This window comes from Pseudomonas sp. LjRoot277 (genome assembly GCF_964253845.1).
In the GTDB taxonomy this organism is placed as follows: Bacteria; Pseudomonadota; Gammaproteobacteria; order Pseudomonadales; family Pseudomonadaceae; genus Aquipseudomonas.
Genome location: NZ_CAXURI020000001.1, coordinates 4253311 through 4364542, shown reverse-complemented (window position 1 = coordinate 4364542; position 111232 = coordinate 4253311). Strand labels below are relative to the sequence as shown.

Genomic DNA, 111232 nt, shown 5'->3' with positions numbered 1-111232 from the left:
TGGCAATACCTCGTCGGCCAACGCCGCGTGCGCCGCGCGCCGACCGTGGGGTATGACACGCCAGACTTCGTGGCCTCGGGCGCCAACTACTTCGATGAGGTGCATGGCTTCATCGGCCACCCGGATCGTTATGACTGGAAACTGGTCGGCAAAAAAGAGCTGTACATCCCGTACAACGACAACAAGTTCAACGCCGAAAAACGCGACGATGCCTTTGCGGCTAACCACCTCAACTCCGACAAGGTGCGCTGGGAACTGCATCGCGTTTGGGAGCTGGAGGCGACTGTCGCCCCGGGCAAACGCCACGCCGTGCCCAAGCGCAAATTCTACATCGATGAGGACAGCTGGACGGTCTCGCTGGTCGATGGCTACGACGCCGAAGGCAAGCTGTGGCGTGTGTCCCAAGTGCTTCCATTCGTTGTGCCTTCCATCCCGGCGGTGGTGGTGAAACCGGTGGTGATCTACAACCTGCAAGCCAAGACGTACAGCGTCGTGCAAAGCCTGAACGGCGAAACCTACAGCGTTATCCCTCGCAAACCCGAGAACTTCTTTACCGGTAACTCGGTAGCGTCCGGGTCGGTGCGCTGAGCCTCGCAACAGCGTGTTCACACTTGAGTTCCATGGACGCCGTGCCACTGACGCGGCGTCCACCGAACCGCATCATCGAGGCTCGAAAATGCGTATTCAAACTCCCAGGCTTTTACATCTGCAACCGTTCAAGGTGTTCATGCTGAGCGTGTCGATCATCACGGCGCTCACCGGCACGGTTGCGGCGGCACAAACCGATGGACTGCCGGTGCAGCCATCGATCACCAGCGCCATGGCGGCGCAGTCGGTCATGTTGAGTGTTGCGAGGGCAGGGCACCGCCTGGTGGCCGTTGGCGAACGAGGGTTCATCATTGTTTCTGATGACAACGGCGGCACCTGGAAGCAAGTCAGTTCCCCGGTCAGCATGACGCTGGTCAAGGTTCGTTTCATCGATGACCTCCAAGGCTGGGCGGTTGGGCACGCCGGGGTTGTCTTGCACAGCCAGGATGGCGGGTTGAGCTGGAACAAGCAGCTTGATGGCGTCCAGGCAGCCGAGATCGAGTTGCAAGAAGCGAAACGCTTCGACGATGCGGAAAAAATCGCTCAGGCACAGCAACTGGTGGACGATGGCCCCGACAAACCGATGCTGGATCTGCTGTTTCTGGACGCCAAAAACGGCTGGGTGGTGGGCGCGTACGGCCTCGCGTTTGTGACGCATGACGGCGGGCTCAGCTGGCAATCGATCCGCTCCCGTCTCGATAACCCGAACGGATTGCACCTCTACAGCATCGAGCGGGAGGGGGCGGACCTCTTCGTCGCTGGCGAACAGGGCACGTTGTTGCGCTCAGGTGACGAGGGCCAGACCTTCGAGTCGCTGGCATCCCCCTATGAAGGCACGACTTTCGGTCTCCAGGCGACCAGCAAGGGCTCGATTCTGGCGTTCGGGCTGCGAGGCAAAGCCTTCGAGTCCAAAGATCGCGGCGATACCTGGCAGCGCCTCGACACCTTGCAACCCGTCACCTTGACCAGCGGCCTGCGCCTTGACGATGGCTCGGTACTGCTCACCGATGAGTCCGGCCGAGTGCTGCGTTTCGCGGGCGGCGATACCAAAGCCTCTCTCCTTCAAGTGGCTCAACCCGGTTACTTCACAGGCATGGCGCAAGCCGCGAACGGTGACCTGATCATCAGCAGTGCACGCGGCATGCTGTCGTCCGTGGTCGCAGTGGAATCGTCGGAGCACGATCAATGAACAGCTTTACGCGTACTGCCGAGCCTCACACCGTCCCTGAAACGGACACCTTCGATCCTTCTTCCGGCACCCTGGTTGAACGGCTGTTGTTCAATCACCGCCGCATCATTTTGGGCATCTGTGTCTTGCTCAGCCTGGTGTTCGGCTACCAGGCGCTGAGTTTGAAGCTCAACGCGGCCTTCGAAAAAATGATCCCGACGGATCACCCCTATGTGCAGAACTACCTGAAGAATCGCGGCCAATTGGGGGAGGGCGGCAATACCTTGCGGATTGCGATCGAGGCCAGGCAGGGCAGCATTTTTGATGCCGCCTACCTTGAGACGGTCAAGAAAATCAACGACGAAGTCTTTTTGCTTCCCGGCGTCGACCGGTCATACATGAAGTCCCTGTGGACCCCGGCGACCCGCTGGATCGGCGTGACGGAAGAGGGTTTCGACGGCGGCCCGGTGATCCCTGACAACTACGATGGTTCTGCTGGCAGCCTGGAGCAGGTTCGACAAAACGTCGAACGGTCGGGCGAAGTCGGCCGACTCGTGGCTTCTAACTTCAAATCCAGCATCGTGCTTTTACCGCTTCAGGACATCACCTCAGACGACGGGAAACCGCTGGACTACAACGCGCTCTCAAGCCAGCTCGAACAGATTCGGGCCAAGTACGAAACCGACAACATCAAAATCCACATCACCGGTTTCGCCAAGGTGGTGGGCGATCTGATTGATGGCATGCGGCAGATGCAGCTGTTCTTCGCCGCGACGCTGGTGATTTGCGGCATCGTGTTGTTCTGGTACACCCGCTGCATTCGCAGCACGCTGTTGGTGCTGCTGTGTTCGATCATTGCTGTTGTCTGGTTGCTTGGGTTGCTGCCCACCCTGGGATTTGACCTTGATCCGTATTCGATCCTCGTGCCGTTCCTGGTGTTTGCCATCGGGTTGAGCCACGGCGCGCAGAAAATGAACGGCATCATGCAGGACATCGGCCGTGGAGCCGACAAGCTCGTGGCGGCACGCTTCACCTTTCGCCGATTGTTTTTGACCGGGCTGATGGCGTTGGTAGCCGACGCCGTGGGTTTCGCGGTGTTGATGATCATCAAGATTCCGGTGATTCAGGATCTGGCCGTCGCTGCGACAATCGGTGTGCTGACGTTGATTTTCACCAACCTGATTCTGTTGCCGATTCTGTTGTCGTACACCGGTGTCAGCAAAGCGGCGGCTCAGCGTGAAGCGGCGAACGACAAGTTCTCGCAGCTGGACGCGCTTCACGCCCGGCACCCGTTCTGGGCTTTTCTGGATCGATTCACCGAGCGCAAATGGGCGAGCGGTGCCATCCTCATCGCCGTGGTGCTGGGGGTGGCGGGCTTTGCCGTCAGCCTGCACGTGAAGATCGGAGACTTGAATCCCGGGGCGCCGGAACTGCGTCCGGAGTCGCGCTACAACAGCGACAACCGCTTTATGGTCAGCAACTTTTCCGCCAGCAGCGACAAGTACGTGGTGATGGTGAAAACGCCGCAGTACTTCTGCGCCAACTACCAGACATTGGTGTCGGTCGATGCGCTGGAAGCCCAGCTGCAACAACTGCCGGGCGTGGTGTCCACCACGTCGTTGGCGGCGCTGAGCAAGCAGGCCGCAGCGGGCATGAATGAAGGCAGCATGACCTGGTATGAGATACCCCGTAACCAAGGGCTATTGAATGCAATCATCACCCGCGCGCCGCGAGAATTGTTCAACCAGAACTGCGACCTGCTGACGGTGTATGTCTACCTTAAAGACCACAAGGCGGACACGCTCACCAGTGTGGTGCAGACCGTCGAGCAGTTCGCGGCGACCCATAACACCGACCAGCTCCAGTTCCTCAATGCGGCGGGCAATGCCGGGATCGAAGCGGCAACCAACATCGTGGTGAAGCGTTCGAACGTGCAGATGCTGTTCATGGTGTACGCGGCCGTCATCGCCCTGTGCTTTATCACCTTCAGATCCTGGCGGGCGGTGGTGTGTACGGTGCTGCCGCTGATGCTGACGTCGATTTTGTGCGAGGCCTTGATGGTCGGTCTGAACATCGGCGTCAAGGTGGCGACGCTCCCCGTCATCGCATTGGGGGTGGGCATCGGTGTGGATTACGCGCTGTATATCCTCAGCGTGACACTCACTAATCTGCGCAATGGCTCAAGCCTGTCGGATGCGTACTACCTGGCCCTGCTTTCCACGGGCAAGGTGGTGGTGATGACCGGGATTACGCTGGGCGTTGCCGTGCTCACCTGGGTGCTGTCGCCGATCAAGTTTCAAGCCGACATGGGCATTCTGCTGGGGTTCATGTTCATCTGGAACATGGTGGGCGCTTTGGTACTGGTGCCGGCACTGGCGCACTTTCTGCTCAAGCCCAAGAACCAGTCGTTGCCTGTGAATGGGTGATACCTGACGGTGAGAGCGGGTTCGGTTTCGCTGGACCCGCTGATTATCATTGCCACGAGCGACTCAGGAGGGATGCGCGATCTCTAGCCAATCTTCAAACCGGGTCGCTCCGACAATGGGGTTATCGCCGGGCGTGAGGGACTTGTCATTGATCGGGGCGCCGAAGTAAGGAACCGTGTCGTCCGAAACGGCTTCGCGCGGGTCCTTGGTGTGTTTCAGGTACTCACTTACGAATTCGACAATGGGTCGGCGATCCGGCCCGGCCACTTCCACGGTCTGATTGATCGGCGCTTTTTGAGCGATAGCCGTCAGTGCGGCCGCGACATCGACCGAGGCCACTGGTTGCAACGCGGCGGACGATAAATGGATGGTGTTGCCGTCCTCGCGACCTGAGTAAGCAATGGCACCAATGAATTCGAAGAACTGCGTGGCCCGCAGGATGGTGTAGGGAACGCCCGAGGCCTTGATGAGTTTTTCCTGGGCCATTTTGGCCCGGAAATAACCACTGTCGAGCATCCGTTCGGTGCCTACGACTGACAGGGCGACATGGTGTTTGGTGCCGGCTACTTTCTCGGCAGCGAACAGGTTATGCCCGGCGGTCTCAAAGAAATGCAACGCCGCGTGATCCTCGAATGAGGGGGAGTTGGCTACGTCGACCACCACGTCGGCGCCCTTGAGCGCGTCCGCCAGGCCCTCGCCGGTGATGACGTTGATGCCGGTACTCGGTGACGCTGATATGACTTCATGCCCCAGATCCTGGAGGTTCTTGCAGACTTTGCTGCCGATCAGCCCGCTTCCTCCGATGATGACGAATTTCATGGACGGTCTCCCGATGCGGTGAGTTGGGACAGTCATTAAACACCCGGACGGCGGCCCTATCGGGGCGGCCGTTGGCGTGGGCCGACAGGTGGTCGGAAGTCTGAGCGGCAGGTGGAATTAACGGCGTTTATTTGCTTTAGTCCACCTATCGCTGGCATACCTGTACGGCGCCTTAGCTCATGACGGGAGCCCCGACCGGAGAATTCCATGGAACACCGATTCCCGACCTGCGCGGTGCTGGTGGCCGCCCTTGCATTCGGCGCGTTGCCTTGTGTCCAGGCGGTCGAGTACACGCAGGTCAATGAAACCGCCAGCACGATCTCCTTCACGTATAAACAGTTCTCCTCGCGGGTATACGGCACGTTCGGCAAGTTCGAGGCCAGGCTTGATTTCGACACGGCAAAACCATCAGCAGGCCGGGCCGCGCTGACTATCCAGCTCGACAGCATCGATGCCGGAAGCAGCGACGCCAACAGCGAACTGAAAAAACCAGCCTGGTTCGACACGGCAACGTATCCAGTGGCGACGTTTGAATCGACCGGCGTGAAGGCACTGGGCAACAACCGTTACTCGATCACCGGCAAACTCACGCTCAGGGGGATCACGCACGTAGTGGAGGTACCGGTCCTCCTGAAGTCCGAGAACGCCATCGGGATTTTCGATGGCCAGCTGACGCTCAAGCGCAGCGACTTCAAAATCGGTGAAGGTGAATGGGCCAGTGGTGTTGTCTCTGACAAGATCAATATCCGGTTTCGGATGGTTGCGCCGCAGCAGTAACGTGCTGCGGCGCACGCTGCCCCGGCACGTTATGATAGGCACGCCCGCGAACACACTCTTCACGTCCGCCCCAGAGTCAGAGCCACGAATGCCCCAGATCACCCATTTCAAAACCCCGTGCCCCGAGCACATCAATAGCCAGATCCTGCAAATGGTGGTCGATTACCTGACCGACATCAGCATGGTCGCTATCGCGCCGAGCAACCTGTTGTACAACGTGTACCAGTACGCGATCGGCTACGAGGTTCACCTCTATCTGGAGGCGTTGAACGGGGCGAAAGGGATTGCGGTGGAGTTGCTCGTCGCGACCGACGAAGACGACCCCGAGAAGGTCGTCGGCTTCTTGCTGTACCTGCCGGTCAAGGACGATCCCGATGCATGCGGTGTTGCGTATATGGCGGTGAGTGCCAGCCATCGGCGCCAAGGTATTGCCCGGCGGATGCTGCAGGAAATGGTCGGCCGCTACCCGCATGCCGAGCTGACGTGCGCGGTGGCCAAGGTGCCATATTTTGAGGCAATGGGGTTTCAGGTGGTGGGCGTGCGCGCGACTCAAGTACTGATGAACACCCGCGATCACGGCAGTGATGGCTTGATGGCCCTGCTGGATGTGGCATCGATCTACAGCTCGCTCGAGGTGCGACAGATTCATACGTACCTGCTGCAAAAACACGGCAAGCGGGCCATGCTCGATGCGGAAAAACAGCGTGACCGGCATCTGGACCAGATGACGCGCAAGGCGAATGAGTTTGTGCGGGAGCGACTGGGTGAACTCGGTTAACTGTGGGAGCAAGCTCGCTCCCACAGGGGATTTTTGTTGTCCTGTAGATAGCGCAAAGCCCGGCCAGATTCCGGGCTTTTTCTTGTCTGGATTTCGTGAAGATAAAAAAGAGCCTCAAGGCTCTTTGATGGGGAGGAAGTAGAGCCCTCGAGGCTCAAGATGCGCATGAAACAAGTGGTGAGCCTGATAGGGGTTCATTTCACCCACCACTTACGCAACGGCTTGAGCAAACAAGCGGCTGCGTAGAATCATCGTAGAAAGTTGGGGGTTGGCGCTCAAGTACCGCTAGTCGAATCCATCGGTCCGGCGTCAGTTTCCGCGATGTTTTCAGCGTTGCCACGGGCACTTCTTTCGACCATGGCGATGATGGTTTCGTACAGTTCGTCCTGTGCCTGCACGGCGCCGATTTCTCCATTCGCGGCGGCGTGTGACAAGGCTTCCGCCGCACCGAGCATCGCCCGTAATCCCGCTGCCTTGATCTCACCCGCGCCAGCAAAAGGGGCGAGGGCGGTTCGGCACTTGTTCAGAAAAATCGCTTCGTACTCACGTTTGATCTTCTCCAGTTCCGGGGAGCTGGCGAGTGCCGCGATGACGCCGGGGATCTCGTTGCCCTGAAGCAGCACGCAGTCGACGTACGACGAAGCGATCACCCTGGCGGTGCCGGGTAAAGTCGGTTCGCTGTCCTGAAGCGCAGCATCCATCAGAGCCGTCTGTCGGGCATCGAAGTCTTGATAGAGCGCCGCTAACAGCCCGGGTCGCGTGGTGAAGTGATCGTACACCACCGGTTTGGTGATCCCGGCTAGCTCGGCAAGTCGCCCCAATGTCAGCGCGTCGGTGCCTTCTTCCCGAACGAGTTGCCAGGCGACGTCCAGCAACTGGCGTTGGCGGTCCTCCCGGGACATTCGTCGTCGTGGTTGCGGGATGGAATCTTGCGCGTCTGTTTCGGTGGTTGACATGGCTATGTACCAAAAGTAACTTACTGATCGTAACTTACCAAGAGTATATAAGGTCCGCCTTGTGCTCTCAATCAGGAGTTTCCAGCATGCACGCGCTTATCGTTGTGGCTCATCACGATCCTCGTTCGCTTACCCATAGCCTGGTGGCGCAAGTCGCTCAGGGCATCGTCCTGGACGATCCCGGTCATACCGTTGAAATCGCCGACCTCTCGGCCGAAGGGTTCGATCCGAGGTTCAGCGTCGCTGATCTGGCGGTGCATCACCGGGAAGCGCCGCCCCCTGCCGATGTGGTTGCCGAGCAAGCGCGGATAGACCGCGCCGATGCGGTGGTGCTGGTTTATCCCGTTTACTGGTGGTCGATGCCGGCGCTGCTCAAGGGCTGGATTGATCGGGTGTTCGCCAACGGCTGGGCGTTCGATTTCACGGCGGATGCCAAGCTGGAGAAGAAGCTTGGGCACCTGCGGGTTCACTTGATCGGTGTGGGCGGTGCCGACGCTGCAACCTACGCCCGGCACGGTTATGCCGAGGCCATGAAGACGCAGATTGACCATGGGATTTTTGATTATTGCGGTGCGCGGGTGGTGACGTCCGAGTTGCTGCTCGAATCGGAAATTCAGGATCCGGCGGTGCACCTGGACGCCGCGAAAAGCCTCGGTCGCGAGCTCTTTGCGGCCTCCAGACACCTCAATCCTGTTAGACCTGCTCTCCCGGCCAACCCGCTCGACGCAAGGCGTTGAGCAGCGTCCCGGCATCCAGTCCCGGCACGGCATGGCCATTGCCTTCGGCGGTGTCGGAGGCCAGCAAGGCATTAATGATCGCTTCCTCCACCGCCTCGGTTGCGGCGAGGAACAACTCGCTGATGTGGTCGTTGTTGACCATGCTCAGGTTGTCGGTGGTCGGCGCACGCTTACTCTCGTAAGCGGCGGGCGGCACGTGCTGATTACCGGTGGCGAAGGCGATGAAGATGTCTCCGCTGTGGTCTTCATTACCGCCGCCGGTACGGGCAAGGCCGAGGCTGGCGCGCTGCGCGAGGCGCGTGCACTGGTGCGGCAGCAACGGCGCATCGGTGGCCAGGCAGACGACGATCGAACCCATGCCAGGATGCGGCAAGGACGCTTTGAGGAACGGCGAGTCAGCCTTTTCCATGTAACGCCCGACCGGATAGCCATCGACGCGCAACTCGTCGCGGATGCCGTGGTTGGCCTGGACGATGGCGCCGACGGTCCAGCCGCCCTGAGCACTGCTCAGGCGTCGCGAAGCGGTGCCGATTCCGCCCTTGAATTCGTGGCAGATCATGCCGCTGCCGCCGCCGACGGCTCCTTCGGTCACTGGACCGCCCACCGCCGTGCGCAGGGCTTCGGCCACATGTTCGACCTTCACATGGAAACCGTTGATGTCGTTGAGCAGGCCGTCGAAGGTTTCCAGCACCACTGGCATGTTCCAGTAGAGTCGCCCGTCATCGGGTTGCTCCTGACGATCCAGCGTCACCAGCGCATCGCGCACCACACCCAAGCTGTGGGTGTTGGTGAAGGCGATCGGGCTGGTCAACAGGCCGGCCTCGCGAATCCACTCAAGACCCGTGGCGTCACCGTTGCCGTTGAGGACATGGACGCCGGCAAAGCACGGTTGCAGGCTGGTGGAACCGGCACGCGGCTCGATCACGGTGACGCCGGTCAGGATGTCGCGACCGGTCGCGGTGCGTCCTCGCACATTGCTGTGGCCGACCCGGACGCCGGGGACATCGGTGATGGCGTTGAGCGGGCCGGGTTGCAGTTGGCCGAACTGGATGTTCAGGTCGCGGGCACGTGGTTTCATCGTTTCTCTCATCTTCAATTTTTTCAAAAAAGTTATTGGTTAACGCAATCCCTGTAGCAGCTGTCGAGCTTGCGAGGCTGCGTTCGGCTGCGCAGCAGTCGTAAATCCTGAAATCTCGGTCCACCTGAAACATTGCACTGCCTGATTTCACGACTGCTGCGCAGCCGAACGCAGCCTCGCAGGCTCGACAGCTGCTACAGATTTCATCGGGTTTATTGACCGTTTTTGACTTTGCTCCAGATCCGCGTCCGCACGCGCTCGGTGGCTGGCGGCAGCGGCTGAAGGGTGAATAACGTGGCCATGGCTTCGGCCGACGGATACACGGCCGGGTTGTTGCGGGTCGCTTCGGCCACCAGTGGCGTCGCGCTGCGGTTGCCGTTGGGGTAGGAGAGGTGATCACTGACCGGCGCAATGACGTCGGGGCGCATCAGGTAGTCGATGAAGGCCAGACCCTGTTCCGGGTGCGGCGCGTCCTTGAGCAACACCAGGGTGTCGAACCACACTGGCGCGCCTTCCTTCGGCAAGCTGTAGGCGATCTTCACGCCGTTGTTCGCCTGCTCGGCATTGGTCTTGGCTTCCAGCATCGCGCCGGACCAACCCACCGCCACGCAAATGTTGCCGTTGGCCAGGTCGCTGATGAATTTGGACGAGTTGAAGTAGGCGATGTGCGGACGCAGCTTGAGCAGCAGTGCTTCGGCCTTCTTATAGTCCTCGGGGTTGGTGCTGTTGGGGGGCAGACCAAGGTAGTGCAGGGCGACCGGCAGCATCTCGGCCGGCGAGTCGAGCATGGCCACGCCGCACTGGCCGAGTTTGGCCAGGTTTTCTTCGTTGAACACCAGGTCCCACGAATCCACCGGCGCCTTGTCGCCCAGCGCCGCGCGAACTTTGTCGATGTTGTAGCCGATGCCGTTGGTGCCCCACAGATAAGGCACGGCGTACTGGTTGCCCGGGTCGTTTTTGGCCAGTTTCGCCAGCAGATCAGCGTCCATGTTTTTGAAATCGGGCATCTGAGCGTGGGGCAGAGGTGCAAGGGCGCCGGCCTTGATCAGGGTCGGCAAGCTGAAGTTGCTGGCCACCACCACGTCGTATCCGCTGCGGCTGGTGAGCAATTTGCCTTCCAGCACTTCGGCGCTGTCGAAGGTGTCGTAGACCGGCGCAATCCCGGTGTCACGCTTGAAATCCTGCAGGGTCGTGGGACCAATGTAGTCATACCAGTTGTAGACGTGAACCGTCGGGCCGTCGGCGGCAACCGCCGATAGCGAGACCGACAAACAGGCGCCCAGTCCAAGATTGATATACGAGCGGTGACGACTCATGATGCGGCACTCCTGGCCTGCTGCAGGCCGGTGATGATCAGGTGCTTGCAGCGTATCGACCGGGAGTGAACTCACCCATTCCCATCATGGGTTACTCAAAAGGGGTAGTGCGTGGACGCGTTGTTGAAAGAGTTACCCGTGCACCAAGGGCTGGCGCGGGTATTTGGTGCCGTGGGGCAGGACGGGTTCTGGCGTGCGCTGGTCGACACGCTGCGGCTGCTGGTGCCGATGGACAACGCGTTGGTCGCGGTGATGCGGGCCGGGCGGGTGCCGCGTCTGCTGATCGATTTCGACTCAAAGGGCGGTGCTGCCGAGCAAGAAGAACTGGCGGACTACAGCGCCGGGATGTACCTGCTCGATCCGTTTTATCAGGCCGCCTGTGCCGGTATAGCCGACGGTTTTCACAGCCTCGAATCGGTGGCCCCCGACCAGTTCCAGCAGAGCGAGTACTACCTGAGCTACTTCCGCACGGTGGTGGGCGGCGACGAGTTGCAGTTCATGATCAACGTCGATGGCGCCGTGCTCGGTTTGTCGTTGGGACGCTCGACGCGATTCACGCTTGAGGAACAGGGCCGCCTGCTTTGCGTGCGCGATTGGGTGTTGGCGGCGATGCGCCGTCACCTGCAATTGATGCCGCCGGAAGGACCGGCCGCCGAGGCGGTGGCCGGGGATCTGGCGACCCTGCTGGATCGTTTCGACGCGCGTCTGTCGGTGCGGGAAATCGAAACGGCGCGCCTGATTCTTCAAGGCTTCTCAAGCAAGGCCATCGCCCAGCAGATGGGCATTTCCCCGGAGACGGTGAAGGTGCACCGACGCAATCTCTATCACAAGCTCAATGTGAATGGGCATGGTGAGTTGTTTGCGCTGGTGTTGCAGCCGCGTTGACTGGGTACATCTGAGAGAGATTGATCGGCTTTCAGCCCCCCTTCGCGAGCAAGCCCGCTCCCACACTGGTTCTGTGAACGCACGAGATCAAATGTGGGAGCGGCGGTGCGGCGATCCGACTTGCTCGCGAAGGGGGCGACTCGGACTTACTGCCGAAACACTAACGCCTTCAACCCGCATTCAACATCGGCGTCCGGAAACTCCGGTGGATTGTCCAGCCGTTGCTCGAACCGTAGGCTCGGTGCTTCGCGGGTGACGCCGTCGATGAGGAAGTCCGCACCGAACGCCGGATCGTTCATGCACGCCAGCACCGTGCCCTGAGGGCTGAGCAATTCCGGCAGTCGGCGCAGCACGCGCTGGTAGTCCTTGGTCAGCAAAAAACTGCCTTTCTGAAAGGACGGTGGGTCGATGATTACCAGGTCGTAAGGGCCCTTGCCAATCACCTTGCCCCAGGACTTGAACAGGTCATGACCGAGGAACGTCACCTTGCTCAGGTCGTGGCCGTTGAGCCGGTGATTGTCGCGGCCACGGCTCAAGGCCGGGCTGGACATGTCCAGATTGACCACGTGCGTTGCCCCGCCTTCAATGGCCGCCACCGAGAATCCGCAGGTGTAGGCGAACAGATTCAGCACCCGCTTGCCCTGGGTATTGGCCCGCACCCAGTCGCGGCCATAACGCATGTCGAGGAACAGGCCGGTGTTCTGTTTGCGGCCCAGGTCGACACGGTAATGCAGGCCGCCCTCGGTGATCGTCATCTCGTCGATCGCGTCCCCCAACAGCCACTCGGTGGTGCTTTGCAGCAGGTAGCGATGTTGCAGCAAGAGCGTGTGCGCGCTGGATTGCGTCCACGCAGGCGAGTGCGTGAGGTCCATCAGCTTCTGTTTCAACGCTTCCAGCTGCGACGCTTCGGGTTCCTTGAACAGCGACACCAGCACCACGCCTTGCAGCCAGTCCACGGTCAATTGCTCCAGCCCCGGCCAGCACCGGCCACGGCCGTGGAACAGCCGGCGGGTTTCGGCGGGGGCAGCCGCCAGAGCCGTCATTAAATGGTCGTGGAGGGTGGAGAGAGCGTCAGCGTTCATCGGGCAGGGCCAGCAATTTGTGGGGGCGGCATTTTAACCACAATTGAGCCAAGGGCGGACCACAGGTTATTAGGGGGTAGTTATCACGTTTTATTTAACTTTACGTGAGGATTTGGCGATCTGTCGGCTCGCATAATCGGCTCCAACGATCAACCGCCGGGAGCCGAATATGTCGCAGTTACCTGCTTCACCCACAGTCAGCACTCATCCTCGCTGGCTACGGCTGACCCATTGGCTGAACGCCCTGGCGGTGTTGGTCATGGTCACCAGCGGTTGGCGAATCTATAACGCGTCTCCGCTGTATGACTTCAGTTTTCCCAAGGCAATCACGTTGGGCGGCTGGCTCGGCGGCGCATTGCAATGGCATTTCGCGGCGATGTGGTTTCTGGCCGTCAACGGTCTTGTCTACCTGATCATCAACCTCGTCAGTGGTCGTCTGAAACGGCGCTTTTTCCCGGTTTCGCCTAAAGGTGTCCTGCATGACCTGTGGGCCGCGTTGAGAGGGCGGTTGGGGCATGCCGACCTGAGTCATTACAACCAGGTGCAACGGGTGGCGTATCTGTTCGTGATGGTCGACATCACGCTGCTGGTGATTTCCGGGCTGGTGTTGTGGAAGTCCGTCCAGTTTCCGCTGTTGCGTGAACTGCTCGGCGGTTACGAAGGCGCACGGCACGTGCACTTCATCGCGATGTCGCTGTTGGTGGCCTTTGTCGCGGTTCATCTGGTGATGGTCGCGCTGGTTCCCAAAACGTTGTGGGCCATGATTGTCGGTCGCAAGGAGGTCCTATGAAAAAGCGCATTCAAGGCTCAGGGCTGGACGAGTCGTCCATCCTGACAGACGCCAGAAAGATCCTCGCACCACAGATCGAGGACCGCTCACGACGCTCGTTCCTGATGCGCGGCCTGACCCTTGGTGGCGTGGCCATGTTGTCCGGCTGCAACCTCACCGACAACGAAAGCGTCGAGACCGCGTTGTCCTCGATGTCCCGCTTCAACGACAGGGTGCAGGGCTGGCTGTTCAATCCCAACTCCCTGGCACCGACTTATCCCGAGTCGATGATCACCCGGCCGTTTCCTTTCAATGCCTTCTACGGCATCGACGAGGCGCCGACGGTGGAGGAAGAGAGTTATCGACTGGAAGTGACCGGCATGGTCGCGGACAAGCGCAGCTGGCGCCTGGAAGAACTGCGCGCCATGGCCCAGACCGATCAGATCACCCGGCATATCTGCGTCGAAGGCTGGAGCGCGATCGGCCGCTGGGGCGGCGTGCGGTTCAGCGACTTCCTGAAGCGGGTCGGTGCCGACACGGATGCCAAATTTGTCGGCTTCAAATGCGCGGACGACTACTACACCAGCATCGACATGGCCACTGCGCTGCACTCGCAGACCTTGTTGACGCTGACCTATGACGGCGCGGTGCTGCCTCGCCAGTACGGCTTCCCGATGAAACTGCGCATGCCCACCAAGCTGGGCTACAAGAATCCCAAACACATTCAGGCGATTTTCGTCACCAACACCTATCCGGGTGGCTACTGGGAAGACCAGGGCTACAACTGGTTCGGTGGTAGCTGATGGCGCCTGGCCACTTTACTGCGCAGTACCCGCTGCGCTCATTCGCAACCTGTGCTTCAAGGAGTTTCATCATGAAAAAATTAGCGACCACCGTACTGTCCATGTGCCTGGCGTTTGGCGCCGCAAGCGTGTTTGCCGCCGATGCAACAACCAATAACAGCATGAGCAACGACAGCATGAGCAAGGATTCAATGTCTAAAGACGCCATGCACAAAGACACGATGAAAAAGGACGCCATGTCCAAGGATTCCATGAGCAAGGACGCGATGAAGAAAGACACCATGTCCAAGGACGCCATGAGCAAGGACGGAATGAAGAAGGACTCGATGTCCAAGGACGCCATGAAAAAAGACGCTCCGTCGTACTGATCCCAACACCCTTCTTCGAGGCCAGACCCTGGTTTGCAGGCGCCCATACAGCGCTGTATGGCGCCTGATTCGTCGCCCAATTGCATCAAAAATGAATTTCCGCGAAGTCCGCTGCTCATACCTGAATAGGTAGCGGATTTAAGCGCGCGAAATCATTCAGGCAATCAGGGAGTGGCACAGTCATGGGACCAGTATCGACGGCGGGCGATCATCTCCTTGGCAAATTGATTCTTGTGGTTGAGGACGACCCGCTGATCCTGGAGTTTCTCTGCGAAATTCTTCAGGACGAAGGCTTTGTGGTTGAACCGCAGACCAGCGCGGATGCCGCGTCGAAGTATCTGGAGCAACACGCCGAAGCCGTCCGTCTATTGCTCACGGACATCACCATGCCGGGCAAACTCAATGGCGCGGACCTGGCCAATCTGTTTGGCGATCGCTGGCCGGACAAGCCGATCATGATCATGTCGGGTTTCGAAACACCGGAAAGCGCCGGGGTCAGGCATTCGGTGTCGTTCATCAAGAAACCGTGGGCGCTTGGGCAGTTGCTGGACTGTGTGGAAGGTGCCTTGAAGTCGAAAAATACTCTTTAGAACCTGCTGCACATCAGACCACTACAACCTGTCACGATGCGCCTTGTGGCGGGCCTATACTTCAAGAGTCGGCACACTCGGTGCGACCTGCAATCGTGTTTGATGTATGGGGTGACGCGTCGGGTGATCGTTCACGCAGGCCACGGCCTGCCTTCGTCGTAGGGAGGAGAAGATCATGGCGCGTAAATACATCGACTGCCGCGAGTTTCCAAGCGATGCCAAATGCTCGGTTGCTCTGTCCGCAGACTCTGAAAACGAACTGCTCGAGGCCGCCGCACAGCATGCGGTCAGTGTTCACAAGCACACCGACTCACCGGAACTGCGTGCTCAACTGAAGACGATGTTTCACGACGGCACCCCGCCTGTTGAAGCACCGCGTCCCGCTTAGCAAGGAAATCCTCTGCAGGAGTTGCCGAAGGCTCGGGCCGCGTTCGGCAGCTCCTCGCAAATGCTACATTGTTCGGCGAACCCGCCTGGCACTTGCGAGAGGAAGCTCCCCCTTGTCTGCTCAAGAATCTGTCTTCAACACCCCGTACCGCGCTTTTCTGTTTGATATGGACGGCACCGTCCTCAATTCCATCGCCGCTGCCGAGCGGATCTGGGCGGCCTGGGCCTTGCGCCACGGCGTCGATGTCGACTCATTCCTGCCCTCTATCCATGGCGTTCGCGCCATCGACACCATCAATCGTCTGTCGTTGCCAGGGGTGGATGCCGAGGCTGAAGCGGCGTTCATCACCGAGGCGGAAATCGAGGATGTCGAGGGGATCATCGAAGTGCCTGGCGCGGCGAACTTCCTGAAGTCGCTGCCCGCCAACCAGTGGGCCATCGTCACCTCGGCGCCAAAGGCATTGGCGCTACGGCGGATGGCCGCGGCGGGTATTCCGCAGCCCTTGGTGATGGTCACTGCCGAAGACGTCAGTGCCGGCAAACCCGATCCCGCAGGCTATCGACTGGCGGCCAAGCGTTTGGGCGTTGAACCGGCCGATTGCCTGATTTTCGAAGACGCCACCGTGGGCATTCTCGCGGCCGAGGCTGCGGGCGCGGGCCTTATCGTGGTGACCGCGACCCACGATCATCCGCTCCAGACTCCGCACGCCACGCTCCCCAGCTATGAGTCGGTCGTCGCCCATGTGGATCACGACGACCAAATCCGCCTGCACACCATCTAATGTGGGAGCGGGCTTGCTCGCGAATGCGGTGTGTCATTCGCCATCGATGTGCCTGACACACCGCATTCGCGAGCAAGCCCGCTCCCACATTAGAGTTGTGTTTGTTTCAGTAAACCCCGGGAATCAACCGCCAACTGCGGGCGCAATAAGCCTCATATTCGCTGCCGAACTGCGCCCGTAACAGCCCTTCTTCGGCGTGAATGCGGGCGATCAGCGGGATTAGCGTCACCGCGGCCAGCAACAGGCCAACGCCGGAGCGAAAGGCCAGGGCCCAGCCCACTGCAGTGATCATCAGCCCCAGATAACTGGGGTTGCGCAAGGTGCGATAAATCCCGTCGGTGACCAGCGTGTGCCCCGGCTGAATCGCCACCAGTCCACTGAAACGCTTGCCCAGCACAAACACCGGCCACAGCCGCAGCGTGCCGCCGATGATGAACAGCAACGCCCCGAGCCAGCGCACACCTTCGCCACCAAAGGTCCAGAAATCGATCCGGTCGGTGTAGGCCGGCAGGTACCCGCTCAATAAACCGATCACCCCGAACACCGGCAGCACCCAACGATTGGCCCGGTCTTCTCGTTCGCCGGAACTCAGGTTGACCTCAGTGAACAAGGACGCGATGGCCATCACCAAAGTGGCAAAAACAATGACCACCAGCGGTGCATGAGAGAAAAACGCCGAGAATCCGCCAAGCCCCCATACCGCGAGCCCAAGGTAGGCGAGGGTGGAGACAACGGCGAAAAACGCCAGTTTGGCCGAGATTTTCATCTACACCTCCACAAACGGACCTGACACCGTTCATTGTAGGAGCTGCCGCAGGCTGCGATCTACGCCGAACGGGCATTACGCCGAATCACCTGCGGCGGCTGCCCGAACGCCCGCAGGAAGGCTTCGCGCATGCGGCGGCAGTCGCTGAAGCCGGATTCTTCGGCGATCTGATCGAGGGTCAGGCGCCCGCGTTCCAGCATCTGCCGCGCCGTTTCCAGGCGCAGATTCTCGATGGCTTTGGCCGGTGATTGACCGGTTTCCGCCCGGAAAGCCCGGCTGAACTGTCGAGGGCTGAGGCGCGCGACGTCCGCCAGTTGCTCCACCGACAACGTCTCGGTGAGGTGTTCTCGCGCATAGCCAAGGACGGTTTGAATGCGGTCGGATTTCGCTTCCAGTTCCAGCAGCGCCGAGTGCTGCGACTGGCCGCCCGCGCGGCGGTGGTACATCACCAGTTTCTGCGCCACGGAACGGGCCAGCGCGGCGCCGTGATCCTTCTCCACCATGGCCAGCGCCAGGTCGATGCCGGCGGTCATCCCGGCGGAGGTCCAGATCGAGCCGTCGACGACGTAGATGCGATCTTCTTCAACCTTGATCGACGGAAACCGCGCTTGCAGCTCCCGTGCATAAGCCCAGTGGGTGGTGGCGCGCCGTCCGTCGAGCAAACCGGCCTGGGCCAGGACGAACGCCCCGGAGCAGATCGACGCCGTGCGCCGTGCGGTTTTAACGCTGTCGCGCAGGTAAGTCAGCACGCCCTCGGGTGCCTGCTCGAGGATGGCATCGCCACCCACCACAATCACCGTGTCAAACACCCGCTCACCAAAGGCCTCGGTGCCGACGCTCAGCCCACCGGAAGCGCGCAATGTACGGCCGTCTTCGGACAATACGCTGACGTCATAAAGCGCTTCGCCAGCGCTGAAGTTGGCGTACTCGAACACCGGCATGGCCGCCAGCGCCATGGACTGGAACCCTTCAAACACTACAAACGCCACGGAAGTCATCGAGATGTCCTCAAAAGGTCATGTCCGAAAAACGTACTTTAAACGTCATTTGAGACGGGCGTTAGACCCTTTATAACGGTTCACACCCGGCGACGTTATCGCCTCACTGTGAAGGAAATCGACATGGCCCTCTCATCCAAAGGTACCGCTCTGATCACTGGCGCTTCTTCGGGCATCGGCGCGGTGTATGCCGACCGTCTCGCCCGGCAGGGTTACGACCTGATTCTGGTCGCCCGCAGCCAGGCAAAACTGAACGCCCTGGCCAACCACCTGAGTAACGAAACCGGCCGCGCCGTGGAAGTGGTCGCCGCCGATCTGAAAGACAAGGCCGACGTGCGGCGGGTCGAAGAAATTCTACGTTCCGACGCCAGTATCACCCTGTTGGTCAACAATGCCGGGGTCGGCGCTGTCATGCCGCTGCTCGGTAGCCCGGTGGATGACATGGAAGACATGATCACCCTCAACGTGACCGCGTTAATGCGCCTGGCGTACGCGGTGGTGCCAGGCTTCGTTGCGCGTGGCGCCGGAACTGTGATCAATATTTCTTCGATCGTTGCCATCGCCCCGGAAATTCTCAACGGCGTGTACGGCGGGACCAAGGCGTTTGTCCTCGGCCTGAGCCAATCCATGCACCGCGAACTGGCCGACAAAGGCATTCGCATCCAGGCCGTATTACCAGGCGCCACTGCCACCGACTTCTGGAGCGAGGCCGGCAACCCGGTGGAAAACCTGCCGCAAGAGATCGTGATGTCTGCCCAGGACATGGTCGATGCCGCGCTGACGGGCCTGGCGCAAGGCGAAGTGGTGACCATTCCTGGCCTGCACCAAGGCGACCAATGGGACGCCTACGAAGCCCAGCGCCAGACGCTTTCAGGCTTGTTCGGCAATTCCACGGCAGCACCGCGTTATCGCTGAAGCGGTAGCCGCCGGGCAGGGTGAACTAAGCTTGGATTAGGACCGTTCACCCTTAAGGAGCACCACCATGCTTCACATCAGAACGCCCTTGATTCTGCATCCAGACCTGTCGACCCCAGCCCGACGAATCTGGCTCAAGCTGGAAAACCTGCAACCCAGCGGCTCGTTCAAACTTCGCGGCATAGGGCTTTTGTGCAGCCAGGCGGCGGCGCAAGGGAAACGCAAAGTGATCTGTCCTTCCGGCGGCAATGCCGGGTTTGCCACCGCCGTGGCTGCCGCCAGACTGGGATTGAAAGCCTGCATTGTGGTGCCGAACACCACGCCGGAAACCACTCGCGCACGGATCAGGAAAACCGGTGCCGAGGTGATCGTCCATGGCAAGGTCTGGGACGAAGCCAATCTACGGGCCAAGGAACTCGCGCAGGGCGCGGACACCGAATATGTGCCAGCCTTCGATCACCCGGTGCTGTGGGAAGGGCACAGCACGATGGTCGATGAAATCCTCGAGGATTGCCCTCAGGTCGATGCGCTCGTGATGTCGGTAGGGGGCGGAGGATTGCTGGCGGGGATTCTCACCGGATTGATCCGCCACAAACGCATGGACTGCCGGATCATCGCGTGTGAAACCCAGGGCTCTGCGTCTTTTGCAGCCGCTGTCAGTGCCGGACATCCGGTCATATTCCCCCTGATCGATACGGTCGCCAGGTCGCTCGGCGCTACGTTGGTGGCCGCCTGGCCGGTGCAGCACATCCTCGATTTCCCCCACGAGTGCGTGGTGCTCAGCGATAACGAGGCGATCATGGGCGTGGTCCGTTACGCCAATGATCTGCGTCAGTTGGTCGAACCGGCGTGCGGTGTTTCGTTAGCGATTGGGTACCTGGACCATCCGGCGATTGCCGGCGCCCATGATGTGGTGATTGTGGTGTGCGGTGGCGTGAGCATCAGCGCGCAACTGGTGGCGGGTTGGGCGCGATTATCCACCGGTGCTGAAACAAGGTAGGGCTGCAAACGCTATCCGGGTCCCGCAAGCCCCACCGTTACTTTTTCAGCCTTTATTGACCCGCAGCTACGCCTTCCTGGACGAGGATTGCTCTGGCCAGGTCTTCGTCGCTGGCGTTGAGGCCGGGATTTTCCTGACGAATCTGCTTTAAGTACGACTCCAGATAAACACCACGAATCGCGCCGCCACTGGCAACGAAGCTGGAGGCGTCATCCCGAGCCGGAATCACCCGTTTGTCATCCTTGAACGTCGAATACAGCGATGCGGATACCCCGGCTGACGTGGCGACATCTTTTGCATCTACATCGGCCATGGCTGAACCAACGGGCAAACAAAGCACTAGTGAAGAGATGATAATCAGACGGCGCATGACGGTGTCCTCTGAAAGCGTGAAGCAAAAAAGGAAGTATCTCATCTGTAGGATGCGTGGCGGTCGTCAGGAGTTCCCTGCCGATGCGTTATCAGTCCAAAGCCTGCGCCTGAAAAAGCCCAACCCCTCGCCGCTCCCACAGGGTTCCTCTTTTACTGACAGATCCTGGATTTAGCCCCAATCCGCTAGCGATAACGTTTGCAAACCCTTCCCCCGAGCCTGTGCGACCAGTTCTTCAGTGTCTTTACCGCCGGGCAGGGCGATGACCACGTCGGGGCGGCTGTCGTGCAGCATGAAGTGGTTGCGCAGGCGTTCGGCCAGTTTGCCGTGGCGTTGCCAGTTGGGCGGGTAGCGCACGATGTCGGCGCCGTGTTCACGGGCCCATTCCTCGATGTCGGCGCCCAGGTATTGATTGCCGCCATGGATCAGCACCTGCACCGGGTACAGGCGCTGGAAGGCGTCGAGCACGCCGCGGCATTGGCGGCTGTCGGCGTAATGGCGGCCGGCACAAATCAGGACGCGCATGGCGAGGCCTCCTTGGTCTGATCATCGCCCAACGGCTCACCCGCCCGTTCCAGCAGCGGATAGGCGAGGGCGGCGATGTGGTGGTGTACCCGACGATAGTCACGCAGCACGCGCTGAAAGATGTCGCCGGATTCAGCCCAGGTGTTTTTGTCCTCCTGCAGTTTGCGAAAGTGCTGACGGCTGGCGTCGGCTTCGAGTCGCCGGACGCTCTCCTTGCGGCTGATCAACTGGTGCGCGGTGGCAATGTCTTCGCGCAGGAACACGGTGATCGCCAGGCTCAGGCTTTCCAGCAGCGCCTCGTGCAACGGCGCAATGTTGCGCAATTCGAACACCGAAAAGTGTTCACCGCGGCGCAAGCGGCGCATGGCCACCTGCGTGAGGCTGCTGGAAAGAATGTCCGCGGCGTGTTCGAGGTTGATCACAAACGTGAGGATTTCCTGGGCGCGATCGGCATCGCTGTCGCTGATGCCTTCCTGGCCAATGTCCGCCAGATAGGCGCGAATCGCCGCGCTCAACAGGTCCGTGGATTGATCGATGCGCCGCACCTCATCGGCACAGGCCGGCGCCGAGGTATGGAACAGCTGCAGCGTGCGCTCAAGCATGGCCGAGAGCATGTCGGCGATGCGCAGGGCTTCGCGGGCGGCGTTGGACAGGCCGATGTTGGCGACCTCCAGCCCGGCTTCGTCGAGGTAGCGCGGCATGCCCGGATCGACATCCCGCGCCGGCTCCGGCAACAGGCGAGTCAGCAGTCTGGCCATGGGCTCAGTGAAACCGATGAACACCAGCGCCAGCAAAAGGTTGAAGCCGGTGTGCAAGTAAACCACCAGCGCCGCCGGATCGAGATTCAGCGATGCCAGCCACCCGGCCAAGGGCAACACCACCGCCGCGCCCAAGGCCCGCACCAGCAGATTGCCGAGGGGCAGGCGCCGGCCGACGTTTGAGCCGGCATTGATCACCGACGGTAACGCACCGCCAATGTTCACCCCGAGCACCAGCGCGACGATGGTCGTTGCCGAGAGCATTCCGGTGGCGGCCAGGGACACGATCAGCAGCACCACGGCCACGCTCGAATGGCAGAGCCAGGTAAGGATCAGCGCTACCAGCAGCGCAATCAGCAGGTCGCCGTCGAGGCTTTGCATGATCAGCTGGAACACGGGTGTGCCTTCCACGTCGGCCAGTGTCGAGCCGAGCATATGCAGGGCCATCAGCATCAGCCCCAGACCGATCAATGCACAGCCGACGCTCTCGAAACGCGAGTCATCCCGCAGTCGGAAGACGATCAGCCCGGTCAGCAAAACCATTGGTGTAAGGATCGAAATGTCAGCGCTGAGCAGCTGCACCACCAGGGTCGAACCGATGTTGGCGCCGAGCATCACCGCCAGCGCCGGGGCCAGGCCCAGGGTGCCGGCGGCGGTGAACGAGGTGGCCATCAGGCTGACGGCGGTGCTGCTTTGCAAGACGCCGGTAATGCCGATGCCCGCGAGCAGGGCCAGCCAGCGGTGGTTGAGGTGCCGGCCCATCCAGTGGCGCAGTGCCGTGCCGAAGCCGCGCAACAGCGCCGAAGAAATCATGTGCGTGCCCCACAGCAACAATGCAATGGCGCCCGCGAGGTTGATCAGTAGAGTCGTTCCCGACATGAGAACTCTCCTTTATTTCGTGTTGCATTGATCGAATTGCTGAACACAAAACCCTGTGGGAGCGGGCTTGCTCGCGAAAGCGGTGGGTCAGTCAACATCAGTGCCGAATGTCATACCGTATTCGCGAGCAAGCCCGCTCCCACATGGATGGCGGTGTTCAATCCATTTGGGCTTGTCTTACGCCATCAAAACCACTGCTTGAACCGGCGGATGTAGATCGTCTTCATGGTTTGCGCCACCACGCAGTAGCTGAGCAAAGTACCCACCAGCCAAGGGAAGTAGTCCCATGGCAACGGCACCAGGCCGACCAGCGCGCCCAGCGGCGAGAACGGGATGTAGATGCCCAGGCAGATCACTACGCCGGTGGCGAGAATCACCGGCAATGCAGCCGTGCTCTGGAAGAACGGAATCTTCTTGGTGCGCAGCATGTGCACTACCAACGTCTGCGACAGCAATCCTTCGATGAACCAGCCAGACTGAAACAGGCTCTGCATTTCCACGCTGTTGGCGGCGAACACGTACCACATCAGGGCAAACGTGGTGATGTCGAAGATCGACGAGGTCGGCCCGATCCACAGCATGAAACGGCCGATGTTCTTCGCATCCCACTTGCGCGGTTTGCTGAGGAATTCCTTGTCCATCTTGTCCCACGGCAGCGCCAGCTGAGAGATGTCGTACATGAGGTTTTGCAGCAGCAGGTGAATCGACAGCATCGGCAAAAACGGAATGAACGCACTGGCCACCAGCACCGAGAACACGTTGCCGAAGTTGGAGCTGGCGGTCATGTTCAGGTACTTCATGATATTGCCGAAGGTTTCGCGGCCCTTGAGCACGCCTTCTTCGAGCACCATCAGGCTCTTTTCCAGGAGGATGATGTCCGCCGATTCCTTGGCGATGTCCGTGCCGCTGTCCACCGAGATCCCGACGTCGGCATCGCGTAGCGCCGGGGCGTCGTTGATGCCGTCGCCGAGGAAACCCACGGTGTGACCATTGCCTTGTAGCGCCTTGAGCACCCGGGATTTTTGCAGCGGCGTCAGCTTGGCGAACACCGTGCGTTCTTCGACCCGCAGCTTGAGGGTGGTGTCGTCCATGTGCTCGATGTCTTGGCCGAGCAGCGGCGTGCCTGGATCGAGGCCGACTTCACGGCAGATCTTGCAGGTGACCACGGCGTTGTCGCCGGTCAGCACCTTGACCGTCACGCCCATGTCGCGCAGTGCGGCAATGGCCGGGCCGGCAGTTTCCTTTGGCGGATCGAGGAAGGTCAGGAAGCCGCGAATCACCAGGTCGCGCTCATCGGCGGTTTTGTACTGGTTTTTGCTTTGGGTTTTCGGGATTTCGCGGGTGGCAACCAGCAGTACCCTGAAACCGTCCTCGTTGTACTCGTTGGCCAGGGCCAGCAAGTCTTTGCGTCGCTGTGCATCCAGCGCGACCACCTGGCCGCTTTCATTGATGTGGCTGGCGATGCTGAGCATTTCCTCGACCGCGCCCTTGCACACCATCAGGTGATCGTCGCGGCTGTCCTTGACGATGATCGACAGGCGCCGACGGACGAAGTCGAACGGCAATTCGTCGACTTTGCTGTAGGCGAACGGCACACGGAACGTTGGATTAGCGTTGGCGAATTGCACCACGGCCTGGTCCATCAGATTTTTCAGACCACTCTGGTGATGGCTGTTGAGCCACGCCAGTTCGAGGATCGAATCGTCGCGCCGGCCGTGGCTGTCGACGTGGTGCTCGAGGATGATCTTGTCCTGGGTCAGGGTGCCAGTCTTGTCGGTGCACAGCACGTCCATCGAACCGAAGTTCTGGATCGCATTGAGGCGCTTGACCACCACTTTTCGCTTGGCCATAGCCATGGCGCCTTTGGCCAGGTTGGCGCTGACGATCATCGGCAGCATTTCCGGGGTCAGGCCAACGGCAACGGCCAGGGCAAACAGGAACGCATCGCCCCAGTCACCCTTGGAGAAGCCGTTGAGCAGGAACACAATCGGTACCATCACCAGCATGAAGCGGATCAGCAACCAACTGACGCTGTTCACCCCACGGTCGAACGCGGTTTGCACCCGCGAGCCGACGATGGCTTTGGCCAGTGAACCGAAGTAAGTCCGAGCCCCGGTAGCCACCACCACAGCCTTGGCCGTGCCGCTGACCACGTTGGTGCCCATGAAACAGATGTTCGGCAAGTCCAGCAGGTTCGACTGATCTGGCGCGGTGCTGGTGGCGGACTTTTGCGCCACATTGCCCAGGGTGTCGTACTTCTCGACCGGCAAGGCTTCACCGGTCAGCACAGCCTGGCTGATAAACAGGTCGCGGGATTCGATCAGGCGGATGTCGGCCGGGATCATGTCGCCAGCGCTCAACTGAACGATATCGCCGGCCACCAGATCGCGCATCGGCACTTCACGCAGCACCGATTTGCCGTCCTTGTGCTCGCGGCGCAGCACGGTAGCGGTGGTGCGCACCATTGCCTTGAGGGCTTCGGCGGACTTGGCCGAGCGGTATTCCTGCCAGAACCGCAGCAGGCTGCTGAGGCTGACCATGGTCATGATAATGATGACCTTGGTCAGGTCGGCGTCATCCGCTTCACCGTTGCTGATCGGCAGCCAGTAGTCAGTGAAGAAACTGATGCCGGCCAGGGTCAGCAGCACATAGATGAAGGGATTGTTCAGGGCTTTGAGCAGTTGGATGAGGGCGTGAGGCGGCTTGTCGTGGGCCACTTCGTTGTGACCGTTGCGTGCGAGGCGGCCCTGGGCTTCGAGTTCGGTCAGGCCGTCAGTGGTGGCGTTGAGGTTGGTCAGCGTGATGGCCAGGCCGTTCTGCGCTTCCCGTGCGGCGCGCATCGACAGCTTGGCGTTGTCGTTGCTGGCGCCTTGGGCGGTTTTCTTTGCGGTTTTTACAAGGGTCATTGCTGTGCTCCTGCCGCCGGCTCGCGGCACGACACACAGGCACCTCAGCTAATTAAAGACGAGCGCACGTATGTCGAGCCGCCAATAAGCGATCGATTCTGATCGTTGCGTTTTTAATAGTTGATGTTCGCTGTCCGTCGATTGGAACGTGACGGGCAGCGAACCGTCTACTGGCTTCGTCCATAACTAACTCACTATTTAACAGGCAATAAGAAGTTGCCGAATTCCTTGATAAGGAAACCGTTAAGGAAGGGCTTTTAAAGTGCCTTCAGCTCAATTGAAAGTGCGCGCCCCGAGGAACAGGCCGAACATCAGGCCGGCCTGCTGGAACAGGCGCGCGATGCGCCGACTCGGTGGTTCCTGGCTATCGTCGAGGCTCCAGCGTTGCTGAAGCTGACCCGTCATCGGGCAAACGCGCCAGTTGGCACGCAGTTGCGCCCTGGCAGGGGAGGAAGGGCTGGAAAACGGTGCGCTGGCCCGGGCTGTGGCAGGACGCTCACGGCAGAGCTTGACCCGCATGGTCGAGGCAAAGGCGCGTACGCCGGGCATTACAGTGGATTTTAAGTTCATAACATACCTCTGGACCGGACTGACGCCGGCGAGGCAAGTTACGGTGGAGCATCAAGCTCTAGCGCAGCTCACCCGACCGAAAAGTCGAGTCCCGTCATGTTCTGGGTTATGTGCCAGAGCCTGCGAATTCGCAGTGAACCGGCAGCGACTAGATACTGTGTCCATTGGATACTTTTGTGAGTTGAAAAAAGGCCTGTGAAACCGGCCCGCGCAATTTACTCAGGGAGGTGGGTGAAGTCAACCTTCAATACTTGATTAAAGTGCAATTGAATGGAAAAACTTCGGATCCGGTTATTGAAGTTAGAACTTGTTCAGGTAAATGACAGTTAATTGTCATTTTTATGATGCGCGCCGTAGGAACAAAGTTCGCTCCCACAGGGAGTTAAGTTGATCACATATTCTGCGGCCACCCGAGATTCAATGTGGGAGCGGGCTTGCTCGCGAAGGCGGTATGTCAGTCACATTGAAGTTGAATGTGCAGACGCTATCGCGAGCAAGCTTTGCTCCTACAGCAAAGGAATGCTGTAGCTCACGATCAAGCGATTCTGATCCTGATTGCGGGATGCCTCGCTGTTGGACTCGCCGTTACGCCATCCAAATCCAACCCCTTTAAGCGAACCGGACTGAATCACGTAGTCCAGAGCAATATCCCGCTCCCATTCCTTCTGGGTATCGCCAGAGGTCGTCTTGATATCGTCCCCGCTGAGGTACATGACGGACGCTTTCAGGCCTGGCACACCCATGGCAGCAAAATCATAGGCGTATTGACCGAAGGCCGTGCGTTCGCCCGCACGGGTGAAGGTTTGAATCAGGCGGTCGGTGTACAGATAAAGGCTGGAGCCGCCGGCACCCTTGTTGGCCAGGCTGCCCTGATTGAGCTGCGTGAAGTTGCTGCCGCTCGAAACGCTTTGGTAGCCCGCCGTGACTGCATGGCCACCCAAGGTGTAAATCAGCGCGGCGCTCCAGGTTCGGTTATCGATCTCGCCATCATTGCCTTGGGTGTAGCCACTGATTTTGTAGCCTGAAGTGCCCGAGCTGTTTGCACCGGACGAGTCCGTCTTGAAGTAGCGCAAGTCGGTTTTCAGCGATTGACCTTCCGCGATCGCCAGCGTGTGGATCAGGCCAAAAAATTGCTGGGTGTAGTAGTTGTCGAGGTTGGCGTAGTAATACTGGGCCGTCAGGTCCTTGGTGACTTTCCAGTCGCCCCCGGCAAAGTCGAACGCGTTGCTTTCGCGGGTGCCGCCGGTGGCGGCCAACCCCGTCTGATCGCTTGAGCCCCGTCCTGTTGCGTGTTCGATTCGGCCTGCGGTGAAGGTCAAGTCCTTGAACTCGCCCGAGGTGATCTGGCCACCTTCGAAGGTCTGCGGCAGCAGTCGGCCGTCGTTGGAGACGAGGATCGGAAGTTTGGGCATCAGTGTGCCCAGGCGAAGTTCGGTTTTCGAGACTTTGACCTTGCCGGTCAACCCCAACCGGCTCCATTCGTCGACGGCGCGGTTGTCGCTATCTGAAGGAATCATGCTGCTGCCGACGTGCCGTCCCTTGCCACTGTCCAGCGTAATCCCCATCAGGCCCAGTGCATCGACGCCAAAACCAACCGTGCCATCGGTGTAGCCCGATTTGTAGTCCAGCATGAAACCCTGCGCCCACTCTTCGGTTTTCGAAGGCGCTGCGGTGCCGTCACGGTTGTCGTTGTTGAAGTAGAAATTCCTCATCCCCAGTGTTGCTTTGCTGTCACTCAGGAAGTCGGCGTGCGCCTGGGTGCTGAGTGCAATGGCACCCAATGCAAACGTCACCACCGTTTTCTTGTTACTCATCTGAATCGCCCCTTTTTTTGTAGTTTGTATTTGGGAGGGAGGCTCCCGCAGTAGCGGGTGCCGGCAACGTTCGATGCCTGCGGGAGCGTTATTCGCCTGGCTTAAATACCCAACACGTTGGCGCCGATGCACGGATCAATCCCGCGCTCCAGACGACGCTGGTGGACGATCACGGTGATTTCCATCGAGCCGGTGGTCACTTCGAAGTCGAGGATGTGGCCGCCGTACGCTTGAAACGTGGCGTCACCGGCAACACCGTGCATATGGATCGAAGGCTGGTCGTTCTTCCACGCCACGGAGCCGGTGACGCTGGCCATCTCGACACTGTTCAAGGTCTTGGCGTCGAAGTCCTTTTTATCCTTGTTCCAGAAACCGAACTTCACGTTACCGAAGCCGATACCGCTGATGGAGGCGCTGGGGATTTTCTCGGCGATGGCCAGTTTGGTCAGCTCCTTGAAGGCGTTATCGCCCATGCGCAGCACCATGAGATAGCCGGTCGGGGTTTTGGTGTAGCGCGGTGTCGTTTCAGTTACACATTGCATGGGTGCTGCCGTCGCGGTGGGTGCGGTTTCTGCAACCGCGAGTGGGGAAAACGTCGAATTGATCAGAACGGCAGCGGTGACCGCCAACATCATCTTGGAGAGACGCAGTGTCGGGTGAAGTTGAACGTGCATGAGACTTCCTCTGTTTTTGTTGTTGTGGGCTACAGCGTTTTTTGAGGCGAGCGTGTCCGGCGCCTATTTTTCGATAGGCGACGGAGTTGCTATTAACGGTGAGTGTTAGTTCGGTGACTTACAGCGCATCACGGCTGCTGACACCGTCAACCAGTCGGGCAATGCTCAACGGGTTGGCGTTCTTCAGCGCGTCCGGCAACAAGCTGTCGGGGCAGTTCTGATAACAAACGGGACGCAGAAAACGATCAATCGCCAACGTTCCGACCGATGTACCGCGAGCATCCGAAGTGGCCGGGTACGGTCCGCCGTGAACCATGGCATCGCAGACTTCCACCCCGGTTGGATAACCATTGAACAGCACGCGCCCGACTTTCTGTTCCAGCAGAGCCAGCACTTCGTTCAGGGTATTGAGGTCTGAATCTTCGACGATCAGCGTGGCGGTCAACTGACCGCGCAAACCGTGCAGAGCCTGGAGCAACTCGGCCTGGTCGGCGACTTCCACCACGAGGGTGGTCGGGCCGAAGACTTCTTCCTGAAGCAACTCATCACCGTTGATCAACAGGCTGACGTCGGCCTTGAACACTTGCGGCTGCGCCTGATTGCCCTGTTGTCTAGCGCCGGCCAGGTGCGTCATGCCGGGGTGTGCGTGAAGATTCTCCAGACCGTGGCAATAGCTTTTCAGCGCGCCGACGTTGAGCATCGTTTGCGCGGATTGCTCCCCCATCAACCCGGTGAAGCGTTCGAGGAAGGCCGTGAACTCTGGCGAACGAATGCCCAAAACCAAGCCGGGATTGGTGCAAAACTGACCCGCGCCCAGCACCACGGAAGCGCTCAGCTCGGCGGCGATCTTGTCACCGCGCGCCTTCAGTGCTTCGGGCATCAGCAAGACCGGGTTGATGCTGCTCATCTCGGCGAACACCGGGATCGGTTGAGGACGCGCCGCTGCCATGTCACACAAGGCCCGACCGCCGCGCAATGACCCAGTGAAACCCACCGCCTGGATCGCCGGATGCTTGACCAGTACTTCACCGATGCTGCCGTAGAGCATGTTGAACACGCCATCAGGCATTCCGGTTTTTCTGGCCGCGCGAGTGATCGCATCGGCGACGTAATCGGCGGTTGCCATGTGACCGCTGTGGGCCTTGAACACCACCGGGCAGCCCGCTGCGAGGGCGGAGGCGGTGTCGCCGCCGGCAGTCGAGAAGGCCAGCGGGAAGTTGCTGGCACCGAACACGGCGACCGGACCGAGCCCGGTGCGGTACTGGCGCAGGTCGGGGCGGGGCAGCGGTTGACGGTCAGGCAGCGCACGATCGATGCGGGCGCCGTAGAAATCGCCGCGACGCAGCATCGTGGCGAACAGGCGCATCTGGCTGCTGGTGCGTGCCCGCTCACCTTGAATGCGGCCGGCGGGCAGGGCGGTTTCCCTGCACACGAGGGCGATGAACGAGTCGTCCAGCGCCTCAAGTTCCGTGGCAATAGCCTCCAAAAATTGAGCGCGTCGGGCAGCTGAAAGATTACGAAAGATCGGGTAAGCCGTGGCCGCCGCTTCTGCGGCCGCATTCACTTCATCCACAGTCGCCTGATGGAAGCGATACGGCAGTGCTTCGCCGGTACTGGCGTCGTGGCTTTGCAAGGTGCTCGAGCCTTTAGCCGAACGAGCGCCAGCGATGTAGTTGTGGCCTGAAACTTCAAACATGGGAACTCCTGAAGGGCTGTTCAATAAAGGTCAAGTGAGCCGGTAAATGCGTCGGGCGTTGTCATGAAACAGGGCGAGCCGATCCGTGAGGGAGCGGTCGCTGACAATCGTTTTGAAGCCGTCGAAGATCTCGCTCATGCCGTTCACGACGCCGTCGACCGGGTAATTGCTGGCAAACGCACAGCGACTGACATCGACAATCGAAATCGCGTCGTTCACCACCACGCGGTTCGACTCGACGGGCCACGCCTCGCCGGGGATGCAGATGCCGGAAATCTTCAGGGCGACGTTCGGCTCTCGTGCCAGCAACGCGAGGTTTTCACGCCAGCCGGCCAACCTTTCTTCCGAACGATCAGATGGCAGCGCCGTGTGATTGACCACGATGGTCACGTCAGGAAAGTCTCTGGCCAGCTCGGCCGCTTCCGCCAGATGCCACCATGGCGCCTGCAACTCGAAATGCAGGCCGTTTTCAGCCAGTTGTGCGTAGCCGTCGCGCCAGCGGGGATCGCGCATGGAGCCGGGCGCCACGAAATCTTCGCGCCATGCCTCAAGGGGGGTGACCGCGGGTTTGTGGCGCACGCCGCGCACCAACGGATGATCGCCGTATCGGCGCAAGAGGTCCGATGCGTCTTCACGGTCAAGCCAGGCCTGCGCCACCATCGCTGCCAGGGTCGGTTCGTTTTGTGCCAGTGATTCGACAAACCTCACCTCATCGGCGGGCGTCGCAGGGTCCCATTCACCCTCGATGACGACGGTCTGCACGATGCGATGGTTGCCCGTCAGCCGGCGATAGTCCTCAGGCAGAAAGTTGCGGCAGATCGACGAGTAATCGCCATAACGAAACGGCCGCAACGGTCGGTCGTTCAGCCACGGGTAGTAATGGGCCTCGATATCGAAATAGTGCTGGTGGGCGTCGACGATGGGTAAGTCCGCATCCTCGCCGCTGGCCAGAAAGCGCGCGCGCCAGTCGATCACGGATGGGTTATCCATGCTGTTCCTCCAGACGATAAAAGCGTTGTGCATTGCCGGCGAACACCGCTTCCTGCACGGCACGACCCAGGGGGGCGAGCATCGCGGCCACGCCATCGGCAATCGTGTCGTAGGACGCGCGCAATCCGGCGACCGGGAAGTTGCTGGCGAACATGCAGCGCTCGGGGCCGAAGATCTCCAATGCGGTCAGCACCACGATCCGGTTATCGTCGTAGTTCCAGGGCGAGTCTTTCAGCCCGAACTCCGACAGCTTGATGTGCACGTTGGGCTGCAAGGCCAGTGCTTCCAGGCCCTTGCGCCAGCGGGTCATGCCTTGCGGGCTGCGATCCCAGGCGAAACCGGTGTGATTGAGGGCGATCCGGATCTGCGGAAACATCGCCGCCACTTCGGCGGCCTCGACCAAATGCCACGGCGGCACGCGCAGGTCCCACGACAGATCGTGATCAGCCAGACGCGAAAAGCCTTCCAGCCATTTCGGGTCCTGCATGGTGCCGCGAGCCCCGGCAATCGACACCTCCGGTGACGCCGAAGTCACCGGTTTGGAGCGTATGCCTTTCACCAGCGGCCTGGCGGCCTGAGCCGCGAGAATGTCCGCGCTGTCCTCACGGTCGAACCAGGCGTGGGCAACGATGGCATTCGGGAAGCCGTAGCGGGCATTCACCTGTTCCAGCCAGCGTGTCTCGGCGACTTGCTCATCGCGAGCACGCTCGGCCTCGACATGCACCGTTCCCACCAACCGTTGTCTTTCGGTCAGGGCAAGATAGTTTTCCGGCAAGAAATCACGGCAAAGGCTGTGATAGTCGCCGAGGAAAAAATCCTCGTGATACTCATCCTGCAGCCAGGGATAACGACCGTTGCCCAGGTCCCACAAGTGGTGGTGAGCATCGACAATCGGTAACGCATCCTCGGCCGCAAGGTTGGGCAAGCCATTGCGTTCGTGCAGCGTGATCATGACGGGGTCCCTTGCTCAGCGCGACGCGGCGAATTGGGAAGGGCTGAGTACGCTGTCTTCGACGTCTCCTGCGGCGGCCGCCTCGGCCTTGGCCTGAACGCGGCTGCGCAGTTTGGCGACGTTCACCACCACCCGGGTATGCGCCGCCGTGGCCACCAGCTCGACGTCATCGCGCACTTCGACGTTGAAGGTGATGCTGCGACCCTCGATACGGGTGACCGTGGCGACGATGCTGACCGACATGCCCTGCAACGTGGCGCCGACGTGGCGGATGTCGACCGCTGCACCGACGGTGTTTTCGCCCTCATCCAGGAAGGTGAGCAGGTAATCAAGGCAGGTCTGTTCGATATCGTCGACCAACCGTGGCGTGGCGTAGATGCGCAAGTCTTCGCCGAGAAAAGAGATGGTGCGCTCCTTGTCGACGATCAGTTGGCGTTCGGTGGCGGTGCCGGCTTCGAGTGTGGAAAAATTCATGAGAAACCTCGTATTTGCGTGCTGACAGTCAAAAAGTGATTCAGGCGTTGGGCAGGAAACCGATGGAAATCCATGGCACGGCGATCAGCACGCCCAGGGCGACAACGAGTGCGCCGAGATACGGCCAGACCCGGCGCATGGCGCCGCTGGGGTCGACCTTGGCGATGGCGCAGGCAGCGTAGAAACCCACACCAAACGGCGGGGCGAACAAACCCAGGCCCATGGCGAAGATCGCGACCATGGCGTAATGCACGTCGTTGATGCCCATGGCCTTGGCAATCGGAAACAGCAGCGGCCCGAACAGCACGATGGCCGGGATGCCTTCCAGAAAACTGCCCAGAAGGATGAACGCCACGGCGGAGATGATCAGGAAACCCATCGCGCCACCCGGCACCGTCGACATCACCTGCGCCAACTGGTGCGAGAAGCCCGACTGGGTCAATGCCCAGGCCATGGCGGTGGCGCTGCCGATGATGATCAGGATCGCGCCGGACAGTGACGCGGTGCTGACCAGGATCGGATACAGCCGGCGCCAGTCAAAGCAGCGGTAGCACAGCAACCCGACGACGAAGGTGTAGGCCACGCCGATGGCGGCGACTTCGGTGGCGGTCGCGACCCCTTCAACCACCGCGGTGCGGATCACGAAGGGCAGGGCCAGTGCCGGTAATGCGACTAGCAGCGAGTGACCGATTTCCTTGCCTGAGGCACGTTTGCCGGTAGAGGCCTCGCCTTTGCGGTTTTTCCACCAGATCACTGCCGCCATGGCGATGGCACCCACCACTGCCGGCATGAAACCACCGGTGAACAGGGCGGAAATCGACACGCCGGTCACCGAGCCGATGGTGATCAGTACCAGGCTCGGCGGAATGGTTTCCGACATCGCCCCGGAGGCATTGAGCATCGCCACCAGTTCGTTTTCATCCTCACCGCGTTTCTTCATTTCCGGAAACAGCGCCGGCGCGATGGCGGCCATGTCGGCAGCCTTGGAACCGGAAATGCCGGAGATCAGGTAGATGGCCCCGATCAGCACGTAAGACAGGCCGCCACGTACATGGCCGATCAACGAGCAGAGGAAGCGGATCATCGCTCGGGCCATGCCCATGGCTTCGATCAACGCTCCCAAAAACACAAACAACGGGATGGCCAGCAAGATCAGGCTCGCCATGCCTTCGTCCATCCTACCCACCACCAGGGTCAAGGGCGTGCTGGTCATGGTCGACAGGTAAGCCACCGTCGCCAGGCCGAATGCGACCATGATCGGCACACCGATGACGATCATGGCCATCACACCGATCATGAAGAAGACGACCAGGTTCCAGTTGCCCATCAGCAGCAGGGAGCCTTCAGCCACCCACAACAACGCGGCCAGGGAGGCCAGCATCGCCACCGAAACGGAGAAGTCGATCAACCGGGCGCTGGTCAGCAGACGCGCGACACAGGTCATCAGCATCAGGCTCAGGCCGACCGCGATGGCGGACACACGAAAGGCGTTGGGGATTTCAAGGGCGGCGGTGGTGATGATCCACTCGTCGCTGACGTACTCCCAGGCCGGGGTGAATAGCAACCCGATGAACGTGATGACGATCACGGCGCCCAAGGTGTCGACAAAGGCGCGTTTTTCCAGCGGCAGGCGCCCGATGAACGAGGTCAGCCGCATGTGCTCGCCTCGACGCATCGCCACCACTGAGCCGAGCATCGCCAGCCAGAGAAACAGCAGGGAGGCCAGTTCGTCGCCCCAGACGATGGGTTGATTGAGCACGTAGCGCGAGAACACATTGCAAAACAGCAGCGTGACTTCGACAACCACTAGCAACGCCGCGCTGCCCTCGGTCAGCCAGCGCAGCCCGGTGTCCAATGCGCGACCGAGACGAAACGTGGTGGGGCGCGTGCTGAGTCCTTCAGCGGGAGAAACATCCGTCATTGGTATTTCGCTTTTCATGACCTTGTCTCCGGCTTAGGACAGTTGACCCGCGTACTGCTCCAGCAAGCTCCAGGCTTCATCGCCGTACTTTTCTTTCCATTGGGTGTAGAAGCCTTTGGACTGCAATTCAGTCCTGAACAATGAACGGTCGACTTTGTTGAAGGTGATGCCATGGGCGGTCAGGGACGGCTCCAGGCTGGAGTTGAGATCGATCACCTGTTGACGCTGAATTAGCGCGGCAGCGTTGATCTGCCGGGAAACGATTTCCTGCACGTCCGCCGGCAGTTTGGGGAAGGTCTTGCCCGAGGCGACGATCCAGAAACCGCCCCAGATGTGGTCGGTCATGGAGCAGTATTTCTGTACTTCATAGAAGCGTGCGGCTTCGACGACCACCAGCGGGTTTTCCTGGCCGTCGACCACTTTGGTCTGCAGCGCCGAGTAGGTTTCGTTGATGCTGATGCCGGTCGGGGAGGCACCGAGGGCGCTGAACATCGACGTCCACAGTGGGCTCACCAATACGCGCAATTTGAAACCGGCCAGGTCTTGCGGCGTGTAGATCGGTCGCGTCGAACTGGTGATCTGGCGAAAGCCGTTGTTCCAGACTTTCTCCATCGGGATCAGGCCGACCTTCTCGGTCTTGGCGCGTACGTACTCGCCCAGCTTGCCGTCCAGTGCGGCCCAGACACTGTCGTAGTCCTTGAATGCGAACGGCATGCTTTCGATCGACATGGCCGGCACCAGCGTGGAGAGAATCGCGCCTGGCAAGGGAATGAAGTCGATTGCCCCGGCGCGCACCTGGGACAGCATGTCGGTGTCGCCGCCCATGGCGCCGTTGGCGTACACCTGCAGGTCCACGGCGCCGTTGGTTTCGGCCTTGATGGCCAGCGAAGCCGCCTTCATTTGGATGTTCAACGGATGGGTGTCGGGCAGGCTGCTGGTGTAGCGCAACACAATGGGTTTGGTTGCGGCGAAGACGCTGGAGGGCAGCAGGTTGGCGGCGAATGCGCCGCCGACGGTGACGCCGGCAGACACTAGAAATGATCGGCGGCTGACGGCCTCGGTCAAGATACGGCTCATGATGTTCACCTTCTTGTTTTTGTTTTAATAATGGATTCAGGCTTTGGAAACAGGTCAGGACACGAGTGCCACCACCGCCTGGGTTCGAATCAGTTCGTCGATTTCATCTTCCGCGTAGCCGCTTTCTTTCAGCACTTCGCGGGTGTGTTCACCGAGCAGCGGGGCATGCCGACTGGTCGGTGGCGCGGCGTTGTCCATGTCGGAGAAGTGAATCGGCAGGCCCATGCCACGTACCCGGCCTTCGGTCGGGTGTTGGGTCTCGACGACCATGCCGCGTGCTTCGGTTTGCGGATGAGCCAGCGCCGCCGCGATATCGAGGACCGGCCCGGCAGGCAGGCCGAGACTGTCAAACAGCACCATCCATTCATCGGTGGTGCGCGCGACCAGGACTTCGTTGAGGATTTCCACCAGAGCCAGACGGTGCTCCATGCGCAGCGCGTTGCTGGCGAATCGTGGGTCGGCTTCGAGTTGTGGCACGGCGAGCGCCTCGACCAGCCGTTCGTAGTTGGCCTGGTTGGCGGCACCAATGTTGATCCAGCCGTCTGCGGTGCGGAACACCTGATACGGCGCGCTGGTGGAGTTGGCCGAACCCATCTTCGGCAGGATGGTGCCATCGGCGAAATACGCCGCCGCCGGCCAGTACATCTGTTGCAGACCGGCTTCGAACAACGAGGTGTCGACCATCTGCCCCAGGCCGGTTTTCTGTTTGGCGGCGTACGCTGCGCAGATGCCGAGGGCGGCGAGAATGCCGGAGTTGATGTCGGCCACTGGCGAACCGGCCTTGACCGGCTCACGCCCGGCTTCACCGGTCATGCTCATCATGCCGCTCATGCCTTGGGCGATCAGGTCGAAGCCGCCTTTTTCGCCAAACGGGCCACTGCGGCCGTAGCCGGAGATCGCGCAGTAGATCAGCCCTGGATTGAGGGTTTTCAGCGTTTCATAGCCCAGGCCGAATTTCTCCATGGTGCCGGCACGGAAGTTTTCCGTCACCACATCGGCGTCCATCAACAGGCGGCGCAACACGTCGCGCCCGCCCTCGGTTTTCAGGTTCAGGCCAATACCGCGCTTGTTGCGGTTCACCACCATGAACGAAGCCGATTCACCGCTGGCCATGATCGGCGAGAAGCGGCGCGAATCATCACCGCCCGGGACTTTCTCGACCTTCACCACGTCGGCACCCATGTCGGCCAGCATCATTCCGCACACCGGGCCGGACATGATGTGAGCCAGTTCTACCACGCGCATTCCTGTCAGCGGTCCCATGTTATTTCCCCTTGAATTGTGGTTTGGCTTTCTCGATGAAAGCGTTCAGACCGATCTGAAAATCTTCGGTGTCGTAGCAGAAGTAACTCGTGTCAATCTGCTCGACGGTGGGTGCAATGCCGGCCTCAAGCTGGCGTGCGGCCTGACGATGCCAGCGGGCGACGAGGGGCGCTCCGTTGGCGATGCGCTTGGCGGTGGCGAGGGTTTCGGACTCGACCTCGGCATCGGGCACGACGCGGGTCACGAGGTTTTTTACGTAGGCGTCATTGGCGTCGAGAATGCGGCCTTCGAGAAGAATCTCCAGGGTCGTCGAGCGTCCTGCCAGCGCCACCAGACCGGCCATTTCGTCATAGGACATGACCAGCCCCAGCTTGCCGACCGGCGCACCGAAACGACTGGAGGTGCCACAGATACGCAGGTCGCACAGCGCAGCGATTTCCAGGCCGCCGCCGACACACACGCCATGGATCATCGCGATCACCGGGTGTGGGCAGTCGGTGACAGCGCGCATGGCCCTCGAGGTGACTTCGGCATACTCACGGGCTTGTGCCAGGTTGGCGCGCACGGTCGGAAACTCGCTGACATCGGCGCCGGCGGCGAAGGCTTGTTCGCCGGCACCGCGCAACACGACGCAGCGCACGCTGGCGTCGGCAGACAACTCGGTCATGACATCACCCAGGTCCTGCCACATGGACAAGGTCAGGGCGTTCATTTTCCCCGGGTGGCTGAGGGTGACGGTGGCAAGGCTGTCTTGCCGGTCGATAAGGACGGTGGGCTTCATGATTGTTGCGCTGGCGTCGGTTCAACCGACGACGCGGCTGCCTCCTCATTTTTTATTGTTGGATAGCGACGGTTACAACGACTGCTCAAGCATCGACAGGTAGTCCGCGGACGATGCTTCGCGGGGGTTGGTCTTGTGGCTGTGATCGTGCAATGCGCCTTCGACGATGCCGGCAAACAGGCTTTCGTCGACGCCGATTTCGCTCAGGCGGGTCGGCAGGCCCAGGCGTCGGGTCATGTCTTCGATGGCCGTGCCGATATTGGCGCCTGCCTCAAGGCCCATGGCGTGCCGCAGGCGTTCAAGCTTGCGTTCGTCGCGAACGGTCGGGGCGTTGGCGTTGAAGTCCACGACCGCTGGCAGAAAGATGGCGTTCAAGGTGCCGTGGTGCAGCTTCGGATTGATGCCGCCCAAGGCGTGGGACAGGCTGTGCACGCAGCCCAATCCCTTCTGAAAGGCGAGTGCGCCCTGCATCGACGCGCTCATCATGTTCATCCGGGCTTCGCGATCACCGGGTTCGGCGGTGGCGCGCTCGATGTGTTCCCAGGCACGCCACAGGCCGTCGAGGGCGATGCCATCCGCCGCCGGATTGAAGGCCGGCGCCATGAACGTCTCGATGCAATGAGCGATCGCGTCCATGCCGGTGGCGGCGGTCAGCATCGGTGGCAGGCCCAGGGTCAGTTCCGGGTCGCAGATGGCCACGCGAGGCACCACATAAGGTGAGATTACGCCCACCTTGCGACCATCGTCGAGAATCAGGATGGCGCCTCGGCCGACTTCGCTGCCAGTGCCCGCCGTGGTGGGAATGGCGATCAGCGGCGCGGTGGCAGAAGTGATGCGATCCAGTCCGCCTTCGATCACCGCAAAGCTGTGCAGGGGACCGTCGTGCGTGGCGCAGACAGCGACGCCTTTGGCCAGATCGATGGAAGAACCACCGCCGACCGCGATGATGCCGTTGCACTCGTCGAGGTGGTATTGCGCGACGGCTTCACGTACGGCGTGTTCGTTAGGGTTGGGCGGGGTTGCGTCGAAAATCGAAGGGGGAAGGCTGGCGCCGAGGGCCGCGATGACCTTGTCGACGATGCCGGCATTGCGCACGCCGATGTCGGTGACAATCAGCGGCCGGGTGATGCCCGCGCGCTCGGCTTCGGCTGCGAGATGCTGCAGGCTGTCGTAGCCGAACTGGATCTTGGTGACGTAATTGATGAGGGACATGATTCACCACAAGTTATACAGGATTGTTATTGTTGCAATCGGTCTGCGGCAGGAAGGCTTTCGCTCTCTGGTCAAACCCATTGCATTGCCTGGTTGTGGGGTGGACTATAGGGCCGTCGTGGCGAGCCTCGATACTGACAACTTTCGATACCTCTATAACTTTTAGTTAACCCTGATGACGCCCTCACTCAATTCGATCATGTCCCGCCTGCACATCAAGCAGCTTCGCTTGTTGATAGCCCTTGATGAACACGGCTCCTTGCTGGGCGCGGCCAAACAGGTCGCGCTGACCCAGCCGGGCGCCAGTAAAGCCCTGCAAGAAATTGAAACCACCTTCGGCACCTCGCTGTTCACCCGCACTAACCGCGGGCTTGAACCGAACGATGCCGGACGCTCGGTTATTCGTTACGCACGCTTGATCCAGACCGACCTCGCCCATCTGCGCGAAGAGATCATCGGCATCATGAGCGGGGAGGGCGGACGTGTGTCCGTCGGCACCATCATGGGCGCCGTCCCGCTGCTGACCACCGCGATCAGCCGGGTGATTGCCGACCACCCGAAGCTGTCCATCGAGATCGTCGAAGACACCAGCGCCGCACTGCTCAGTCAGCTTGACGCCGGGCGTCTCGACCTTGCGATCTGTCGTACGACCATCAGCACCACGCCCTACTTGTATGAGAGCTCGACCTTCGTCGAAGAAACCCTGGCGGTGATCGCCAGCACTCAGCATCCGTTCGCCTATGCCCGGCAGCTGTCGCTGAAGGACCTGGTGGATTACCGCTGGGTGGTCTATCGCGCCAACATGCCGATGCGTTTGCTGCTGGAGCGCGAGTTTCACGAGGCTGACCTGCGTTTTCCGGTGCACCTGCTGGAAACCACGTCGGCGTTTGCCACCTTGTCGTTACTTCAGGAAAACCCGACCCTCGTCGCGTTGGTATCGACCGACGTGGCGAAGTTCTGCTCCGGCTACGGTTTCACCACCACGCTGCCGCTGCCCATTACTTCGCGCAGCGAACCTTATGAGCTGGTGTCGCGCAAAGGCGTGCCGGACTCGCCGGCAGCCAGGCTGCTACGAGAGGCGTTGTTGAACCCTGTTTGAGCCCGGGCCGGTTGAAACAGGCGCTTGCGATAGTGCCCGGCTTTGGAGGCGCGCATTCGTGCGTTTTAGGAAAATTTGATTTGCGACAGACGCGGTGTTTGAAACGGACCCACGCCGCGATACTTCGCCGGGATTTTGCCTGCCCAATAATTGGCCCACGGATGGCCGTTGCGAGGTTAGAACAATGAATGTGTCCAACCGACTTGCGCTCTTGATGACGACTGCCGCGCTGCTCACCGCGTGTGGTGAGTCTTCCAAATTGCCGTCTCAGGCCAGCGTCGGTCCGTCCCCGCAATTGCCTGAACCCACTACCTCGCTGATCCCCACGTTAAAAGTGTCCAAAGCGATCGGCTGGGCGGGTAATGACATGCCCAAGGCACCCGCAGGTTTCAAAGTGACCGCGCTGGCCGAAAACCTCGATCACCCGCGCTGGGTGTATACGTTGCCCAATGGCGATGTACTGGTTGCCGAGAGCAACCACCCGCCGATACCGGAAGGGGCTACTGACGGTGGCACCGGGCCGATTGCCTGGGCAAAACGCATAGTCATGGGTTTTGTGATGGGCCGTATTGGCGCTGATGCACCCAGCGCCAATCGCATTACCTTGCTGCGCGATGCCGACGGTGATGGCCACGCGGAAGTCCGGAAGGTATTCATGACGGGCCTCGCTTCGCCGTTTGGCATGGCATTGGTGGGTAATGAGTTGTTTATTGCCAATGCCGATGCACTGGTCAAGGTGCCGTACAACGCGGGTCAGACCGAGGTGAATGCGTCGCCGGTGAAAGTGACCGATCTGCCCGCAGGCATCAATCACCATTGGACCAAGAATGTCATCGCCAACCCTGAAGGGACCAAACTGTACGTCACGGTGGGTTCCAACAGTAACGTCGGCGAGAACGGCCTCGATGCGGAAGAAGGGCGCGCGGCGATTTGGGAAGTTGACGTCACAAGCGGCGACAAGCGCTTGTTCGCCAGCGGCCTGCGTAACCCCAACGGCTTGGCCTGGAAGCCGGGTTCGACGCAGTTGTGGACCGTGGTCAACGAGCGCGACGAAATCGGCAGCGACCTTGTGCCGGATTACCTGACGTCGGTGCAGGACGGTGGGTTCTACGGCTGGCCGTGGAGCTACTACGGCGCCCATGTCGACACCCGTGTCGAACCGCCGCGTCCGGACAAGGTGGCCAAGGCCATCGCGCCGGACTACGCGCTGGGCACCCACGTTGCACCGTTAGGCCTGACGTTCTCTGATTCCCGCGCGATGCCGGAAAACTTCGCCAATGGCGTTTTTGTCGGTGAACATGGCTCGTGGAACCGTAATCCGCAGGCGGGCTATAAGGTGGTGTTCATCCCGTTCAACGACGGAAAGCCTTCCGGCATGCCGGTTGATTTTTTGACAGGTTTCCTCAATGCCGATGGTGAGGCGCAAGGGCGTCCGGTGGGCGTCACGCTTGACCAGAGCGGAGCGTTGTTGGTGGCCGATGATGTCGGGAACAAGGTTTGGCGTATCGCGATCGCCAAACCCTAGATAAAGGCGCGACGGCTAACCCCGCAAGATTTTTGGTTGGCGCAGACCCCTGTGGGAGCGGGCTTGCTCGCGAAGGCGGTGGCACAGTCAAAAAATACTGTCGCCTGACACACCGCTTTCGCGAGCAAGCCCGCTCCCACATTTTGTTTGGTGCCGTTCGCAGGATTTGTGGCCGGGGCAGGTCCCCTGTGGGAGCGAGCTTGCTCGCGATGGCGTCAGCCGGCACACCGCATAAACCTGTTTAGCAACACGCGTTTAATGACACTCGGTGTTACGTCATAAGCGGCTACAACACCTGCGGTGTTTCAGAAAAACCGCGTACTCAGGTTTTACGACTGCTCCGTCCGAACGCGGCCCGAACCGAACGCAGGCTTCGCCAGCTGCTACAAAGTGGGCGTTGCCGCAGTCATTGGTTAACCTCTTGAATCGAGAACACACGGACATGGTTCCTTCCCTTTGCAGCATCGCTGCACGCTTGCGCCTCAAACAACTGCGGTTGCTGATCGCGCTGGATGATCGCGGTTCCTTGCACAAGGCCGCCGAGAAGATTTCAATTTCGCAGTCCGGCGCCACCAAAGCGCTGCATGAAGTCGAGTCATTGCTTGGCATGCCGCTGTTCGAACGCCAGCCCAAAGGTCTGGTGGCCAACGAAATGGGCCGGTGCATGATTCGTTACGCACGGCTGATCTACAGCGATGTCGAGCACTTGCGCGAAGAAATGCTCAGCATCATGCAGGGCCAGGGCGGGCGGCTCTCGGTGGGAGTGATCATGGGGGCGGTGCCGTTGCTGACCCGAGCCCTGACCGAGTTGCGCCTCAAGCAGCCGGAGCTGTCGGTGGAACTGGTGGAAAACACCAGCGCCGCGTTGCTTGGGTTGCTGGATCAGGGACGGCTGGACCTGGCGATTTGTCGCACCAGCGTCGGCCAGCGTTCGGACGCTTATGACTGCATCGAGCTGAGTGAAGAACCCTTGGCGGTCGTCGCCAGCAAGGACCATCCACTGGCCAGTGCCGAGTCTTTGCAGCTGTCGCAGTTGAGCGACTACCGCTGGGTGGTCTATCCCAAAGACATGCCGATGCGTCAGACCCTGGAACGTGAACTGAATGAGGCAGGGCTGGGGACTCCGCGTTATCCGCTGGAAACCTCGTCGATTTTCGCCACCATTTTGTTGGTGCAACAAGACCCGACCTTGTTGGCGGTGATCCCGGTGGAAGTGGCCAGGTTCTGCGAGCAATTCGACTTGCTGGTAAAGCTGCCGGTGTCGATGCGTGCGTTGATCGAGCCTTACGGCGTGATCAGCCGGGCCGGCGCCAATCTTTCCCCGGCGGCGACCCTGCTGATCAACGAACTGCAGCAGGGCCTGATTACTTGATCACGACCGGATTCACCGGTGCACCCGTGCCGCCAACGACCTTCAACGGCGCGGCGGTGTAGAGGAACTGCCACTGGCCGTCTTCGGCGCAATCACTGGCCAGGTCGTCGAGCATCGCCACTTCGGTGAAGGTCACGCCGAGGTTGCGCATCAAGGCATTGTGCAGCGGGATCAGCACGCCCGAGGTGGGGTCGACCGCTACTTCGTTGGCCATGGTGTCGGTCACCAGATTGGGGATTTCCATCTGGTGAAACCACTCCACCAGCTCGCGGCTGAAGGTCAGGCCCGGCTCGGCGAAGTCCTTGTAAAACTCTTCTGGCTCGCGCTCATAGAACGAGCCGATCCAGCCGGTGCGGATGATCAGGATGTCGCGCTTCTGGATCTCGATGCCTTGGGCTTTTGCTGCGGCCAACAGGTCCAGATGATTGAAGGTCTCGCCCTTGTCCAGCACCGCTTTGCCGCGATGGCGGGCCATGTCGATCAACACGGCGCGCCCGACAATCCCGCGTTCGGCAATCGGCAGGATGCTGGCCTTGTCCATGCTGCCAATGGTGCTCATGGCGTCGTAGCCATTCCACAGTTTGTTGTCGTGCCAGACGTGGCCCAACGCGTCGTATTGGGTCGAGCCTTGCAGGTGCATGAAGATCACGTCGTCGGCGTATTCCACATGGCCGTCGAAGTGGGTCTTGCCGGCCAGGAAATGGCCCTTGTCCAGCACGTTGACCCGCATCGATGGACGTCGGCCGGGCCACAGCGGTTCGCCTTTGGGGTGGCCGATCTGCACTTGCAGGGTGAAGGTTTTGCCTTGGCGGACCGAGGCGATACCCCGGAGGACTTCCGCGCTTTGCAGGTAATTCAGGGCGCCGACTTCATCGTCCGGACCCCATTTGCCCCAGTTGGTCGGCAGGCCTTCGAGCAAGGCCTTGATGTCGGGAGAACGGTCAGCGGCGGTGTTATTGGGATTGTGGTCGCACATGAGGTTGTCCTGGAATTGAGCGGATTTGGCAGGCCAGCACGGTCCAATGTGGGAGCGGGCTTGCTCGCGAAGGTGGTGTATCAGTCGCCATTGATGTGGCTGACACACCGCCTTCGCGAGCAAGCCCGCTCCCACAGGGGATTATTTGATGGGGGAGAAATCCGCGGCGATCAGCAGTTTCGATTCCATCTTTTCCAGCATCGGGAACGCCTTCGGTACAAAGCCTTCAAGCCAATCCGGATCCTGATACAGCGCCGCCCGTTTCTTGATCCGGTCATCAAGGCTCTCGTAGGCCCAAATGTGGATGACCTGATTCAGCTCGCCGATTTCGGTGTACCACCAGCCCACCAGCGTGGTGTAGCGGGAGATCACCGGCAGGCCGGTTTCTTCGAAGTGCTTGAGATAGGTCTGCATTTTTCCGATTTGAATCGTGTAGGTGCGCATTTCGTAAAACATGGGAGTCGTCTCTTTAGGAATGAATGCCGTGCCAGGCGTTGCTGATGATTCGTTCGATGTCGGCGGCGGTGGTCAGACGCGGATTGACCAGCACGTTGCCGCTGCGCATCGAGTCGCTGACCATTTGCGGCATGTAGTCCAGGTCCACGCCCAGGTCCTTGATGTTGTCGGGAATGCCGATGGCCTTGTTCAGTGCCACCACGTGCTCCACCACTTTGTGCCCGGCGCGGGCAACGCTCAGACCGTCAACGTTCTCACCCATGGCCATGGCGATTTCACGAAACAATTCCGGGCAGGCCGCCAGGTTGTATTCGATGACGTAGGGCAGCAGCGTCGCGTTGGCGATGCCATGGGGAATGTTGAACACGCCGCCGAAGGTGTGGGAGATGGCATGCACGTTGCCCAGTTTCGATTGAGCGAACGCGACGCCGGCGAGGAACGAACCGAGCAGCATCTGTTCCCGTGCGTGCAGGTCGGAGCCGCTGAAAAATGCTTTTGGCAGGTGGGTGCAAATCATCTTGATCGCTTGCAGCGCCAGGGCCTGGCTGACCGGGTTGGCCTGCTTCGATACGTAGGATTCGATGGCGTGGGTCAACGCGTCCATGCCCGTGGCAGCGGTGATCGACGGCGGCAGTTTGAGCGTCAGTTCGGCGTCGAGAATCGCCAGTTTCGGAAACAGCGCCGGGCTGATGATCACGGTCTTGAACAGGGTTTTGGTGTTGGTGAAGACCGTGGAGGCCGTGCATTCGCTGCCGGTGCCGGAGGTGGTCGGGATAGCAAAGATCGGCAGAGGCGGGTGCAGCAGCTTGTCGTAGCCCTCGTAGTCGAGGATGTTGCCAGGGTTGGTGGCCATCGCCGCGACACCCTTGGCGGTGTCGATGCTGCTGCCGCCCCCGACGCCGATCACCGAATCGCAGTCGTGGTTTTTCAGGAATGCCACGGCGCGTTCCAGCACGTCGGTGGTGGGGTTGGGTTCGACGCCGGAGAACACTTCGTAGTGAATGTCACTGTCGGCCAACGATGCGAAAAAACCTTCCATCACGCCCGAGGCCATCAAGCCTTCATCGGTGACCACCAGCAGTTTTTTTCGAACATGCGGCTTGAGCAGCGCACCGGCCTGACGCACCAGGCCGTTGCCGCTTTTCAGGGTCGTGGGGAAATAAAACTGGAACGGGTTCATGTGTGTCTCCGGTTCTTATTGGTCTGGAGACAGTAATAAGCGTGGGAGGCGGCTGATAATGAAAAGGTCTGATCTGGGGATCACTGTTTGTCATCACTTGTCGGAAGGGGTGTGCCGGCTACAAGATCCACCCCTCACCCCAGCCCTCTCCCCACAGGGGAGAGGGGAAAGGGAGCCGATTTTTGTTGTTTTCATAGCCTGAGTTCGACTCGATATTTCAGGTCGATGTAATTCGAAAGAACAACTCGGTCAGTCCCCTCTACCTCCGGGAGAGGGCTAGGGTGAGGGCTGGTTCCGAAGGCTGATGCAAAGTCCAGAAACACCACGACTTCACTCTAAACGCACACAGTCTTCCTCAACTCACAACCAACAGGAGCACCATCATGGATTTGGCTATTTCGGGCCGCTGGGCCATCGTCTGCGCCGCCAGCAAGGGGCTGGGTCTGGCCTGTGCGCGAGCCTTGGCGAAGGAGGGCGTCAACCTGGTGATCAACGCCCGTGGCAACGAAACCTTGCAGGCCGCTGCCGACGAGTTGCGCAAACTGGCACCGGGCATTGAAGTGCGCACGGTGGCTGGCGATATCAGCACGCCTGCGGTGCGCGAGCAGGTGTTGGCGGCGTGTCCGCAGGTGGACATCCTGGTCAATAACGCTGGCGGCCCGCCGCCGGGTGACTTCCGTGACTGGCAGCGCGAAGACTGGTTGAAGGCGCTGGACGCCAACATGCTCACACCCATCGAACTGATCAAGGCCTGCGTCGATGGCATGGCTGAGCGCGGTTTCGGGCGCATCGTCAACATTACGTCTGGCGCGGTGAAGGCGCCGATCGATGTGCTGGGCCTGTCCAACGGCGCCCGCAGCGGGCTGACCGGTTTCATCGCCGGGCTCGCGCGCCAGTCGCGGCTGGCCGGGCACAACGTGACGATCAACAATCTGCTGCCAGGCCCATTCGAGACTGAGCGCTTGCACAAAACCCTGAGTGCCGCCGCCGAAGCCAACAGCACCACGGTCGAGAGCATCAGCGAGCAGCGGCGCAAGCACGTGCCGGCCCAGCGTTTCGGCCAGCCCGACGAGTTCGGCGCCTACTGCGCATTCATCTGCAGCGCCCACGCCGGTTTCCTCACCGGGCAAAACCTGTTGCTGGACGGCGGCAGTTACCCCGGTACGTTCTGATCTTTTGGGGGGATGACGATCGGTGATCCCCCAATCAGATCCCCTCATTATTCAGCTGTCGGGTGCGTGATTAGAGTGGGGCGGCTTGCATCCACAACAATAAGAGCGCCCCTCATGAACAATCCGAGTGCCGAAACCCTGCGGCTGACCGCCGCGTCTGCAACCGAGCGCCCGACCAGCGTGCGCTGGCGGATCTTCCTCATCATGTTGCTGCTGACCGCGATCAACTACATTGACCGCGCCTCGCTGTCGGTGGCCTTGCCGCTGATTTCCAGTGAGTTCCAGATTCCGCCAGCGCTGGAAGGCTTGATGCTCAGCGCGTTTTTCTGGTCCTACGCGTTGATGCAGATACCCGGCGGCATGCTGCTGGATCGTTTTCAGACCCGCCGTGTGATCGTCATCGCGACCGTCGCCTGGGGCGCCTTTCAAGCCCTGGCCGCGGGCGCGCACAACTGGATCACGTTGTTGATCACCCGCATGGGCCTGGGCATTGCCGAGTCGCCGATCATGCCGGCCGGGGCCAAGCTCAATGGCGCATGGCTGACCCCTAACGAACGGGGGCGCGGCGCAGTGCTGGTCGATGGTGGCGCACCGCTGGGCAGTGCCTTCGGCGCGATCATCATTGCCGGCCTGATCGGCTGGTTCGACTCCTGGCGTATCGCTTTCGTGATCGCCGGCATCGGCACCATGCTCGCCGGCGTGCTGGCCTGGAAATACATCCGCAACCATCCCAGCGAACACCCTGGAGTGAATGCTGCGGAACTGGCGCACATCACCGAAGGCAATATCAAAGTCAGCCAACCCGGCGCGGTCACCAGCATCCCATTCAAAGAGCTGCTCAAGGATCGCTCGGTATTGGCAATGTTCGCCGGTTATTGCTGCATTCTCAGCGTGTTCTACGGACTGCTGACCTGGATGCCGAGCTACCTGCACCAGACCCATGGCCTGAACATTTCGAGCATGGGCGGGGCGACGTTCCTGATCTTCATGTGCGGTTTCGTCGGCGAACTGGTCGGCGGTTATCTGGGGGATAAATGGAAATCCAGCGGCGCCTCGCCGAATTTGGTGATGCGCAGCATGTTCAGCGGCTCGGCGCTGGTGGCGGCCCTGTGCATGCTGGCGGTGGCGTATGCGAGTGAGGCCAGCAAAGCGATCGGCTTGCTCTGCGTGGCGATGTTTTTCATTCGCTGGTGCGGCATGTACTGGTGCATTCCGTCGATTCTCGGCGGCACTTCGAAAACCGGCGTGCTGGCCGGCACCATGAACTTCTGCGGGAACATGGCCGGGGTGATCGTTCCGATCCTGATCGGGCTGATCGTGCAGTTCACCGGGTCGTATTTCCTGGTGCTGATCTTCTTCGTGGTCATGGCCATGCTGCTGGCGATATTCTCCAGCCTGATCGATTATCGGGAACGAGGGCTGGCGTGAAAGGAGCGGAGGGCAGGTGAGCGTCGATATCGAATGCGTGGTGGTCGGGGCCGGAGTGGTCGGGCTGGCGGTCGCCAGAGCCCTGGCCCGCAGCGGGCGGGAAGTGATCCTGGTCGAGGCGGGCGAGGGCATTGGCGTGGGCATCAGTTCGCGAAATTCGGAAGTGATCCACGCCGGCATTTACTACCCGAGCGGTAGCCTCAAGGCGCAATTGTGCGTGGAGGGCAAACAACGCCTTTACGCCTTTTGCGATGAGCGCGGCGTCGATTATCGGCGCCTGGGCAAGCTGATCGTCGCCACCGATGACGGTCAGTGCGCGGCCTTGCGGAAGTTGTTGGCGCAGGGCCACAGCAACGGCGTCGATGACCTGCAATGGCTGGACGCCGAACAGGCGCGGGAACTTGAACCGGCAGTGTCCTGCGTCGCTGCGCTCTGGTCGCCGTCTACCGGGATTGTCGATTCCCATGCCCTGATGCTGGCGCTTCAGGCGGATGCCGAGGCCAGCGGCACGTCGCTGGTTTTTCATACGCCGCTGGCGTCGGCCCGTTGCACCGAGCAAGGTTTCGAACTGCAGATGGGCGGCGCCCAACCGATGACCTTGAGCTGCTGCGAGTTGATCAATTGCGCCGGATTGTTTGCGCCTGAGGTGGCGAGCCGGATTGAAGGCTTGCCGTCGCAACACATTCCCGAGGCACGATTGTGCAAGGGCAGCTATTTCAGTTTCAGCGGCCGGGCGCCGTTCCGGCATTTGGTGTATCCGGCACCGGAGAGCGCGGGGCTGGGCGTGCACATGACGCTGGATCTGGGCGGTCAGGCGCGCTTCGGGCCGGACGTCGAATGGGTCGATCAGGTCGATTATCGTGTGGATCCACGCCGAGCCGATGGCTTCTACGAGGCGATTCGGCGCTACTGGCCGGCGTTGCCCGATAACAGCCTGCAACCGGCCTACAGCGGCATTCGCCCGAAAATCACCGGGCCGACCGAGCCGGCGGCCGACTTTGTCATCAATGGTCCGGCCGAGCATGGTGTGCCGGGGCTGGTGAACCTGTTCGGAATCGAATCACCGGGGTTGACCAGTTGCCTGGCTCTGGCCGATCGGGTGGTGGACCAACTGACTCCGCATTCTTTGTAGCAGCTGGCGAAGCCTGCGTTCGGCTGCGAAGCAGTCGTGAATTCAGGCGCTGCGGTCTATCAGGTAAACCGCGTGCGCAGGTTTTACGACGGCTTCGCCGCCGAACGCAGCCTCGCGTTGCTCGACAGCTGCTACACAGGTCGTGAAGTGACCGGTAATCAGCGTTTGCAATGCCGCTCGCCCTGAGGGCTATGCTTGGCAGTGCGCCCATCACAATGGGAGACCTCCGATGATTAACGTACGCACTGCCCGCATGCTTGCCGATTACAAACGCTGGGCCAATCAACGCCTCTTTGACAGCCTGGCCGCACTGCCGCCGGGTGAGGTCAATAAAGAGCGCGTGTCGGTGTTCAAGAACATGATCGGCACCCTGAACCACATCTACGTGGTGGACTGCATCTGGCGGGCCCACCTCGAAGGCCGAGGGCACGGCTTTAAAACTTCACATGATCTGCTGCATCCCGACCTCGCTGAGTTGCGCCTGGCGCAAAAGGACATCGATCACTGGTACTGCGACTGGAGCGAACGGCAGACCGATGCCTCGCTGGATAAACCCGTCGAGTTCAGCTTTGTCTCGGGGGAAAGCGGCATCATGAGCGCCGGCGCGATACTGATGCATGTGGTCAATCACGCCAGTTATCACCGCGGCTGGGTGATCCAGATGTATTTCGAGATCCCGGTCATGCCGCCGGTCACTGACTTGCCGGTGTACCTGCGTGAGACCGACCCCGCATCTTTCCAATCGATTAGTGCCCCGGCAGCGGCGCCGACATGTGTTGGGAAATTCGCGAGCGCAACCAACGTTCTGCCGGATCGTTATCGTTGACCCCGTTCCAGACCATGGACAGTTCGGACAGCACGATGTCAAACGGCGGGTCGTCGGCCCGCAGTTGGCTGCTGCCTTCGATCAGCGCGCACGCCGCGTAGTCCGGCACCGTGGCGAGCATGTCGGTGCCGGCCAGCAAGGCGCGCAGGCCGGCGAATTGCGGCACCGCCAGCACCACCCGACGCGAGCGGCCGATGCGCGCGAGGTCGTTGTCGATGGCCCCGGTCAAATCCCCGGAAAACGACACCAGCGCGTGCGGACGTTCGCAGTATTCATCCAGGGTCAGGGTGCCGGGACGATTGTCGCCGCGCAGGATCTTGACGCTTAGGTCACGCAACTTCTTGCGCTTGGCGTTGGCCGGCAGTTCCGTGGTGTAGCTGATCCCGACGGAAATCTCCCCGGTGGAGAGCATCGACGACATCAGCAGGAAATTCACCCGACGCACCACCACCACGACGTTCTGCGCCTCTTCGCGTATTTGCTTGAGCAGCGGCGGAAACAGGCCGAACTCGGCGTCGTCGGACAGGCCGATGCGAAACACGTCGCGGCTGGTGGACGGGTCGAAATCCTTGGCCCGGCTGACAGCGCCGGAGATGGTGTCCATCGCCGGTTGCAACTCCTTGAGGATCGCCAGGGCCCGTTGGGTCGGCTCGAGCACGCGACCGTTACGCACCAGCAACGGGTCGTCGAATAGGTCGCGCAACTTGGCCAGTGAGGCACTGACGGCGGGCTGGCCGAGAAACAGCTTCTCCCCGGCCCGGGTCAGGTTCTTTTCGAACATCAGGGTTTCGAAAATCACCAGCAGGTTCATATCGACACGGCGCAGGTCGTTGCGGTTCATGCGGGGTTCTCGCTGGGTTTCGGGATCTTTTCAGTAAAGCACCAAACCCCAGTGAGCAAATAAACGACGATGTTCGATCGTTCCCACGATCATGTGGTCGGGCCCGGTTCCGTCAGCACTTTCCTGAACGTTTCCACCAGCGGTCGCAAATTGATCCGGTGCCACGCGGCCCACAGCGGTGTGGTGAAGGAAATCCACGGGACTTCCCGCAGCACCACGCCGGGCGGTGCGTTGCGGCTCAGGCCTTTCTGAATCATTGCGATGCCGAGCCCCGATGCCACCAATCCCAACGCGGTAAACGGTTCAGTGGCTTCCATACGAATGTCCGGGGTGAAACCGGCGCGGATGCAGGCGCTGACGAAGTCGTCGCGGCTGGCGGCGTCCTGGCGGGGTTGCACGCCGATCCATTCCTGATCGGCCAGGTCTGCCGGGGTCAGGGTTGTGTTGTGCGCCAAAGGATGATGTTCGGGCAGGGCCAGCAGCATCGGATCGTCCAGCACCTGGAAACCCAGCAGGTCCGGGTCGTCGGCGACGGGCGGTTCGCTGACCAGCGCGATATCCAGACTACGCTGACGCAGGCCTTCGAGTTGTTCGGCGGAATTCAGGTTGTACAGCGCGACGTGCACGTTCGGCCGGTCGACCCGCAGCACCCGCAAGGCATTGGGCAGGACGCCGGCGTGCATGGCGTTTTCGATGTAGCCGATGCACAAGCCGCCTTCTTCGCCACGACCGAGGCGCTTGCCCAGGGATTCCAGGCGATTGGCGTGGGTCAGCAGGGCACGGGTTTCAGCCAGGAAAGTCTGGCCATCGCGGGTCAGGCGAATGCGCTGCTGGCTCCGTTCGAACAGGGTCAGGCCCAAGCGTTCTTCGAGCTGTGCAATCTGCCGGCTAAGCGGTGACTGGGAAATGTGCAGGCGTTCGGCGGCGCGACCGACGTGTTCTTCTTCGGCGACGGCGACGAAGTAGCGCAATTGGCGGATGTCGATCATGTCAGACCTATAGGGACTCAAGTGCTGCGCATTATGTCTTGGACGGTCCGATCATCGCAATCTAGGATCTGCTCAACGGTCACCTCTGATGACCCTGACACTCAAGAGGAAAAACCCATGAGCTTGAAAGACAAATTGCCTGGAACCCTCGGTTTCGGCACCGCCCCATTGGGCAACATGTTCCGCGCCATTCCTGAAGAAGAGGCGATGGCCACCGTCCACGCGGCCTGGGATGCCGGCGTGCGTTACTTCGACACCGCGCCGTTTTACGGTTCGGGCCTGTCGGAAATTCGTCTGGGCACTGCGCTGGCCCAGTACAACCGCGATGACTATGTGCTGAGCAGCAAAGTCGGCCGAGTGATTCTCGATGAAGTCGAAGATGCCGCGGCCCGTGACTTGGGCGAGAAGAGCGGTGTGTTCGAACACGGTCGCCCGAACAAGATCGTCAACGACTACAGCGCCGACGCCACGATGCGCTCCATCGAAGACAGCCTCAAGCGCCTGCAAACCGATCGTCTGGACATCGTCTGGGTGCATGACATCGCCCAGGACTTCTATGGCGATCAATGGCTGGAATACTTCAACCAGGCCCGCACCGGCGCCTTCAAAGTACTCACCCGCTTGCGCGAAGAAGGCGTGATCAAGGGCTGGGGCCTGGGCGTGAACAAGGTCGAACCGTGCGAACTGACCCTGGATCTGACCGAAGCTCAGCCGGACGGTTTTCTGCTGGCCGGTCGCTACACGCTGCTCGACCATGATCGTGCCTTGCAACGTTTGATGGATGCTGCGCTGGCGCAGAACGTCGAGATCGTGGTCGGCGGTCCTTACAGCTCGGGCATTTTGGCCGGTGGTGCACACTTCGAGTACCAGAAAGCCAGCCCGGCGATCATCAACAAAGTCGAGCAGATCAAACGCATCGCTGCCGCACATGGTGTCGATATCAAGGCAGCTGCGTTGCAGTTCTCGTTGGCTAACCCGGCCGTGGCGGCGGTGATCCCGGGGTCCAGCCGTCCGGACCGGATTGCTGAAGACGTTGCGGCGATGTCGGCCGTCATTCCCGCCGCTTTCTGGCAGGCGATGCGCGACGCGAAACTGGTGTCCGAACGTGCGCCATTGCCGATTATTGGAGGTTGAGCATGAAAATCGATCTGACTGGAAAACTCGCCATTGTCAGCGGTAGCACCGCCGGTATTGGCCTGGGCATCAGCAAGGCGCTGGCCGAATCCGGCGCCACGGTGGTGGTGATCGGCCGCGAGACGGCCAAGGTCGAACAGGCGCTGGCGAGCATTCGCCAGAGCGTGCCGGACGCGCAGTTGCGTGGCCTGACGGCAGACCTCGGCACGGCCGAAGGCGCCGAGTTGTTGTTCGCCGCCGAACCACGGGCGGACATCCTGGTGAACAACCTCGGGATCTTCAACGACGTGGATTTCTTCGACGCACCGGACAGCGAGTGGACGCGCTTCTATGAGGTCAACGTGATCTCCGGCGTGCGCCTGTCACGCCATTACGTGCCGGACATGGTCAAGCAGGGCTGGGGCCGGGTGATTTTCCTGTCCTCGGAATCCGGAGTCGCAACACCGGCCGACATGATCAACTATGGCGTGACCAAAAGCGCCAACCTGGCGGTGTCCCATGGTTTGGCCAAGCGGCTGGCGGGCACCGGGGTGACGGTCAACGCGATCCTGCCCGGCCCGACATTGACCGATGGTTTGGAACAAATGCTCAAGGACGCCACCGCCGAATCCGGCCGCAGTGTTCGGGAAGAAGCCGACGCCTTCGTGCGCAAGGCCCGGCCGAGTTCGATCATCCAGCGCGTGGCGGATGTCGAGGAAGTCGCGAATCTGGTGGCTTATATCGCTTCGCCGCTGTCTTCGGCCACTACTGGCGCGGCGTTGCGGGTCGACGGCGGCGTCGTCGACAGCATGGCAATCTGAACCTTATTGATTGAGAGAGAATATTTCATGGCTACAGCATCAGCATTCATCGACATCCCGGCGACCGCCGACCAGGTTTGGCAATTGATTGGCGGCTTTAACTCGCTGCCGGACTGGCTGCCGTTTATTCCCAAAAGCGAGCTGAGTGAAGGCGGTCGGGTGCGTAGCTTGCAAACGGCGGATGGGGCGGTGGTGGTTGAGCGGTTGGAGGCGTTTGATAACGCCGGGAAGACTTACAGTTATTCGATTTTGCAGGCGCCATTTCCGGCTACTGACTATCTGGCGACTATCAGTGTTGAAGCGCAGGGGCAGGGCACGCGAGTGACGTGGTCTGGGCGGTTTGCACCTGTCGGTGTGAGTGACGAGGAAGTGGTGGCGCTGTTTACCGGTATCTACCAGGGTGGCCTGGAGGCCTTGCGCGCCAACTACCCGGCTTGATCCTGTACTGATCGTTCCCACGCAGAGTGGGAGCGATCATGCTACTGAGCCGGTAATTTGAGCTCCGCGCACAACCCACCTCCCTCACGATTACTCAACGTCAACGATCCCCCGATCGCCAATGCCAACTGCTGTGCAATCGCCAACCCCAACCCTGTCCCGCCGGTACTGCGGTTACGCGAATTCTCCACGCGATAAAACGGTTCCATCACCTGAGCCAATTCCTCCTCGGCAATCCCCGGACCACGGTCCATCACTTTCACCGACAAACTGCCGTCAGCCTTCGCTTCCACCCACAATTCGGCGGCGCCAGCGAACTTCAGCGCGTTGTCCGTCAGGTTCACCAGCACCCGCCGCAAGGCGTGCGGCCGGGTGTTGATCACCGCGTCACTTTTACCGCCCAGCTGCACGTCTTTGCCCATGTCCTGATAGTCGAACACCAGGCTGTCGAGGAACGAATCCAGATTGGTGCGGCGACTTTCCTCGGTGGCGCCATGCACGCTGCGGGCATAGGCCACGCCTTCGCGCACCAGGTGTTCTATCTCGCCAAGGTCATTCCAGAGTTTGTCCTTCTCGGCGGAGTCGTCCATGAATTCGGCACGCAGTTTCATGCGGGTAATCGGGGTTTGCAGGTCGTGGGAAATCGCCGCCAGCAGTTGCATGCGCTCCTTGAGGTAAGCGGCGATGCGCGCCTGCATCGAATTGAAGGCCATGGCGGCATGGGCGACTTCGGTCGGGCCTTTTTCGTCGAGGTGCACCGCGTGGGTGTTGGGGTCCAGGGTCTCGACGGCTTGGGCGAGGCGGGTGAGAGGGCGGATGGCGATTCTCACGGCCAGCCAGGTGCAGATGAGCATCAGTGCCAGTTGCCCGAGCAACACGATGGGTAACCACGGCGACAACGGCACCATCGAGGGGCGCACGTCGATGGTCACCGGGCTGCCGTCCGCCAGTTTCAGGTGGACCTGAAAATGTTTTTCCGGCCCGGGGATGTCGGTCACCGTCATCGGGTAATCCTTGCCGATGGCCTCTTTGATCGACGTCATCGCTATGGGCGAATCGCTCATGGGCATGCCCGGCGAGCCTTCGTTCAACAAATAGCGGTAGTTGCGTCGATCCAGCTGTTGCAGCCAGCTCATGCGTTCTTCGGCCGGCAAGCGGTCGAGGATGGCGATGGAGGTCGAGACGTCGGTTTCCAGATTGCCCAGCATGGTGTTCTTCGTGCTTTCGTAGCGCTCGTAGTATTGCGCGCCGAAAGACAGCGCCTGCGCGAGAATCAAGCCGATCAGGAAGATCAGCGACAGCCGCGAGGCGAGGGTGCGAGGCCAGCGCATCGAGAGGTTCATGAGGGCGCCCCGAGGACTTCCACCGGCAGGGAAAACACATAGCCTTCGCTGCGCACGGTCTTGATGTAGGCCGGTTCGCGGGCATCGTCCAGCAAGCGCTGGCGCAAGCGGCTGACCAGCAAGTCGATGGAGCGGTCGAACAGGTCGGCATCGCGGCCTTGGGTCAGGTTCAGCAATTGATCGCGATTGAGCACCCGCTGCGGGTGATCGAGGAATACCCGCAGCAACCGATATTCCGCACCACTGAGCGCGACCATCGTGCCGTCTTCATCGAGCAAGTGCCGGGCCGAGGTGTCCAGGCGCCAGCGCCCGAAGGCCAGCAAACGACCGCTTTCGGTGACCACCAGGTTGGGTGGCAGCATCCGCGTGCGGCGCAGCACGGCGTTGATGCGGGCGAGCAGTTCACGGGCAGCGAACGGCTTGACCAGGTAGTCATCGGCGCCCATTTCCAGGCCGATGATGCGGTCGGTTTCATCGTTGCGCGCGGTGAGCATCAGCACCGGCGTGGCCTTGTGTTTGCCGGCGCGCAACTCACGGCACAGCATCAGGCCATCGTCGCCCGGCATCATGATGTCGAGCACGATCAGGTCCACCGGCGTGGACTCCAGGAACGTGCGCATTTGCCGTCCATCCGCCACGACGGTGGTGCGCAGACCGTTTTTCTTGAGGTAGTTGCCTACCAGTTCCCGGATCTCGCGGTCATCGTCCACGATGAGAATGTGATCGACGTGTTCCATTTGGCCAGGCCTCTGTAGGTGGGGGATGTAGCGCAGTCTATCGAGCCTTGGCCCGCTCGCCCGCAGTCCTTTGTATTGCAGTGTATCTGGCCTGTCGGCGGATACACGTGGACGCAAAAACACTCATTTTCAGGGCTTTTGTATCGCTCTGTATCCCGAGCCGGTTTTGATACGTACCGATTTACACGCGCCTGTTCCCGACACAGTCGGGATACCTCGCGGGCTTCTAATAGGTTCCATCGAGGCAAACCAAACCGCCTCGGCCCAATCAACGATTGCCCTATTGAAGCCTTGAGGAAACCACCATGAACACCAAAGCCGTCTACGCCGCTTGCCTGTTTGCCGCCCTGAACATCTGCACCTTGTCGGCCCGCGCCGAAGCCGATGTCTCCGCTAAAACCTACACCTACGGCTCGCACCTGGACATCAAGAAAGTGCTGTCGCTGAAACAGGACGCCTCGACTTCCTGTGGGGTTGTGGATGCCCAGCTGACGTACCTGGACTCCCATAACAAAACCCAGGTTCTGGACTATCGCAAATTTGCTGATGGCTGCAACTCAGACAACTGAGTGCTTCGCTGACCCGTTGCCCATCCCAATAGAAACAGGAAGAACATCATGAACAACGTCACCCGCTTTTTGACTGCCATTGCCTTCTCCGCGGCTGGCGCCGCTGTCCATGCCAACGCGGCTGTTGAACAGAAAAGCTGTGGCAGCGCGACTTGCTTCCAGCTGACGCCGGTGGGGGAGAAGGGTGGGAGCGCTTTTCTGGCAGAGGAGGGTTCGGGCCGTACGCCGCAGGGGCAGTTGCTGGATACCCAGACTGCTTGAGGGTGTCAGTGGAATCGACCCCTCTCCCCACGGGGGAGAGGGGGAAAGGGGGCAGATCTCCATGCTTTTCAAAATCTGAGTTCGACTCGTAAGCGCAGGTCGCAGAATTTCTACCAAACCACTCAATCAACCCCCTCGCCCCTTTGGGGCGGTCCGACGTTTCGGGAGGGTTAGGGTGAGGGGTGGATTTTGAATCCTAACCACCATTTTCAAGGTGACAACCATGTTTCTCATCGCTTTCCTGGGCGGCATATTGACCGTCCTCAGCCCCTGCATCCTCCCGGTCGTGCCGTTCCTGTTCGCCGGTGTTAAACGCACACGTTCCTCGATCCTGCTCACCCTCAGCGGCATGGTCCTGACCTTCGCCCTGATCTCAAGCCTGGCCGTGGTCAGCAGCGAGTGGGTGGTGCAAGCCAACAACACCGGTCGCCACGTAGCGCTGATCGTGATGGTGCTGTTCGCCCTGTCGCTGATTTCCGCCCGTGTCGGTGACTGGCTGGCCCGTCCTTTCGTGGCGCTGGGCAACCGCCTCGATCCGGACACCCGCAAAATGTCCGGTCCGCTGGGTTCGGTCATGATCGGCGTTGCCACCGGTCTGCTCTGGGCACCGTGTGCCGGGCCGATTCTCGGGGTCATCCTCACGGGCGCCATGCTTCAAGGCGCAAACGCTCAAACCAGCCTGTTACTGGTGGCGTACGGCCTGGGCAGCGCATTGTCCCTGGGCACCTTGATCTTCGCCGGTCGCGGCCTGGTCAATCGCTTGAAAACGTCGATCCCGGTCACCGGTTGGCTGCGTCGTGGCGCGGGTGTTGCGGTGTTGGGGGCGGCGGCGGTGATTTCCACCGGTGCCGATAAAACACTGCTGGCCGGCACCTCGTCCGAAGGCGTGACGACGGTTGAGCAACGCGTGCTGGAAACCGTACCGAAAGTCGTCGATTACTTCGTCAGCAAGGTCAAGGCGGACTCGTCCATGGACAACGCCCAAGGCCCCATGCCGTCGCTGTCCGGTGCGGTCGAATGGCTCAACTCGCCGGCGCTGAGCAACGACTCGCTGAAAGGCAAAGTGGTGCTGGTGGACTTCTGGACCTACGACTGCATCAACTGCCAGCACACCTTGCCCTACGTGAAGGATTGGGCGAAGAAATACGAGAAGGATGGCCTGGTGGTGATCGGTGTCCACACCCCTGAATACGGTTTTGAACGCATCATCGACAACGTCAAGGATCAGGTGAAGAAGCTCGGTATCACCTACCCGGTGGCCATCGACAACAACTACGCGATCTGGCGCAATTTCGACAACCAGTACTGGCCGGCTCACTACCTGATCGACGCCAAGGGCCAGGTGCGTTACACCCACTTTGGTGAAGGCAGCTACGAGACTCAGGAGAAAGTGATTCAGCAGTTGCTGGAAGAGGCCAAAGCACCCGCCGCGTAAACCTTCAAATCAATGGCTCACAGGCTGCGCGCCGTGGGCCATTGGTTTTTTCTCCTGACTGCGCCGCCACGCCGCGGGTGGCGCTCCATACTCTCGACGAAACGCCCGACTGAACGCCGTGTCAGTCTGGTAGCCCACCTCTTCGGCAATCCGCATCAATGAGCTGTTACTGCTGCGTAACAGGTTGGCTGCCAGCAACATGCGCCATTGCGTCAGGTACTGCATCGGCGAACTCCCCACCAATTGCTGAAAGCGCTCAGCCAACACCGACCTTGAAGTGCCGGCAGTGCGCGCCAGCTCATCCAGCGTCCAGGTGTGGCACGGTTTTTTGTGCAACGCGTTGAGGGCGGCGCCGACAATCCGGTCGCTCACACCCGCCAGCCAACCGGTGCGACCTTCGCCTTGTTCGTGCATGTACAGGCGCAGCACCTCGATGAACAACACCTCGGCCAGTTTCGCCAGCACACCTTCACCGCCGGGGCGGGGCGAGCGCGCTTCGGCCAGCGCATATCGGACCGACGATTCCAGCCAGATACCGGCATTCGAGCCGCGCACATTGACTCGCACCACCGCCGGTAACCCGGTCAGCAACATGCCGGCCAGACGGGTATCGCACGCCAGATAGCCGCACACCAACCGTGTTACCGCGCCGCCACCGCCATAGCTCAATTGCCGTGGGCGGCGCGCCAGCACCACGTCCAGCCGCGCACCTGTGGCCGGCGCGAGCCCCGGTTTAGAGCTCATGCGATGGGCATCTCCCTGAGGGAAAACCACCACATCGCCGGCCGTCAGCAGGAGTGGGGGATCATCACCCAGTTCGACATAACACTCGCCTTCGGTGATCAAGTGGAAGATCACCACGCGTTCGGCGCCGGGCTCCAGAAACGGCGCCGCCGTGTCGGCGCTCGGCGACTGGTAGCACCAGGGGGCCGTGAACCTGGCATTGATGAAAATCGCGCCGACCAGGCGTACGACGCGCAACGTCTGGGACAGGGCGTCCATGGTGGTTTTCCCGTGTGGGCGGGCAGCTTTGGGTGGTGAGCTTGATTGTGAGCCTGTCGCGCCAGAGCGTGAAATCTCCGGACGATCGGACAGGGTTGGCCGACGATCGGGCAGGACGCCAGCGTTGCCCGGCGCGATAGTTGGCACAGAGGGTCTGCCGACCCTGTCATCAATAACAAGAATGAGAGGTTGCCATGCCTAAGTTCGTTATAGAACGCGAGATTCCGGGTGCTGGAACACTGTCAGAAAGGGATTTGAAAGCGATCTCGCAAAAGTCCTGCAAGGTCCTGCGCGATCTGCCAGAGGTGCAGTGGCTTCAGAGTTACGTCACCGGTGACAAGCTCTACTGCGTGTACATCGCGCCGAACGCAGAGCTCATCCGGGAACACGCCAGGGTGGGTGGTTTCCCTGCCAACAGCGTTTCCCAGGTCATGAACATCATCGATCCCACGACGGCCGAATAAGCCGGGCCTGCATTCCAACCCGCAACGGAGCGGAATTCATGAGTACACCCATTGATCTTACTGCCTTGAAAAACCGTCAGATGGCCTCTTGGGCCAGTGGCGACTATGCCGTGATAGGCACCACCTTGCAGATTGTCGGCGAGCAACTCGCCGAAGCCTGCGACCTGCTTTGCGATGAACGCGTGCTCGACGTGGCCGCCGGCAACGGTAACGCGACGCTCGCTGCCGCGCGCCGTGGTTGCCAGGTCACCTCTACCGACTACGTGGCCGCGCTGCTGGAACGCGGCGAAGACCGGGCCAGGGCAGAACGCCTGGAAGTGACGTTTCAAGTGGCTGACGCTGAAGCCTTGCCGTTCGAGGATGCCAGCTTCGATGCCGTGCTTTCGACCTTCGGTGTGATGTTTACGCCGGACCAACCCAAGGCCGCCGCGGAGCTGGCGCGGGTCTGTCGCCCCGGAGGGCGGATCGGCCTGGCCAACTGGACGCCCGAAGGGTTTGTCGGCCAGATGTTCAAGACCCTCGGCCGCCACCTGCCGCCACCGCCGGGCGCTCAACCGCCTTCGCAGTGGGGCACCGAAGCCTGGCTGCACACGCAGTTCGACGAAAGTGACTTTCTGCTCCAGGTGACGCGCAAGACCTTCAACTTCCGTTACCGCTCGGCCGCGCATTTCATCGATACGTTCCGCACCTGGTACGGCCCGGTCCACAAGGCATTCGCAGCGCTGCCTCCTGAAGGCGCCCAAGCGCTGGAAAACGACCTGACCGAACTGATCAACCGCATGAACAGAGCGGGAGAGAAATCGCTGGTGGTGCCGAGTGAATACCTTGAGGTGGTGATCACCCGGCGTTGACCTGGACGAGTTGCATGACAATGCAAAACCCCTGTGGGAGCGGGCTTGCTCGCGAAGGCGGAGTGTCAGTCGACAATGATGTTGCCTGACACTCCGCCTTCGCGAGCAAGCCCGCTCCCACAGGGGGTTGTGGTGTCTGGTAGATCAATTATTCATCCAGCCGCTCGGTGTACACCACCCAAACGCTGCACGGCATTTTGTACAGCAGGTGCTCCACCGTACTGCCGATCAGCCGGCCCAGGCCGCGATGGCCGACCCGGCCCATGACAATCACGTCAACGTCATAGGCATCGGCATAGCGGGTGAGGACCCTGGCCGGGTTGCCCATGATCATGTGCCGCTGCTCCGGCGCGATGCCGTTGCGCTCGGCCAGGTCGTTGAAGGCATCCTCCTGGTAATCGAATACGGTCTTGGCCTTGCCTGACGAGAAGAATGCCGACCCGTTGTCGAAGCCGAATTCGTCGGCGCTGATGGATGAAAGGTCATAGGCGTAGACCACATCGAGCTCGGCATTACAGGCGCTCGCCAGTTTCACCGCCTCGTGAAGGATCCGGTCGTTGAAGGTTTTGTAATGGTCATCGCGATGAAAGGGGTCGACCGCCGCGACGATCTTTCGCGGCAAGGCGTGCACGGCGTGGCTGACGAAATGCAGCGGCACCGGGCATTCGCGCAGCAAATGCACATCGAGCGGGGTAAACATCAACCGCGACAGCCGCGATTCGTGCTCCAGCGCCTTGATCAGCACGTCCATCGGCTGCTCTTTGAGGTGAATCAGGATTTCCTCTAATGGACGTTCGACCCAAGCCACTTCGGTGGTGACGTGGACCCCGATTTTGCGCAAGGGGCGGGCCTGTTCCTCAAGCCATTGGCGGTGGCGCTCGACGTAGCCCACGCGCATCTGTTCCAGCGCCTTTTCGTTGACCAGACTGGCGGTGGCCAGGCCTTCAAGGTAATCGAAGGCGACGATGTGCAGCGCGGCGTCTTCGGCCTTGGCCAGCGCAGCGGCCCTGTCGAAAGCGGGGCTGTGCTCCATCAGCGGTGATGCAACCAGCATGAAGCGGGATTGACCAGACATGACGAACCTCCCGTGGATTAGCCGCCCGGCGTGCGGCTCGTGCGACGTACATCCAGTCTCTAAGTATTGACCATGATCAACCTCCCGTCCGTAAACCGGGGGGAGGCTCAGGTTCGTACTGGTGGCGGTTCGACCCGGTAAATCCTTACTGAGCTGATAAGCACCTGAATTGAAAAAACCGGATCCTGTTTAGATCGATTATTTCTTTCGGTTATTTATAAAGCTGCTGTTCGCATATCCATGACCTTTAAAACCGCGTCATGGCCTTGTCTGTGTTCGTGATAGCAGTGGCCTGCTCGTTATAGCAGCAATGATTGCCCTGAAGGCCACACTTGGGCGGTTCTAACATCCGTTTTCGCTGCTCGATCTCCCTCTTGTCGCCTAGCCGTCAGTCCTTAGAATTCGCTCCATCAGCTTCGTCCAACTATTCAATCCTTCAGGGAGCACCACCAAGATGAATGCCATGCCGATGCAAATGCCGATGAACACCACCATGCCAATGATGCCGATGATGGGCATGCCGATGATGATGGCGACCATGAGCTGCGAAATGATGGACGACGGCATGATGTGCAAGATGATGCCGGCGGCTGGCATGGACATGGCCATGTTCAAGAACAGCGCTGAAATGATGCAGATGATGATGAACTGCGGCATGCCGATGATGATGCATTGCGGCAACATGAGCATGATGTGCATGTCCCAGGCGAGCATGGCCATGCCGATGATGAGCACCATGATGCCAATGCCGATGATGGGCATGCCGATGCCATCGATGAAGTGCGTGATGGAGTGCACGCTGATGGCCGACTGCATGATGTGCAAAATCATGCCGATGGCCGGCATGAACATGGACATGATGAAAAACTGCTGCACCCTGATGATGAAAATGATGAACGACTGCAGCATGCCGATGATGATGAGCTGCAATGGCATGCCGCTGATGTGCTGCACCTGCTGATCCTCAGCAACAGACATTAAAAAAGCCCGGCAGGGGTTAAGCCTGCCGGGCTTTTTGTCGCCTGCTTTTCAGTCCAGGCGTTCCGGGTACGTCACCACCAGATAGGCCACTGCCTCGCTGTCGGCCGGGTTGCGGTAGCGATGGGGCTGGTCGGCATAGAACAGGATCGAGTCGCCGGTGGAGAGCAGGTAGCGTTCGTCGTTGACGCTGATTTCCAGCACACCCTGCGACACCACCAGGTTTTCCTGTACGCCGGGGCCATGGCCCTCGGAGACGTCTTCACCTAGCGGGCTCAGGCGTAGTTCGTAAAACTCCGATTGGCGCGCTACGTCGAACGGGAACAGCGCGCGGCTGACAAAGGCGCCGCTGGCACTGACCAGGCGTTTGCTCTGGCTGGCCGACAGCACCGCCACGCCTTCGAAGGCCCGATGCTCAAGAAACGCGGCCACCGACACCTTCAAGCCCTTGGCGATTTTGCACAGCACTTTGATGGATGGCACGCTGCGCCCGGATTCGATCTGCGCCAGCATGGCCCGGCTCACACCGCACTGTCGGGCGAGGGCGTCGAGGGACAGATGACGCTTGCCGCGCAGACGTTGCAGGTTCTGTGCGACGCGTTCGCAGATTGGGTCTTTTTCCAGTGGTTCCAGGTTATTCAAATCCAGCACGGGTTCGTCGGCGCTCGCCAGAAAGCGCGAGGGTTGCTGCGCGTTCATGCGTGACGCGTCTCGGTGGCTTTAGCGGCTTGGACCCACTGAAAAGCCTGTAAACCTGCATTGCGTGCATACATTTCCCACATGGCCCGCGCCCGTTGCTGAGCCTGTTTGCGTTTGCGGTAGCTGGCGAAGTCGATGAGGTTGTCAGTCGGATTCATGGGGCACTTCACTGTGGTGATGAATGACGGGATAAGCTGAGAGTACGCGGATATTTTTATAACTATAAATACTTATTTTGTATTTATTAATGCTTTTTGGTTCTTATTAAGCGCGCGAAGATAGACAGAATTATTACTTGGGGGCGTGGGGTAGGGCACTGTTGAAGACTAACTGCACCTGACGCTAACGGCCTTCGCGGCACGTTGCAGTTCTTGTTTGACGTCGACCGGTATCCGCTGTTTCACGAGTCGTTGTTCGAGGAATGTCTGATCGCCTCGGGTATCAACCTCTGCGTCAATAGCCGCATCCTCTGCTTCTATGGTGGCAGCGTGAGCCTCTATGACCGAGTCAACCTCAGCGTCGCTCTTGGCGGCGTCGAGCGCACCAATGAGTATCGCCACTTCGTCTTCTTCAGCCTTGCCATAGGCTTCTACGGACAATCCGGCAGCCAACGCCCGCGCCCGGATTTCCACGCCTTTCAGCGTCTGCTTGGCCTCTCCGCACAGAATGTCGTGCTTGTGGCTTTCGACGATTTTCCATTGGAAAAATCCATACGTCATCGTGCTGATAATCGCTACGGTGATTCCACCGATCAGGATCCGTTTCATAGGCTAACGTCGTGAAAGTCTGGGGATTGTGAGTTCGGTGAACATGGCTTCATTCTCTATTCGAGGAAATGAAAGCGTAGCACCGGAACCGGTCCAGCCCCGTCCAAAGTCAATGCAAATGCATTGCCTTTGGAGAGGAACGGCGTGTCTTCAAGATTATAGCCTCACGGCCCTCGGCGTCTTGCTAGTTACCGTCCGCTACTTTGCGTTCTATCTCCGCTATTTTCCGACTGAGCTCCTCAGCTTCCTGCTCCTGGGTTCGAGTTGGAGAGGGCTTAACGGTTTGATCCACACCTTTGGCGTCCGTGTCCCTGTCCTCAAGATCTCTTTCGGCGTTTGACGTTGCATTTGGTTTGACGTCATTAACACTGTCATCGCTGTTCATATCACTGACCTCCATTGACCTGAACATTGGATTCGATGCCATGGCTTGAGTTCGAGATTTTTTGTCGGCGTCGATCGGCTTGGACACTCCACGTCAATTAACAGGGGTGCTTCGCTTCTACGGGGGCTGGAAGAAAAATTGGCGTCATGAAATAGACGACTGGCGCCACCCGATGTTGCGTTGTGGTCGAAACGCCAGAGGGCGATGGCTTCAATATCGACATTCAAGAGGTTGAGCGCACACTGGATCTGCTCCCATCCTGATGGGTGATGGCGCCTCCCTGCGCTTCACCGTATCAGTGCTCTTTGACTTTCTTGATGCGGAAAATAATCAGCGCAAGGATGGCGATCGCGAGGGGCGTCATTGCCAGCATCGCCTCTCGCGGGGCCACCTCGGCGCCGAGCAGGTGCAACCCTGAGTAGCCAAGCTTGAGCAGGTTCAGCAGGTAGTAAGTAATGGCGATAATCGACAGACCTTCCACCGCGCGCTGGATTTTGATCTGGGCATCGGCGCGGGCGTTCAGGCTTTTGAGAATTTCCGAGTTCTGTTCTTCCATTTCCACCTGAACCCGGGCCTGCAACAGGTCACCCAGGTTGGCCACGCTTTTGGCCAGGTGCTCCAGGCGTTGTTCGGTGGCGGTGCAGTACCTGACGGTGGGTTTGAAGCGGCGTTCGATGAAGACCCCGAGGCGCTGGCAATCGCCGACGTGACTTTCCCGCAATTCGCCCAGGCGCTCGTACACGAGTTGGGCATAGGCTTGGGTGGCACTGAAGCGGTGGCGGGTTTTCGCGGTACTGCTGACCACTTGGGCTGACAGGTTGGAGATGTCCGCCAGCAGCGCTTTCGCGTTGCCGCTGTCAGCGTCGGCGTTACGCTCGGAGAGGGTGACCAAGGTTTTGTCAAAGACATCGAGTTGCGCACTCAAGGTCTTGGCCGTGGTCAACGACAGCGAGGCCATCATGCGGTAGGTTTCGATCTCCAGCAGACGGCGGATCATCCGCCCTTGGCGGTAAGCGTTGAGGCGCCGGTTGACGAACAGGATGTGGTTGTTGCCGTCCTCGCTGAGACGAAAATCGCTCCAGACCACCGCATCGCCACCGCCGACGCAGGAACCGCACGGATCCTTGAAGCCGTAGCCGGCGAGGTCCAGACCAGCTTCGCCACGCACGACGATCTGCACCGAGTTGATCAGCTGCGGCAAATGTGCTTCGACTTTCTGCGCCAGCACCTCGGGCAGCGATGTCCAGGACAGGTCATCGCTGGATGAAGTGACTACCAGGGTCAGGGTGAAGAACTCGGCGTGGCGTTCCCATTTCAGGGCGTGGCCATCGAGTTGGGTGATGCCCTGGGCGGCATGAGGATCGATCGGAATAGGGCAGCAGCGCTCCAGCAGCGCATTGCACTCCGGCTCCCCGCCAAGGAAGGCCAGATGAAACACATGGGCCGGCTCGTCGAAATACAGTGACGGGCGCGCGTGCAGTTCGTTGTGCAGGGTTTGTCTTTGCGGATGCATGCTGTTCAGGCCATTGATCGACTGCTGTTGTTGGTGGGACAGGTCGATGAACTCACGAGTCACAAGCAGCTTTGCGCTGAAGTGGTCATGTAACGCGGTCGACAATGGCGAGCGAGGACGAATCAGAAAAGGCGCCTTGTAAATCGTGAGTCAGGCGCCCAAAACTGAGTAAACGGGTTACTTGTTGCTTGATTGCTCTCTGATCTGAGTCAGGCTGAGTCGAGGGGTCAATGCTTCAGGGTCGACTCTGACCTCAATCAAGGATGGCCGGGACATTTCAAGGCAGCGTTCAAACGCTGGCGCAAAGTCGGACGTGGCTGTTACCACCTCGCCATGTAGTCCATAGGCTATGGCAAGTGCGGCGAAATCCGGGTTGCGCAATTCAGTGCCTGACACGCGTCCAGGGTAATTGCGTTCCTGGTGCATTCTGATGGTTCCGTACATTCCGTTGTTGATCACAACGAAAATCACATTGGCGCCATATTGCGCTGCAGTCGCTATCTCCTGACCGTTCATCAAGAAGCAGCCATCCCCGGAAAACGAAACCACCACTCGATCCGGGCACGTCAGTTTGGCGGCCACCGCCGCAGGAACGCCGTAGCCCATGGAGCCATTGGTAGGGCCTAACTGCGTGCGGTATTGGCGGAACTGATAGAAGCGTTGAAGCCAGACGGCATAGTTTCCAGCGCCATTGGTCAGGATCGCGTCGTCCGGAAGGCTGCGATTCAACCACTCAATGATTTCGGCCATTTGGACATCGCCAGGGGAGGGCGAGTGTTGCAGGTTTTCGCGGTAGTTTTTGTTCAGGGTGCGCGTCCATTCACTCTTTATCTGGCTGGTCACCGCTGGAAGCTTTGCGGCTGATTTGGCAAAGGTCGACATGCTGCTGTTTATCGCCAGCGCAGGTTGGTAAACCCGTCCCAACTCCTCGATGCCTTGATGAACATGGATCAAGGTTTGCTTCGGTACCGGGATGTCCAAGGCAGCATATCCGCCCGTTGAAACCTCTCCCATTCTGGAGCCCACGACCAGCAGCAGGTCGGCGTTTTTTACCGCGGAGGACAGCTGCGCTGACGCGGCGAAACCAAGATCACCGACATAGTTCGGGTGTCGATTGTCGAACAGGTCCTGGCAGCGAAAGGAGGCGGCAACCGGGATATTTTGCTGTTCAGCAAAAAGCCGGATGTCGTGCACTGACTCGGTATCCCAACCGCTGCCACCCAGCACCATCAATGGACGCTCTGATCGCTCAAGCAGTTGCTGCATGGCGGCCATTTGCTCGGCTGCCGGGGTCATCAATACGCGCTTGAAAGGCCCGGCATCAGTGACTTCCGTCAATTCGGTCAGCATGTCTTCCGGCAGTGCGACCACTACAGGCCCAGGCCTGCCATTGACCGCTCGGTGGAACGCCTGACTGATCAGTTCGGGAATTCTGCGGGTGTCGTCTATTTGCACGACCCATTTCGCCAAGGGGCCAAACATCTGGCGAAAATCAACTTCCTGAAAGGCTTCGCGATACTGCTGATCACGAGCGACCTGGCCAATGAACAGAATCATCGGCGATGAATCCTGGAGCGCTGTGTGAACGCCAACCGAAGCGTTTGTTGCACCCGGGCCTCGGGTCACGAAGCAGATGCCAGGCTCTCCAGTGAGCTTGCCGTAGGCTTCTGCCATATAGGCCGCCCCACCTTCCTGGCGGCACACCACCAGATCGATTTCTTCTGGCACGTCATGCAATGCATCGAGTACCGCGAGATAGCTTTCTCCCGGAACACAAAAAGCTCTTTTAACGCCATGGATGCGTAAGGCATCCACCAATATCTGACCTCCGCTACGACGAGAAATGGTTTTATTCACTGTTATCTCCTGAGTCGAATGGTGCGGTGTGAAAGGGTGAATGACGCTCTTTCTGACAGGTACTGACTCGATCAATTGGAAGAACAACGGCTAACGTCTGCGCCACGAATTCTGAGCATCATCGAGTAGGGGTACAAACGATGATTGCTCAGCACTTCATTCCCTCAGCTATTGAAGTCCCTAGGGTAGGCGCACAGCCACTTCAGTTGCCGGAACGCAAGGTTTCAGGCTCTGGCATAGATGGAACGTAATCGCTTTGTGCCAAGCCAGTCGCAAGCAGCAGACCAATCAACGATGCCAATCCTGACGCCAACCAGGTCCAATGCCATCCCCCCGCCCAACCGGCCAACTTGGCCAGCAGTGGTGGCATGACAAACATGCCCATTGATGAAATCTGCTGCACCCAACCCACAGCCGTCGACACGGTTCGTTCACTGGGCGCAACGCTCACGGCGATCATGAATAGCGTCCCCGGGATTACACCGCCGACGGCTGAAAAGACCAGTACGGCGCCATAACGCACGACAGGCATGCCTTGAGTGAACTGGCCGAATGCGAACAGCGTCGTGATGGCCATGCACATGTATCCGACCATTAATAGCCGCCTGGCACTGATACCCCGATGCAGCAAAAGCGCTGCCGAGGTACTTCCGCTGATATTGACGAACGCGGCAAGCGCCGTCAGCGCACCTGCCATCGGCACCGACAAACCGGTGTCGGCATAGATCGATGGCAGAAAGCCGATGACGGCAATCCACTGTCCCGCGTACATGGCAAAGGCGATGCCTACGCGCCAAGGGCCGCTCGCCTTCAGCGTTGTCCATAGTCGATGCGTCCAGGCTTCACTGGGCGCCGCTGTGCGCCGCGCAGAAGCAGTCTCTGGTGGAAGGCGCTGTCGATCGGATGGCACGGCTCGCACAAGCCAGATAATCATTGCGGCCGAACAGATGGCCGGAACGCCCCACCACCCTTGCCATCCCATCGTTTCTATCAATGTGGGGCCGGCGATAAAAGCAATGGAAGTACCGATCGCTACGTAGCATCCCCACAGCCCCAGATGTAAAGCCAGGCGCTCGCGAGAAACCAGTTGTCGGATCAATCCAGGTGTCGGCAATGTTGTGAGCAAGAAGCCCAAGCCTTCCAGGGCTCGAAGCATCAGCAGCTCATCGGGCTGCCGCGCCCCCATACCAATGACACTGGCGACGCACAGGATCATCTGACCGCTAATGATACTTCTGCGCAGTCCCATGCCATCGCTGAATACACCGATCATAACGCCGGCAAGCATACCCGCCAGTTGCGTCAGCGATAGCAGGAACCCTGCCTGCACCATCGTCAGGTTCAACGAGGCCTGGAGAGCGGGAATGGCCGGGGAAACCTTGCCCAGGTGCAGGGCTGCGACCACGCCCGACAGGATGACGATGCAGGCCGGGGAAAAACTGATTTTCCGCATGAGATCTCCACCGCCACAACGCGCACGAGCACAGGCAGGGAGCACTGTGCGGTTTGCGTCCCTACCGAGGCAGATCGCCTGGTTTGATGGGAAAAGAGTGACGGACAAACTGAATGGTTAGTTTGCCGACTGGAGCCGATATTGTTTGATCAGTATTCCGTGGCGGTGCACTACTATGAAATTCTGAATTCACAAGTAGGCCTAAAATGGAAAAAATCATTCAGCTCGATAATCTGGATCGACGTATCCTTCGTACCTTGCAGTCCGATGCCAGCCTCAATGGAATAGCGTTGGCTGAAGCGGTGTCCAGTTCGCCAGCCTCCTGCTGGAGAAGAGTCCGGGCATTGGAAGAAACAGGCGTCCTTGGGGCTACCGTTCGCTTGATTGATCGACGGGCAGTCAATCGCGATGTCGATGTGATCTGCTCGCTGCGGCTCAAGTCCCACGGCGAGCAGGATGCCGAAGTCTTCGAACGCTTTGTCGCAGACCAGGAGAACATTCTCGAGTGCTACACCGTATCGGGCGAATGGGATTACCTGCTTCGGATCGTCGCGGCTGATATTCGAGACTACGAGCAATTCTTGATGCACACCCTGTTGCGACATCCATCTGTCGCGAATGCCAGCTCACAGTTCGCGCTATCGCGGGTGAAGTACACCACTCGCGTGCCGGTCTGAACCCGATCACCATCGGCTGCACCTGACCCGCCTTCAATCCAGGCTGCCTCAGCGCGTTTTGTCCGTGAAATTGCAATTTCACACGACTACCGATTAATATACGATCCATATACATTTCATATTGGATTGATCAGTGGGTATCGTAAAAATTTCAGAAGCCATGCACGAGAATCTGCGCGTCGCCAGCGATGCGTTGAGTCGCTCGATCAACGCCCAAGCCGAGCACTGGATGCGCATCGGGATGCTTGCGGAGTTACATCCCAACCTGGACCACAGCGACATCTGCCGCTTGCTGATTCGTGCCGAACTGGCTGGCGGCCTCAATGTAAAACAGCTGTGCGCACTCGCCGATTTTTCGCAAAGCGCCCAGGTTGATGCAGCATCAGGAGCCAAGCAATGAAGGCCAATGTAAAGCTCAATACCCCGGCAGAAATAGCCATGTCTCGTGCTGCGGGCACGCTGGCCGCCGAGGTCCTGGCCATGATTGTTCCGCATGTCAAAGCGGGGGTCACCACCGACGAACTGGATCGGCTCTGTCACGACTACATTGTCAATGTGCAGAAAGCGATTCCGGGGAATGTCGGCTATCACGGCTTCCCGAAAACTGTGTGTACCTCGGTCAACCAGGTGGTCTGTCATGGTATTCCTTCGGCCACGCCACTAAAGGATGGCGACATCGTCAATATCGACATTGCCGTTATCAAGGAGGGTTGGTACGGCGACACCAGCCGCATGTACTTCGTGGGTGAGCCCGGCCCGGATGCCCGACGCCTGGCAGAGACGACCTATGAAGCGATGTGTGCCGGTATTCGCGTCGTCCGCCCCGGCGCTACCCTGGGTGACATTGGCCATGCCATTCAGAGGGTGGCCGAAAGAGACGGATTCAGCGTCGTGCGCGAATACTGCGGTCACGGTATCGGCAAGATTTATCACGATGAGCCGCAGGTGCTTCACTACGGCTTCCCAGGCCAGGGCCTGAAACTGAAAACCGGAATGATCTTCACCATTGAACCCATGTTGAACGCTGGCAAACGCCATGTGAAAACCCTGGCTGATGGCTGGACCGTGGTCACCAAGGATCACTCACTCTCGGCTCAGTGGGAGCATATGGTCGCGGTCACAGACGACGGCTTCGAGGTTCTGACCCGTTGGCCCGACAGTGTCGATGGGTATGTCGCTATCGTTTAGGCGCAGCTTGCGAGTGACATAAAGCTACGTCACGGCTTCCAGCTAGCCTGATCAATCGCAAAATGGCGCTAGTGGTGTTGAAACTTCTACAGTTAGCATTGAGGTTTATCAACGCACCCAACGACAGGTTGGGCTACGTAACCGAGCAGGCCGAACATTGATCGAACGACGCCAATTTAGCGGAGGCATGAAGGGGAAAAATCTCCGCTATCTGAATGAGAATCCCAACGAGAAGACTCAAATGGTCCGGGCGGGATTTCTGTTGCTTGAGCATTTCTCGCTGCCCGCATTCACGCAAGCACTGGATACGATTGTCACCGCGAATCTTTTGCGACCCGGGTTGTTCTCTTCCCGAACGTTCGGCTTGACCGATGAGGAAGTCGTCAGTGACCTGGGCCTGGTCATTCGGCCGGATGCCCGTTTCGATTGTCCAGCGATCCAGGACCTGGACCTTCTGGTCATTTGCGGCGGCTACAGGACAGAACTCAAAGCGACGGATGAACTCATCTCCCTGTTGAGGGCTGCATCAGACCAGGGTGTCAGTCTGGCCGGGTTGTGGAATGGCGCGTGGTTCCTGGGGAGGGCAGGCTTGCTTGACGGATATCGTTGCGCGATTCACCCCGAACATCGCCCCGCACTCGCGGAAATCTCCAAGGCGACGCATGTCACCAGTGAGCCCTACGTCATCGATCGAGACCGGCTCACGGCTTCCAGTCCCTCTGGCGCATTCCACATGGCGCTGGACTGGATCAAAGGCTTGCACGACAAAGCCCTCGTCGAGGGGATTGAGGACATCCTGGCTTTCGAGGAGTCGCGTTATCGGCGGATAAAACCAACTGAAAATGTCTGCGTGAGCGCGCCATTACGCGAGGTGGTGAAGCTGATGGATGCCAACCTCGAAGAGCCTCTGGAGTTGGAGCAGTTGGCCGTATACGCAGGCCGTTCGCGTCGACAACTCGAGCGCTTGTTCAAGGAGCAACTGGGCACAACGCCGCAACGGTATTACATGGAGCTGCGGATTACCGAGGCGCGTCGACTGCTCCAGCACACAGAGCTGTCCCAGGTAGACGTGTTGGTTGCGTGTGGCTTTGTATCGCCCAGCCACTTCAGCAAGTGCTATAGCTCGTACTTCGGATACAGACCTTCCAAGGAAACGCGACTCGTCAAATAGTCGGCGCAATAACGACCGAGTGGTTGTTCGGGGGAGGGGGCGTCAGCCCGGGAAATGATCTCCGAACATGGGATGGCCGCCCGCGGAGCTTTCGCGCGTGGCCTCGTCCTGGATGACGTCCCAATGCTCGACCATCACGCCGTTCTCGAGGCGGAGAATATCGACCACGACCCAGTTCGCCGGCTGGCCGAGGCCAGAGAATCGGCCGTGCAGCATGACGAAATCGCCTTGCGCCACCGCGAGCTGGCATTCGTAATGCAGTGTGGGCGATCCCGCTGCGACCAGATCGAACAGGCCCTCGCGGCCTGGGGGCACATGAGCACTGTGTTGAATATAAGAGGGAGACCAGAAGTGTTCGGCCGCAGCCAAATCCTTGCGGTTGAATAGGGTGTCGAAGCCTTCGAGAACGATGGCCTTGTTCTCGGCGGGTGTGCGTGCGGTCATGGTCTTGGTCCTGTTAGCAATGTGAGGGGCAGGCGACCGCTGGGGCCACCCGATGTTGCCAGTTTTGACATCGTCGCGGTCAGCCCAAAGCGGGCCCGGCTGCGATCATGTCGTTGAACTGATTGACCCACGCATGCTCATTCGGGCCAGGGTTGGCACGCATCGCCTCGGCGGGTGAGACGAGGATTTCGTCTACGCCGCTCTCGAACTGCTTCATCGCCTCCGTAATGAACAGGTCGAGAGGAATGGCGCGCTCTTCCTCGCTGCTATCGAGCAACTCGGTACGTACCCAGGGCGGCGCGATTTCGATCAGTTGGACGCCTTGTTCGCGCAGCAGATAACGCTGTGACAACGTGTAGGAGTGGAGGGCTGCCTTGGTCGCCGAATAGACTGCCGTCACTGCCATCGGCACGAAGCCGAGAACCGAAGAGACGTTGGCGATGACCGCATCAGGCTTCGTCTTCAGATGCTCGATCAGGACCGAGGTCATGCGAATCGGGCCGAGCAGGTTAGTGGTGACGGTCGACAGTGCGAGCGCATCGTCCACTGGTTTGTCTGCGTGATCCAGCATCATGACGCCGGCATTGTTGATCAGCACATTCACGTTCGGGTAATTGGAAATGAGCTTCTGCGCTGCCGCCTGGATGCTGTCCGGGTCGGTAATGTCGAGTTCAATGGCGGCCATACCCGGATTGGCACCGAGCGTCTCCTGTAGCCGCTCCATCCGCCGGCCAGAGATGATCACCTGATTGCCGAGTGTGTGGAAGGCTTCGGCCAAGCCTCGTCCAATACCGGAGCCGCCGCCGGTGATGAAGATAGTATTGCCGGTCATACGCATGACACTTCTCCTGGAAGGATGAAAATAAAGGCCGTCCAGCGCGCCGTCCGGATGAACAGATCGACCGGTGCGTCGTGCAGGGTGGTGACACTAAATTGGCAGCTTCGGCGGGATCTGATTAGCCACTCTTTTTCGCTATCTTCTATGTAAGGGATGCATAAACCTACACGCTCGACGTGTCACAACCCTCAGCCAGAAGACTGGTTACAAGATGCTCGATCAAGGCGCGGGCGGCACCCCGGGTGCGTGAACCATGGGGGAAGTAGGCATGAACAGGTACGGATTCGGTCTCCCAATCGGTGAGCAGTGTGACGAGTTCACCACTTTCCAGCTCACGCCGGCACGCCCAGGCCGTTGTCGACGTGATCCCCAACCCAGCGGCTGCGGCAGCGACAGCGCCCTCATTTTCGTCGGTCGAGAAGTGAGCCTCGAGCTGAATGGTCCTGGTCTCTCCATTGCGTGTGAACATCCAGCCGCTCGGGACAGTCGAGGCTGGGCCTGCAACTATTCGATGTGATTGCAAGTCGTCCGGTGTAGTCGGCTCTCCAGCGGCACGCAAGTAGGAGGGGGAGGCGAGAATGAATCGCTTGATTGTCATGATCTGACGGCTCGTTGCGCTGGAATCCAGGAGCCGCCCCAGCCTTATCGCAACATCGATGTTTTCGCGGACCAGATCCTGCCAGTGATCGGCGAGCAGGACCTGGATATGCAAGTTGGGATGTATTGCCGCGAACGGAGCGATACGCGGAATGATTTCCCTGATGCCGATGCTCGTTGGCATGCTGATCCGGACGACGCCACGCAGCTCTCCACCTCCGCGAACGCTCTGCTCAGCTTCTTCCACCGCTGCAAGGATGGGCTCCATGCGCGACAGAAAATCCGCCCCTGCCTCAGTGGGCACGACCGCGCGTGTCGATCTTGCCAAGAGCAGAGTGCCGAGATCGGCTTCGAGTTCGGCCACAATCCTGGAAACCTGGGATTGAGAAAGACCCACTTCGCGTGCTGCGGCCGAAAAACTGCCCAGTCGCGCCACCCTTGTGAAAAGCCTGTAGGTGAAAAGGTCCTTCATCTCTTCAGCACCTCCTATCAGCCAGAATGCACCGTGGGCCCGGCAGGTCCCGTTACTGAGGTGGATCAGGTTTTTTGGACAGCTGGGGTACTACGACCCCCAGTTGCCAGCGGTGCTGATTGTCATGCTGCTTCGGTATGGAAAGGATAGTCCGTGTAACCCACCTCAGTGCCACCGAAGAACGTCTCGCGGTCGTACGGGTTCAGCGGCCAGCCCTTGCGCAGGCGCTCTGGCAAGTCAGGGTTGGCGATGAAGTGGCGGCCAAAAGCGACCAGGTCGGCATCGCCTGCCTCAAGGATCGCCTTCGCCGATTCACCGGAAAAGCCGCCCGCCGCGATAAGGGTGCCCTTGTAGTGCTGGCGGATGAGTTGGGACGCCACGGGATTCTGGTCCCGGCGCTCGTCCTCGGCGACACCTAAAATGCGCGGCTCGATCAGATGCAGGTAGGCGAGGTCCAGCGTGTTCAGCTCGCACGCGACATAGGTGAACAGGCCAACGGGATCGCTGTCGGACATATCGCCGAAATTGCCGCTCGGCCCCAGACGCACCGCTACCCGATTGCTGCCCCAGACGGAGATCACCGCTTCTACTGCTTCCAGCAGGAACCGGCTGCGGTTCTCGAACGAGCCACCGTAGATATCCGTACGTTTGTTGCTACCGTCCTGGAGGAATTGATCGAACAGGTAGCCGTTGGCCGAGTGCAACTCCACGCCGTCGAATCCGGCTGCGATACCGCGTTCGGCCGCAGTGCGGAAGCTGTCTACCAGCCCGCGGATTTCAGCGATGGTCAGTTCGCGCGCCGGGGTGCCGGGGGTCCAGCCGGTCTCGGTGAAGGCGAGGCCGCCATGGTCCACAACGGAAGGGGCCACCGGCTGGCCGCCGTCCGGCTGCAGCAGGCTATTGGACTGGCGCCCTGCATGGTAGAGCTGCAGGAAGATTTTCCCGCCCTTGGCATGAACGGCGTCGGTCACAAGTTTCCAGCCAGCGATCTGGCTGTCGTCATACAGGCCAGGAGCACCGAGGTATCCATTGCCATTGGGTGCGGCGATAGTGGCTTCGCCAATCAGCAGCCCGCCAGCAGTTGTACGCTGGGCGTAGTACTCGGCCATCAACTGGCCAGGAATGGCGCCCGGCTCGGCACGCATACGGGTAAGTGGCGCCAGGACGACGCGATGGGCAATTTGGTAGGGGCCTATTTGGATGCTCGTATGCAGTTTGGACATAACATCGATACCTATCAGTGGTGAGATGGGCGCAATGTAGGCGTAAAGTTCGTGAAGAAAAATATCCCGCGATGCCGAACATTTCGGATGATTTTTCCGTAATCCCACCGTGTTGGTGGGGTTCTACCGGGGCAAGCAGGAACAGCGATGGAAAGTCTGAGTGGCATTTCAATGTTCGTGCAGGTTGCCGAAACGCGCAGCTTTACCGAGGCCGCCCGGCAGTTGGGGGTGTCGTCCTCAACCGTGGGCAAAACCATCGCCCGGATGGAAGAGCGCTTGAATGTACGGCTGTTTCATCGCAGTACACGCAGTATCACGTTGACGGCCGAGGGGACCCTGTTCCTTGAGCGATGCCGCCGCATCCTCAGCGAGGTCACCGCTGCCGAGTCCGAGCTGTCAGGCTTGGCTGGCAGTCCGCGTGGACGGCTTCGCGTGGGCACTCCTCTACTGGGCGACCTGATGATGCCGGCCTTTGACGGGTTCATGGAGCAGTATCCGGAAGTCGAACTGGATATCGATTTTTGCGACCGCATGGTCGATGTGATCGAGGAGGGGTTCGATGCGGTGATTCGGACCGGCGAGCAAACCGATTCTCGCTTGACCGCGCGCCGCCTCGGTTCCTGTGCGCATGTGCTGGTAGCGTCGCCGACCTATCTCAAGCGGCAGGGTGTACCCGCTAATCCGCGTGAACTGGAACGCCATTTATGCCTGCAACACAAATTCCCCGCAACGGGAAAGCTGGAGCGTTGGCCGCTGCGGCTCGAAGCCTCCGAGGCTGAATTGGTGCTGCCCGCCACGATGACGTCGAACACGATCGAGCCTCTTGCCTATGCCGCAATCCAGGGCAGGGGTATTGCCTTTCTGCCTACCTTCCTGGTGCGCGAAGCGCTGGAAAGCGGCCAACTGGTCACAGTGCTGGATGACTACATGGACCGCCAGGTCGTTTTCTGGATGCTGTGGCCAGCCAGCCGTTATGCCTCGCCCAAGTTGCGCGTTTTCATTGACTACATGAGTGCGCACTTGCGCATCTGATTTCTCGCGCCTCCAGCCTCAGGCGCACACCGTCGCGGTTGGAGATCTCGATGGCATCGATCAATTCGTGCATGGAGTCAGAGGTGCATGAATACCGGAATCTGAGCCAGTTCAGCGCTTACGATTCGACGCAAAAACTCGTCTGCGTTCTTGCAGACGAGGAAATCCCTGCTTAACTCTGAACATATGGTCAGTCAGTGACTCATCGGTCACGGCAGCCATCCGAGCACCCTCGCGCTGTTGTTGCTTGTCCGTGTTGCCAGATCAAGCCCGAGGAGGCCTATGCGTTGACGCTTGAAAATCACCCTGAGTTATTAATGTATTGGCCTGACACTTCGCTGTCAGGTCCACGTGTACTGCTATCTGCGATAGGGCCCTGTGGGCATCCCAAACGCTGTGCGCTTAGTCCAATGGGTTCAAGGAAGTAAATGTCATGATGCCGAAAACTGCCATCGTCGAGATCTGCGGGAAGTACAAGGTTTATACCGAGCACTATCTCAACACTGCCGCTGACAAGACCATCATTCTGGTCAACGGCTCACTGGCAACGACCGCATCTTTTGCCCAAACGGTGCGTTACCTGCAGCCGCGATTCAATGTGGTTCTCTACGACCAGCCCTACGCCGGTCAGTCGAAGGAACACAACCTCCACGGCCAACCGATCCGAAAGGAAGACGAGGCCGCGATACTGCTGGATTTAATCGAACACTTTGGTGCGCACCACGTGCTGTCCTTTTCCTGGGGCGGTGCGGCTACCTTGTTGGCGCTGGCCCAGCGGCCACGACGAATCGAGAAGGCGGTGATCAATTCATTCGCAGCGCGTATCAATACACCGATGCGCGATTACCTGGAGAGCGGCCTGAACCATCTCCAGGCTTGCGACCGCCTCAGTGTCGGTCGCTTGATCAACAGCACAATCGGCAAGCACCTGCCATCGCTGTTCAAACGCTTTAATGACCGCCATGTCAGAAGCCTGGCCGAGCACGAGTACAGGCAGATGCATTTCCACGTCAATGAGGTGCTGACCCAAGACACCCATTGCTATGTCGCCTGTGCCGCTGCCATCGAAATACCGCTGCTGTTTGTCAACGGCGAATGGGATGAGTACACCTCGGTCGAAGACGCCCGGCTATTCGCCGATCATGCGTCGCAGTCCCGGTTCCATACCATCAAGAACGCCGGGCACTTCCTCGATATGGAACATGCAGCGGCCTGGCAGGATACCCGGCAAGCCTTGCTCGGTTTTCTGGACCCGGCTTCCAGGAGGCAGGGCCGCGTAGCCTCAGATATCCAGGTCAATCACGTATGAGCGATTAAATTCCGGATTTTCATTAATGCCATTTTTTGCATAGCCCCGGGCGTTGCAAATGACGCGAGTTTTGCCCACCTGGTAGTCAAAGCTGCCATGGGTATGGCCATGCAGCCAAAGCGCCGGCTGCCAGACCTTGATTCGGTCTTCGAGGTCTGAAACAAAACTCGCGTTAATCGGCGAATTCTCAAACAGCGAGCCTATGCTCAACCGTGTCGGTGCAAAATGCGAAACCACCACCGTGGGAGTGGTTCTGTCGCGGGTGAAGCAGTCTTCCAGCCAGGCGACAGTCTGTAAAAAAATCAGTTGGGAAACCGCCGGGCTGAACAGGTCTGGAAAATCGGGCGAGATTTTTATGTGGGTGAAGTCCCGCATGAGCTTCGAAGCCAGATCAACACCCTGTGCCCGATGCTCTGCAGAATCGAAAAGTCGATAGTCAGACCACAGCGTGCAACCCAAAAACCGCACGCCGTTGTGGACATACTCCGAGCGTTCCAATACGTGGATCTGTGTGCCTTGCGACAACCTGTTCAAATGTTCGTAGGTAGAGATCAAGTCACTGCCATAAAACTCGTGATTCCCTGCCACGTACACGACTGGAAGAGGGCACGATTTGGCCCACTCAATGGCCGCAGCTGGACGAGAGATGTCTCCGGCGAGAACGACAATGTCGGCGTCCACATCGGGAAACGGTAGCGCGTTGACGGACAAGTGGATGTCTGACAGCAAGGCGATGCGCATCGATCAACTCCTACCTGCTTTGAATGTCAGCCCATTCTACTGACAAGTTGATAACCTCCTGCCACACCTTATTTTCGTTGCAGCCAGAGGTGCTGGCGTTTCAGCACCGATTGAGCCGTCTCTCCCACCAGTTCGCTGTAAACGGCAGGAGCGGTGGCGCCTTCGGTGCTGATGAGCAGAATACGTGAGGACTCATCAATGCCCACTTCAGCGGCCAGGTGGGGCGACTTGAGCAACTGGATCAGCCCCGCGAGCCCGGCCACCGCCGACTCACCGGCCACCAGCGGGACGTCCCGATCACTGCCCTGCGCGAGCATGCGCATGGCGTTGACGGCATCCTCATCTTCAATCGTCATGAAGTGGTCGATGCTGGTGTGCAGGAATTTCCAGGCCAGGGGCGAGGTTTCACCGCAGGCCAGCCCGGCCATTACCGAGTCCACCGAGCCTTGGGTTTTGCTTGCATGGCCGGCGAGGGCGCTTTGGAACAGGCAGTCGGCCTGTTGCGGTTCGACGACGATCATCGCCGGTCGTGCTGTGCCATAAAGCTCCCAGAAATAACTGGCGAGGCCAGCCGCCAGACCACCTACACCCCCCTGAAGGAATACGTGAGTGAAGGCTTGGTCGCTGGCCTGCTCAACGATTTCCGCGGCAATAGTGCCGTAGCCTTGCATCACATCCCGGGGAATGTCTTCGTAGCCCTCGTAGGAGGTGTCGGACACCACCTGCCAGTTGTGCTCGACAGCCAGCGCGGCGGCTTCTTCAACCGACTCATCGTAGTTGCCGGGGACTCGCACGATCTGCGCGCCATAGGCGGCGATGGCCTGTTCCCGTTCGATGCTGACGTTGGCGTGCAGCACGATGACGCAACGGCAACCGACGCTTTGTGCTGCGGCGGCGAGGGCACGACCGTGGTTGCCGTCGGTGGCGCTGATCACCGTAAAGTCCTTCAAGGCGTCGCCGTAGTCGCCCATCAGCAAGCCCCGGGGTTCGAAAGGGTGCTCGGGAAACAGCCGCAGGATTAACCGCACCAGGGCAATCGGTGCGCCCAGTGCTTTGAAACTGCCCAGCTGCGAACGGCTCGACTCATCCTTGATCATGAGTTCGGCGACACCGAGATGGGCGGCCAGGTCGGGCAGGCTGAACAAGGGTGTGCCGGCGCGGTTGAGGGTGTTCCAGTTCGCCAGCCAGGTGCGGCTTTCGGCGGCTGTCTGAATGTTCAGGATGGCCTTGAGGTCATCGGGATAGGTGTTACGGCTGGCGTTGGGGTTGGCGATCAGCATCGTCGGCTCCAGGTGGTGGGCAGCGGAGTGAAATAATATCTCGCTACTGCCACACTCATTTCTTGAAATCGGCACCGTCGACGTACTTCCATTACCCATTCATGCGGTTTACATCAATTTTATTGCGAGTCCCGTCACCATGAGTCTCGATGCCTTCGACCTGAAGCTGATTGCCGAAGTCCAGCAAGATGCCGGCCTGTCCCAAAGCGAACTGGGCGCGCGGGTTAATTTGTCTTCGGCCGCCGTTAACCGCCGCCTCAAACGCCTGACTCAGGATGGCTTCATCAAAGGCACTGTGGCGGTGGTGGATCAAGAGAAACTCGGCTACCCGCTGACCATCGTCGCCCAAGTCGAAGTGGAGAGTGAGCGTCTGGATTTGCTGGACGCCATGAAGCGCAGCTTCGCCAACTGCCCGCAGGTGCAGCAGTGTTACTACGTGGCCGGGGAGTGGGACTTCGTGCTGGTGCTAGCAGTGCGCAACATGGAGCAGTACACGGAACTGACGCGTGAGTTGTTTTTCGAGAACAACAATGTGAAGCGCTTCAAGACGCTGGTTTCCATGAGCAACGTGAAGGTGGGGTTGCAGGTGCCGGTGGATGACGAGAAGCAGGGCTGATTGAAGAGCGGCATTAATTTGAGTAGTCGACAACGTGCGTCAAACGCCGCTCCATGATGATCGTTCGCTCGGCCCCGTGAAACTCGTCGCGAACTTTTCGATAGCCCAGCTTGAAGTAAAAGGCCTCTGCGGTGATGGAGGAGGGAACGCGTAGTACCTCGATTTTTGCGTCCTGGGCGACAGATAGAAGGGTCGCCATCAACTGCCTGCCGAGTCCGCGCCCCTGATGGCCTGGCTCGACGAATACGCTACGCACAACGTCTTGATCAAGACTGGCCGTGGCGACTACACGCTTGTCGATGGTGGCGACAAAGACCTGGCGTTGGCTCAACAAGGCGCGGATGGCCTCGGTAGAAAAGCTTTTCTCTACCTGTGTGATGACTTCGGGCGGGTAATCCAGGGCATTGGACTGACGCAGCGATTGAATGATGACATGGCTGATGGCTGTCGCATCGTCAGGGGTGGCGAGTCGAATCTGGTTATTCATTTGAAGACCCCAATCCTTGTGTCCTTACCGAAATCCTTTACCTCGATCTTGAGCGACTATTTGAGTTGCGCACCTCGCGCTTTTAACAACTCCCGCAATACCGACCGATGGCAATGCGCTTCATCTTCGCAATAACAGCCAATCGCCAGTGACGTCTGATGGGACAACGCCGCCAACAAATCGAGCAACTGGCTGGGCGCCGGGTGGTTCATTTCGGTCTTGAACTTGCGCTTGAAGGCTTCCCACGCCTTGGCGTCTTCCGCCGCTTTGGCTTCTGCGACCAGTTCTGCACTGGGAGACAGCAGCGGCTGCCACACGTCATAAAAATCCCGACTGGCAAACTCGGCTTTCGGCACGCCACGCGGCGGGCGACGCACCGTGCCCAGGCGCAGGCCTTCATTGGCAGCGCGCGGTGAACCGAGGCGCACGATATGGATGGGCATGGTCGATGTGTTCCCCTTATCCCCGCGAGTTTTCGAACCACTCCAGCGCCGTGCGCCAGATGCAGATCCCCAGGAAGTAAGCCGACATCAGCAGCCAAAGCCCCATCACCAGCGGGTTGATCACTGGATGGTTGACCACCAGCGACAAGCTGCACAGCAGCCAGATGGCCGTTACTGCGATGTTGATCGGCATGAACTTGCGCACGCGGAACGGGTGGAGGAACTTCATCCGGGTCACAGTCAGCAGCGCCAGGCCGATGATGGTGAGAAAAGTGATCCACGGCGACGGGGCAATGATGTACAGGCACAGGGCGACCACGTTCCAGGCGGCGGGGAAGCCCTGGAAGTAGTTGTCCTTGCTCTTCATGTTGACGTTGCAGAAGCAAAACAGCGACGAGACCAGAATCAGCGACACGGACATCAGCAGCGTGTAGTCCGGCAAGGGGATGTAACGATAAATGAACAGTGCGGGGATAAACACATACGTCAGGTAGTCGATGACCAGATCGAGGATCGAGCCATCGAAACTTGGCAGTACCGACTGGACATTGACCTTGCGTGCCAACGCGCCATCCAGCCCATCGACGATCAAGGCGACGCCCAGCCACAGCAGGCAGTTTGTGGCCTGGTTTTCCAGCAGGGCGAGGGTCGCGAGGAAGGCAGTGACCACGCCGGTGGCGGTAAAACCATGGGCGCCCCATGCTTTGAGCCTGGCGATGTGTAGGGTCGATATCACGGTGGCGTTCTCCAGAAAGTGAAGCATGCCTGTTATCACCCCTTCAATTGGGGGTGTCGGCAAACCAAGTCAGGTTGCATGTATCGACCGGGTATCCGGGGATAAGGTTCACCCTCTGTAAATCTTAGCTGGGCCGCAAAAAAATACCCCGGATAAATCCGGGGGTATTAAATGAAACATCGGCGCAGGACGATACGTTTTACTCAAACACAGTGATCGGCGGATTGATCGGGTGCAGACAGGCTCATTCACAGCGCCTTGCTCATGAACACCCGACTCGTGCCTGGCGGGTCGCAAGGCACTTCCCCGAAGCGCTGCCAGCCGTGTTTTTCATAGAACTGCGGGGCCTGGAAACTGAGGGTATAGAGCACCGCCGAGCGGCAACCGCGACGACGGCCTTCGTCCTCGTACGCGTTGAGCAGTCGAGATCCGAGCCCGGAGCCGCGCAGTGACTCGGGCAAGTAGAACAAATCGAGAAACAGCAGACCGAGTGACGTACGCCCGGTAATACCACCCAGCACCTGATGGGTGTCCGGATCGCGGACCGTGACTGCCAGCGACCGGCGGTCGTTGATGCCGGTCATCTGATCATTGAAGGCACTCAGCCCGGCGCTGAGTACGTGCTCGACTTCAGGTTCGATGACGTCGCTGACGACAATCAGGTGGCGGTCCATGTGTTCGTTGATCCTGTGGGCATCGGGTTTGCGAGGGTAGAACTCTCGCAGCCGATGGTCATCAGGGTCAAGGGCGATAAGGGTTTCACGTCAGCCAAACGGTGGTGGCGTATTTGCCGGTGAGGACTATCGTTGCCTGACTGGATCACTCCACTCGATGAGGACATCGTCATGAACACCAGCGATCTGCTCGAACAGTTACTGAGGGCCGGCCAAGGCTCAATGTCGCAACAGGGTGGCGGTGGCGCGTCGGCACAAGGCGGCCTGGGCGGACTCGGAGGATTGCTCGGCGGCCTGCTGGGCGGTGGCGGCGGGTCAAGCGCCGGGGGCAGTGGCCTGGGTGGTTTGCTCGGTGGTCTGCTGGGCGGTGGCTCAACCATGAGCGGTTCGACCCAGACCCGTTCGGGTGGCGGCACCAACTACGCGGCACTGGCTTCGCTCGGAATGATGGCATTCCAGGCCTATCAAGCCTGGCAACGCAGCCAGGCCTCGGCGCCGCAACAGGCGCCGCGCACTGTCGACCTGTTGTCCGGCCCGGAAGTCGAGGACCACAGCCATGCGATTCTTCGTGCATTGATTGCGGCGGCGAAGGCCGATGGCCGGATTGATGATGCCGAGAAGCAGATGATCAGCACTGAAATCGGCCGCCACACCGACGACCCAGAGCTACAGCAATGGCTGGACGATGAAGTCGCGCGGCCGCTGGACGCCGCCGATGTGGCGCAGTCGGCCACGGATTCCGGCATGGCGGCGGAGATGTACCTGGCCAGTGTGATGCTGGTGGACGATCAGCAGGACGCCGAACGTAGCTATCTGGATGAACTGGCTGCGGCGCTGAACATCGATCCGGACCTGCAAGTGCATCTGGAACAACAGGCCAAAGGTGGGGTGGCCTGATGTTCGTTCCCACCCAGTGGGAAAGAACATGAAAAAACGGCCTGGCCTCTATCGGGCTTCAGGTGCTTTCGGCACCAGAAACGTAACGCCGAAACTCTCGGCGATTGCCAGGATCCGCGGCAAATCCTGCGGCACTTTGAGCTGATCCAGTGCGGCAAAGAACTGACCACCGAGCGGATCAGACACCACACCGATCATCTTCGCCGTCGCACTGATGTTCTTGTAAGCATGAACAGTCCCGGCGGGAATGTGCACATAACCGCCGGGGAAAATGGTGGTGGCATTGCCCGCAACCGTCACTTCCACTTGTCCGTCGATGACGTAGAACGCTTCGTCCCAAGGGTGAAAGTGCGGAGGCGGCCCGCCGCCTTGTACGCCTTCCTGGATATGCATTTCAAAAGGTTTGCTCAGATCCCCGCCCGCGAGAATGGTGATGGCCTCACCCACGACATTGACCGGGTCGGGGGTTTTTTCGGGCTCGATGACATGAACCGTTCGCATGATTGCTCTCCGAAGGATGAGTCCACACCCGCTGAGTATATTCACTTGTCTGGCGCCGGGTGCCGCGCCACAAGCCCGTCTGTCCGGGCGATTTCAACGCCGATGGAATTTTCTTCCAGAGGTGTCGCTCTGCTGATGTAGAAACGTGCTGATTGAGCCCCGCCAATGACCCGGATGTCCAATGCCTGCACGCTACACTTAAAGGGCTTGCCGCCGACGAGCAAATCCGGTTTTCGATAGGGTGCCCTTCATGAATCAGGAAGCACAGCTTAGCGCCGCGGACCTGGCCCTGCTGCAATTGGGGCGCCGCTTGCAGGCCGACGGTTACCGTTTCATCACGCCAACGCCGCTGACCCATCAGCGGGTCAATGATCGCGTCTTCGGGCAAAGCGCCCGGACCCTGCGCGAAGTATTCGGTTGGTCGCGGTGGTTTGATCCCGGTCTGTTGTCGGTGGATGAGCAGCGGCAGTTGCAACAGGCAGGCGTCCTAGAGGAATGCAATGGTCGACTGAAAAGTCATGTGCGCTGGTCAAGCCTCGATGACCTGTTGTTCGTGCATTCGGGTTACCCCACTGATGCCGCTGACGCGGTGTTCTTCGGCCCTGACACTTATCGTTTTGCACAACTGATTCACACCCATCTGCAACAGAGCTTCGCGCCGATCAGGCGCGCCGTGGACATCGGCTGCGGCGCTGGCGTCGGAGCGATTGTGATTGCCCGCGCACGCCGTGAGGCCGAAGTGCTGGCCGTTGACATCAACCCGTTGGCGTTGCGCATGACGGCGGTCAACGTCGCGCTCGCCGAGGTGGCCAACGTCAGCATCGAGGCCAGCGACGTGCTGCAGGACGTCGACGGCCACTTCGACTTGATCGTCGCCAATCCGCCCTACATGGCCGACCCGACCGAGCGTGCTTACCGGCATGGCGGCGGCGCGCTGGGTGCGCAATTGTCGTTGCGCATTGTCGAGCAAGCCCTGTATCGCTTGGCCCCCGGTGGCTCCCTGGTGCTGTACACCGGCGTGGCGATGATCGATGGTCTCGACCCGTTTCTGGATGCGGTGACGCCGTATCTGGAATCGCCGATGTTCGGCTGGACCTACCACGAACTCGACCCCGATGTGTTCGGTGAAGAACTGTTGACCCCTGGCTATCAGCGGGTGGAACGCATTGCCGTCGTCGCATTGATCGTCACGCGGATCGGCCCGGGCATCGGGGGCACCGTTACGTCAGCCGGTGCGCCATGAGCAGGAGCCTGGACGATTACAATCGCATGCGCGATTTCTCGGCGACCGCTGAACCGGCCGCCGGCAAACGTTCGGGCAAAAAAAACGCGAAAGACCATGCCTTGCAGTTCTGCATCCAGAAGCACGACGCCTCGCGCCTGCATTACGACTTTCGCCTGGAGCTCGATGGCGCGCTGAAAAGCTGGGCAGTGCCCAAAGGCCCGTCACTGGACCCCAAGGTCAAGCGCCTGGCGGTGCACGTCGAGGACCATCCGATGGATTACGCCACCTTCGAGGGCAGCATTCCCGAAGGGCATTACGGCGCCGGCGAGGTGATTGTCTGGGACCGGGGGGTATGGATTCCCCAGGACGATCCGGCCGAGGCTTACGCCAAGGGCAAGCTCAAATTCGAGCTAAAAGGCGAGAAGCTCGGCGGCCTGTGGAACCTGGTGCGCACGCACATGCCGGGCAAGCAGGAGCAATGGTTTCTGATCAAGCATCAGGACGGCGCGGCCAAACCCGAAAGCGATTACGACGTGGTCGCCGCCGAGCCCGACAGCGTGCTCAGTGACCGGACCATCGTGGCCAAAAAGCCGAAGACCGCTGCCAAATCCAAACCCGTTAAAAAACCAGCCGCCCCGACGCGTAAGGAAACGTCGGCGCCATTGACGGGCGCCCGCAAAGCCAAATTGCCGGAGTTGCTCAAACCGGAACTGGCGACGCTGGTCGAAAAGGCCCCAGGCGGCGAGTGGAGCTATGAGATCAAGTTCGACGGCTATCGGATCATGGCGCGCATCGACCACGACGAGGTCAAACTGTTCACCCGCAACGGTCACGACTGGACCCACAAACTGCCCAGGCAAGCCGAGGCGTTGGCGACGCTGGGCCTCGAGTCGGCCTGGTTCGACGGGGAAATGGTGGTCGCCGACGAGCAGGGCGTGCCGGACTTTCAGGCCTTGCAAAACGCTTTTGACTCTGGCAGCAGTGGCAACATCGTCTACTACCTGTTCGACATGCCTTACCTCAACGGCGTGGACCTGCGCGAGGTGCCTGTCGAGGAGCGAAGGGTTGCGCTGTCGACCGTGCTCAACCCCAACCAAGACCCGCTGCTGCGCTTCTCCGATGCCTTTAGTGAAGAACCGGAAGCCTTGCTCAACAGCGCCTGCCAAATGCAGATGGAAGGGTTGATCGGCAAGCGTCTGGGCTCGGCTTACGTGTCGCGGCGCAGCAGCGACTGGATCAAGCTCAAGTGCAAGCATCGGCAGGAATTTGTGGTTGTAGGCTTCACCGACCCGAAAGGCTCGCGCAATGCCTTCGGTGCGCTGCTGCTGGGATTGCACGACCGCGACAGTGGTGAGTTGCGATACGCGGGCAAGGTCGGCACCGGGTTCAACGAGACGACGCTCAAGCGCATTTACGAGCAACTGAAACCGTTGCAGACCAAAAAGATTTCAGTGGTCAACGCGCCGAGCGGTTTTGACGCCAAGGGTGTGCACTGGCTCAAGCCCACGCTGCTGGCTGAGGTCGCTTATGCCGAAATGACCAACGAAGGTTCAGTCCGTCACGCGGTGTTCCATGGCCTGCGTGACGACAAACCTGCCGACGACATTACCGAGGAGCGTCCGAAAGCCATGAAGACTTCAGCCGCGAAAAAAACCACTGCCGAAAAACCTTCCACCCCTGCCAAAAAGAAAGCCGCGCCCGTGCCCTCACAAATCGGCCTGGGCGAGGGCAAGGTCCGCATCACTCACCCGGACCGGGTGATCGACGCCAGCAGCGGCACCACCAAAGTGCAACTGGCGGAGTATTACGCCAGCGTCGCCGAATGGATTTTGCCCGAGCTCAAGGACCGGCCCGTGGCGCTGGTACGCGCCCCGGACGGCATCGCCGGCGAACTGTTTTTCCAGAAGAACGCCGAGCACCTGGCCATTCCGGGAATCACCACCCTGGACAAGGCACTCACCGGTCAACCGGTGATGATCATCAACAACGCCGAAGCGCTGGTCGGCGCCGTGCAGATGAGCACCGTCGAGTTGCACACCTGGAACGTCACCTCGGACAACCTCGACAAACCCGACCGCTTCGTCCTCGACCTCGACCCGGACCCGGCGCTGCCCTGGAAAAGCATGGTCGAGGCGACTCAACTGACCCTCTCGGTACTCGATGAATTGGGGCTCAGGGCGTTCCTCAAGACCAGTGGCGGCAAAGGGATTCACCTGGTGGTGCCACTGACCCGCAAGCTGGGTTGGGATGAGGTGAAGGACTTCAGCCACGCGATTGTCAGCCACATGGCCAAGTTGCTGCCGGAGCGTTTTTCCGCTGTGTCAGGACCGAAGAACCGGGTAGGGCGGATCTTCATCGATTACCTGCGCAACGGTCTGGGCGCCACGACCATCTGTGCCTACGCCGTACGCACCCGCGAAGGGCTGCCGGTGTCGGTGCCGATCTTTCGCGAAGAGGTGGCTGAACTCAAGGGTGGCAATCAGTGGACCGTGCACACTGTGCATGAACGTCTGGCCGAGGTCGGTGATGAGCCTTGGGCGGATCTGAAGAAAACCCGGCAGTCGATCACCGCCGAAATGCGGCGGCGGGTCGGAATGAAAAAATAGCGGTTGGGGTGAACATGATCGGTGTAGGAGCTGGCGTAGCCTGCGATCTTGGCGACGGTTGTTACACCGACAAAATCGAGATCAAAAGATCGCAGCCTGCGGCAGCTCCTACAAGGGGGGTTACTTGATGAATGCCTGTAGGTCACTGGTCAGCTTGTCGATCGCCACTTTGAAATCCTTGGTGGTGATCTTCTGGCTCTCGTTCGACAGTTGGCTGCCAAATACCTTGCGCATCACTTTGGCCACAGTTTGATTGGTTCTTGCGTCGATGAACTCAGCCTCGATGAACAGGTTGGTGTCCTGATCCCGGTGACCGGTGGCGGCCTGTGTCGCTCCGACTACAGCCGCGATCGGCACCACTTCGTACCATTTCATGCCTTCGTTGGAGGCACTCACTCCGGTGATCGCCGCGCGCAGGATCAGGGGTTTTGAACCGGTCGGCGCTGATTTCGCGCTCGACACCACCCGATATTTCTGGCCCAGCACGCCTTTGGCCTTGCTGGTCATGTAGCTCTGCAACTCGTCAAGGGTTTGCTGGTTCACCCGCTCAGTGGGCTTGGGCGCCGGGTACAGCTCCAGCTTGTTGAAGGCCACGGTGTCATACGCATTCGGGTTCCATGACGGGCTCACCCAGCGCATGGCTTTCTCGCCACTGGTGGTCGTCACTTCTTCCAGGTTGTTGTAGTTGGACAGGAAACCGGAATACTGCTCACGCTCGGTGACTTTCGAGGTGCAACCGCCGAGCAGCAGGCTGGCCAGCGCAGCGCCAATAAACAGTTTTCGGGACAAGTTCATAGTGGTGTTCGCTCCATGGATTAAGTCGTTTTTTTCAGTAGCAGGGCATCAGAAGCGCCAGGTCATGTTGCCGGTCAAAGCCTGAATCCAGGCATTGTCGAACTCGCCGGAAGTTCGAATACCCGACGTGGATTTGGTCTGGTCCACTGGCATATCGCCCAACCAGACCATGGCCCAGCTGACATTAATGTCGGTGACCTTGTTCAGAGCATAGGTGGCTCCGGCCGCAATGCGCCAGGATTCGCCCATGGGCACGGTAAAAGTTCGGTTTCCGTCCGAAACGGCGCTGCTGTCGTACGCCACACCGACGTTCCACAGCCATTGCGGTGTGGCCTGATACTGCGCACCGAGCGCCAGTTGCCAGGTGTCTTTGAAATGGGCGTCGACCGTCGTCGATTGAGCGCCAAACGCGGTGGTGTCGACTTGCACCGCGATATCGCCAAACTCTGACCAGTCCTGCCAGTTGACCGAGGCCAGCAAGGCCCATTGCGGGTCGAGTTGCTGGAACAGACTCAGTGTTGCCGTTTGCGGCACGGTCATGTCGAGTTGGGTGTTCAGGCCGTCCAGGCGCTCCAGCGCGGGCCCGTCGCCTTTGACGTCCAGCCCGTCCTCGAAGTCCAGATCGACCTTGCTGGTGTAGGCCAGGCCAATGCGGGTCCCGGGTTGTGGGGCATAGATCACTCCCACGTTCGCGCCAAAACCCCAATCGTTGTCTTTGTACTTGAACTGGCCGTCGCTGCGGTCGGTGAAGCCGAAAGGCGCGCGGTCGATCGCGGTTTGGGCTTGCAGCATGCCGTACATGGCTTTCACGCCGACGCCCACCGACCATTGCTCGTTAAAGCGATATGCCACGCTGGGCACGAAAGACAAACCGGCGAGGCTGGCGTCTTGCGCGAAGTAGCGCCCGGACCATTCGTTGTCGTAATTGACCGCCAGGCCAAAGTCAGCGTACTGGCCGAAGCCAATGCTCCAGTGGTCGTCGAATTGATGGCTGATGAAGAAACTGCCACCGGGAATCGGGTCGAGGGCGTTGCCACTACCCGTTCCGGTGCCGTTGGTGTTCGAGTCGCGATCGAAGCTCAGGTCGCCGTAGAGAACCTGCAAACCACCGGTGATCTGTGTGCCGGGCAGATAACTCATGCCGGCCGGGTTACTGGCGATGGTCGAGGGGCCTTGAGCACGGGCCGCGGCACCGGCGTTGGCCAGGCCGGCGTTATCGGTGCCGATTTCGTAGAGCATGATGCCGCCGGCGTAAACGTGCTGACTGCACAGGGCACACAGGGTAATGGCGGGCAGGGCGGATGTTTTTTTCTGCATGGGTTACCTCAGCAAATGTCCGTCATGGACGCGGGTGGCGAGCGCTGCCCCCCGCGAATTCAACTCCTTACTTGCCCATGGCCGCCCGGGCTGCTTCGATCTTGGCTTTGACGGCCTCGAGGTTGAAGCTCGCGCCTTTTTGCATGGGCGGGAACTCAACCGCTGTTTCAGCCAGTTTGACCACCTGCTGCTGCACAAACACGAAGCGCCAGAACTGGAATTTGAACCACTCGAAATACTCCAGCGAACCATTGGCCGCCATGTTTTCCGGCCATCCGGCGCGTTCGAACGGGTCGAGACGCAGGTTGGTCAGGGCCGGCACGTCCAGCGTGGTTTTTGCCCCTAGCCAGCCACCAGGCTGGTCAATGAAGCGGTACTTGAAGTCATCGATACGGATAGCGCCCAGCGTGCTTTCGCCGAAGTAGAAGATCTCATGACGATTCGATGGACCTTTGCCGGTAATCATCGGTGTCTGGTCATAGCCGTCCAGGTGCACTTTGTAATTGGTATCGCCCAGTTGTTTGCCCTTGAGCAATTCTGCGGTGATGTTCGGGTTGCCCGCCGCCGCGACCAGGGTCGGGAACCAGTCCATGCCTGACATGATGCCGTTGGCCACCTGGTTAGCAGGTACCTTGCCCGGCCAGCGAATGATCGCCGGAGCCCGGAAACCACCTTCCATCACCGTGCCTTTACCCATGGCAAACGGCGTGGTGCCGCCATCCGGCCAGGTAAAGTTTTCAGCGCCGTTGTCCGTGGTGAAAATCACGATGGTGTTGTCATCCATGCCGTCTTTTTTCAGCTTGGCCATCACGTCGCCAACGATGTCGTCGATCTGCGCCATGCCGGCTTCCTGTTCCGACCAGCCATTTTGCGCGTTGCGCATGGCTTGGTACTTGTCGGAGAGGTGAGTGACGATGTGCATGCGGGTCGGGTTGAGCCACAGGAAGAACGGTTTGTTGTCTTGCTTGGCCTTGTCGATGAAGGTGAAGGCTTTGTCGCGAATTTCGTCGTCGACGGTTTTCATCCGCTCCGGATAGAGGGTGCCCGCGTCTTCGATTTTCTGTTTGCCGACCTTGCCCCAGCGCGGCATCACGGTCGTATCGTCAGTCGTCGTGGCCCAGCTGTGAACCATGTTCCGTGGGCCAACGGTGGGCAGAAGATCTTGCGGGTAATTGGGGTGCGCCGGATCTTCCATGGCGTCGAGGTGATAGAGATAGCCGAAGAACTCGTCGAAACCATGCACGGTCGGCAGGAACTGATTCAAGTCGCCCAAGTGGTTCTTGCCGAACTGGCCGGTGGAGTAACCCATGGACTTGAGTGTGGTGGCGATGGTGACGGCTTCGGCGGGAATACCAATGGGAGAACCGGCCTGCCCGACAGTGGTCATTCCGGTACGGATCGGCAGTTCGCCGGTAATGAAGTTGGCGCGCCCGGCGGTACAACTGGCCTCGGCGTAATAGTCGGTAAAGCGCATGCCTTCAGCGGCGAGCTGGTCGAGGTTGGGTGTTCGACCGGCCATCATGCCCTGGTTGTAGACACCGATATTGGACCAGCCAATATCGTCACCCATGATGACGACAATGTTGGGGGCTGTTTTGTCGGCAGCTTGAGTGATGCCGGGGAGAACCATTGCAGCCAACAGTACTGATACAGCGAATGCCGTTGATAACGTTGTCCGGTTCATGTCGAGCTCCTGCGCAGTAGCGTGAGTACCTTGAGACGAGCCCCCGACCGCCCATGAAAAAATTGGATCCCCCGCAAAGAGCGTAGGTACGAATCGTGAAATATCCAGTCATTTGTTTTTCAGCCGCAGATCTTTGTTTCATGGGCTTTACAGCAGAGTTGTGGATTCAGACGATCGCTGATATTTCAACCAGACGAAGTCCTCAATCCGTGCCAGGATCGGCCATAGGGAATGTGTTGTTCGACGTGCGGGAGGGCATGAGGCGGCAAGCCCGGCTCGCCGCCTCAACAACTATTGCTTGCCGACAGCGGCCGCCAGCAGCGGCGCTATCTGTTCATCGGTCAGTGCCGCCTGGACCTCCATGGTCATGAGGTCGCTCCATTCCAGCACCCACTTCTGAATCGCTGCCGGATCACTGGCCTCTGCCACGCCAAAACCGGATGCACCACCGACGGCGTGCCAGCGTCCCAGCATTTTGACGCCAGCGGGTGGAGCCCCCCCGGTCTTGAGGAAACGCCCGATCGCGCTGTTACGATTTGCCGAACTGATAGACCAATTGACTATGAATAACATTTGCCACCTCCTGCTACGGATTGGCACCTGTTGCTCTTCGCGCACCTGGCGGGTGCCGGGACCACGGTCACGCTTGAGTGTCCAGCTTCATCCCTGACTGGCTTGAAACCACTGCTCCCATGAGAAGGCATAGCAGCAGGCCAGACTCTGCGTATGACCGCTGATCCTGTTTCGTTGCCTTTGTATCAGTCCGTGGATGACACCTGTATCACCAACGAAACATCGGCATTGGCCGTAGGGGAGTACGAAGGAATTGTCGTGCAGTCAGCCTGATCAGCATCCTGTGAAACCCATGATTGGGAAACGTCGACTTCACCGTTTTGATGAATTCCCGTGGCAGGCCGAATGTCACCGTGCCGAGGGTTACATCAATGACATCGGCTCGCCGGAAGGGCTCGACGCTGAGTGCATGGGCGGCACCATAGGGCCGTACTTTGTGGTGTTCCTGGATCAGTGCCGTGACTTCGCTGCTCAGCTGCGACAGTTGCCGGTCGGCGAGATAACCCTCAGCCAGGCGAACCGACGGTTCCAGATAGTCGAGGGTCCGGTCGGTCCAGATGCCCAGATCATGAAAGGCCGCCGCGATCTGCACGGTTTCGGACGGCAAACCGGTGATGCCGCTGATCGCGATATAGAAGTTCAGCACCCGATAAATGTGATTGCGATAGCCCTGCAGATCAGAGCCGATCACCAGCGCGAATGACGTCAGTATGTCGTCCGTGACGGGGAATTCGAGGACGACGTTCATGGGGTTGAGTTCACGCATCGCGTAACAGGTCGTTGGCGTTGAGCAGCTCGTAGGCAATCTCCGGGCGCTTCTCCAGTGCGCGACGAATCGCGGCCGGGATCGACTGACGGGTTTTGCGGCATAGCCCCGGTTGCTCGCTAAGGTTAATACCGATACCGCGCATGGTGCGTACTTCGTTGAAACTGGGGACGATGTCTACGCGGATGCCCAACTGCTCATACATCCGCTGTTGCAGACGCTCGAGGTCACTCAGGCTCTGGAGGTTTTCCAGGCGTTCGACCAGGCGCTTTTCTTCCGATCGGGTCAGAAACAGGATGCGCACGTCCGCACCCGGTGTTTCCAGCAGCGGGTCACGCCCGCAGTCGCAGGCGCCGGGCGGGCAGGGTTGACGGATCGGAGGCGTGGTGGTCATGGGGTTCAATCATAGAGTGGTCCAATCAGGTTTGCCCATAGGGTTTTGAGCCCTTCTGGCGAACGGGTCACGCCGGGTCTAGGCTTAAAAGTCGTGCACAGGCCAAGGAGCGGGATCAATGAAAGCCAACGCGAGTGTTGTCTGCCTGTTGTTGACCCTTGCGCTGGCCCCGGGCGCTCGTGCCGAGGATCCGCCAACACCGGACGTCACCCCGACGATCAACCCGCAAGTGGTCGATAAACTCATCGATATGGGCACCTACCTACGCAGTCTGCCGACGTTTCAGGTAGACGCCGAAGTGTCCCGGGATACCGTTCTGGAGTCTGGCCAGAAGATCAAGACCGAGGCCTCTACGGTCTTGAAAGTGGTGGGTCGCGATCGGATGTATGCCAAGACGGAGGGCGATGTGCGAACGCGAGAGTTCTTCTACAACGGCAAGAAACTGACCCAGTATTCACCGTTTCTCAAGTACTACACCACCGTGGATGCACCGCCTGAAGTCTCCGATACGCTGCACTTGATAGAACACCATTACGGGATTCAGGTGCCCATGGAGGATCTGTTTCTGTTTGGCAGCGATCAGACACAGATCGATGCGCTGAAAGAGGCGCTGTACGTCGGCCCGTCGACGATCAAGGGGCAATTGTGTGATCACCTGGCCTTTCGGCAGGAGGGCGTTGACTGGCAGTTGTGGATCACCCGATCCGACAAGCCGTTGCCGTGCAAACTGGTGATCACTACCACCGATGAGCCGGGTTTTCCGGAATACAGCGCGGTGTATCGCTGGAACCTGAAGCCGGGCATCAAGGACTCGATCTTCACCTTCGCACCGCGTAAGGGCGATGTGGCGATTCCTTTGAAGAAAGTCAGTGATCAGGGAGGGGAATGACATGAACAGGACGGTGTCGTGGAGCCTGTTGTTATCGCTCGTAACCACCTCGGTACTGACGCTGAGCCTGGTCACTTATGTGGACGCCCGACCCCAGCGCGCCCAAGGGCACGCCAGGGCATCGGTCAATCGTGCGCCACCGCCCTCGGCCCCAAGGGCTCAGCGCATCAACACCGGTAATACCGCGCAACGCGCTACCAACGTCAACGCGGGCAATCGGGCCAATACCGCAAACACGGTCGGCAACCGAACCAACGTCAACAACAGCAACCGTAACGTCAACATCGACAACAGCCGCGACGTGGACATCGACGTCGACGGGAATGGCCGCTATGGCTACGACGATCACTACCATCCGATTGCCACGGCGGCGGCCGTCACCGCAACGGTCGCGGTGACAGCGGCAGTGGTCGGGTCGATCTTCACGCCAGCGCAATTGCCCCCCAGTTGCGTGCAAGTCATCCAGTACAACACGGCTTACATGCAGTGCGGTTCAACCTGGTATCAACCGCAGTATCAGGGCAGCGATGTGACTTATGTCGTGGTTAATGCGCCTTGAGTCGGGGGATCACATTCCGACCGTTTGATTTTAGAGGAGACGCAGCATGGAGCGATTCACGGGGGGTTGCCTGTGCGGCAACGTCCGAATTGAGGCGTCGGGACTCCCTTATCGGGTCGGCCTTTGTCACTGTCTCGACTGCCGCAAGCATCATGGGGCGCTTTTTCAAGCTTGCGCGATATTCCCTCAGAGTGCGGTGACGATCGAAGGCGAAACACGCGACTACGCCGGGCGGTTTTTCTGTCCCCGCTGCGGCTCGTCCGTTTTTGCGCGCACCGACGACGAAATCGAAGTGAACCTGGGATCCCTGGATGCCCCTGACCAACTGATGCCAACCTACGAAAGCTGGATCGTGCGTCGCGAGTCCTGGTTGCCGCCGTTTCCGCTCACTAGACGATACGAGCGCGACCGTGACGCCACCGGTCGCTTTGAGGAGTAGGTGCCGATGCTTGAACCGGGTCTGGAGCGCTGCATGAAAGTCGGCGTGATTTCCGATACCCATGGCTTGCTCCGCGCTGAAGCCCTTGCTGCACTGCAGGGTTGTGAACGGATTATTCACGCGGGCGACATCGGCAACCCCGAAATCCTCGATCAACTGGCATCAATAGCCCCGCTGCACGTGGTCCGCGGGAACAATGATCTGGACGCCCCTTGGGCAGAAAATCTCGCCGACTGCTTATGTTTCGACCTGAACGGATGGCAGACCTTGCTGGTACATGACAGTGCCGATATCCCAGCCGTGCTTGATGCAGGCATAAGGCTGGTGATCACCGGCCACTCGCACAAGCCCCGCATAGAATGGCGCGGCGAACAGCTCTATCTCAATCCCGGCAGCGCGGGACGCCGGCGCTTCAAGCTGCCGGTGACGCTGGCTCTGCTTGAGGTGTTTGAGACCTCAATTGAGCCGCGCCTGGTCTCGCTGCTGGAATGACCTTTCCCTGGGTGCCGCTATATACTCGACAGCCCCTTCACCCCTCAAGCAAGAGACACCCATGGCAAACCACGACCTCACCTTTCTCCCCGATCCTGATCCAGAATCCATCTCCTCGGATGTCGCCGGTTTCGGCGGCCTGCTGGTCTCCACTCAGATCCCCACCCGCGCCGACGGCAGCCTGGAACTGGGCGACATCACCCTGCAAAGCGAATGCACCCTGCAGGCACTCAAGGTAGCGCTGGAGCACGCCGGCAGTTCCATGGACCGGGTTCTGCATCTGACCATCTACCTCACCGACATGTCCGACCGCGCCGCCTTCAACGAGGTCTACCAGCGCTTCTTCGCCAAGCCCTGGCCGGTTAGGGCCGCCGTTGGCGTGGCCTCCCTGGCAGTTGAAGGCATGCGCGTGGAAGTCACGGCGATGGCGGCCAAGGGCTGAGTCCGCGGACTTGTCCGGCGGTCCCGCTCAACGAGCGGGCGCCACCGGGCGGGTTGGCAAAGACTGCTTCAAGGATGGCGTTTATTGGTCGTCTACGAGGCGCGGCATGAGGCTTTCAAGGGGAATCGAATCCAGCAGTAAGGAGGGAATCCACAGTGTTCGTTGCCCGCTGAACTTGTTGGTCAGCATGGTAGGACGAGCGCACCAGGGGACCGGACGCAACGTTCTTGAAGCCCATCCGCGTACCTTCCTCGGCGAACCAGGCGAACACGTCCGGGTGCACGAAACGCTGGACCGGCAAGTGACTGCGAGACGGTTGCAGGTACTGGCCGAGGGTGAGCATGTCGACATCGTGCTCACGCATGCGCTGCATGACTTCGATGACTTCCTCGTCGGTCTCGCCAAGGCCCAGCATCAGGCCGGATTTGGTGGGTACATGCGGGACCATTAGCTTGAACTTCTGCAGCAGATCCAGTGACCACTCGAAATCCGAACCCGGCCGTGCGGCTTTGTACAGGCGCGGGACGGTTTCAAGATTATGGTTAAACACATCGGGTGGCTCAGTGGCGGTGATCGCCAAGGCGACGTCCATCCGGCCACGGTAATCCGGCACCAGGGTTTCCAGTTGCACGCCCGGCGACAGCTTGCGGATTTCGCGCAGGCAATCGACGAAATGCTGGGCGCCGCCATCGCGCAAGTCGTCGCGGTCCACCGAGGTGATCACCACGTATTTCAGGCGCAGGTCGGCGATGGCTACGGCGAGGTTCATCGGTTCGTCGGCATCCAGCGGTTTTGGACGGCCGTGGCCCACATCGCAGAACGGGCAACGGCGGGTGCAGATGTCACCCATGATCATGAAAGTCGCCGTGCCACCGGAAAAACATTCGCCGAGGTTCGGGCAGGAGGCTTCTTCACAGACGCTGTGCAGCTTGTGTTTGCGCAGCAGCTGTTTGATCCGGTCGACCTCGGGGGAGATCGGAATGCGTACGCGAATCCAGTCGGGTTTGCGTGGGAACTCATCGGTCGGGATGATCTTCACCGGAATTCGCGCAACCTTTTCTGCACCGCGCAGTTTGACCCCGACTTGCATTTTTACCGGTGCTTTGCCGGTCGATTCCACGAGAGTGCTCATGTACTTTTTCCTTTTGCGCGAGCGGGAGGGCAGGCCCACAACGCGACCTGTAGCAGCTGGCGAAGCCTGCGTTCGGCTGCGCAGCAGTCGTAAAACCTGAGTGCGAGGTTTTTCTGAAACACCGCATTGCCTGATTTCACGACTGCTGCGCAGCCGAACGCAGGCTGCGCCAGCTGCTACGGATCGCGCTGCAGGTTAGTCGCGGTAGACAGGGAAATCAGAGCACATCGCGGCAGCCTGCCGGGCGATGTGTGCCTCGACATCGGCATCGCCGAGGTGGTCGAGAATGTCGCAGATCCAGCCCGCCAGCTCGATACTCTGGGCTTCCTTGAAACCGCGGCTGGTGATCGCCGGCGTGCCGATGCGCAGGCCGGAGGTCACGAACGGCGATTGCGGATCGTTCGGTACGGCGTTCTTGTTCACGGTGATGCCGGCACGACCGAGGGCTGCGTCGGCGTCTTTACCGGTCAGGCCCTGACGAATCAGGCTGACCAGGAACAGGTGGTTGTCGGTACCGCCCGACACCACGTCGTAACCTCGATCAATGAAGACTTTGGCCATCGCCTGGGCGTTGCGGATCACTTGCGCCTGATAGGTTTTGAAGGCCGGCTCCAGCGCTTCTTTGAAGCACACAGCCTTGGCGGCGATCACGTGCATCAGCGGGCCGCCCTGGCCGCCGGGAAACACTGCGGCGTTGAGTTTTTTCTCCAGTTCCGGGTTGGCCTTGGCCAGGATCAGGCCGCCACGAGGACCGCGCAGCGTCTTGTGGGTTGTGGTGGTGACGACATCGGCAAAGGGAATCGGGTTCGGGTACAGACCGGTTGCTACCAGCCCGGCAACGTGGGCCATATCGACAAACAAATAAGCGCCGACCTTGTCGGCAATCGCCCGGAAGCGTGGGAAGTCCAGGGTCTTCGAATAGGCAGAGAAGCCGGCGATGATCATCTTCGGCTTGTGCTCGACGGCCAGGCGTTCGACTTCGTCGTAGTCGATCAGCCCGGTCGCGGTGTCGATGCCGTACTGAACGGCGTTATACAACTTGCCGGAAAAGCTGACTTTGGCGCCGTGGGTCAGGTGACCGCCGTGGGCCAGGCTCATGCCCAATACGGTGTCGCCGGCCTGCAGCAACGCAAGATAGACCGCAGCGTTGGCCTGGCTGCCGGAGTGCGGCTGGACGTTGGCGTAATCGGCGCCGAACAACTGTTTGGCGCGGTCGATGGCCAATTGTTCGACCACATCGACGTGTTCGCAGCCACCGTAGTAGCGCTTGCCCGGATAGCCTTCGGCGTACTTGTTGGTCAGGCCGCTGCCTTGCGCTTCCATCACCCGTTGGCTGGTGTAGTTTTCCGAAGCGATCAGCTCGATGTGGTGCTCTTGCCGTGCGTCTTCGGCGTTCATCGCCGCCAGCAGTTCGTCGTCGTAGCCTTTGATCTGGTCGTGCTTGCTGAACATGGTGGAGTCCTCTGTTGTTCTTGGATGGTATGAGTGGGCTGACGATCAGGCGTCCTGGTAGTCGGTGATCGACGGGCAGGCACAGATCAGATTGCGGTCGCCAAACACGTTGTCGACGCGACCGACCGGTGGCCAGTACTTGCCTTCGATCAGCGACGCAACCGGATACACCGCTTGCTCACGGCTGTACGGATGCGTCCACTCGCCGACGATTTCCGCCGCGGTGTGCGGGGCGTTTTTCAGCGGGTTGTCGTCCTTGTCCAGGGTGCCGTTTTCCACCGCGCGGATTTCTTCGCGGATGCGGATCATGGCGTCGCAGAAGCGGTCCAGTTCTTCTTTGGATTCGCTTTCGGTCGGCTCGATCATCAGCGTGCCGGCGACCGGGAACGACATGGTCGGGGCGTGGAAGCCGAAGTCGATCAGGCGCTTGGCGACGTCATCGACGCTGATGCCGCTGCTGTCTTTCAGCGGACGCAAATCGAGGATGCATTCGTGCGCCACCAGGCCGTTGCTGCCGGTGTACAGCACCGGGTAGTGCTCTTCGAGGCGACGGGAAATGTAGTTGGCATTGAGAATCGCCAGTTGCGACGCACGCTTGAGACCCGCGCCACCCATCATCCGAATGTACATCCAGGTGATCGGCAAAATGCTCGCGCTGCCGAACGGTGCCGCGCAGACCGCGCCTTCCTTGCGCTCCATGGTGCCGTGACCCGGCAGGAACGGGGTCAGGTGCGACTTCACGCCAATCGGGCCGACGCCCGGGCCGCCGCCGCCGTGCGGGATGCAGAAGGTTTTGTGCAGGTTCAGGTGCGACACGTCGCCGCCGAACTTGCCCGGCGCGCAGAGGCCGACCATCGCGTTCATGTTGGCGCCGTCGATGTACACCTGGCCGCCGTGGTCGTGAATGATGCCGCAGATTTCGCGGATGCCTTCTTCGAACACGCCGTGGGTCGACGGGTAGGTGATCATCAGCGCGGCGAGGTGTTCGCGGTGCTCGATGGCCTTGGCCCGCAGGTCTTCGATGTCGACGTTGCCGCGGGCATCGCAGGCGGTGACGACCACGCGCATGCCGGCCATGTTGGCGGTGGCCGGGTTGGTGCCGTGGGCGGACGAGGGGATCAGGCAGATGTCGCGACGGTCTTCGCCACGGCTCTGGTGGTAGGCGCGAATCGCCAGCAGGCCGGCGTATTCACCCTGGGAACCGGCGTTCGGTTGCAGAGAGATCGCGTCGTAACCGGTGGCGGCGCAGAGCATCGCTTCCAGCTCATCGGTCAGCTGCTGATAACCGGCGCTTTGCTCGGCCGGGGCGAACGGGTGCAGGGCGCCGAATTCGGCCCAGGTCACCGGGATCATTTCGCTGGCGGCGTTGAGTTTCATGGTGCAGGAACCCAGCGGGATCATGGTGCGATCCAGCGCCAGGTCCTTGTCGGCGAGCTTGCGCAGGTAGCGCATCAGCTCGGTTTCCGAGTGGTAGCGGTTGAACACCGGGTGGCTGAGGATCGGCGATTGACGCAGCAGCGCGGCCGGGATGGCGCTGACCACCGAGGCGGCGAGGGCGGCGAAGTCCGGCAGCGCTTTGCCGTCGGCCAGCAGCGCCCACAGGGTTTCCACATCCGCTTGCGAGGTGGTTTCGTCGAGGGACAGGCCCAGACGTTCGGCATCGACCACGCGCAGGTTGATCTGCTGGACACGGGCCTTCTCGTGCAACGCGGCAGTGTTAGCGCCGGTCTTGAGGGTCAGCGTGTCGAAGAAGTTTTCCTGCTCGACACTCAGGCCCAGCGCGCTCAAGCCTTTAGCCAGAATCGCGGTCAGGTGATGCACGCGCTGGGCGATCTGGGTCAGGCCTTTCGGGCCGTGGTACACGGCGTACATGCTGGCGATGTTGGCCAGCAGCACTTGTGCGGTGCAGATGTTGCTGGTGGCCTTCTCGCGACGGATATGTTGCTCGCGGGTCTGCATCGCCAGACGCAGCGCCGGCTTGCCGAAACGGTCGACGGAGACGCCGACCAGACGGCCCGGCATGTCACGCTTGAACGCGTCCTTGGTGGAGAAATACGCCGCGTGCGGGCCACCGAAGCCCAGCGGCACGCCGAAACGTTGTGCGCTGCCGATGGCCACGTCGGCGCCGAATTCGCCCGGCGGGGTGAGCACGGTCAGCGCCAGCAGGTCGGCGGCGACCGCCACCAAAGCATTGGCGGCGTGGAAGCGTTCGGTCAGTTCGCGGTAATCGAACACATCACCATTGCTCGCCGGGTATTGCAGCAAAGCGCCGAAGAATGGCGTCACGTCGCTCAGTTCACGCTCATCGCCGACCACCACGTCGATGCCCAACGGCTCGGCACGGGTGCGCAGCACGTCGAGGGTTTGCGGGTGGCAATGGCTGGAGGCGAAGAACGCGTGGCTGCCCTTGTTCTTGCTCAGGCGTTTGCAGAAGGTCATCGCTTCGGCGGCGGCGGTGGCTTCATCGAGCAAGGACGCGTTGGCGATCGGCAGGCCGGTGAGGTCACTGATCAGGGTCTGGAAATTCAGCAGCGCTTCGAGACGGCCCTGGGAAATCTCCGGTTGGTACGGGGTGTAGGCGGTGTACCAGGCCGGGTTTTCCAGCAGGTTGCGCAGGATCGGCGACGGCGTGTGGGTGCCGTAGTAGCCCTGGCCGATGTAGGTCTTGAACAGCTGGTTTTTGCCGGCGATGGACTTGATCAAGGCCAGGGCGTCGGCTTCGCTCAGGCCGTCTTCGAGGCCGAGGACGCTGGTGCCCTTGATGCTGTCCGGGATGACGCTGGCGCTCAGGGCTTCCAGCGAGTCGAAGCCGAGGCTATTGAGCATGGCTTGCTCATCAAAGGCGCGCGGGCCGATGTGGCGGGCGATGAATTCGTTGCGGGTGTCGAGGAGGGCGGTCATGGAGAAGTCCTCAAGCGTCGTCGTTGGTCAGACGCTCGTAAGCGGTCTGGTCGAGCAGGGCGTCCATTGCACTCGTGTCGCTGGGGCGCATACGAAAGAACCAGCCTTCACCCAGCGCGTCTTCGTTGATCAATTCGGGGGAGTTTTCCAGCGTCGAATTCACCTCGACCACTTCACCGTCCAGCGGCATGTACACGCTGCTGGCGGCTTTCACCGACTCCAGCACCGCCACCTCATCGCCAGCGCCGAAGGTGCGCAGTTCAGGCACTTGAACGAAGACAACGTCACCCAGCGCTTGCTGGGCATAAGCGGTGATCCCCACGGTAATCAGGCCATCGCTCTCAAGACGCAGCCATTCGTGATCGATGGTAAAACGCAATTCGCTCATATCAACTCCTCATTGTTCAGACTCATCCACTGCTGGTGGCGGATGGCGATTGGCAGGCTCGTGCCGGGCAACGAGCGTGGCTTGAGGGTTGATAGCAAGGGTGGTGCCAATGTTTATTTATCTATTTAAATCAATTGCTTGAATCATTTTTAGACAGATTGGCAGTGCGTCTCCGTATTGAAATCAATACAGGTACTCAAGAGAGAGGGTGCGAGGCCCGGGCCAGGCAGGTCGTGACGGTTATGTCTTGAATTCAATACGCTGTATCGATTTTCACACAGGCTGCAACGACACATGTCCATTGTGGGAGCGGGCTTGCTCGCGAAGGCGTCGGATCAGCAACTTTGCAGGCGCCTGACCCACCGCTTTCGCGAGCAAGTCGGATCGCCGCACCGCCGCTCCCACATTTGATCGAGTCGGATTTACGATTTATTGGGAATGCCGTATTTACGCAAGCGGATAGCGATTGCACTGTGCGACGTTTGCAGGCGTGCCGCCAGTAAACGGCTGGAGGGATAACTGCTGTAGAGCTGTTCCAGCAGGTTCTTTTCAAACCCTTCGACGGCATTCTCCAGGCTGCCAACCTCACCGTCGTTTTGCCGCTCCACGGCCGTTCTGGCGATGTCGAGGTCGTCGATGTCCACCAGCGGATTTTCGCAAATGGCGGCGGCGCGGAAGATCACGTTTTGCAGTTGCCGCACATTACCCGGCCAGCGGTTACCGAGCAGCGCCGGATAGGTCCCGGGCGCCAGGCGACAGACTGGACGCTGGATCTGCGCGCAGGCCTGCTGCATGAAATGGTTGGCCATCAACAGGATGTCGTGGCCGCGTTCGCGTAACGGTGGCACTTGCAGATTGAGCACATTGAGGCGGTAGAACAGGTCCTCGCGAAAGCTGCCTTCGCTGACCATTTTCTCCAGGTCACGGTGGGTTGCGCTGAGGACCCGCACGTTGACCCTGACCTCACGATCGCCACCCACTCGACGGAAGCAGCCATCGCTTAAAAAGCGCAGCAACTTGGCCTGCAAGTACGGCGACATTTCACCGACTTCGTCGAGGAACACCGTGCCCTGGTCGGCCAGTTCCAGCAGGCCGAGTTTGCCACCCCGTTGTGCGCCGGTGAAGGCGCCCGCGGCATAGCCGAACAGCTCGCTTTCGGCGAGGCTCTCCGGCAGTGCCGCGCAGTTCAGGGCCAGGAAGGGCGAGTCATGCCGGGCGCTGATCGCGTGGCAGGCACGTGCCACCAACTCTTTGCCGGTGCCGGTTTCACCCTGAATCAGCAGCGGTGCATCGAGCGTTGCAACACGCTGGGCGCGGGCCTTGAGGGTCCGAATCGCCGGGGACTCGCCGAGCAGCGCGTCGAAACCTTCGGCATGGTCATGATGCAGCGCCGAGAGCCGTTCACCGATGCGGTTCGGGTGATACAGGGTCAGCAGGGCACCGGCATCAGTGATCGGCATGGCGTCCAGCAGCAGCGTCTGGCCACCGAGACTGACCTCGTGCATGGGCAGGCGGTAACCGTGTTCGATCAACGTCTGTTGCAAGGAGGAATCATCGAAGAGTGCCGTCAGCGGTTCACCGGCGGGCTCCCGGCCGCACAGCGAAATCAACGCCGGGTTGGCCAGCAGCACATGACCGCGCTCATCCACCGCCAACACCGGGTCGGTGCTGGCCGCCAGCAAAGCATCGAGTTGCAAGCGTCGGCGCTGCCCCGGGAGAATGTCGACCATCGTCACCGCTTGCACGCCGCGCACCCCAAGAAAGGCTTCGCGCAGCTCTTCCAGTACATCGGCACCGAGGGTGGGCGCATCGATGTAAACGTTGGGCGGCACCATCTCGACGGCATCCAGATTGAAACGGCGCCCACCGAGCAGGGCCAGCACTTCCTGGGTGATACCGACGCGGTCGATGAAGGTGACGTGGATGCGCATAGGGTGGCCTGCAAGGGTTGCGAACAGAATGAGTATGACCGGCACGCGCCGTGTCTGTCAGGTGTTGCCGGTGGTGCGCGAACAGGCGGCCAGATCCTCAAGGAACGCCTGAAGGATCGGCGGCGGGGCAGTGCCGCGTCGGGTGATCACGTCGAACGGCGACATCAGTTGCAAGCTGGTGGGCGCCAGTTGGTGCATCTCGCCGGTCTTGATCCACTGGGCCGCGAAGTGCATCGGCAGAAAGCCCAGATAGGCGCCGGAGATCAGCAGAATCGCCAGCGCTTCGATGTTGTCCACCGTGGCCGCAGCCTTGCTGACGCCCAAGTGTTCCAGGTCGTATTGCTGCATGTAGCCCCTGACGACAATCCGGCTTGCGGCAATCTCTTCAAGCAGTTCGTCGCCCTCGGCCTTGCTGCCATACAGCGGATGCCGCCGCCCGCAATACAACCCCAAGGCTTCCTGATACAGCGGTGTGTGCAACAGGCCCGGAACGTGAATCGGGAAGTGCCCGATGGCCAGGTGCAGTCGGCCGTCGAGTACGCGTTCCTCCAGTTCCGCGGGGGTGCCCACGTACACGTTCAGGTGCACATCATGTCCCCTCGACACGAAGCGCTGGGTGGTGCGCGGCAGCGGTGAGTCCGGGTCGGTAATGGTGGTGTCGATGATCCCAAGATTGAGCTTGCCGCTGATGTGCTGCTTGAGCACGTCGGCGTCCATGCAGAAGTTTTCCACCGCCGAGAGCAGACGCTGAGTGGCTTCGTGGATCGCCACGCCTTGCTCGGTCAGACGAAAGCCGCTGCGCCCGCGTTGACAGAGCTTGACCCCCAGCCGGGTTTCCAGATGAGTCATCTGTTCGCTGATGGTTGATTGGCCGGCATTCAACGCCGCCTGCGCGGCAGAGAAACCGCCGCACCTGACAATCGTGGCAAACACCCTGAGCAGTTTCAGATCGACATCGTGCAGCTGAATCACCTTGAACCTCCCGCGTGTGGATGCATCGGTAATGCCGATATGAGTATCTGATGTTTAGCATTTTTTCCACGAAAACCTGCGCCCATAGTCATTCCAACGGCGGTCGCCATCCAAGTCCGCTAGCTGATAACAAGAATTGGAGATGCCTGAAATGTCGAACAACGGTTATGAATCCGGTCGCCTGAACCTGCCATTCGTGGGTCACTGCACCTTTGGCAAATCCCCGGTGTGCACCGATTGGGATGCACTGGATGCGGACGTGGCGGTCCTCGGCGTGCCCAACGACATGGGCACCCAGTGGCGTTCCGGCGCACGCTTCGGACCACGCGGCATTCGTGAGGCATCGACCCTGTTTTCCTTCGGCCATGCCGGTGCCTATGACCACGAAGATGACGTCATGTACCTGACTGCCGCCGACGTGCGCATGGTCGATGTGGGTGACGCCGATATCGTGCACACCGACATGGTCACCAGCAACGAGAACACCGAATACGCCGTGCGCAAGATTCTGGATGCCGGTGTCATGCCGGTTGTACTCGGTGGCGATCACTCGGTCCACGCCCCGGTGATCAAGGCATTCGAGGGCCGCGGCCCGATCCATATCATCCACTTCGATGCGCACCTGGACTTCGTCGATGAGCGTCATGGCGTTCGCTACGGCCATGGCAACCCGCTGCGCCGCGCGTCCGAAATGAACCACATTGTCGGCATGACCCAGATGGGAATCCGCAACGTGTCTTCGTCCAATCGCGACGACTATGAAGCCGCCCACGCGGCCGGCTCGAAGATCCTTTCGGTACGTGATGTACGCCGCCTCGGCGTCGAAGGTGTGCTGGCGTTGATCCCGCAGAACATCAACTACTACATCACCATCGACATCGACGGTTTCGACCCGTCCATCGCCCCAGGCACCGGCACCCCAAGTCACGGCGGCTTCCTCTATTACGAAGTGCTGGAAATCATCCAGGCCCTGGCCAAACGCAGCCAAGGCAACATCGTTGGCATGGATCTGGTCGAGGTTGCACCGGTCTATGACCCTTCCGGCATGACCTCGATTCTGGCGGCGCAACTGCTGCTCAACAGCATTGGTTTCATCTTCCATGAGCGGGCTCAAGCACGGAACGCCATGAGCGAAACCACCACGGCCACGGCGTGATCTGACCGCCGCACAGAGGGAATGAAAATGGACACGATCGTTAAGCAGTATTTGCAGAAATTCGGTGTATCCGAAGCCACCCAGACCTTCCTCAGCAAGGTTCAGAAAATGTTCATCGGCGGCGCCTTTGTCGAGGCCAGTGACGGGCAGACGTCCGACGTCATCGAGCCGTCGACCGAGGGCCTGATCACGCGTATTCCGATGGGCACCACCCAGGATCTTGACTGCGCCGTGCAAGCCGCCCGAGCACAGTTTGACGGTGGCACCTGGCGGCAAGCCAAACCGGCAGAACGCGAGCGGATGATGCAACGCCTGGCGGACCTGATTGAGAGTAACGCCGCCGAACTGGCAGAAATCGAATCGATCGACATGGGCAAGTCAGTCGCCTTCGCGCGGGATGTCGATATCCAGGGTACCGTCGATACGCTGCGTTACTTCGCCGGCTGGGCGACCAAGCTGCATGGCCGCACCGTTGAACCGTCGCTGCCGGGTAATTATCTGGCCTATACCCGCAAGGAAGCGGTAGGTGTGGTCGGCGCCATCGTGCCCTGGAACTTCCCGCTGCAAACCATGGCCTGGAAGCTCGGCGCCGCCCTGGCAACCGGTTGCACCGTGGTGGTCAAACCCGCCGAACTGACCTCGCTGTCAGCCTTGCGCTTTGCCGAACTGGTTCAGGAAGCCGGCATCCCGGACGGGGTAATCAACATCGTCACCGGACGCGGCAGCGTGGTCGGTGCGGCCATGGCCACGCACCCCGGTATCGACAAGCTCACCTTCACCGGCTCGACCCCGGTCGGCCGTACCGTCGGCCGCGCCGCGCTGGACGAAATGAAGCGACTAACCCTTGAACTCGGAGGAAAATCACCGGTAATCGTATTGGCCGATGCCGACGTGCCGGCCGCCGCCCAGGCCATTGCCAACGGCGTGTTTTTCAACTCCGGCCAGGTGTGTGATGCCGGTACTCGCGCCTACATTCATCGCAGCGTCTACAACGAATTTCTGCGCGAACTGATCGCCTACACCCGCACGCTGAAAATCGCACCGGGCCTGGATCCAGACTGCTTCATCAGCCCGTTGGTCTCGGCGTTGCAGAAGGAGCGAGTGACCGATTACATCGAAACCGGCAAGCAAGAAGGCGCCGAACTGGTCTATGGCGGCCAGCCTGTCGAAGGCCCCGGTTTCTTCGTCGAGCCAACCATTTTTGCCCATTGCCGCAACGACATGCGCATCGTCCAGGAAGAGATCTTTGGTCCGGTGCTGGTCACCGCACCGTTCGACGATGAAGAAGAGGCCTTGGCCCTGGCCAATGACTCGCCTTACGGCCTGGCGGCCGCACTGTATTCCAATGACCTTGGAAAGGTGCACAGCCTGATCCCTCGGTTGAAAGCGGGTTCGGTCTACGTCAACGCCCACGGCACCCTCGATCCGTCGATGCCGTTCGGTGGCTACAAACAGTCCGGATTCGGCAAGGACCTGGGCGCGGAGCAGCTCGATTATCTGCTCGAAACCAAGGCGGTCTGGATCACGCTCCCCTGAGTCATGGCTGACTCAAACCCTGTGGGAGGGGGCTATGTGGCGAGGGGGCTTGCCCCCGTTGGGTCGCGAAGCGGCCCCAAAAAAATGGGACTGCTACGCAGTCCAACGGGGGCAAGCCCCCTCGCCACATAGCTCGCTTCCACAAGGGAACCGTTCACCCGAAAGAATGCAGTTATCTCGTCATGATCTTCCAACAATAAGAGACCATCATGAACACTAACGCCAAGTCAGCCCTGAGCGTGTCGGTCCTGGACGACAAACCCGTCGTCGAAAGCCATTCGATTGATTTCATCCCGGAGAGCGAGCGCACCGATAAACTGTCGAGCCAGGGCCCGTTCTGGTTCCTCGGCAATTTCACCTTCTTTACCATGACCATCGGCTTTGTTGGCCCGAGCGTCGGCCTGACCGCGCTCTGGACCACACTTGCCGGCACGCTGGGCATCATGTTCGGCACATTGTTCATGGCCTTTCACGGCTCGCAAGGCCCGCACCTTGGCCTGCCGCAGATGATCCAGTCGCGTGCGCAGTTTGGCTATCGCGGTGTGATCCTGGTGCTGCTGGCGACGCTGTTTGTGTTCGCCGGTTTCAACATCGTCAACCTGGTGTTGATGATGCAGGGGCTGCACACGCTATTTGGCTTCAACCCCGCGGTGATCGCGGTGGCGGTGACGATACCGGCGGCCGTATTGGCGATCCTCGGGCATGACTGGATGCACCGCAGTTTCAAATGGGCGTTGTACCTGTCGCTTCCACTTTACGGCCTGGTGACGTTGGCGGTGCTGATGGGCTGGGTTCCCGATGCCGCGGTGCCGGTGCTTGCGGCCGGTGAAGTAGCCCCGGCGCCGCTGGGCTTCAACTGGACCGGTTTCATCGCCCAGTTCGCGGCAGCGGCGAGTTACAACATCGCTTACGCCCCGTATGTGTCCGACTATTCGCGTTACCTGCCGAAGAACACCTCCAGCGGCAAACTGATCGCGGTGGTTTTCCTGGGTGCCTCGTTGTCCGGCGCATGGATGATTTCCGTGGGTGGCTGGCTGGCCGATCACCTGCATTCCACGGACGTGCTGGTGGCCCTTGGGCAAGTCGGCAACACCGTGTCGCCACTGATGGGGACGGTGGTGGTGGTTGTCACGATCCTGGCGTTCCTGCCGGTCATCGCCATGAACATCTACAGCGCGAAGTTGACCACGCTGACCTGCGTCGACTCGATCAAGCACATCGAACCGACCCGCAAGGCGCGCATTCTGGCGATTGGTTTTGTGATCCTGCTGCAACTGGGCGTGGCCCTGAGCATCCAGAGTTCGGGCAAAGGCCTGTCGGTGTTGGGCATCTACCTGGTGGTGATGCTGTACTTCCTGGTGCCATGGACTTCGGTCAACCTGACCGACTACTTCTTCGTCCGCAAGGGCCGCTACGCCATCCCGCACTTCTTCATGCCCCACGGCAACATCTATGGCAGCTGGGGCCTGCGCGGCATCGCGGCGTATGCCATCGGCTTCATCTCGATGATCCCGTTCTTCTACATCTACGATGGCGTTGAACAGCGTGAGGTCTATGTCGGCCCGCTCGCCAAGGCACTCGGCAGCATCGATATCGCCTGGCTCGTCGGGCTGATCGTGTCGGGGCTGGTGTACTACTGGTTCAGCCGCTCGATCGACCTCAAGCGCGAAGAAATCGTCATCCAGCACATCGAAAAAACATCCCCGCAATACACCACCGGCGACACGTTGACCAAGCCGTCGTTGCCCGTTTTCAACGAATCGGCGGTCCGGAGATAATCATGGTTACGCAAAAATACGACTACATCATCATCGGCGCCGGCTCGGCAGGTTGTGTGTTGGCCAACCGCTTGAGCGAAGACCCGGCCACCTCAGTACTGGTGCTTGAGTTCGGCGGCAGCGATCGCAGTGTGGTGATCCAGATGCCGAGCGCGTTTTCGATCCCGATGAACACCAAGAAGTACAACTGGCGCTACGAAACCGAGCCAGAGCCGTTCCTCAACGGACGTCGCATTCACTGCCCAAGAGGCAAAGTGCTGGGTGGCTCGTCGTCGATCAATGGCCTGGTGTACATCCGTGGCCACGCCTATGACTTTGACGAATGGGAGTCCCTCGGTGCAGAGGGTTGGGGCTACCGCAATTGCCTGCCTTACTTCAAACGGGCCGAGCATTACGAGGAGGGCGGTGACGGCTATCGCGGCAGCACCGGCCCGTTGCACACCACCAACGGCAATCACATGAAAAACCCGTTATACGGGGCCTGGGTCGAGGCGGGCGCAGAAGCGGGCTACATCAAGACCGAGGACTGCAACGGCTACATGCAGGAAGGTTTCGGCGCGATGCACATGACGGTGAAAAACGGCGTGCGCTGCTCCACGGCCAACGCTTACCTGCGCCCGGCCATGGGGCGTCCGAACCTGACCGTGATCACCCATGCAATGACTCGCCAGATCATCCTTGAAGGCAAGCGAGCCGTCGGCGTCATGTATGACCACGAAGGGCAGACCCATCAGGTTTATTGCAACCGTGAGGTGCTGATTTCCTCGGGTCCCATCGGTTCGCCGCACCTGTTGCAACGCTCCGGTATCGGCCCGGCCGAGGTTCTGCGCAAAGCCGGGATCGGCGTGCGTCATGACCTGCCGGGAGTAGGG

Annotated in this window: 112 protein-coding genes (2 of these 112 running past the window's edge); 50 read left to right on the top strand and 62 right to left on the bottom strand. The window is 59.9% G+C overall.

The window, feature by feature from the left end:
• The 3 genes from ACSQ87_RS20530 to ACSQ87_RS20520 form a co-directional block, all read left to right on the top strand.
• Positions 1–588, top strand: the 3' end of a protein-coding gene (locus tag ACSQ87_RS20530; RefSeq protein ID WP_223433281.1) for a DUF1329 domain-containing protein. The gene continues 765 nt to the left of window position 1, outside the view; only the last 588 of its 1353 coding nucleotides appear in the window; its start codon lies beyond the left edge, outside the window; its stop codon occupies positions 586–588.
• An 88-nt stretch (positions 589–676) separates the two neighbouring features.
• Complete coding sequence (locus tag ACSQ87_RS20525) at positions 677–1777, top strand: WD40/YVTN/BNR-like repeat-containing protein (RefSeq protein ID WP_436274248.1); 1101 nt, start codon at positions 677–679, stop codon at positions 1775–1777.
• Positions 1774–4182 carry an efflux RND transporter permease subunit gene (locus tag ACSQ87_RS20520; protein WP_436274247.1) on the top strand — a complete coding sequence of 803 codons (2409 nt, stop codon included), beginning with the start codon at positions 1774–1776 and terminating at the stop codon, positions 4180–4182. Before ACSQ87_RS20525 ends, ACSQ87_RS20520 begins: the two co-directional genes overlap by 4 nt.
• Positions 4183–4245: 63 nt before the next feature.
• On the opposite strand, the gene ACSQ87_RS20515 is transcribed toward ACSQ87_RS20520, so the two are convergent.
• Complete coding sequence (locus ACSQ87_RS20515) at positions 4246–5001, bottom strand: SDR family oxidoreductase (protein ID WP_436274246.1); 756 nt, start codon at positions 4999–5001, stop codon at positions 4246–4248.
• A gap of 207 nt (positions 5002–5208) precedes the next feature.
• Here ACSQ87_RS20515 and ACSQ87_RS20510 point away from each other — a divergent pair, with 207 nt between their 5' ends.
• Together ACSQ87_RS20510 and ACSQ87_RS20505 are read left to right on the top strand one after the other, a co-directional pair.
• Entirely contained in the window at positions 5209–5778 is a 570-nt protein-coding gene (locus ACSQ87_RS20510; protein WP_436274245.1) for a YceI family protein, read from the top strand.
• Positions 5779–5866: 88 nt separating this feature from the next.
• Entirely contained in the window at positions 5867–6556 is a 690-nt protein-coding gene (locus ACSQ87_RS20505; RefSeq protein ID WP_223433276.1) for a GNAT family N-acetyltransferase, read from the top strand.
• Between the two features lie 275 nt (positions 6557–6831).
• Here ACSQ87_RS20505 and ACSQ87_RS20500 read toward each other — a convergent pair whose 3' ends face one another.
• Positions 6832–7512 (bottom strand): TetR/AcrR family transcriptional regulator, encoded by a 681-nt coding sequence (locus ACSQ87_RS20500; protein WP_436274244.1) that lies wholly within the window; start codon positions 7510–7512, stop codon positions 6832–6834.
• 86 nt (positions 7513–7598) lie between these two features.
• Between ACSQ87_RS20500 and ACSQ87_RS20495 the strand changes: the two genes are divergently transcribed.
• A complete protein-coding gene (locus ACSQ87_RS20495) occupies positions 7599–8249 on the top strand; it encodes an NAD(P)H-dependent oxidoreductase (RefSeq protein ID WP_436274243.1) in 651 nt (216 codons plus the stop codon).
• Here ACSQ87_RS20495 and ACSQ87_RS20490 read toward each other — a convergent pair.
• Together ACSQ87_RS20490 and ACSQ87_RS20485 are read right to left on the bottom strand one after the other, a co-directional pair.
• Complete coding sequence (locus tag ACSQ87_RS20490; RefSeq protein ID WP_436274242.1) at positions 8206–9327, bottom strand: P1 family peptidase; 1122 nt, start codon at positions 9325–9327, stop codon at positions 8206–8208. The two genes, ACSQ87_RS20495 and ACSQ87_RS20490, sit on opposite strands and share 44 nt — an antisense overlap.
• A 212-nt stretch (positions 9328–9539) precedes the next feature.
• On the bottom strand, positions 9540–10643 hold the full coding sequence (locus ACSQ87_RS20485) for an extracellular solute-binding protein (protein WP_223433272.1): 1104 nt from the start codon (positions 10641–10643) through the stop codon (positions 9540–9542).
• Positions 10644–10754: 111 nt separating this feature from the next.
• Here ACSQ87_RS20485 and ACSQ87_RS20480 point away from each other — a divergent pair, with 111 nt between their 5' ends.
• Positions 10755–11528 (top strand): helix-turn-helix transcriptional regulator, encoded by a 774-nt coding sequence (locus tag ACSQ87_RS20480; RefSeq protein WP_436274241.1) that lies wholly within the window; start codon positions 10755–10757, stop codon positions 11526–11528.
• 146 nt (positions 11529–11674) lie between these two features.
• Here ACSQ87_RS20480 and ACSQ87_RS20475 read toward each other — a convergent pair whose 3' ends face one another.
• Entirely contained in the window at positions 11675–12610 is a 936-nt protein-coding gene (locus tag ACSQ87_RS20475) for a class I SAM-dependent methyltransferase (RefSeq protein WP_436274240.1), read from the bottom strand.
• A gap of 169 nt (positions 12611–12779) precedes the next feature.
• On the opposite strand from ACSQ87_RS20475, the gene ACSQ87_RS20470 reads away from it, so the two are divergent.
• The 6 genes from ACSQ87_RS20470 (at position 12780) to ACSQ87_RS20445 (ending at position 16309) form a co-directional block, all read left to right on the top strand.
• Positions 12780–13400 carry a cytochrome b/b6 domain-containing protein gene (locus tag ACSQ87_RS20470; RefSeq protein ID WP_150656132.1) on the top strand — a complete coding sequence of 207 codons (621 nt, stop codon included), beginning with the start codon at positions 12780–12782 and terminating at the stop codon, positions 13398–13400.
• Positions 13397–14182 (top strand): molybdopterin-dependent oxidoreductase, encoded by a 786-nt coding sequence (locus ACSQ87_RS20465; RefSeq protein ID WP_436274239.1) that lies wholly within the window; start codon positions 13397–13399, stop codon positions 14180–14182. The genes ACSQ87_RS20470 and ACSQ87_RS20465 overlap by 4 nt, the downstream gene beginning before the upstream one ends.
• Positions 14183–14253: 71 nt before the next feature.
• The gene (locus ACSQ87_RS20460; RefSeq protein WP_436274238.1) at positions 14254–14550 is read left to right on the top strand and encodes a pentapeptide MXKDX repeat protein; all 297 of its coding nucleotides are present in this window, start codon (positions 14254–14256) and stop codon (positions 14548–14550) included.
• A 182-nt stretch (positions 14551–14732) separates the two neighbouring features.
• On the top strand, positions 14733–15140 hold the full coding sequence (locus ACSQ87_RS20455) for a response regulator (protein WP_223433267.1): 408 nt from the start codon (positions 14733–14735) through the stop codon (positions 15138–15140).
• A gap of 175 nt (positions 15141–15315) precedes the next feature.
• Entirely contained in the window at positions 15316–15528 is a 213-nt protein-coding gene (locus ACSQ87_RS20450) for a DUF1059 domain-containing protein (protein WP_008156959.1), read from the top strand.
• A gap of 112 nt (positions 15529–15640) precedes the next feature.
• Complete coding sequence (locus ACSQ87_RS20445) at positions 15641–16309, top strand: HAD-IA family hydrolase (protein ID WP_436274237.1); 669 nt, start codon at positions 15641–15643, stop codon at positions 16307–16309.
• A 106-nt stretch (positions 16310–16415) separates the two neighbouring features.
• Here ACSQ87_RS20445 and ACSQ87_RS20440 read toward each other — a convergent pair whose 3' ends face one another.
• Both ACSQ87_RS20440 and ACSQ87_RS20435 read right to left on the bottom strand, forming a co-directional pair.
• Positions 16416–17075 carry a methyltransferase family protein gene (locus ACSQ87_RS20440; RefSeq protein ID WP_223433475.1) on the bottom strand — a complete coding sequence of 220 codons (660 nt, stop codon included), beginning with the start codon at positions 17073–17075 and terminating at the stop codon, positions 16416–16418.
• A 59-nt stretch (positions 17076–17134) separates the two neighbouring features.
• On the bottom strand, positions 17135–18073 hold the full coding sequence (locus ACSQ87_RS20435) for a GlxA family transcriptional regulator (protein WP_134098824.1): 939 nt from the start codon (positions 18071–18073) through the stop codon (positions 17135–17137).
• A 123-nt stretch (positions 18074–18196) separates the two neighbouring features.
• Here ACSQ87_RS20435 and ACSQ87_RS20430 point away from each other — a divergent pair, with 123 nt between their 5' ends.
• Positions 18197–18988, top strand: a complete 792-nt coding sequence (locus ACSQ87_RS20430) for an SDR family NAD(P)-dependent oxidoreductase (protein WP_223433473.1) — start codon at positions 18197–18199, stop codon at positions 18986–18988.
• A 67-nt stretch (positions 18989–19055) separates the two neighbouring features.
• Entirely contained in the window at positions 19056–19988 is a 933-nt protein-coding gene (locus ACSQ87_RS20425; protein WP_436274236.1) for a pyridoxal-phosphate dependent enzyme, read from the top strand.
• Positions 19989–20040: 52 nt separating this feature from the next.
• Here ACSQ87_RS20425 and ACSQ87_RS20420 read toward each other — a convergent pair whose 3' ends face one another.
• The 16 genes from ACSQ87_RS20420 to ACSQ87_RS20345 form a co-directional block, all read right to left on the bottom strand.
• Positions 20041–20358, bottom strand: coding sequence for a DUF2388 domain-containing protein (locus tag ACSQ87_RS20420; RefSeq protein ID WP_223433471.1), 318 nt, complete (start codon positions 20356–20358; stop codon positions 20041–20043).
• A gap of 171 nt (positions 20359–20529) precedes the next feature.
• Complete coding sequence (locus ACSQ87_RS20415) at positions 20530–20883, bottom strand: DUF2493 domain-containing protein (RefSeq protein ID WP_436274235.1); 354 nt, start codon at positions 20881–20883, stop codon at positions 20530–20532.
• A complete protein-coding gene (locus ACSQ87_RS20410; RefSeq protein WP_436274234.1) occupies positions 20871–22520 on the bottom strand; it encodes a Na/Pi cotransporter family protein in 1650 nt (549 codons plus the stop codon). Before ACSQ87_RS20410 ends, ACSQ87_RS20415 begins: the two co-directional genes overlap by 13 nt.
• A gap of 185 nt (positions 22521–22705) precedes the next feature.
• A complete protein-coding gene (mgtA, locus tag ACSQ87_RS20405; protein ID WP_436274233.1) occupies positions 22706–25426 on the bottom strand; it encodes a magnesium-translocating P-type ATPase in 2721 nt (906 codons plus the stop codon).
• A 273-nt stretch (positions 25427–25699) separates the two neighbouring features.
• Entirely contained in the window at positions 25700–25996 is a 297-nt protein-coding gene (locus ACSQ87_RS20400; protein WP_436274232.1) for a hypothetical protein, read from the bottom strand.
• A 506-nt stretch (positions 25997–26502) separates the two neighbouring features.
• Positions 26503–27810 (bottom strand): OprD family porin, encoded by a 1308-nt coding sequence (locus tag ACSQ87_RS20395; RefSeq protein ID WP_436274231.1) that lies wholly within the window; start codon positions 27808–27810, stop codon positions 26503–26505.
• Between the two features lie 101 nt (positions 27811–27911).
• Positions 27912–28484: a PPC domain-containing DNA-binding protein gene (locus ACSQ87_RS20390; RefSeq protein WP_223433465.1), complete on the bottom strand. Its 573-nt coding sequence runs from the start codon at positions 28482–28484 to the stop codon at positions 27912–27914.
• A gap of 118 nt (positions 28485–28602) precedes the next feature.
• Positions 28603–30180, bottom strand: coding sequence for an aldehyde dehydrogenase (NADP(+)) (locus ACSQ87_RS20385; RefSeq protein ID WP_436274230.1), 1578 nt, complete (start codon positions 30178–30180; stop codon positions 28603–28605).
• A 30-nt stretch (positions 30181–30210) separates the two neighbouring features.
• Entirely contained in the window at positions 30211–31170 is a 960-nt protein-coding gene (locus ACSQ87_RS20380) for an amidohydrolase family protein (RefSeq protein ID WP_436274229.1), read from the bottom strand.
• Positions 31163–32122 (bottom strand): amidohydrolase family protein, encoded by a 960-nt coding sequence (locus ACSQ87_RS20375; protein WP_223433463.1) that lies wholly within the window; start codon positions 32120–32122, stop codon positions 31163–31165. Before ACSQ87_RS20375 ends, ACSQ87_RS20380 begins: the two co-directional genes overlap by 8 nt.
• 15 nt (positions 32123–32137) lie before the next feature.
• Positions 32138–32596 carry a thioesterase family protein gene (locus ACSQ87_RS20370; RefSeq protein WP_436274228.1) on the bottom strand — a complete coding sequence of 153 codons (459 nt, stop codon included), beginning with the start codon at positions 32594–32596 and terminating at the stop codon, positions 32138–32140.
• Positions 32597–32636: 40 nt separating this feature from the next.
• Positions 32637–34535, bottom strand: coding sequence for a TRAP transporter large permease (locus ACSQ87_RS20365; RefSeq protein WP_223433461.1), 1899 nt, complete (start codon positions 34533–34535; stop codon positions 32637–32639).
• 15 nt (positions 34536–34550) lie between these two features.
• Complete coding sequence (locus ACSQ87_RS20360; protein WP_436274227.1) at positions 34551–35594, bottom strand: TRAP transporter substrate-binding protein; 1044 nt, start codon at positions 35592–35594, stop codon at positions 34551–34553.
• 54 nt (positions 35595–35648) lie between these two features.
• Positions 35649–36857 carry a CaiB/BaiF CoA transferase family protein gene (locus tag ACSQ87_RS20355; protein ID WP_223433459.1) on the bottom strand — a complete coding sequence of 403 codons (1209 nt, stop codon included), beginning with the start codon at positions 36855–36857 and terminating at the stop codon, positions 35649–35651.
• A gap of 1 nt (position 36858) precedes the next feature.
• Positions 36859–37638: an enoyl-CoA hydratase-related protein gene (locus tag ACSQ87_RS20350; RefSeq protein WP_436274226.1), complete on the bottom strand. Its 780-nt coding sequence runs from the start codon at positions 37636–37638 to the stop codon at positions 36859–36861.
• Between the two features lie 72 nt (positions 37639–37710).
• On the bottom strand, positions 37711–38850 hold the full coding sequence (locus ACSQ87_RS20345) for an iron-containing alcohol dehydrogenase (protein WP_223433457.1): 1140 nt from the start codon (positions 38848–38850) through the stop codon (positions 37711–37713).
• Between the two features lie 175 nt (positions 38851–39025).
• On the opposite strand from ACSQ87_RS20345, the gene ACSQ87_RS20340 reads away from it, so the two are divergent.
• The 3 genes from ACSQ87_RS20340 (at position 39026) to ACSQ87_RS20330 (ending at position 42846) form a co-directional block, all read left to right on the top strand.
• A complete protein-coding gene (locus tag ACSQ87_RS20340) occupies positions 39026–39949 on the top strand; it encodes a LysR family transcriptional regulator (protein WP_056741875.1) in 924 nt (307 codons plus the stop codon).
• 184 nt (positions 39950–40133) lie between these two features.
• On the top strand, positions 40134–41474 hold the full coding sequence (locus ACSQ87_RS20335; protein WP_436274225.1) for a PQQ-dependent sugar dehydrogenase: 1341 nt from the start codon (positions 40134–40136) through the stop codon (positions 41472–41474).
• A 442-nt stretch (positions 41475–41916) separates the two neighbouring features.
• Positions 41917–42846: a LysR family transcriptional regulator gene (locus tag ACSQ87_RS20330; protein ID WP_436274224.1), complete on the top strand. Its 930-nt coding sequence runs from the start codon at positions 41917–41919 to the stop codon at positions 42844–42846.
• Here the strand turns inward: ACSQ87_RS20330 and ACSQ87_RS20325 are convergent.
• From ACSQ87_RS20325 to ACSQ87_RS20315, 3 genes are all read right to left on the bottom strand, one after another.
• The gene (locus tag ACSQ87_RS20325) at positions 42839–43822 is read right to left on the bottom strand and encodes a cyclase family protein (protein WP_436274223.1); all 984 of its coding nucleotides are present in this window, start codon (positions 43820–43822) and stop codon (positions 42839–42841) included. The two genes, ACSQ87_RS20330 and ACSQ87_RS20325, sit on opposite strands and share 8 nt — an antisense overlap.
• A 141-nt stretch (positions 43823–43963) precedes the next feature.
• Complete coding sequence (locus tag ACSQ87_RS20320; RefSeq protein ID WP_046055817.1) at positions 43964–44278, bottom strand: NIPSNAP family protein; 315 nt, start codon at positions 44276–44278, stop codon at positions 43964–43966.
• 13 nt (positions 44279–44291) lie between these two features.
• Entirely contained in the window at positions 44292–45458 is a 1167-nt protein-coding gene (locus ACSQ87_RS20315; protein WP_223433574.1) for an iron-containing alcohol dehydrogenase, read from the bottom strand.
• Positions 45459–45841: 383 nt separating this feature from the next.
• Here ACSQ87_RS20315 and ACSQ87_RS20310 point away from each other — a divergent pair, with 383 nt between their 5' ends.
• The 4 genes from ACSQ87_RS20310 to ACSQ87_RS20295 all read left to right on the top strand — a co-directional run bounded on the left by ACSQ87_RS20310 (position 45842) and on the right by ACSQ87_RS20295 (position 50016).
• The gene (locus tag ACSQ87_RS20310) at positions 45842–46630 is read left to right on the top strand and encodes an SDR family oxidoreductase (RefSeq protein ID WP_436274222.1); all 789 of its coding nucleotides are present in this window, start codon (positions 45842–45844) and stop codon (positions 46628–46630) included.
• Positions 46631–46744: 114 nt separating this feature from the next.
• Positions 46745–48058, top strand: a complete 1314-nt coding sequence (locus ACSQ87_RS20305) for an MFS transporter (RefSeq protein WP_436274221.1) — start codon at positions 46745–46747, stop codon at positions 48056–48058.
• 16 nt (positions 48059–48074) lie between these two features.
• The gene (locus tag ACSQ87_RS20300; protein ID WP_436274220.1) at positions 48075–49190 is read left to right on the top strand and encodes an NAD(P)/FAD-dependent oxidoreductase; all 1116 of its coding nucleotides are present in this window, start codon (positions 48075–48077) and stop codon (positions 49188–49190) included.
• A gap of 229 nt (positions 49191–49419) precedes the next feature.
• On the top strand, positions 49420–50016 hold the full coding sequence (locus ACSQ87_RS20295) for a DinB family protein (RefSeq protein ID WP_095131710.1): 597 nt from the start codon (positions 49420–49422) through the stop codon (positions 50014–50016).
• Here ACSQ87_RS20295 and ACSQ87_RS20290 read toward each other — a convergent pair.
• Entirely contained in the window at positions 49937–50857 is a 921-nt protein-coding gene (locus ACSQ87_RS20290; protein ID WP_223433578.1) for a LysR substrate-binding domain-containing protein, read from the bottom strand. The two genes, ACSQ87_RS20295 and ACSQ87_RS20290, sit on opposite strands and share 80 nt — an antisense overlap.
• An 89-nt stretch (positions 50858–50946) precedes the next feature.
• Positions 50947–51846, bottom strand: a complete 900-nt coding sequence (locus ACSQ87_RS20285) for a LysR substrate-binding domain-containing protein (RefSeq protein ID WP_436274219.1) — start codon at positions 51844–51846, stop codon at positions 50947–50949.
• 117 nt (positions 51847–51963) lie between these two features.
• On the opposite strand from ACSQ87_RS20285, the gene ACSQ87_RS20280 reads away from it, so the two are divergent.
• Genes ACSQ87_RS20280 through ACSQ87_RS20270 form a run of 3 tightly spaced genes read left to right on the top strand, consistent with a single transcriptional unit; the run spans position 51964 to position 54218 of the window.
• Entirely contained in the window at positions 51964–52980 is a 1017-nt protein-coding gene (locus tag ACSQ87_RS20280; RefSeq protein ID WP_436274218.1) for an aldo/keto reductase, read from the top strand.
• Between the two features lie 2 nt (positions 52981–52982).
• The gene (locus ACSQ87_RS20275) at positions 52983–53780 is read left to right on the top strand and encodes an SDR family NAD(P)-dependent oxidoreductase (RefSeq protein WP_436274217.1); all 798 of its coding nucleotides are present in this window, start codon (positions 52983–52985) and stop codon (positions 53778–53780) included.
• A gap of 27 nt (positions 53781–53807) precedes the next feature.
• Positions 53808–54218 (top strand): SRPBCC family protein, encoded by a 411-nt coding sequence (locus ACSQ87_RS20270; RefSeq protein ID WP_150656099.1) that lies wholly within the window; start codon positions 53808–53810, stop codon positions 54216–54218.
• A 41-nt stretch (positions 54219–54259) separates the two neighbouring features.
• Here ACSQ87_RS20270 and ACSQ87_RS20265 read toward each other — a convergent pair whose 3' ends face one another.
• Together ACSQ87_RS20265 and ACSQ87_RS20260 are read right to left on the bottom strand one after the other, a co-directional pair.
• A complete protein-coding gene (locus tag ACSQ87_RS20265; RefSeq protein ID WP_223433582.1) occupies positions 54260–55561 on the bottom strand; it encodes a sensor histidine kinase in 1302 nt (433 codons plus the stop codon).
• Positions 55558–56298, bottom strand: coding sequence for a response regulator (locus ACSQ87_RS20260; RefSeq protein WP_033060285.1), 741 nt, complete (start codon positions 56296–56298; stop codon positions 55558–55560). The genes ACSQ87_RS20265 and ACSQ87_RS20260 overlap by 4 nt, the downstream gene beginning before the upstream one ends.
• Before the next feature lie 305 nt (positions 56299–56603).
• Here ACSQ87_RS20260 and ACSQ87_RS20255 point away from each other — a divergent pair, with 305 nt between their 5' ends.
• The 3 genes from ACSQ87_RS20255 to ACSQ87_RS20245 all read left to right on the top strand — a co-directional run bounded on the left by ACSQ87_RS20255 (position 56604) and on the right by ACSQ87_RS20245 (position 58563).
• The gene (locus ACSQ87_RS20255; RefSeq protein WP_223433583.1) at positions 56604–56867 is read left to right on the top strand and encodes a DUF2790 domain-containing protein; all 264 of its coding nucleotides are present in this window, start codon (positions 56604–56606) and stop codon (positions 56865–56867) included.
• Between the two features lie 48 nt (positions 56868–56915).
• Positions 56916–57128, top strand: coding sequence for a hypothetical protein (locus ACSQ87_RS20250; RefSeq protein ID WP_436274216.1), 213 nt, complete (start codon positions 56916–56918; stop codon positions 57126–57128).
• A 223-nt stretch (positions 57129–57351) separates the two neighbouring features.
• Positions 57352–58563, top strand: a complete 1212-nt coding sequence (locus ACSQ87_RS20245) for a cytochrome c biogenesis protein DipZ (protein ID WP_436274215.1) — start codon at positions 57352–57354, stop codon at positions 58561–58563.
• A 9-nt stretch (positions 58564–58572) separates the two neighbouring features.
• Here ACSQ87_RS20245 and ACSQ87_RS20240 read toward each other — a convergent pair whose 3' ends face one another.
• Entirely contained in the window at positions 58573–59565 is a 993-nt protein-coding gene (locus ACSQ87_RS20240) for an AraC family transcriptional regulator (protein ID WP_223433586.1), read from the bottom strand.
• A 194-nt stretch (positions 59566–59759) separates the two neighbouring features.
• Here ACSQ87_RS20240 and ACSQ87_RS20235 point away from each other — a divergent pair, with 194 nt between their 5' ends.
• Complete coding sequence (locus ACSQ87_RS20235) at positions 59760–60029, top strand: DUF4242 domain-containing protein (protein WP_223433587.1); 270 nt, start codon at positions 59760–59762, stop codon at positions 60027–60029.
• A 38-nt stretch (positions 60030–60067) separates the two neighbouring features.
• Positions 60068–60880: a class I SAM-dependent methyltransferase gene (locus ACSQ87_RS20230; RefSeq protein WP_223433588.1), complete on the top strand. Its 813-nt coding sequence runs from the start codon at positions 60068–60070 to the stop codon at positions 60878–60880.
• Between the two features lie 148 nt (positions 60881–61028).
• Here the strand turns inward: ACSQ87_RS20230 and ACSQ87_RS20225 are convergent, their stop codons facing one another.
• On the bottom strand, positions 61029–61955 hold the full coding sequence (locus ACSQ87_RS20225; protein ID WP_223433296.1) for a universal stress protein: 927 nt from the start codon (positions 61953–61955) through the stop codon (positions 61029–61031).
• Between the two features lie 454 nt (positions 61956–62409).
• Here ACSQ87_RS20225 and ACSQ87_RS20220 point away from each other — a divergent pair, with 454 nt between their 5' ends.
• Positions 62410–62916 (top strand): hypothetical protein, encoded by a 507-nt coding sequence (locus ACSQ87_RS20220; protein ID WP_223433297.1) that lies wholly within the window; start codon positions 62410–62412, stop codon positions 62914–62916.
• Positions 62917–62984: 68 nt separating this feature from the next.
• On the opposite strand, the gene ACSQ87_RS20215 is transcribed toward ACSQ87_RS20220, so the two are convergent.
• The 7 genes from ACSQ87_RS20215 to ACSQ87_RS20185 all read right to left on the bottom strand — a co-directional run bounded on the left by ACSQ87_RS20215 (position 62985) and on the right by ACSQ87_RS20185 (position 69607).
• Complete coding sequence (locus tag ACSQ87_RS20215) at positions 62985–63632, bottom strand: helix-turn-helix domain-containing protein (RefSeq protein WP_436274214.1); 648 nt, start codon at positions 63630–63632, stop codon at positions 62985–62987.
• Entirely contained in the window at positions 63629–63790 is a 162-nt protein-coding gene (locus ACSQ87_RS20210; RefSeq protein WP_008156931.1) for a hypothetical protein, read from the bottom strand. Before ACSQ87_RS20210 ends, ACSQ87_RS20215 begins: the two co-directional genes overlap by 4 nt.
• 168 nt (positions 63791–63958) lie before the next feature.
• A complete protein-coding gene (locus ACSQ87_RS20205) occupies positions 63959–64399 on the bottom strand; it encodes a hypothetical protein (protein ID WP_223433298.1) in 441 nt (146 codons plus the stop codon).
• Between the two features lie 184 nt (positions 64400–64583).
• The gene (locus tag ACSQ87_RS20200; RefSeq protein ID WP_223433299.1) at positions 64584–64784 is read right to left on the bottom strand and encodes a hypothetical protein; all 201 of its coding nucleotides are present in this window, start codon (positions 64782–64784) and stop codon (positions 64584–64586) included.
• A gap of 295 nt (positions 64785–65079) precedes the next feature.
• On the bottom strand, positions 65080–66297 hold the full coding sequence (locus tag ACSQ87_RS20195) for a DUF3422 domain-containing protein (protein ID WP_223433328.1): 1218 nt from the start codon (positions 66295–66297) through the stop codon (positions 65080–65082).
• Positions 66298–66474: 177 nt separating this feature from the next.
• Entirely contained in the window at positions 66475–68154 is a 1680-nt protein-coding gene (locus ACSQ87_RS20190; RefSeq protein ID WP_436274213.1) for a thiamine pyrophosphate-binding protein, read from the bottom strand.
• A gap of 202 nt (positions 68155–68356) precedes the next feature.
• Positions 68357–69607: an MFS transporter gene (locus tag ACSQ87_RS20185; protein WP_223433301.1), complete on the bottom strand. Its 1251-nt coding sequence runs from the start codon at positions 69605–69607 to the stop codon at positions 68357–68359.
• Between the two features lie 206 nt (positions 69608–69813).
• On the opposite strand from ACSQ87_RS20185, the gene ACSQ87_RS20180 reads away from it, so the two are divergent.
• From ACSQ87_RS20180 to ACSQ87_RS20165, 4 genes are all read left to right on the top strand, one after another.
• Positions 69814–70284 carry an Lrp/AsnC family transcriptional regulator gene (locus tag ACSQ87_RS20180; RefSeq protein ID WP_056741847.1) on the top strand — a complete coding sequence of 157 codons (471 nt, stop codon included), beginning with the start codon at positions 69814–69816 and terminating at the stop codon, positions 70282–70284.
• A gap of 133 nt (positions 70285–70417) precedes the next feature.
• Entirely contained in the window at positions 70418–70684 is a 267-nt protein-coding gene (locus ACSQ87_RS20175; RefSeq protein ID WP_223433302.1) for a ParD-like family protein, read from the top strand.
• Complete coding sequence (gene map, locus ACSQ87_RS20170) at positions 70681–71472, top strand: type I methionyl aminopeptidase (RefSeq protein ID WP_436274212.1); 792 nt, start codon at positions 70681–70683, stop codon at positions 71470–71472. Before ACSQ87_RS20175 ends, map begins: the two co-directional genes overlap by 4 nt.
• 157 nt (positions 71473–71629) lie before the next feature.
• On the top strand, positions 71630–72643 hold the full coding sequence (locus tag ACSQ87_RS20165) for a GlxA family transcriptional regulator (protein WP_223433304.1): 1014 nt from the start codon (positions 71630–71632) through the stop codon (positions 72641–72643).
• Positions 72644–72685: 42 nt separating this feature from the next.
• Here ACSQ87_RS20165 and ACSQ87_RS20160 read toward each other — a convergent pair whose 3' ends face one another.
• From ACSQ87_RS20160 to ACSQ87_RS20145, 4 genes are all read right to left on the bottom strand, one after another.
• Positions 72686–73087 carry a nuclear transport factor 2 family protein gene (locus ACSQ87_RS20160; protein WP_436274211.1) on the bottom strand — a complete coding sequence of 134 codons (402 nt, stop codon included), beginning with the start codon at positions 73085–73087 and terminating at the stop codon, positions 72686–72688.
• Between the two features lie 79 nt (positions 73088–73166).
• Entirely contained in the window at positions 73167–73925 is a 759-nt protein-coding gene (locus ACSQ87_RS20155; RefSeq protein WP_223433306.1) for an SDR family oxidoreductase, read from the bottom strand.
• A 163-nt stretch (positions 73926–74088) separates the two neighbouring features.
• The gene (locus tag ACSQ87_RS20150) at positions 74089–74994 is read right to left on the bottom strand and encodes a LysR family transcriptional regulator (protein ID WP_223433307.1); all 906 of its coding nucleotides are present in this window, start codon (positions 74992–74994) and stop codon (positions 74089–74091) included.
• 122 nt (positions 74995–75116) lie between these two features.
• Entirely contained in the window at positions 75117–76217 is a 1101-nt protein-coding gene (locus tag ACSQ87_RS20145; protein ID WP_436274210.1) for an alkene reductase, read from the bottom strand.
• Between the two features lie 147 nt (positions 76218–76364).
• Here ACSQ87_RS20145 and ACSQ87_RS20140 point away from each other — a divergent pair, with 147 nt between their 5' ends.
• Both ACSQ87_RS20140 and ACSQ87_RS20135 read left to right on the top strand, forming a co-directional pair.
• Positions 76365–77249: a LysR family transcriptional regulator gene (locus tag ACSQ87_RS20140; protein ID WP_436274209.1), complete on the top strand. Its 885-nt coding sequence runs from the start codon at positions 76365–76367 to the stop codon at positions 77247–77249.
• Positions 77250–77682: 433 nt separating this feature from the next.
• The gene (locus tag ACSQ87_RS20135) at positions 77683–78558 is read left to right on the top strand and encodes an alpha/beta fold hydrolase (RefSeq protein ID WP_223433310.1); all 876 of its coding nucleotides are present in this window, start codon (positions 77683–77685) and stop codon (positions 78556–78558) included.
• On the opposite strand, the gene ACSQ87_RS20130 is transcribed toward ACSQ87_RS20135, so the two are convergent.
• Complete coding sequence (locus ACSQ87_RS20130) at positions 78532–79299, bottom strand: metallophosphoesterase (RefSeq protein ID WP_223433311.1); 768 nt, start codon at positions 79297–79299, stop codon at positions 78532–78534. The two genes, ACSQ87_RS20135 and ACSQ87_RS20130, sit on opposite strands and share 27 nt — an antisense overlap.
• A gap of 68 nt (positions 79300–79367) precedes the next feature.
• The gene (locus ACSQ87_RS20125) at positions 79368–80579 is read right to left on the bottom strand and encodes a diaminopropionate ammonia-lyase (protein WP_436274208.1); all 1212 of its coding nucleotides are present in this window, start codon (positions 80577–80579) and stop codon (positions 79368–79370) included.
• 139 nt (positions 80580–80718) lie between these two features.
• Between ACSQ87_RS20125 and ACSQ87_RS20120 the strand changes: the two genes are divergently transcribed.
• Positions 80719–81195 carry an Lrp/AsnC family transcriptional regulator gene (locus ACSQ87_RS20120; protein WP_436274207.1) on the top strand — a complete coding sequence of 159 codons (477 nt, stop codon included), beginning with the start codon at positions 80719–80721 and terminating at the stop codon, positions 81193–81195.
• A gap of 13 nt (positions 81196–81208) precedes the next feature.
• Here ACSQ87_RS20120 and ACSQ87_RS20115 read toward each other — a convergent pair whose 3' ends face one another.
• The 4 genes from ACSQ87_RS20115 to ACSQ87_RS20100 all read right to left on the bottom strand — a co-directional run bounded on the left by ACSQ87_RS20115 (position 81209) and on the right by ACSQ87_RS20100 (position 83535).
• On the bottom strand, positions 81209–81682 hold the full coding sequence (locus ACSQ87_RS20115) for an N-acetyltransferase family protein (protein ID WP_436274206.1): 474 nt from the start codon (positions 81680–81682) through the stop codon (positions 81209–81211).
• Positions 81683–81738: 56 nt separating this feature from the next.
• Positions 81739–82125 carry a DUF488 domain-containing protein gene (locus ACSQ87_RS20110; RefSeq protein WP_436274205.1) on the bottom strand — a complete coding sequence of 129 codons (387 nt, stop codon included), beginning with the start codon at positions 82123–82125 and terminating at the stop codon, positions 81739–81741.
• A 16-nt stretch (positions 82126–82141) separates the two neighbouring features.
• Positions 82142–82861: a phosphatidylcholine synthase gene (gene pcsA, locus ACSQ87_RS20105; RefSeq protein WP_223433314.1), complete on the bottom strand. Its 720-nt coding sequence runs from the start codon at positions 82859–82861 to the stop codon at positions 82142–82144.
• A 248-nt stretch (positions 82862–83109) separates the two neighbouring features.
• Complete coding sequence (locus ACSQ87_RS20100) at positions 83110–83535, bottom strand: GNAT family N-acetyltransferase (protein WP_436274204.1); 426 nt, start codon at positions 83533–83535, stop codon at positions 83110–83112.
• Between the two features lie 171 nt (positions 83536–83706).
• Here ACSQ87_RS20100 and ACSQ87_RS20095 point away from each other — a divergent pair, with 171 nt between their 5' ends.
• On the top strand, positions 83707–84432 hold the full coding sequence (locus ACSQ87_RS20095) for a tellurite resistance TerB family protein (protein ID WP_223433329.1): 726 nt from the start codon (positions 83707–83709) through the stop codon (positions 84430–84432).
• Positions 84433–84480: 48 nt separating this feature from the next.
• Here ACSQ87_RS20095 and ACSQ87_RS20090 read toward each other — a convergent pair whose 3' ends face one another.
• A complete protein-coding gene (locus ACSQ87_RS20090) occupies positions 84481–84933 on the bottom strand; it encodes a cupin domain-containing protein (protein WP_150656059.1) in 453 nt (150 codons plus the stop codon).
• A gap of 250 nt (positions 84934–85183) precedes the next feature.
• Between ACSQ87_RS20090 and ACSQ87_RS20085 the strand changes: the two genes are divergently transcribed.
• Both ACSQ87_RS20085 and ligD read left to right on the top strand, forming a co-directional pair.
• Positions 85184–86176 carry a methyltransferase gene (locus ACSQ87_RS20085; protein WP_436274203.1) on the top strand — a complete coding sequence of 331 codons (993 nt, stop codon included), beginning with the start codon at positions 85184–85186 and terminating at the stop codon, positions 86174–86176.
• Entirely contained in the window at positions 86173–88764 is a 2592-nt protein-coding gene (gene ligD / locus ACSQ87_RS20080; protein WP_436274202.1) for a DNA ligase D, read from the top strand. Before ACSQ87_RS20085 ends, ligD begins: the two co-directional genes overlap by 4 nt.
• 120 nt (positions 88765–88884) lie before the next feature.
• Here the strand turns inward: ligD and ACSQ87_RS20075 are convergent, their stop codons facing one another.
• The 6 genes from ACSQ87_RS20075 to ACSQ87_RS20050 form a co-directional block, all read right to left on the bottom strand.
• Positions 88885–89559 (bottom strand): DUF3313 domain-containing protein, encoded by a 675-nt coding sequence (locus tag ACSQ87_RS20075; RefSeq protein WP_436274201.1) that lies wholly within the window; start codon positions 89557–89559, stop codon positions 88885–88887.
• Positions 89560–89607: 48 nt separating this feature from the next.
• Complete coding sequence (locus ACSQ87_RS20070; RefSeq protein ID WP_223433319.1) at positions 89608–90876, bottom strand: OmpP1/FadL family transporter; 1269 nt, start codon at positions 90874–90876, stop codon at positions 89608–89610.
• Between the two features lie 67 nt (positions 90877–90943).
• On the bottom strand, positions 90944–92560 hold the full coding sequence (locus tag ACSQ87_RS20065) for an arylsulfatase (protein WP_436274200.1): 1617 nt from the start codon (positions 92558–92560) through the stop codon (positions 90944–90946).
• Between the two features lie 291 nt (positions 92561–92851).
• Positions 92852–93133 (bottom strand): DUF3303 domain-containing protein, encoded by a 282-nt coding sequence (locus tag ACSQ87_RS20060; protein WP_436274199.1) that lies wholly within the window; start codon positions 93131–93133, stop codon positions 92852–92854.
• Positions 93134–93341: 208 nt separating this feature from the next.
• Complete coding sequence (locus ACSQ87_RS20055; protein WP_436274198.1) at positions 93342–93899, bottom strand: HD domain-containing protein; 558 nt, start codon at positions 93897–93899, stop codon at positions 93342–93344.
• Positions 93892–94293, bottom strand: coding sequence for a hypothetical protein (locus ACSQ87_RS20050; protein ID WP_223433323.1), 402 nt, complete (start codon positions 94291–94293; stop codon positions 93892–93894). The genes ACSQ87_RS20055 and ACSQ87_RS20050 overlap by 8 nt, the downstream gene beginning before the upstream one ends.
• Before the next feature lie 118 nt (positions 94294–94411).
• Here ACSQ87_RS20050 and ACSQ87_RS20045 point away from each other — a divergent pair, with 118 nt between their 5' ends.
• The 5 genes from ACSQ87_RS20045 to ACSQ87_RS20025 all read left to right on the top strand — a co-directional run bounded on the left by ACSQ87_RS20045 (position 94412) and on the right by ACSQ87_RS20025 (position 97114).
• The gene (locus tag ACSQ87_RS20045; RefSeq protein WP_223433324.1) at positions 94412–95182 is read left to right on the top strand and encodes a DUF2092 domain-containing protein; all 771 of its coding nucleotides are present in this window, start codon (positions 94412–94414) and stop codon (positions 95180–95182) included.
• Between the two features lies 1 nt (position 95183).
• Positions 95184–95741 (top strand): hypothetical protein, encoded by a 558-nt coding sequence (locus tag ACSQ87_RS20040; protein WP_223433325.1) that lies wholly within the window; start codon positions 95184–95186, stop codon positions 95739–95741.
• 46 nt (positions 95742–95787) lie between these two features.
• Entirely contained in the window at positions 95788–96180 is a 393-nt protein-coding gene (locus ACSQ87_RS20035; RefSeq protein WP_095131633.1) for a GFA family protein, read from the top strand.
• A gap of 33 nt (positions 96181–96213) precedes the next feature.
• On the top strand, positions 96214–96672 hold the full coding sequence (locus ACSQ87_RS20030; protein WP_223433330.1) for a metallophosphoesterase family protein: 459 nt from the start codon (positions 96214–96216) through the stop codon (positions 96670–96672).
• A gap of 61 nt (positions 96673–96733) precedes the next feature.
• A complete protein-coding gene (locus ACSQ87_RS20025; RefSeq protein WP_436274197.1) occupies positions 96734–97114 on the top strand; it encodes a RidA family protein in 381 nt (126 codons plus the stop codon).
• A 115-nt stretch (positions 97115–97229) separates the two neighbouring features.
• Here ACSQ87_RS20025 and lipA read toward each other — a convergent pair whose 3' ends face one another.
• The 6 genes from lipA to ACSQ87_RS19995 form a co-directional block, all read right to left on the bottom strand.
• Positions 97230–98246, bottom strand: a complete 1017-nt coding sequence (gene lipA, locus ACSQ87_RS20020) for a lipoyl synthase (protein WP_436274196.1) — start codon at positions 98244–98246, stop codon at positions 97230–97232.
• A 195-nt stretch (positions 98247–98441) separates the two neighbouring features.
• A complete protein-coding gene (gene glyA, locus ACSQ87_RS20015; protein ID WP_223433691.1) occupies positions 98442–99698 on the bottom strand; it encodes a serine hydroxymethyltransferase in 1257 nt (418 codons plus the stop codon).
• 45 nt (positions 99699–99743) lie between these two features.
• Positions 99744–102599 (bottom strand): aminomethyl-transferring glycine dehydrogenase, encoded by a 2856-nt coding sequence (gcvP, locus tag ACSQ87_RS20010; RefSeq protein ID WP_436274195.1) that lies wholly within the window; start codon positions 102597–102599, stop codon positions 99744–99746.
• 10 nt (positions 102600–102609) lie between these two features.
• Complete coding sequence (gcvH, locus tag ACSQ87_RS20005) at positions 102610–102987, bottom strand: glycine cleavage system protein GcvH (protein ID WP_436274194.1); 378 nt, start codon at positions 102985–102987, stop codon at positions 102610–102612.
• A 422-nt stretch (positions 102988–103409) separates the two neighbouring features.
• A complete protein-coding gene (locus ACSQ87_RS20000) occupies positions 103410–104918 on the bottom strand; it encodes a sigma-54-dependent transcriptional regulator (protein ID WP_223432906.1) in 1509 nt (502 codons plus the stop codon).
• Between the two features lie 57 nt (positions 104919–104975).
• The gene (locus ACSQ87_RS19995; protein ID WP_046049330.1) at positions 104976–105890 is read right to left on the bottom strand and encodes a LysR family transcriptional regulator; all 915 of its coding nucleotides are present in this window, start codon (positions 105888–105890) and stop codon (positions 104976–104978) included.
• Positions 105891–106041: 151 nt separating this feature from the next.
• Here ACSQ87_RS19995 and speB point away from each other — a divergent pair, with 151 nt between their 5' ends.
• The 4 genes from speB to betA form a co-directional block, all read left to right on the top strand.
• Positions 106042–107046, top strand: a complete 1005-nt coding sequence (gene speB, locus ACSQ87_RS19990) for an agmatinase (protein WP_095132840.1) — start codon at positions 106042–106044, stop codon at positions 107044–107046.
• A gap of 27 nt (positions 107047–107073) precedes the next feature.
• Entirely contained in the window at positions 107074–108582 is a 1509-nt protein-coding gene (locus ACSQ87_RS19985; protein ID WP_436274193.1) for an aldehyde dehydrogenase family protein, read from the top strand.
• Positions 108583–108791: 209 nt separating this feature from the next.
• Positions 108792–110360, top strand: a complete 1569-nt coding sequence (locus ACSQ87_RS19980) for a purine-cytosine permease family protein (RefSeq protein WP_056743525.1) — start codon at positions 108792–108794, stop codon at positions 110358–110360.
• A gap of 2 nt (positions 110361–110362) precedes the next feature.
• A protein-coding gene (gene betA / locus ACSQ87_RS19975; RefSeq protein WP_436274192.1) for a choline dehydrogenase crosses the window boundary here: on the top strand, positions 110363–111232 show its 5' portion. The gene runs 819 nt beyond the window's last position; 870 of the gene's 1689 nt are visible here — the first part of the coding sequence; it begins with the start codon at positions 110363–110365; the stop codon falls past the right edge of the window.

What these genes read in the sequence shown, in the direction of transcription:
- ACSQ87_RS20320 (WP_046055817.1), bottom strand. Translation starts at nt 44,278, where the DNA reads ATGTTTTACGAAATGCGCACCTACACGATTCAAATCGGAAAAATGCAG.
- ACSQ87_RS20145 (WP_436274210.1), bottom strand. Translation starts at nt 76,217, where the DNA reads ATGTCCAAACTGCATACGAGCATCCAAATAGGCCCCTACCAAATTGCC.
- ACSQ87_RS20495 (WP_436274243.1), top strand. Translation starts at nt 7,599, where the DNA reads ATGCACGCGCTTATCGTTGTGGCTCATCACGATCCTCGTTCGCTTACC.
- ACSQ87_RS20205 (WP_223433298.1), bottom strand. Translation starts at nt 64,399, where the DNA reads ATGAAACGGATCCTGATCGGTGGAATCACCGTAGCGATTATCAGCACG.
- ACSQ87_RS20275 (WP_436274217.1), top strand. Translation starts at nt 52,983, where the DNA reads ATGAAAATCGATCTGACTGGAAAACTCGCCATTGTCAGCGGTAGCACC.
- ACSQ87_RS20365 (WP_223433461.1), bottom strand. Translation starts at nt 34,535, where the DNA reads ATGAAAAGCGAAATACCAATGACGGATGTTTCTCCCGCTGAAGGACTC.
- ACSQ87_RS20430 (WP_223433473.1), top strand. Translation starts at nt 18,197, where the DNA reads ATGGCCCTCTCATCCAAAGGTACCGCTCTGATCACTGGCGCTTCTTCG.
- ACSQ87_RS20380 (WP_436274229.1), bottom strand. Translation starts at nt 31,170, where the DNA reads ATGGATAACCCATCCGTGATCGACTGGCGCGCGCGCTTTCTGGCCAGC.
- ACSQ87_RS20310 (WP_436274222.1), top strand. Translation starts at nt 45,842, where the DNA reads ATGGATTTGGCTATTTCGGGCCGCTGGGCCATCGTCTGCGCCGCCAGC.
- ACSQ87_RS20235 (WP_223433587.1), top strand. Translation starts at nt 59,760, where the DNA reads ATGCCTAAGTTCGTTATAGAACGCGAGATTCCGGGTGCTGGAACACTG.
- ACSQ87_RS20360 (WP_436274227.1), bottom strand. Translation starts at nt 35,594, where the DNA reads ATGAGCCGTATCTTGACCGAGGCCGTCAGCCGCCGATCATTTCTAGTG.
- ACSQ87_RS20050 (WP_223433323.1), bottom strand. Translation starts at nt 94,293, where the DNA reads ATGACCACCACGCCTCCGATCCGTCAACCCTGCCCGCCCGGCGCCTGC.
- speB (WP_095132840.1), top strand. Translation starts at nt 106,042, where the DNA reads ATGTCGAACAACGGTTATGAATCCGGTCGCCTGAACCTGCCATTCGTG.
- ACSQ87_RS20485 (WP_223433272.1), bottom strand. Translation starts at nt 10,643, where the DNA reads ATGAGTCGTCACCGCTCGTATATCAATCTTGGACTGGGCGCCTGTTTG.
- ACSQ87_RS20140 (WP_436274209.1), top strand. Translation starts at nt 76,365, where the DNA reads ATGGAAAGTCTGAGTGGCATTTCAATGTTCGTGCAGGTTGCCGAAACG.
- ACSQ87_RS20435 (WP_134098824.1), bottom strand. Translation starts at nt 18,073, where the DNA reads ATGACTTCCGTGGCGTTTGTAGTGTTTGAAGGGTTCCAGTCCATGGCG.
- ACSQ87_RS20070 (WP_223433319.1), bottom strand. Translation starts at nt 90,876, where the DNA reads ATGCAGAAAAAAACATCCGCCCTGCCCGCCATTACCCTGTGTGCCCTG.
- ACSQ87_RS20215 (WP_436274214.1), bottom strand. Translation starts at nt 63,632, where the DNA reads ATGAACGCGCAGCAACCCTCGCGCTTTCTGGCGAGCGCCGACGAACCC.
- ACSQ87_RS20375 (WP_223433463.1), bottom strand. Translation starts at nt 32,122, where the DNA reads ATGATCACGCTGCACGAACGCAATGGCTTGCCCAACCTTGCGGCCGAG.
- ACSQ87_RS20210 (WP_008156931.1), bottom strand. Translation starts at nt 63,790, where the DNA reads ATGAATCCGACTGACAACCTCATCGACTTCGCCAGCTACCGCAAACGC.
- ACSQ87_RS20120 (WP_436274207.1), top strand. Translation starts at nt 80,719, where the DNA reads ATGAGTCTCGATGCCTTCGACCTGAAGCTGATTGCCGAAGTCCAGCAA.
- ACSQ87_RS20280 (WP_436274218.1), top strand. Translation starts at nt 51,964, where the DNA reads ATGAGCTTGAAAGACAAATTGCCTGGAACCCTCGGTTTCGGCACCGCC.
- ACSQ87_RS20130 (WP_223433311.1), bottom strand. Translation starts at nt 79,299, where the DNA reads ATGCGCATCGCCTTGCTGTCAGACATCCACTTGTCCGTCAACGCGCTA.
- ACSQ87_RS20410 (WP_436274234.1), bottom strand. Translation starts at nt 22,520, where the DNA reads ATGTCGGGAACGACTCTACTGATCAACCTCGCGGGCGCCATTGCATTG.
- map (WP_436274212.1), top strand. Translation starts at nt 70,681, where the DNA reads ATGAAGGCCAATGTAAAGCTCAATACCCCGGCAGAAATAGCCATGTCT.
- ACSQ87_RS20290 (WP_223433578.1), bottom strand. Translation starts at nt 50,857, where the DNA reads ATGAACCGCAACGACCTGCGCCGTGTCGATATGAACCTGCTGGTGATT.
- ACSQ87_RS20355 (WP_223433459.1), bottom strand. Translation starts at nt 36,857, where the DNA reads ATGGGACCGCTGACAGGAATGCGCGTGGTAGAACTGGCTCACATCATG.
- ACSQ87_RS20370 (WP_436274228.1), bottom strand. Translation starts at nt 32,596, where the DNA reads ATGAATTTTTCCACACTCGAAGCCGGCACCGCCACCGAACGCCAACTG.
- ACSQ87_RS20265 (WP_223433582.1), bottom strand. Translation starts at nt 55,561, where the DNA reads ATGAACCTCTCGATGCGCTGGCCTCGCACCCTCGCCTCGCGGCTGTCG.
- ACSQ87_RS20110 (WP_436274205.1), bottom strand. Translation starts at nt 82,125, where the DNA reads ATGCCCATCCATATCGTGCGCCTCGGTTCACCGCGCGCTGCCAATGAA.
- ACSQ87_RS20220 (WP_223433297.1), top strand. Translation starts at nt 62,410, where the DNA reads ATGAATGCCATGCCGATGCAAATGCCGATGAACACCACCATGCCAATG.
- ACSQ87_RS20330 (WP_436274224.1), top strand. Translation starts at nt 41,917, where the DNA reads ATGGTTCCTTCCCTTTGCAGCATCGCTGCACGCTTGCGCCTCAAACAA.
- ACSQ87_RS20525 (WP_436274248.1), top strand. Translation starts at nt 677, where the DNA reads ATGCGTATTCAAACTCCCAGGCTTTTACATCTGCAACCGTTCAAGGTG.
- ACSQ87_RS20045 (WP_223433324.1), top strand. Translation starts at nt 94,412, where the DNA reads ATGAAAGCCAACGCGAGTGTTGTCTGCCTGTTGTTGACCCTTGCGCTG.
- ACSQ87_RS20065 (WP_436274200.1), bottom strand. Translation starts at nt 92,560, where the DNA reads ATGAACCGGACAACGTTATCAACGGCATTCGCTGTATCAGTACTGTTG.
- ACSQ87_RS20185 (WP_223433301.1), bottom strand. Translation starts at nt 69,607, where the DNA reads ATGCGGAAAATCAGTTTTTCCCCGGCCTGCATCGTCATCCTGTCGGGC.
- ACSQ87_RS20475 (WP_436274240.1), bottom strand. Translation starts at nt 12,610, where the DNA reads ATGAACGCTGACGCTCTCTCCACCCTCCACGACCATTTAATGACGGCT.
- ACSQ87_RS20390 (WP_223433465.1), bottom strand. Translation starts at nt 28,484, where the DNA reads ATGCACGTTCAACTTCACCCGACACTGCGTCTCTCCAAGATGATGTTG.
- ACSQ87_RS20520 (WP_436274247.1), top strand. Translation starts at nt 1,774, where the DNA reads ATGAACAGCTTTACGCGTACTGCCGAGCCTCACACCGTCCCTGAAACG.
- ACSQ87_RS20095 (WP_223433329.1), top strand. Translation starts at nt 83,707, where the DNA reads ATGAACACCAGCGATCTGCTCGAACAGTTACTGAGGGCCGGCCAAGGC.
- ACSQ87_RS20490 (WP_436274242.1), bottom strand. Translation starts at nt 9,327, where the DNA reads ATGAAACCACGTGCCCGCGACCTGAACATCCAGTTCGGCCAACTGCAA.
- ACSQ87_RS20255 (WP_223433583.1), top strand. Translation starts at nt 56,604, where the DNA reads ATGAACACCAAAGCCGTCTACGCCGCTTGCCTGTTTGCCGCCCTGAAC.
- ACSQ87_RS20040 (WP_223433325.1), top strand. Translation starts at nt 95,184, where the DNA reads ATGAACAGGACGGTGTCGTGGAGCCTGTTGTTATCGCTCGTAACCACC.
- ACSQ87_RS20270 (WP_150656099.1), top strand. Translation starts at nt 53,808, where the DNA reads ATGGCTACAGCATCAGCATTCATCGACATCCCGGCGACCGCCGACCAG.
- ACSQ87_RS20240 (WP_223433586.1), bottom strand. Translation starts at nt 59,565, where the DNA reads ATGGACGCCCTGTCCCAGACGTTGCGCGTCGTACGCCTGGTCGGCGCG.
- ACSQ87_RS19980 (WP_056743525.1), top strand. Translation starts at nt 108,792, where the DNA reads ATGAACACTAACGCCAAGTCAGCCCTGAGCGTGTCGGTCCTGGACGAC.
- ACSQ87_RS19985 (WP_436274193.1), top strand. Translation starts at nt 107,074, where the DNA reads ATGGACACGATCGTTAAGCAGTATTTGCAGAAATTCGGTGTATCCGAA.
- ACSQ87_RS20200 (WP_223433299.1), bottom strand. Translation starts at nt 64,784, where the DNA reads ATGAACAGCGATGACAGTGTTAATGACGTCAAACCAAATGCAACGTCA.
- ACSQ87_RS20505 (WP_223433276.1), top strand. Translation starts at nt 5,867, where the DNA reads ATGCCCCAGATCACCCATTTCAAAACCCCGTGCCCCGAGCACATCAAT.
- ACSQ87_RS20305 (WP_436274221.1), top strand. Translation starts at nt 46,745, where the DNA reads ATGAACAATCCGAGTGCCGAAACCCTGCGGCTGACCGCCGCGTCTGCA.
- ACSQ87_RS20060 (WP_436274199.1), bottom strand. Translation starts at nt 93,133, where the DNA reads ATGTTATTCATAGTCAATTGGTCTATCAGTTCGGCAAATCGTAACAGC.
- ACSQ87_RS20125 (WP_436274208.1), bottom strand. Translation starts at nt 80,579, where the DNA reads ATGCTGATCGCCAACCCCAACGCCAGCCGTAACACCTATCCCGATGAC.
- ACSQ87_RS20395 (WP_436274231.1), bottom strand. Translation starts at nt 27,810, where the DNA reads ATGAGTAACAAGAAAACGGTGGTGACGTTTGCATTGGGTGCCATTGCA.
- ACSQ87_RS20450 (WP_008156959.1), top strand. Translation starts at nt 15,316, where the DNA reads ATGGCGCGTAAATACATCGACTGCCGCGAGTTTCCAAGCGATGCCAAA.
- ACSQ87_RS20025 (WP_436274197.1), top strand. Translation starts at nt 96,734, where the DNA reads ATGGCAAACCACGACCTCACCTTTCTCCCCGATCCTGATCCAGAATCC.
- mgtA (WP_436274233.1), bottom strand. Translation starts at nt 25,426, where the DNA reads ATGACCCTTGTAAAAACCGCAAAGAAAACCGCCCAAGGCGCCAGCAAC.
- gcvH (WP_436274194.1), bottom strand. Translation starts at nt 102,987, where the DNA reads ATGAGCGAATTGCGTTTTACCATCGATCACGAATGGCTGCGTCTTGAG.
- ACSQ87_RS20420 (WP_223433471.1), bottom strand. Translation starts at nt 20,358, where the DNA reads ATGCGCCGTCTGATTATCATCTCTTCACTAGTGCTTTGTTTGCCCGTT.
- ACSQ87_RS20245 (WP_436274215.1), top strand. Translation starts at nt 57,352, where the DNA reads ATGTTTCTCATCGCTTTCCTGGGCGGCATATTGACCGTCCTCAGCCCC.
- ACSQ87_RS20335 (WP_436274225.1), top strand. Translation starts at nt 40,134, where the DNA reads ATGAATGTGTCCAACCGACTTGCGCTCTTGATGACGACTGCCGCGCTG.
- ACSQ87_RS20455 (WP_223433267.1), top strand. Translation starts at nt 14,733, where the DNA reads ATGGGACCAGTATCGACGGCGGGCGATCATCTCCTTGGCAAATTGATT.
- ACSQ87_RS20075 (WP_436274201.1), bottom strand. Translation starts at nt 89,559, where the DNA reads ATGAACTTGTCCCGAAAACTGTTTATTGGCGCTGCGCTGGCCAGCCTG.
- ACSQ87_RS20345 (WP_223433457.1), bottom strand. Translation starts at nt 38,850, where the DNA reads ATGTCCCTCATCAATTACGTCACCAAGATCCAGTTCGGCTACGACAGC.
- ACSQ87_RS20250 (WP_436274216.1), top strand. Translation starts at nt 56,916, where the DNA reads ATGAACAACGTCACCCGCTTTTTGACTGCCATTGCCTTCTCCGCGGCT.
- ACSQ87_RS20510 (WP_436274245.1), top strand. Translation starts at nt 5,209, where the DNA reads ATGGAACACCGATTCCCGACCTGCGCGGTGCTGGTGGCCGCCCTTGCA.
- ACSQ87_RS20325 (WP_436274223.1), bottom strand. Translation starts at nt 43,822, where the DNA reads ATGTGCGACCACAATCCCAATAACACCGCCGCTGACCGTTCTCCCGAC.
- ACSQ87_RS20260 (WP_033060285.1), bottom strand. Translation starts at nt 56,298, where the DNA reads ATGGAACACGTCGATCACATTCTCATCGTGGACGATGACCGCGAGATC.
- ACSQ87_RS20515 (WP_436274246.1), bottom strand. Translation starts at nt 5,001, where the DNA reads ATGAAATTCGTCATCATCGGAGGAAGCGGGCTGATCGGCAGCAAAGTC.
- ACSQ87_RS20285 (WP_436274219.1), bottom strand. Translation starts at nt 51,846, where the DNA reads ATGATCGACATCCGCCAATTGCGCTACTTCGTCGCCGTCGCCGAAGAA.
- gcvP (WP_436274195.1), bottom strand. Translation starts at nt 102,599, where the DNA reads ATGACCGCCCTCCTCGACACCCGCAACGAATTCATCGCCCGCCACATC.
- ACSQ87_RS20230 (WP_223433588.1), top strand. Translation starts at nt 60,068, where the DNA reads ATGAGTACACCCATTGATCTTACTGCCTTGAAAAACCGTCAGATGGCC.
- ACSQ87_RS20415 (WP_436274235.1), bottom strand. Translation starts at nt 20,883, where the DNA reads ATGCGCGTCCTGATTTGTGCCGGCCGCCATTACGCCGACAGCCGCCAA.
- ACSQ87_RS20090 (WP_150656059.1), bottom strand. Translation starts at nt 84,933, where the DNA reads ATGCGAACGGTTCATGTCATCGAGCCCGAAAAAACCCCCGACCCGGTC.
- ACSQ87_RS20195 (WP_223433328.1), bottom strand. Translation starts at nt 66,297, where the DNA reads ATGCATCCGCAAAGACAAACCCTGCACAACGAACTGCACGCGCGCCCG.
- ACSQ87_RS20085 (WP_436274203.1), top strand. Translation starts at nt 85,184, where the DNA reads ATGAATCAGGAAGCACAGCTTAGCGCCGCGGACCTGGCCCTGCTGCAA.
- glyA (WP_223433691.1), bottom strand. Translation starts at nt 99,698, where the DNA reads ATGTTCAGCAAGCACGACCAGATCAAAGGCTACGACGACGAACTGCTG.
- ACSQ87_RS20115 (WP_436274206.1), bottom strand. Translation starts at nt 81,682, where the DNA reads ATGAATAACCAGATTCGACTCGCCACCCCTGACGATGCGACAGCCATC.
- ACSQ87_RS20440 (WP_223433475.1), bottom strand. Translation starts at nt 17,075, where the DNA reads ATGAAAATCTCGGCCAAACTGGCGTTTTTCGCCGTTGTCTCCACCCTC.
- ACSQ87_RS20055 (WP_436274198.1), bottom strand. Translation starts at nt 93,899, where the DNA reads ATGCGTGAACTCAACCCCATGAACGTCGTCCTCGAATTCCCCGTCACG.
- ligD (WP_436274202.1), top strand. Translation starts at nt 86,173, where the DNA reads ATGAGCAGGAGCCTGGACGATTACAATCGCATGCGCGATTTCTCGGCG.
- ACSQ87_RS20340 (WP_056741875.1), top strand. Translation starts at nt 39,026, where the DNA reads ATGACGCCCTCACTCAATTCGATCATGTCCCGCCTGCACATCAAGCAG.
- ACSQ87_RS20350 (WP_436274226.1), bottom strand. Translation starts at nt 37,638, where the DNA reads ATGAAGCCCACCGTCCTTATCGACCGGCAAGACAGCCTTGCCACCGTC.
- ACSQ87_RS20035 (WP_095131633.1), top strand. Translation starts at nt 95,788, where the DNA reads ATGGAGCGATTCACGGGGGGTTGCCTGTGCGGCAACGTCCGAATTGAG.
- ACSQ87_RS20225 (WP_223433296.1), bottom strand. Translation starts at nt 61,955, where the DNA reads ATGTCTGGTCAATCCCGCTTCATGCTGGTTGCATCACCGCTGATGGAG.
- ACSQ87_RS20315 (WP_223433574.1), bottom strand. Translation starts at nt 45,458, where the DNA reads ATGAACCCGTTCCAGTTTTATTTCCCCACGACCCTGAAAAGCGGCAAC.
- ACSQ87_RS20385 (WP_436274230.1), bottom strand. Translation starts at nt 30,180, where the DNA reads ATGTTTGAAGTTTCAGGCCACAACTACATCGCTGGCGCTCGTTCGGCT.
- ACSQ87_RS20000 (WP_223432906.1), bottom strand. Translation starts at nt 104,918, where the DNA reads ATGCGCATCCACGTCACCTTCATCGACCGCGTCGGTATCACCCAGGAA.
- ACSQ87_RS20180 (WP_056741847.1), top strand. Translation starts at nt 69,814, where the DNA reads ATGGAAAAAATCATTCAGCTCGATAATCTGGATCGACGTATCCTTCGT.
- ACSQ87_RS20100 (WP_436274204.1), bottom strand. Translation starts at nt 83,535, where the DNA reads ATGGACCGCCACCTGATTGTCGTCAGCGACGTCATCGAACCTGAAGTC.
- ACSQ87_RS20150 (WP_223433307.1), bottom strand. Translation starts at nt 74,994, where the DNA reads ATGAAGGACCTTTTCACCTACAGGCTTTTCACAAGGGTGGCGCGACTG.
- ACSQ87_RS20030 (WP_223433330.1), top strand. Translation starts at nt 96,214, where the DNA reads ATGAAAGTCGGCGTGATTTCCGATACCCATGGCTTGCTCCGCGCTGAA.
- ACSQ87_RS20400 (WP_436274232.1), bottom strand. Translation starts at nt 25,996, where the DNA reads ATGAACTTAAAATCCACTGTAATGCCCGGCGTACGCGCCTTTGCCTCG.
- ACSQ87_RS20460 (WP_436274238.1), top strand. Translation starts at nt 14,254, where the DNA reads ATGAAAAAATTAGCGACCACCGTACTGTCCATGTGCCTGGCGTTTGGC.
- ACSQ87_RS20470 (WP_150656132.1), top strand. Translation starts at nt 12,780, where the DNA reads ATGTCGCAGTTACCTGCTTCACCCACAGTCAGCACTCATCCTCGCTGG.
- ACSQ87_RS20160 (WP_436274211.1), bottom strand. Translation starts at nt 73,087, where the DNA reads ATGACCGCACGCACACCCGCCGAGAACAAGGCCATCGTTCTCGAAGGC.
- ACSQ87_RS20465 (WP_436274239.1), top strand. Translation starts at nt 13,397, where the DNA reads ATGAAAAAGCGCATTCAAGGCTCAGGGCTGGACGAGTCGTCCATCCTG.
- ACSQ87_RS20500 (WP_436274244.1), bottom strand. Translation starts at nt 7,512, where the DNA reads ATGTCAACCACCGAAACAGACGCGCAAGATTCCATCCCGCAACCACGA.
- lipA (WP_436274196.1), bottom strand. Translation starts at nt 98,246, where the DNA reads ATGAGCACTCTCGTGGAATCGACCGGCAAAGCACCGGTAAAAATGCAA.
- ACSQ87_RS20295 (WP_095131710.1), top strand. Translation starts at nt 49,420, where the DNA reads ATGATTAACGTACGCACTGCCCGCATGCTTGCCGATTACAAACGCTGG.
- ACSQ87_RS20425 (WP_436274236.1), top strand. Translation starts at nt 19,056, where the DNA reads ATGCTTCACATCAGAACGCCCTTGATTCTGCATCCAGACCTGTCGACC.
- ACSQ87_RS20135 (WP_223433310.1), top strand. Translation starts at nt 77,683, where the DNA reads ATGATGCCGAAAACTGCCATCGTCGAGATCTGCGGGAAGTACAAGGTT.
- ACSQ87_RS20155 (WP_223433306.1), bottom strand. Translation starts at nt 73,925, where the DNA reads ATGCGTATGACCGGCAATACTATCTTCATCACCGGCGGCGGCTCCGGT.